We start from the raw sequence: 111,664 nt of genomic DNA on the forward strand, positions 1-111,664 counted from the left end.
CGGTCATCAGGGCGAGCAGTTCGCCCTTGGCGCCGACGTAGCGGTACAGCGCCATGGTGCCGGCGCCCAGCTCCTTGGCCACCCGCCCCATCGAGACCGCTGCCAGGCCGTCCGCCTCGGCCACCGTGATGGCGGCTTGGACGATGCGGTCCAGGCTGAGCGCCGGCCGGGGCCCCTTGGCCGGCCGCTCGCGCCGACCCCAGGCGGCCGCCAGGCTCGCCGGCAGGCCGGTCCCGGTGTCGTCTTCCATCACGTCGCTCCCTCGGGGTTGACGGCCATCCTATTACCGCGTGTATCTTACGCAGAAGAGCGTATGCCATACGCAAAAGGCGACGACGGGGAACGGCGGTGAGCGCGATGAGCGCGGAGAACGGTGCGGGGCACCGGGCGGTGACCAGCGCGGGGCACGGAGCGGTGAGCGGTGCCGAGCGCCGGGCGGGGCGCCGGGAATGGACCGGCTTCGGCGTGCTCATGCTGCCGCTGCTGCTGGTCTCGATGGACGTGTCGGTGCTCTACTTCGCGGTCCCGTTCCTCAGCCGGGAACTGCGGCCCACCGGCACCGAGCAGTTGTGGATCTTCGACATCTACGGGTTCGTGCTGGCCGGTCTCCTGATCACGATGGGCGCGCTGGGCGACCGCATCGGCCGGCGCCGGCTCCTGCTCATCGGCGCCGTGGCGTTCGGCGCCGCATCCCTGCTGGCCGCCTACGCCGGCAGCGCCGAGCTGCTCATCCTGGCCCGGGCGCTGCTCGGGGTGGGTGGCGCCACCCTCATGCCGTCCACGCTGGGCCTGATCCGGGCGATGTTCCGCGACGAGCGGGAACGGGGGAAGGCCATCGCGATCTGGACGGCCGCCATGACCGGCGGCATCGCGATCGGCCCGGTGCTCAGCGGGCTCCTGCTGGAGCACTTCTGGTGGGGCTCGGTCTTCCTGATCAATCTGCCCGCCATGGCCCTGCTGGTCCTGCTCGGGCCGGTCGTGCTGCCCGAACACCGCAGCCCCACGGCCGGCGGGTTCGACGTGCTGAGCTCGGTGCTGTCGCTGGCCACGATCCTGCCGGTGATCTACGGCATCAAGGAGCTGGCCCGCAACGGCCTCGCGGTGGTCCCCGTGCTGGCCATCGTGCTGGGCGTCGGCTTCGGCGCCGCCTTCCTGCGCCGGCAGCGCCGCCGGCCACAACCGATGCTCGACCTGGCGCTGTTCCGCCGCCCGGCGTTCGCCGGCTCGCTGCTGGTCAACGTGCTCGGCATGTTCGCGCTGGTCGGCTTCGCCATCTTCACCACCCAGTACCTGCAGCTGGTGGCCGGGATGAGCCCGTTGCGGGCCGCCCTGTGGAGCGTGCTGCCGACCGTCGTCGTGGGCGGGGTGGCGCCGCTGGCCGCCGCGCTCGCCGCCCGGACCAATCGCGCGTACGTCATGGCCGGCGGCTTCCTCGTCGCGGCGGGCGGGTTCGCCCTGCTGACCCGGGTGCCGGCCGAGGCGGGCCTGTGGGTCCTGCTGACCGGCGCGACCGGCTACGCGGCCGGCGTGGTGGCGGTGCTGTCCCTGGTCACCGACGTCGTGCTGGGTGAGGCCCCGCCCGACCGCGCCGGCACGGTCTCCGGCCTGCTGGAGTCGGCGACCGAGTTCGCCGGCGCCCTCGGGATGGCGCTGCTGGGCAGCGTGGGGACCGCGGTCTACCGGCGGGACATGGGCGGACCGCTGCCCGGGCTGCCGGCCGCGGCGGCGGCTCCGGCCCGCGAGACGCTGGCCGGCGCGTACACGGTGGCCGGCACGCTCCCGGCCGACGCGGCCGCGGCGCTGCTGCGCGCGGCCCGGTCGGCCTTCCTGGCCGGCCTGCACGCGGCGGCCGTGGTGGCCCTGCTGGTGATGCTGCTGGCCGCCGGGCTCTGCCTGTTGCTCCGCCGCGCCCACGCCGCCGGCCGGCCCGGCTCGCCGGCCCCCGCCGACACCCCTGCCGGCCGCGCCGGGTCGGCGGCGCCCGCCGACACCCCTGCCGGCCGCGCCGGGTCGCCGGCCCCCGCCGGCCGCGCCGGGTCGGCGGCGCCCGCCGACACAACCGCCGCGGCGGCTCCCACCGGGGCGGTTGCCGGGGAGGCGCCGGTCGACGCCGTCACCGAGCGGTAGCGCCGCCGAGGGTCCGTGCGGGTGGTGACTGCCTCGGCGAACGACGTACCTCTCGGTCATAGATGTGACCGAGAGGTATGTCGTTCGAGCCGTGTGTCATGGCGGCCGAGGTGTCGCTCCGTGGCAAGCCCTGAGACCCACCGGCCGGGCCGCGGCTGCGGTCGTCGCGGTCAGTCGTTGAGCACGTGCGACAGCTCGTCGCGGAACCGGCGCTCCGACTCGCTGACCGTCTCGCCGCCCAGGCCGAGGAAGCCGCCGCTGGGCGCCGCCGACACGACCTGCTCAGTGATCTTGAGGAGCCAGTCCTTGTACGCCCCGGTGTCGCCCTCGGGCGCCTTGCCCGCCAGCAGCTTCGCGGCCGTTCCGGCGCGGTGCAGCACGTCGGAGATCATCGCCTCCGGATCGCTGGGCTGGATCACCGGCAGTTCCTCACCGGCGTCCGGGTCGCCGGTCCGCTGTACCACCTCGCCGGCCACGGCCGCCACCAGCGGGCTCGCCGACTCGCGGCCGGCACCGATGGCGTCCAGCCCGGCGGCGTTCTCGGCCATGGTACGGCGGGTGCTGTCCGACTCGGCCGCGCTGGCCGCTGTCAACACCGCCTGCGGCAGGTTGACGAGCAGGCTCCACTCGTCGTCGGTGAAACCGAACTCGCTGTGCAACGGCTGATCCGTCACGGCATCGTCCCCCTGAATCTGTCCGACCTCAATCGTGGATGGCGGTCAGCGTAGGTCAACGCCCATCGGCGGTGAGCAGGCCCTGCTCGCTCACGACACGGACCGAGAGCGTCTTGTATCCGACCTCATCGAACAGCACGGTCATCTTGTCGTCCTCGTAATTGAGCACCAGCCCCGCGCCCCACTCGTTGTGCCGCACCTGGCTGTGCACCGGGAACGGCCCGCTGGCCCGGTCGTCCGGCTGGCTCCGGCCGGCGGCGCAGTTGTCGCAGTGCCCGCAGATGTCGGTCATCTGCTCGCCGAAGTACGCCAGCAGGGTCTGCCCGCGGCACCCGTTGGTTTCCGCGTACGCCCGCATCATGTCGGTGCGGGACCGCTGCACGGCCTGCTGCCGCTCCGCCTCCGCCACCGCGGCCCGGGCGGCCTCGGCCGGCTGCGGGGCGTAGCGGGGGCTGCCGATCATGTGGTTGTCGGTCGGCGCGGCCGCGCCCACGTGCTCCAGCAGCGCGAGCATGTTACCCAGCTTGCGCGGGCCGAGCCCGGACCGCTCCCGCAGCGTCACCTTGGTGGCCGGCTCCTTGCGCAGCAGCGCGGCAAGATTGCGCAGCTCCTTCTCGTCGGGCATGCCGCCGGAGAAGAACCGCTGCAACCCGATGTCCTCGGGCTGCCACAGCAGCAGCGCCCGGGCCGGCTCGCCGTCCCGACCGGCGCGGCCGATCTCCTGGAAGTAGCTGTCCGGTGAGTCCGGCAGCGCCATGTGCACCACCCAGGCGATGTTCGGCTTGTCGATGCCCATGCCGAAGGCCGAGGTGGCCACCATGATCGGTACGCGGTCGTCCAGGAACGCCTCGTGCAGCTCGTGCCGGGCGTTCGCGGGCATCCCGCCGTGGTAGAACTCGGCCGGGAAGCCCGCCTTGGTGAGCTTCTCCGCCAGTTCTTCGGCCGCCCGCCGGGTCGGCACGTAGATGATGCCCGGCCGGGTGTCCTCGCGCAGCAGCGCGATCAGCCGGCGCCATCGGTAGGGCTCGGTGGGGCAGAGTGCCGCCTCGACGAAGATGTTCGGCCGATCCAACCCGGACACCACGATGGTCGGGTCCTTGAGCCCGAGCCGCTCGATGATGTCGTCGCGGACCGGCGGCGAGGCCGTGGCCGTCAGCGCCACCACCGCCGGGCGGCCGATGCCGCGGATGAGGTGCCCCAGCGCCAGGTAGTCCGGGCGGAAGTCGTGGCCCCAGGCCGAGATGCAGTGCGCCTCGTCGATCGCCACCAGGGCCGGGCGCAGCGCGCGTACCTCGGCCATCCGGTCCGGGTTGCTCAGCTGCTCCGGCGTGATGAACAGGAACTCGGCGGAGCCGTCCCGGATGGCCTCGAGCGCCGCGGCCTGCTGGCTCGCCGACTCGTGCGAGCTGATCCGGACGGCCCGCAGCTCGGAGCGTTCGCGCTCGTTCAGCGAGGCGATCTGGTCCTGCTGCAACGCGAGCAGCGGGGAGATCACCACCGTGGGACCCGGGATCAGGCTGGCCGGGATCTGGTAGATCGCCGACTTGCCCGCGCCGGTCGGCAGCACGACCAGGGTGTCCCGACGCTTCATCACCGACCGCATGGCGGCGAGTTGGTTGGGGCGCAGTGTGTGCCAGCCGAAGAGGTTCTTGGCGGCGCGCCGCAACCGGCTGGAGTTCAGTGGCAGCTTCATCGAGGGGCTCTGCTACCCCGGGCCGATCACGCCGAAACGGCGCCCAGCCGGAGGTGCCGATCCGGGTCGTCCCGGAACCGCCGCACCAGGTCCGCGTCGGCCATGGTGCAGTGTCAGCCGTCGCCGGTCTTGCCGGCCCTCGGCGCTCGTGCTGTCATCGCGTGATGACCGTCTCCGGAACGCTGAACTCCGCCGGTCCCGACCCGATCGGCTACATGGACGCCGCCGCCCGCACGAGCGTCGGCGCCGACTACAAGCGGCGACTGGTCGAGGCGCTGGCCGTCGAGCCGGGCCACACGGCCCTTGACCTGGGCTGCGGCCCGGGCACCGATCTCGACCGGCTCGCCGACGCGGTCGGGCCGACCGGTCGGGTGCTGGGCGTCGATCCCGATCCGGCGATGCTGGCAGAGGCGCGCCGCCGGCTGACGGCGCGACCGACGGTACGCCTCTGCCACGGCGACGGGCACGCGCTGCCGCTCGCCGACGGCAGCGTCGAACGGGCCAAGGTGGACCGGGTCCTGCAACATCTGGCGGCGCCGGGCCGCGCGGTCGCCGAACTGCGCCGGGTGGTACGGCCGGGCGGGCTGTTCGGGATGGCCGAGCCGGACTGGGACACCCTCGCCGTGTCGCATCCGGACGTCGCCTTCAGCCGGACGTTTGCTCGGTTCGTGGCCGGCCAGGTCCGCAACCCCACGATCGGTCGGCAGCTGGTGCGGCTGGTGGTCGACTGTGGCGCCCGGGTGCGGTCGGTGACGCCGGTGGCCGTGGCGTTCGCCGACTTCGACGAGGGCGACCAGATCCTCGGGCTGCGCCGCAACGTGGCCCGGGCCATCGAGGCGGGTGTGCTGGCCCGGGCCGCCGCCGAACGGTGGCTCGCCGATCTCGCCGCGGGACCGTTCCTGGCCGGCTTCACGTTCTACCTGGTCATCGCCGAGTCCGTCTAGCCGGCGCGGATGGTCGATGCCGGCGCTCGCCGTTGAGCTTTCGGAATTCCGCTGCCCCGTGGGGACGGCGGGTGGGTCAGCGGGTGGCGCGGGCGGGGACGAACGGCTGCTTGAGGTGGGCGGTGGCCAGCAGCGCGTCGTGCCGGCGCGCGTCGGCCAGCAGCGCGCGCCGGGTCCGCCCGGCCACGTCCTGGTCGTCCTCGAACACGTATCCGACGTCCGGGTTCACCAGCTGCACGGCGTGCACCAGCACGTCGCCGGTGACCACCAGCCGGCGACGGCCCCGCTCGACCAGCACGGACTGGTGACCGGGGGTGTGTCCGGGGGTGGGCACGGCGGTGACCGCGCCGCCGGGCCGGTCCGCCAGCCGGGTCCGGCCGTCGACCTCCCAGAGCTGCCCGGTCCGGCGCAGCGGGTCGACCACGTAGGAAAGCATCGTCGTGGCGCCCGCGTTGGTGAGCGCCGCGATCTCGGCGTGCTGGATGGCGTACCGGGCGTTCGGGAAGGTCGGCACGCCGTCCGGCCCGACGGCCCAGCCCACGTGGTCGCTGTGCACATGGGTCAGCACCACCAGGTCCACGTCCCCCGCCGCGATGCCGGCGGCCCGCAGCCGCTCGGGCAGATGCCCGGGCACGGGCGCCCAGCTCGACGCCGGGCTGCCCGCCGGGCCCACGCCGGTGTCGACCAGGATGACCCGCCCGCCCGGCCGGCGGATCGCGTAGCACCGGAAGTCCAGGTTCCAGGCGTCGTTTGGGCCGAACGCCGCCGGGTCGAGCCGGGCCGCCCGCCGCCAGTCCGCGGCGGAGGCCGCCGGAAACGCCTCCTGCCGGCTGGTGAAGAACGGACCGGCCGCGTCGTACAGGGCCATGACCTCGTACGCCCCGACGCGCCGGGTCGCGGTCAGCGTCGCGGCGTGCCCGCCGGCGCCGGCCGGCCCGAGGTCGCCGGCCAGGCCGGCAGCGGGGTCGCCAGCTCGGCCGGCGGCCGGGTCGCGCGCGGGGTCGCCAGCAAGGTCGTCGGTCCGGTCGCCGGCCCTCGCGGCCGGTACGCCGGCCAGCTGTGCGACGCTCAGGCCGAGCGCGGCGGCACCGAGCAGAAGCCGCCGCCGGTCGATGGGATGATGCGTGTGGTCCACGTGAACTCCTTCGTCTCTGCCGGCGCGGCCCCGCCCCGGGCCCCCGCCCCGGGCGCCTCGCGCCGGTCAACCGGTGCCGGGGAGTCGACCAGCCGGCGCCGGCGCCGGACCAGGGATTCGAACGGATTCGAATGTTGAGGTGGGAGCCCTTGATCTCGCTCGCGGTCGACGCCAGCCGGCTCACCCGGTCCCGGTTTGCGCTCTCCCGGCTCGCCGAGCTGGGCAACGGGCTGGAGGTGCTGACCCATCCGGAGCGGGCGCCGTACGCCCACGACTGGGTGGTGGCCACCCGGCCGCGGGCCGCAGCCGCCGACCTGGCGGTGCTGCTCGCGGTGGTCGAGCGGGCGACCTGGTACGTGCCGGACTTCCTGGTTCCGGTGCCGGCCTCGTACGAGCCGACCCTGCGTACCGAACTCGACCAGGTCGCCGGCACCCCGCCCGAGGTGGTCCGGCAGCAGCTGGCCCGGGCGTTCCGGCTCGGACCACCCCCACCGGACCTGCCGCCGCGCCAACCGGCCGCGGCGGCGGATCGGGATGAGCCGGCCGCGTACCGGGCGGATCGGGACCCGTCTGTAGGGCGGCCGGCGGATCGGGACATCCGGCCGCCGCTGCCGGCGGTCGTGGCGGACGTGCTCGCCGCCGGCGAGGGCGCGCTGGCGGCCTGCCTGGCCGAGCAGCTCGAGCGGTGCTGGCGCCGGGCGATGGCGGGGTCGTGGCCCACCCTGCAGCGGATCCTCGACGAGGACGTCCGGCACCATTCGGCGGTGGCCGGCCGGGTCGGCTTCGGTGAGATCATCTCGGGTCTGCATCCCCAGCTGAGCTGGGACGGCAGCCGCGTCACACTGCCGATCCCGCTCACCGCGGAGGTCGACGCGGCGGCCGGGCTGGTGCTGGTCCCGTCGGTGTTCCTGCCCCGGCCGGCGCTCTGGGCGGGCAAGCCCGGTCAGCCCATGGTGGGCTACCCGGCGCGCGGACGGGGTCGGGTGTGGGCGGCCGTGTCGCCGCCCGGCGCCTCCGACGGCACCGACGTGCTCGGGCCGCGCCGGGCCGCGCTGCTCGCCGACCTGGACACCCCGCGATCCACCACCGACCTCGCGGCGCGGCACGGCCTCAGCGCGGCCACCGTCTCGTACCACCTCGGGCGGTTGCGGCGGGCCGGCCTGGTGGCGGGGGAGCAGGTCGGGCACGCGGTGCTCTACCAGCGCACCCCGCGGGCCAGGGCCCTCCTCGGCGCCGTTACGGGCGGCTGACCGCCTTCCTGTTCCTCAGGCGGCGGCCGCGGCGGTGGTTTCGGCGGGTAGGGCGGCGACGGGGACGCCCTGGTCCACGGCCCAGTCCAGCGCCCGCCGGATCTCCTCCACCGGCAGCGGCCGGCGCCGGGTCACCGCCACCACACAGGTGCCGGTCAGCGGCACGAACGGGTAGGTGCTGGCCAGCGCGGCGAGGTCCTTGCCGAGCCGGTACGCCACCTGCAGCGCGTCGTCGACCGGCAGGGCCGGCAGGATCAGCAGGAACTCGTCCTCGGCGAGCCGGGTGACCCGGTCGCTCGGGCGCAGCCCGCCGGTGAGCACCTGGAGCACCGCCTGGAGTTCCCGGGCCGCGCTGCGCCGGCCCAGCCGCTCCGGCGCGTTGGCCGGCTCGGCCACCCGCACCCCGACCAGCGCCACCGGCAGGGTGCCGGACGCCGTGGTGCCGTCCATCCCGGTCCACCGGCGCACCGCCGACTCGTCCGCCAGGCCGGCCAGCCCGGACTCGGCCGCCGGCCGGCGCGCCACGGTGAGCTGCCGGTGCAACTCGTCCTGCCGCTCCAGGCCGGTGGCCAGGCGCCGGACCAGCAGCCGCAGCGCGGCCTCGGCGCGGCTCTCGCCGGGGGTGGCCGGCAGCTCGCGGGCCCGGCTCAGCGTGTCGTCGATGCCGGCCAGCGCCGCCGGCGGCAGCCGGTCGGCGAGCACGTGACGCAGCCGGATCAGCTCGTGCAGCGCCTCGTCCCGGCGGAACCGCCAGCGGCCGTCGAACTGCCGTCCGGCCTCCAGGGTGGCCGAGGCGGGCGACACCTCCTCCAGGTCGCGGGCCGTGAGCACGGCCCCGAACCGCGGGGTGAGGGCCAGGACGGTCCACTCCCGGGCCAGGTCCTCGCCGGGCGACAGGCGTACCCCGTGGACACCGGCCGGCAGCGTGGGCGGCTGGTCGTCCACCAGGCCGACAACCGTGGTGACGGCGCGGCCGGCGATCCGCGCGTACGCGGCGCGTTCCCGCTCGAAGTACGGCATCCGCTGGAACAGCGCCACCACCACCAGCGGCCCGTCCTCGGCCGCGGCAAGCGCGGCCCGCTCGATGGCGTGCGACACCATGACCAGGGTGCGCTTGGCCAGGCGTTCGATCGGGTGTCCGCTGTCGACCACGGGCGGAGCCTACGGCACCGGGAATTCGCCGTCGCCCGGGCCGGTACCGGCGGTTACCATCGCGCGATGCGGGACGCGATCGAGGTACGTGAGCTGGCCGAGTCCGAGTTGGAGCCGGCGTGGCGGCTGGGCCGCCTGGCCTTCGGCGGCCCGCCCGACGCGCCGCCGTCCGCGCTCAAGCCGGCGGCCGGCTTCACCCGGTGGGGCGCCTTCGACGCCGCCGGCACCCTGCTGGGGAAGGCCACCGACCTGCACTACGGGCAGTGGTGGGGCGGCCGGCCGGTGCCGTCGGCCGACATCGGTGGGGTGGCCGTGCTGCCCGAGGCGCGCGGTCGGGGCGTGGCGCGGGCGTTGCTGACCGGCCTGCTGCGCGGCGCGCGCGAGCGGGGAGCGGCGGTGAGCGCGCTCTATCCGACCGTGGTGGCGCCGTACCGGGCCGCCGGGTGGGAGGTCTGCGGGGTGCTGCGGTCGGTCGACCTGGCCACCGCCGCGCTGCCCCGGGAGCGGCCGACCGGCTCGATCACCGTGCGGCCCGGCGCGGCCGGGGACCTGCCGGAGGTGCGACGGCGGTACGACGAGTACGCCCGGCGCCGGTGCGGGCTGCTGACCCGGCGCGGCGGCTGGTACGGCGAGGACTGGACGGCTAACCTGCTCGCCGACGCCGACGGCCTGACCGTGGCGGAGGAGGACGGCCGGCTGGTCGGCTACCTGGTCTGGCAGCGGGGCCGCGGCTACGGCGCCGACTCGGTGCTGACCGTCGAGGACATCGTGGCGGAGACCCCGGCCGCGGCCCGGGCGCTGGTGGGGGTGTTGAGCAGCTGGGTCAGCGTGGCGCCGACGCTGCGGCTGCCGGCGCCGGAGTTCGACGCCGTCACCGCGTGGCTGCCGCTGGCGACGGCCCGGGACCACAGCCGGCAGCCGTGGATGCACCGGCCCGTCGACGTGGTCCGCGCGGTGGCCGAGCGGGGCTGGCCGGCCCACGTGCGCGGCGCCGTCGAGTTCGGGCTGACCGACCCGGTGGCGCCGTGGAACACCGGCGCCTGGCGGCTGGACATCGCCGACGGGCGCGGTTCGCTGACGCCCGCCGGTGACCGCCGCGACCCGGGGCTGGTCCTCACCCCGGCCGGTTTCGGGCTGCTCTACTGCGCGGCGGCCGGGGCGGCGACGCTGCTGGAGGCCGGCCTGTTGCGGGCCTCCGCCGGCGCCGACCCGACCGCGCTGGACCTGTTGGCCTGCGGCCCCCGCGCCCAACTGCTCGACTACTTCTGACGCCGGGCCGATCCGGGGCACGGGTCGGGCCGCGCCGACCACATGCCCCGGATCGACGAGCGCTCAGCGGGTCAGCAGCTCGCGCGCCGCCCGCAGCTTCGACCAGGACTTCGGCTGGGCCGGTGCGGCCAGGGTACGGGCGGCCGCCCCGGTCAGGTCCGGCCGACCCCTGGTGAACAGCCAGGTGGTGAACAGCGCCGTCAGATCCCGCCCGGAGATCCGCTCGGCGAGCGCCTCGAACTGCTCGATGGTGCCGTTGCCGTACTGCCGGCTCGCGGTCCAGCGGCGCAGGATCCGGAAGAAGGCGTCGTCGCCGACGGCGAGCCGGAGCTGGTGCAGCGTCATGGCGCCCCGGTCGTAGACGGCGTCGTCGAACAGGTCGTCGGCGCCCGGGTCACCGGGCAGGACCTGCCAGAACGGGTCGTCGGCCGGGTAGTTCGCGTAGGTGTAGTCGAACACCTGCTGCGCCGTGCCCTCGCCCTGCTCATCCGACCACAGCCACTCGGCATAACTGGCGAAGCCCTCGTTGAGCCAGATGTTGCGCCAGTCGGCCACCGAGACCGAGTCGCCGAACCACTGGTGGGCGTTCTCGTGCGCGATCACGTACGTGTTGGCGCCGCGCCGCCAGAAGCCCGCCCCGTACACCGGCCGGGTCTGCGCCTCGAGCGCGAAGCGCACGCCGTCGGGCGCGCCGGCCACCCCGCCGCGGGCCTCGAACGGGTACGGGCCGAACAGCGTGCTCTCCCAGTCGACGATCTCCGAGGTCCGCTCGACGCTGGCCCGCGCCGCGCCCTCGAGGTCACCGAGCCGGGCGCTGTACGCGTTGATCACCGGCTGGCCGTCCGGGGACGTGTCGGTGACGATGTCGTACTGCCCGATCACCAGGTAGGTGAGGTAGGGGGCCTGCGGCTTGACGCTGCGCCAGCTCCACCGGGTCAGGCCCGCGGGGCCGGCCACCGGCGGCCGGGGCTGCACGCCGTTGCTGATCACCTCGACCCCGTTGGGCACCGCCACCGACACGTCGAAGGTGGCCTTGTCCCGCGGGTGGTCGTTGCTCGGGTACCACCACCAGGCGATCTCCGGCTCGTTCACCGCCTCCGCGCCGTCGGCCGTGCGGGTCCACGCCGTGTAGCCGTGGTATTTCACCGTGGATGGGATCCCGCTGTACGTCACGACCACGGTCATCCGCTGGTCCTTGCCGACCGCCCGCGCCGGCGTGATCACCAGCTCATGGTCGCCGGCCCGGGTGTGCGTGGCGGTCCAGCCGTTCACCCGGACCGAGGACACGTCCAGCAGGAAGTCGAGGTTGAACCGGGACAGGTCCTGAGTGGCCCGGGCCAGGATCGTGGTGGTGCCGCTCAACCGGTCGGTGGCCGGGTCGTAGCTGAGCCGGATGTCGTAGTGCTCGACGTCGTAACCGCTGTTGCCGTAGTCGGGGTAGTAGCTGTCGCCGAGGCCGGGACCGCCGGGCCGCGGCGTCTGGAGCCGGGTCGGGCCGCCGGGCCGGTGGTGCGCGCCGGCCGTCACCCCGCCGCCGGCGCGGTCGGGGGCGGCGGCTCGGTCGGGGGCGCCGGCCTGGGCCGGGGTGCCGGCTCCGGCCAGGGCGGCGGCGGACATGGTCAGGGCCGCGGTGGCGGCCACCAACGCTCGTCGCACGAGAGATCTCCCTCCGTCGGGTACTCGTACGATCGCCAACCTAATCGAAGTTCATGAACGCAGAAAGCGGGTTTGCCCGGCGGGACGGGAGGTCACTTCCGGCCGAACATGGCCCGGATGGCGGCCACCAGGAACAGCGCGCCGGCGATCGCGCCGACGAGCCGTACGCCGGGAATGTCGTACCAACTGGCGTCGGGCGCGGCGAGCGGGCTGGGCTGCATACCCGCACTCTGTCATGCCCGGGCGCGCCCGAGCCAGTGCCGCCGGCGCGGCCCGCCCGGCGCGGCCGGCCCGGCTCAGGCCTTCCGGTCCGGGTCGACCAGCAGCTCCCGGTAGTCGGGGTGGCGGTCGATGTACGCGGAGATGAACGGACACCGGGCCACCACCCGGTCGCCCCGGTTGCGAACCTGGTCGAGGGCCTCCCGGGCGAGCGTGCTGCCCACCCCGTGGCCCTCGTACGCCGGCTCCACCTCGGTGTGGGTGAAGACGACCACCCCGGGCCGCTGTTCGTACGCGGCGAAGCCGGCCAGGCTGTCGTCCACCAGGATCTCGAACTGGTGTGCCGCGGGGTTGTCCTCGACGAGCATGCTCATCGCGCCATTGTGCCCCGGTCCAACTCGTCCAGCAGCCGGTCCACCTCGTCCGCGGTGTTGTAGTGGTAGAGGCTGGCCCGCACCCCGCCGCCGCTGTCCCGCAGCCCGAGGGCGGTGAAGTACTCGTACGCGTAGTAGTCCCCGGCGGAGACGCAGATCCCCCGCCGGCCCAGCTCGGCGGCGGTGTCGGCGGGCGAGCGGCCGGCCACCCGGAAGGACACGGTGGGGCAGCGGTCCGCCGGGGCCGGCAGGACGGTGATCGCCGGCAGCTTGCCGAGCCCGGTCAGCAGCCGGTCCAGCAGCATCTCCTCGTGCCCCTGGGCCGCTGCCAGCCCGGCCCGCAGCCGGGCCCGCCGGTCGCCGCTCGCGGCCGGGTCCAGGCCGGCCAGGTGGTCGACGGCCGCGGTCACCCCGGCCAGCAGCGCGAAGCTCGGCGTCCCGGCCTCGAACCGGTCCGGCACGCCGTCGGGGGAGGGGATCAGCTTCTCCGGCCGCAGCGGCGCCCAGCGGTCCGGTTCGGCCACCACGGCGGCCAGGTGCGGGCCGGCCCACTTGTAGGCGCTCGTGACGTAGAAGTCGGCGCCGAGCGCGGTCACGTCGGTGGGCCCGTGCGGCGCCGCGTGCACCCCGTCCACGTACACCGGCGCCCCGACCGCGTGCGCCGCGGCCGCGATGGCCGGCACGTCGGGCCGGGTGCCCACGGCGTTGCTGGCGGCCGTCACGGCCACCAGCCGGGTGCGCTCGTTGACCAGGTCGGCGTACTGGCCGGCCGGCAGCTCGCCGGTCTCCCGGTCGAACTCGGCCCACCGGACCGTCGCCCCGGCCGCCTCGGCCAGCAGCACCCACGGCCGCACGTTGGCGTCGTGGTCGAGCCGGGAGACCACCACCTCGTCGCCGGGCCGCCAGGCGCCGGCCAGGGCCCGGGCCACCGTCCAGGTCAGGGCCGTGGCGCTGGGCCCGAGCACCACCCCGGCCGGGTCCGCGCCGACCAGGTCGGCCACCGCGGCCCGGGCGCCGGCCACCAGCTCGTACGCCCGGCGGCCGGGCTCGTGCCCGGTGGCGCGGTTGGCCACGGCTGTCCGCATGGCGCCGGCCACCGCGTCCGCCACCGGCCCCGCCACCTGGGTGCCGCCGGCCCCGTCCAGGTGGACGAAGCCCTCGCGCAGCGCGGGGTAGGCGGCCCGTACCCGGTCGATCTCGAAGGTCATCCGGGTACCGTAGCCGGCCGCCGGGCCCGGCGGCCGGTCGCCGCCGCGCGGTCCTGGGCATACCGTCGGCGGGCCTCGTACCCTTGCGCGATGATCCGAGGCAGCGACGGCCCGATGATCCGAGGCGGCAACGGCCCGATGATCCGGGGCGGCAACCCCCCGCTGCCGGGCCGCATCCCCCGGCAACGCCGCGCCGCCGGCGCCCTCGCCGCCGTGACGCTGGGGCTGGCCGGCCTGGCGGGCTGCGGCGCCCAGCACACCGAGCGCGAGTGCGGCCTGGACTACTGCCTCGTCACCTTCGACCGCGGCGTGGACGCCCGGACCAGCGTGCTGGGCGTGGACGCCCGGCTGATCGGCGCCTCCACCGACACGGTGACCGTGCAGCTGGGCGGCGAGCAGCTGGTGCTCTCCACCGAGGAGCAGGCGGCCCGGGTGGGCGGCCTGTACGTCTCGGTGGAGGCGGTCAACGACCAGCAGGCGGTGCTCCGCGTCGGCCGTACCCGCAGCTCCTGACCGCCCCCACCGGCGGCCCGGCGCATCCGGACAGGTTTGAGATCCGGGCCGATCGGTGATTCTGGGGGCCATGTCCGTCACCTCTGGAACCCACGCCACCGCATCTCGGGCGGCGAACAGCAAGCCGTTGGAGATGCTGGCCCGGGTGGGCTTCATCGGGTACGGCATCGTGCACCTGCTCTTCGCCTGGCTGGCCCTGCAGATCGCCTGGGGCGGCACGGGCCAGGAGGGCGACCAGACGGGCGCCATGCAGACGCTCGCGGACAAGCCGCTGGGCAAGACCCTGCTGGTGATCATCGGCATCGGCCTCGCCGCCATGGCGCTCTGGCAGCTGCTCGAAGCGGCCGTGGGACACCAGACCGAGCAGGGCCGGTCCCGGACCATGGAGCGGATCGGCTCGGCCGCCCGGACCGTGCTGTACGGCTGGTTCGCCTGGACCGCCTTCAAGGTGGTGGCCGACGCCCAGCAGTCCAGCGCCGGCAAGCAGCAGGCGCTCAGCGCCCAGCTCATGTCGAACGGCGCCGGCCGGGTGCTGGTCGGGTTGGTCGGTCTCGGGGTGCTCGCGCTGGGAGTTGGCCTGATCGTCTTCGGCTGGAAGAAGAAGTTCCAGGAGAAGCTCAAGACCGGTCAGATGAGCCCGCGCACCCGTAAGCTCGCCCGCCGGCTCGGCATGGCCGGGTACGTCGCCAAGGGCGTGGCCCTGGCGGTCGCCGGGGTGCTGGTCGTCACGGCCGCCGTGCAGTACGAGCCGAAGAAGGCGCGCGGCCTGGACGCCGCGCTGCGGACCCTCGCCGACAAGCCGTACGGGCCGTTCCTGCTCACCCTCGTGGCGCTGGGCATCGCCGCCTTCGCCGGGTACTGCGTGATCCAGGCGCGCTACCGAAAGGTGTGACCTGCGCCCGCGCCGGCGGGGCAGAACTGGACGAGACGGAAGAGGTCGGAGCATCCTTGGGTGCTGCCGACCTTTTCCGCTACCGACGGTAGGAGCAGGAGTTCGTGCAGCCCTATCTCTGGACGCTCGGAGCCGCCCTGGCGGCCGCCGCCCTCGCGCTGCTGACGGTGGAGATCATCCACCGCGTGATCCGCCGGCTCGGCCGGCGCCTTCAGCTGATGGCCGAGCTGGCCGACCACGCCCACCGGCCCTTCCAGGTGGCCGCCACGGTGTTCGCCGTGCAGGTGGCCGTCCGGATCGGCACGGGCCAGTTCGCCATCGGCACCAACTGGCGGCAGACCGTGCTGCACTTCCTCGTGCTGCTGGTCATCGCCACCACCGGCTGGCTGGTGGGCGCGCTGCTGCTGGCCGCCGAGGACACCGCGCTGTCCCGGTTCCGCACCGACGTCTCGGACAACCGGCAGGCCCGGCGGCTGCGTACCCAGGTGAACCTGCTGCGCCGGCTGACCGTGGCGATCATCGTCGTGCTCGCCCTCGGGGTCATGCTGATGACCTTCCCGGCGGTCCGGGCGATCGGCACCAGCGTGCTGGCCTCCGCCGGCGTGATCGGCGCGCTGGCCGCACTCGCCGCGCAGAGCGTGCTGGCCAACGTCTTCGCCGGGCTGCAACTGGCGTTCAGCGACGCCGTCCGGCTCGACGACGTGGTCGTCGTCGAGGGGGAGTGGGGCCGGGTCGAGGAGCTGACCCTCAGCTATGTGGTCGTGCACATCTGGGATGACCGCCGGCTGGTCCTGCCCACGTCGTACTTCACCACCAAGCCGTTCCAGAACTGGACCCGGACCCAGGCGGCCGTGCTCGGCACCGCGGAGTTCGACGTGGACTGGGCCGTGCCGGTGCAGGAGATGCGGGAGGAGTTGCGGCGCCTGGCCGAGGGGACCGACCTGTGGGACGGGCGGGTCTGCGTCCTGCAGGTCACCGACGCGGTGGGCGGCATGGTCCGGGTCCGGGCGTTGATCAGCGCGGCGGACGCCGGCCGGCTGTGGGACCTGCGCTGCCTGGTCCGCGAGCACCTGGTGGCGTGGATCCGGGACCGCCGGCCGGTCGCGCTGCCGCGCACCCGCACCGAGTACGGCGACGCCGGCGGCCACCTGCCGTGGCAGTGGGCGCAGCGCCGGCACCCGGCGGCGGCACGGGCCGACGCCGAGGAGGTGCCGGACGACGCCCGGGTCTTCGGCGGCAGCGACGACGGTGAGGCCCGCAGCAACGTCTTCGTCGGGCCGGAGGAGCCGGTGGACGCCGGAACCCGCCCGTAGGTCGGGCGGGCCCGTCCATTCCCTCCCGTCCGGTGCGGGTTCGCCGGTTCCGGCCCGCCGGAGTAGCCGGCGTGACCAGGATTGATCGGCGCGAACCCGGGGCATACAGCCCGTGGACGTGGAAAGGAGGGCATCATGGCGGAGGTCGTGGAGGGCAGCCGGTCCAGGCCCGGCGGTGAGCAGTCGACCGCGGAACTCGTGCAGCGGGCCACCGAACAGGTGTCGACGCTGATCCGGGACGAGCTGGCGTTGGCTCGCGCCGAGCTGACCGAGAAGGGTAAGCACGCGGGCATCGGCGTGGGGCTGTTCGGCGGGGGCGGGGCGCTGGCCCTGTACGGCCTGGGCGCGCTGGTGGCCGCGGTGATCATGCTGCTGGCGCTGGCCATTCCGGCGTGGTTGTCCGCGCTGATCGTGGCCGTGGTGCTCTTCGCCGTCGCCGGCGTGCTGGCGCTGATCGGACGGAAGCAGGTCCGCCGCGCGGTCCCGCCCGTACCATCGGCCGCAGCCGACAGCCTGCGGGCGGACGTCAACACGGTGAGTGCGGCGGTCAAGGATGGGAGGCGGGCATGACCGTCAACAACGGAAAGCAGGACCCCGAGGCGCTGCGGGCGGAGATCCAGGAGACCCGCGCCGCTCTCGGTGAGACGGTCCAGGCGCTGGCAGCCAAGGCCGACGTCAAGGCCCGGCTCAAGGAGTCGGCCGCGCAGACCAAGGACCGGGTCCGGGACGAGGCGCTGCAGCGGGTCGAGCGGGTGCGCGAGCAGGCCGGCCAGACCGCCGAGGCGGTCCGGCAGGACCCGGTGCCCTGGGCGGCCGTGGTGGGCGGCGTGCTCGTCGCGGTGGCCGTGGTGCTGGTGATTCGAGGGAGGCGTCGGTGAGCAAGGCGATCAACAAGGTTGCCTACAAGCCCGTCGGACTGCTGCTGGGCATGGGCGCCGGCCTGATCGCCGGCGCCGTGTTCAAGCAGGTCTGGAAGATCGCGGCCGGGGACGACGACGCTCCGGACGCCACCGACGAGCACCGCGGCTGGGGCGAGGTGCTGGCCGCCGCGGCCCTGCAGGGCGCGATCTTCGCGGTGGTCCGCGCGGCCGTCGACCGCAGCGGCGCCGTCGGGGTGAAGCGGCTGACCGGCTCCTGGCCCAAGTGAGGCGAACCGCCCGGCAGGCCCGTCCAGCGACGGGTCCGCCGGGCGGATCTGTCCCGTCCCGCGCACCCATCCCGGCGGACCGGCCGTCCTTCAGGTCACATGTCGGAGAATTTCGTCGGGTAGGCTGTGCGAAGTTTTTGCGTACGTGGTTTGCTGATCCACGCCGTTGCGAGATGGCGTGGTTTGAGAGAAGTCTCCTTCCTGGGAGGCCGACTCAAGCGCCGCTGCTCGAAAACGGCCAACCGGCCGCACGGCGTGCTCGGCCGCCAGTTTTAGAAGGAGATACACATGGCGCAGGGAACCGTGAAGTGGTTCAACGCAGACAAGGGCTTCGGCTTCATCACCGTCGACGGCGGGGGTGCTGACGTGTTCGTCCACTTCTCGGCCATCCAGTCCAGCGGCTACCGCACGCTGGAGGAGAACCAGCGGGTGGAGTTCGAGATCGCCCAGGGTCAGAAGGGCCCGCAGGCGGAGCAGGTCCGCCCCATCTGATCCGGGTCCCGGTCGCGGCCGGGCTTGGCACCACGGACCACCGAAAGGCCCCACATCCCTGCAGGATGCGGGGCCTTTTCGCGTCCCCCGACCGTCAGTCGATCATGGAGTTGTGGCGCCGGCGAAGGGCTGTCCATCCCTGCACCACAGGTCCATGGTCGACGGAGGTCACGGCAGGCCGCGGCGGCGCCGGCGCAGGCCGATCGCGATCAGCGCCAGCCCGACCAGGCTCACCACCGGGCCGGCGATCGCCCAGAACCGGTCGCCGGTCATCACGCTGCCGCCCACATAGCCCAGGCCCTGCACCGTCCAGAGCGCGCCGACCACGGTGGCCAGCAGCCCCAGCGCGAACACGAGCCACGCCCTCATCGGATCCCCCGTTCCATCGTCCGTTCCGTCCGCCCGTCCGCCCGTCCGCCCGTCCGGCGCGCCGGACGCGCCGGACGCGCCGGTCGAGCGCGCCGGACCCGCCGGTCGAGCCGCTCGGGCGCGCCGGACGCACCAGGGTCCCGCATCCTCGCGAGTCGGTCGAGTCGCCACCCCGGTTGTGCGGGATGGTCGCCGGTCGTAGTCTAACCAAGACGTACGTACGGTTTGGAGGCCGCCGTGTGGGACCCGAGCACCTATCAGCGCTACGCCGACGAGCGGTCGCGGCCGTTCGTCGACCTCCTCGCCCGGGTGGGCGCCGAGGATCCGCGCGAGGTGGTGGACCTCGGCTGCGGACCGGGCACCCAGACGGCCGCGCTGCCCGGCCGGTGGCCGCGGGCCCGGATCACCGGCCTGGACTCGTCGGCCGAGATGATCGATCGGGCGCGGCGGCTGGAGACACCCGTACGGTTCGAGGTGGCGGACGTCCGGGACTGGCGGCCGGGCCCCCGGACCGACGTGGTGGTGGCCAACGCGCTGCTGCAGTGGGTGCCCGGCCATGACGAGCTGCTCCGGTCCTGGGCGGCGGCGCTGCCGGCGGGCTCCTGGCTCGCCGTCCAGGTGCCCGGAAACTTCACGGCCCCGTCCCATCGCGCCCTGTACGAGGTGGCCGGCCGGCCGCGGTGGCGGGACCGGGTGCTGCCGGCGCTGCGCGTCGATCCGGTCTCCGAGCCCGCCGGCTATGCCGAGCTGCTGCTCGACGCGGGGTGCGACGTGCAGGCATGGGAAACCACGTACCTGCATCTGCTGCCGGCCGCGGGGGATGCGCATCCGGTGCTGTCCTGGATGGAGGGTACGGCGCTGCGGCCCGTCCGGGCGGTGCTCGGGGATGGTCCGGACTGGCTGACTTTCCGGCGGGAGCTGGTCGCGGAACTCGTCCGGGCGTATCCGGTCCGCGCGGGACGGGTGCTGTTCCCGTTCCGCCGGATCTTCTTCGTCGCCCGGCCCGGCGCGGAGGCCGGCTCGTGACCGGACGGTTGGCCACCGCCGCGCCGGCATGATCCACACAGGTCGGTAAGGTGGCTGGCCCGGCGCGGGGTGCTGCGGGCGGCCGCGCCGGGCCAGCGATCCGGGGCCGACAGGCGGCGGTGCGCGCGCGGCGGGACATGGTGTGGGGGACCGGGCCCCGCCGCGCGCACTCTGCTCCACCGCACCGGGGGTGGGACGCACTGGGGGGCGTTTTGGTCCGGTGGAGCGGGTTGGGATCCCCTGTGATGTTGCCAGCCCCGTCCGCGAACCGGTCCGACGTTAACCGAGACCTAAGCCAAACTTGCACCACCGCAGAAGATTGATCACTTAGTCAGCCGGCCCGGCGTCGGCCAGCTCGGCCAGTTGGCGGGCCAGCCGGGCCGCGGCCCGGCGCAGCTCGGGGGGCTCCAGCACCTCCGCCGGAAAGCCCAACCGGGCCACGTGCATGGCCAGCCAGCCCGGGTCGTCCCCGGCCACCACGAGCACGCACCACCCGTCCCGGTCGTCCTCGACCCGCCCGACCTGGGGCGGCACCCGCTCGCGTACCCGGTCGGCCGGCGCGCGCAGCCGGACCCGGGCCAGGTACCGGTACGGCGACTCGGCCACGGACCGCTGTACGTAGGCGACCGGATCGGGGTGCTCGCGGGGCTCGAACCGCCACGTCGTCGCCGCGGCCGCGCGCATCCGGTCCAACCGGAACGTGCGCCAGTCGTCGCGGTCGACGTCCCGGGCCATGAGGTACCAGCGGCGTCCGGTGGTGACCATCCGCACCGGCTCGACCGTGCGATCCGATTCCCCGCCGTCCCGGTCCGGATACCGGAACCGCACCCGCACGGCGTCCCGGCATGCCCGAGCCAGGGTCATGAGCAGCTCCGGGTCGATCTCGACGGCCGGTCCGAGCAGGGTCTCGGTGGCGCCGTGCACCGCCTGCACCGCGGCACGAAGCCGGGCCGGCATCACCTGGTCGAGCTTGGCCAGCGCGCGCAGCGCCGCCTCGCCGGCTCCGGTGACCGTCCCGCCGGCCGCCAGCCGGAGGGACACCGCCGTGGCGATCGCCTCCTCGTCGTCGAGCAGCAGCGGCGGGAGCCGGGCGCCCGCGCCCAGCCGGTAGCCGCCACCGACGCCGGCCGTGGCGGAAACCGGATAGCCGAGCGCGCGCAGCCGCTCCACGTCCCGCCGCACCGAGCGGTCCGTCACGCCGAGCTCGGCCGCGAGCTCGCCGGCGGTCCAGGATCGCCGGCGCTGCAGCAGCATCAGCAGCCGCAGCACCCGGCCGGCGGTCGCCTCCACGGTCACCGGCGAATTCTCTCATCATTCGCGGACCGTTCCTGTCCGCTATCGACGCGAGGATGCTGGACATGATCGTTGAACACCCGAACCGGATCGCCGGCCTCGACACCCGCCGGCGGAATGATCAGCGGATCCGACCGGAGGCGCACTGACATGACCCACGACGTACAGATCACGTTCGACTGCGCCGACCCGGGCCGGTTGGCGGCGTTCTGGGCCGAGGCGCTCGGTTACCGGTTGCAGGACCCGCCCGCGGGCTTCGCCTCGTGGGAGGAGGCCCTGTCCGCGCTCGGCGTGCCGGCCGAGCGGCACAACGACGCCTCGGCGCTGGTCGATCCCGAGGGCGCCCGACCGCGGCTGTTCTTCCAGCGGGTGCCCGAGCCGAAGCGGGCGAAGAACCGCGTGCACCTGGACGTACGCGCCGCCCCCGGGCTCGACGGCGAGGCCCGGATGGCGGCCCTGGAGGCGGCCGCCGCCCGGCTCGTCTCGCACGGCGCCACCCGGCTGCGTCGCCACGAGCCGGCGCCGCCGCTGGAGGCCGGGCACATCGTCCTGGCCGACCCGGAGGGCAACGAGTTCTGCCTCGACTGAGTTCGCTACTCCTGCCGGCCCCGGGGCCGGGGCCAGCGCCGCGTGGCCGAGTCCCGTTCCCGGGCCAGCCGACCGACCAGACCGAACCGGCTCACCTGCTTCGGCGTGGCGTCCGGGTCGGCCAGCAGCATGACCACGCTCGCGCCGCCCAACCGGGCCCGCGCGATGCTGACCGAGCCGTTGGCCTGCCGGGCCACCCGGTGGGCGATGTCCAGTCCCAGCCCCGTCGAGCCCTGATCGCTGGCGCCCCGCCGCAGCGCGCGGTCCGGGTTCGCGATGCCCGGGCCCGCGTCGTCGACCCGGATGGCCACGTATCCGTCCCGCCGGGAGACCGCGACCTCGAACGCGGTGCCCTGCGGCGTGTACCGGAAGACGTTGCCGAGCACGGCGTCCAGCGCCGCCGCGAGTTCGGCCCGGGGCACCGCCACCGGGATCCGCAGCTGCGCGCCGAGGACCTGGTACGTCCGGTTCTGGTCGCTGGCCAGTGCGGCCCAGAACACCATCCGGTCCCGCACCACCTCGCTGGCGTCGCACATGCCCGGCCCGGCCTCCTGGGCGGCCACGCTCTTGCGGGTGGTGTTGATCAGCACGTCGATCTCGCCCTCGAGCGTCACGATGGCCTGGCGGATCCGCCGGATGGTCCGGCGCCGGTCCAGCTCGGCCTCGGTGAAGAAGCCCACGCTGGTGTCGTCCGAGTCGAGGGCGTCGGCGTCCAACCGCAGCACGGTGAGCGGCGTGCGCAGCCGGTGTGACAGGTCGGCCACCAGCTCGCGCTCGTCGGTGCGGGACACGACCAGCCGGTCGGCCATCCGGTTGAACGCCCAGCCCGCCTCGGCCAGTTCGCGCGGCCCGCTGGGCTGGACCCGTACGTCGAGGTCACCGTCGCCGACCGCCACCGCGGCCTGGACGAGTTCCCGGGCCGAGGTGACCGCGCGGGCGGCGATCCGGTCCACCACCACCACGGAGGCCACCACCAGGCCGAGCGCGATGGCGACCAGGGCGAGCCAGCGGCCGCCGCTGCCGCGGTCCAGCTCCGAGTTGGGGACGAACACCTCCACCACGCCGATCTCCGGGCCGAGCGGCACGGGTTCCAGCCGGACCACCCCGTCCGACACCGGTACGACGATCGGCGCCCCCCGCTCCTTGGCCCGCTCCACGTCCTCGTCGCTGGCCCGCACGATGCCCCCGGTGTCCAGCCCGTGCACGACCGGACGCCGGGTCGGATCGTCCCCGATGGTGCCGAGCACCTTCTGCACGACCTTGGGGTCCCGGCTGACCGCCAGGGCGCCCTGCACCGTGGCGCTGCGCTGCGCCGCGTCGGCCAGCACCTCGCCGCGGACGGCGTCCTGCCAGGCCAACCCGAGGGGGATGAGAAACACCAGCGCGATGATCGTCGCCATGCCGGCGCCGAGATAGGCCAGCGCCAGTCTCAGTCCGGTGCCACCAACCGGAACCCGACCCCCCGCACGGTGCGCAGGTAGCGGGGCTTCGCTGCGGACTCGCCCATTTTGCGGCGTAGCCAGTAAAGATGTACGTCGATTGTCTGGTCCTCGCCGACCGATGGCTGCCGCCATACCTCCTCCAAGAGTTCCCGGCGGGAGACTACCCGGCCGGGTCGGGCCGCGAGATAGGCCAGCAGGTCGAACTCCTTCCGCGTCAGCGCCAGCGGCACGCCGTCCAGGGTGGCGCTGCGTTCGCCCACGTCGACCCGGAGCTCGCCCACCTGGTGCACGGCCGGCGTGGCCGCCCTGCTGGCCCGGCCGGCTCGGCGCAGCACGGTGGTGATCCGGGCGTCCAGGTGGGCGCCGGTGAACGGCTTGACCATGTAGTCGTCGGCGCCGGCCCGCAGCAGCCGGACGATCGCCTGCTCGTCGTCGCGGGCCGTGGCGATGATGATGGGGATGTCCGTGATGCCCCGCAGCATGCGCAGGGCGTCCGCGCCGTCCAGATCCGGCAGCCCCAGGTCGAGCACCACGAGATCCGGTGTCTCGGCCGCCACCCGACGCAGCGCGTCGAGCGCGGTGCCGACCGCGTGCACCGCGTGGCCCCGGTCGGCCAGGGAACGCAACATCGCGCCGCGGACGACGTGATCGTCTTCGACCAGAAGTACCGTCGCCACCCCCAGACCGTACTGCCCTTGGCAAGCCGACGGCCGATCCGGTCCGCCGGACACGCGGCCTTGCCCCCGTACGGGTGACCGGTCGATGTCCGTGCGTGCTCGCCGGGCCTCGAATGTGATCCATGTCGCCGTTCGGCGCCGCCCCGCTTTCGGGACCACCCCGGTTGACACTTGACGCTAATGTGTCGGCCACCCAGCGGTGCCGGCTGTGGTCACACGGGGGAGGTGTGGACATGGGCATCCATCGACGGCAGGTGGTGACCGGTGCGCTGCTGGCCGCCGGTGGCGCGGCGGCCGGGGCGGCGCTGGTGGCGCCGCGGTGGCCGTTGGGGCCCGATCGCCTGCCGATCAGCGGCGGGTACGCGCCGGCCGGGGTGGCCCGGGTCTGGTCGGCCCGCGGCGAGGTCCCGGTGGTGTGGCACGTCTCGACCACCGAACCGCTGGTGGCGCTCACCTTCGACGACGGTCCCGGCCCGCGCTGGACGCCGATGGTGCTCGACATCCTGGACCGGGCGGCGGCGCCGGCCACGTTCATGATGGTCGGCGAGCGGCTCACCCGGTACGCCGACCTGCTCCGCGGCCGGCTGGGCCGGCACGAGGTCGGCAACCACACCTGGGCGCACCGGGACCTGGCCGAGCTGGACGAGGCCGGGGTGCGGGACCAGCTGGAGCGCGCCGACGAGGCGATCCGCCGGCTGCTGGGCCGGACCCCGACCCTGATGCGGCCGCCGTGGGGACACCTGGGCGGCAGCACGCTCACCGTGGCGGACGAGTTCGGCTACGACGTGGTGATGTGGTCCCAGCAGATGCGCGAGGAGATGTTCCAGCACGACCCGCCGGCGCAGGTGACCGACATCGTCGACAACGCCCGGCGCGGATCCATCGTGCTGGCCCACGACGTCGGCGCGGACACCCGGCTGGTCGCCCTGCGGCAGCTCGGCGCCATGATCGACGGCCTGCGCGGCCGCGGCTTCCGCCTGGTCACCGTCTCCGAGCTCCTCGCCGCCGCCACCCCACCTTCCACCCCCCGCCTCTGACTCCACCCATCCCGCCCGGGCCTGGCTCCGGTCCCGGTCGCGGTCCCGGTCCCGGTCCCGGTCGCGGTCCCGGTCCCGGTCCCGGTCGCGGTCCCGGTCCCGGCCCCGGTCCCGGCCCCGGCCCCGGCCCCGGCCCCGGCCCTGGCCCCCCGGTCTCGGTCTGCGTTGATCATGGGATCCACGGCGCGGTTCCGCGCGGGGTGCGCAACAAGTCCCATGATCGACGGGCGAGGGTGCGGGCGACGGCGGGTGGAGGGGATGGGTGAGTGGGATGGGCGGAGGGGATGGGCGGGTGGACGGGGGCGGGCGACTAGCATCGCAGTGCGGCCGGGGCACGACCGGGCCGCCTGCGAATCCCGACCGGGTGCCCCGGTCCGGGTCCGTCCGGTCCGTTCCGACAATCGAGGAGCACCCAGTGTCCGCAGCGCAGCTCGCCGCCGCCCCGCCGATGGAGCCCATCGCCGTGCCGGCCGGGACGACGGCCGCCGCGGCCGTGGCCGCCGCGGGCCTGCCCGGCGCCGGACCGCGGGCCATCGTCGTGGTGCGCGAGACGACCGGCCCCGACGCCGGCCGGCTGCGCGACCTGGACTGGACCCCCGAGGCCGACGTCACCGTCGAGCCGGTGCCGCTGGACTCGCCGGACGGGTTGAACGTGCTGCGCCACTCGACGGCGCACGTGCTGGCCCAGGCGGTGCAGGACACCTTCCCGGAGGCCAAGCTCGGCATCGGGCCGCCCATCGAAAACGGCTTCTACTACGACTTCGACGTGCCCAAGCCGTTCCAGCCGGAGGACCTCGCCCGGATCGAGAAGCGGATGCAGGAGATCATCAAGTCGGGGCAGCGGTTCCGCCGGCGGCGGTACGACAGCACCGATCAGGCCCGGGCCGAGCTGGCCGAGGAGCCGTACAAGCTGGAGCTGATCGACGTCAAGGGCGAGGGCCTCGACTCGGCCGAGGTGATGGAGGTCGGTGGGGGCGAGCTCACCGTCTACGACAACCTTGCCGCGAACGAGGACAGGGTCTGCTGGTCGGACCTGTGCCGCGGGCCGCACCTGCCGAACACCCGGCTGATCGGCGCGTTCAAGCTCATGCGCTCGGCCGCCGCGTACTGGCGGGGCAGTGAGCGCAACCCGCAGCTGCAGCGGGTGTACGGCACGGCCTGGCCGACCCGCGACGCGCTGAAGGCGTACCTGAAGCTGTTGGAGGAGGCCGCGCGGCGCGACCACCGCAAGCTCGGCGCGGACCTGGACCTGTTCAGCTTCCCGGACGAGATCGGCTCGGGTCTGCCGGTCTTCCACCCGAAGGGTGGGATCATCCGCCGTGAGTTGGAGAACTACTCGCGGATCAAGCACGAGCAGGCGGGCTACTCGTTCGTCAACACCCCGCACATCACCAAGGAGCAGCTGTTCCTGACCTCGGGTCACCTGCCCTACTACGCGGACACGATGTTCCCGCCGATGCACCTTGAAGGTTCGGACTACTACCTCAAGGCGATGAACTGCCCGATGCACTGCCTGATCTTCCGGGCCCGGGGGCGGTCCTACCGGGAGCTGCCGCTGCGGCTGTTCGAGTTCGGCGCGGTCTACCGGTACGAGAAGTCCGGCGTGGTGCACGGGCTGACCCGGGTGCGCGGGCTCACCATGGACGACTCGCACATCTACTGCACCCGCGAGCAGATGGCCGGCGAGCTGAAGTCGCTGCTGAGCTTCGTGCTCGAGCTGCTCGGCGACTACGGCCTGGAGGACTTCTACCTGGAACTGTCCACCCGGGACGACTCGCCCAAGTTCATCGGCTCGGACGAGGACTGGGACGCGGCCACCGCGGCGCTGCAGGCCGCGGCCGACGAGTCGGGGCTGGAGCTGGTGCCCGACCCGGGCGGCGCGGCGTTCTACGGCCCGAAGATCTCGGTGCAGGCCCGGGACGCCATCGGACGGAGCTGGCAGATGTCGACCATCCAGGTCGACTTCAACTTCCCCAAGCGGTTCGACCTGGAATACCAGGCCGCGGACGGCAGCCGGCAGCGGCCCGTGATGATCCACCGGGCGCTGTTCGGCTCGATCGAGCGGTTCTTCGGGGTGCTCACCGAGCACTACGCGGGGGCGTTCCCGGCCTGGCTGTCGCCGGTGCAGGTGGTGGGCATCCCGATCCGGGACGAGCACGCGGCGCATCTGGACGAGTTCGTCGCCCAGCTGCGCGCCCAGGGGATCCGGGCCGAGGTGGACATGTCGGACGACCGGATGCAGAAGAAGATCCGGACGGCGCAGCAGCAGAAGATCCCGTTCATGGCGATCGCCGGCGACGCCGACGTGGCGGCCGGCGCGGTCTCGTTCCGCTACCGGGACGGCTCGCAGCGCAACGGCGTACCGCTGGACGAGGCCGTGGCGCACGTCGTGGAGATCGTCCGCTCGCGCACCAACGCCGGCCCCTCGGCCGAGGGCGGGGAAGCGTGACCGGGGGCGCGGACCGCGACGCGGACCTGGCCGACGGGCTCGAACGGCTCTGGACGCCGCACCGGATGACGTACATCTCCGGGGCGGACACGCCCGCCGGCGGGTACGAGAAGCCGGCCGGCTGCCCGTTCTGCCAGGCGCCCGGGCTGGGCGGGGACGACAGCCTGGTGGTCCACCGGGGCGAGTCGGTGTTCGCCCTGCTCAACCGGTACCCGTACAACCCGGGACACCTGCTGATCTGCCCGTACCGGCACGTGGCCGACTACACCGAGCTGTCGACGGAGGAGACCGCCGAGCTGGCCGACTTCACCCAGCGGGCCATGCGGCTGATCCGGAAGGTGAGCGGCGCGCACGGCTTCAACATCGGGCTGAACCAGGGCGCGGTGGCCGGGGCCGGGATCGCGGCGCACCTGCACCAGCACGTGGTGCCGCGCTGGGGCGGGGACGCCAACTTCATGCCCGTGATCGGCCGGACGAAGGTCCTGCCGCAGCTGCTCACCGACACCCGGGACCTGCTGGCCGGCGCCTGGTCCGAGGTCTGAGCGGCGTCGGCCGCCGGCGCCGGCTCCGGGCGCGGTCAGCCGGCGGTGAGGGCCGCGACCAGCTCGGGCCAGCTCTCCACCCGGCGCACCGCCGGCAGCTGCCCGGCGTGCGCGGCCACCTCCGGCTCGCGGGGCCGGAACAGGTAGCGGTGCGGCACCGAGGTCAGGTACGACAGCACCTCGAGCTTGTCGTCGACGAAGTGGGTCAGCGCCAGGTCCCGGGCGATCGGCGCCTTCGCCGGGCGGGTGCGGCAGAACCGCAGGTGCTCCGGGCGCAGCCCGGTCCGTCGGAAGGCGTCATGGTGCGAAAGCCACTGCCGGGTGCGCTCCTCGGTGCTCTCGCCGCACTTCGAAACGAGGAAGACGTTGTCCGGATCCGCCGTCCGGATCAGCGCGGCGAGGCCGTCGAGCGCGCCGGGAACGGCCGGGGTGTGCAGGAAGTTCGGGCCGAAGAACGAGGTGTCCTCGTCATCGTCGGACGGCTCGATCAGCACTCCACCCACGTCCACACCGATCCGCAGCACGCCGTCGATCCTAGGCCCACCGCCCGGCCGCCGCGTCCCGCCGCCGCCCGGGCCGGGAGGGTTAGGAAGGGGCCCCTCCTATACAGAAAGCGATAGGAAGGGGCCCTTCCTTCCTCGCTCAGTGGCCGGTGCGGGCGGCGTGTTCCTTGCGGACCTGTTCGGCGAGGTGCTGGGGCATCGGGTCGTGCCGGGCGAAGGTCCGCCGGAACGTGCCGGCGCCCGAGGTCATCGAGCGCAGCTCGACGGCGTACCGCACCAGCTCGGTGGCCGGCACCTCGGCGCGGACCAGGGTCCGCCCCGGGCTGGCCGGATCGGCCTCGGTGCCCAGCACCCGGCCGCGCCGTCCGGACATGTCGCTCATCACCGCGCCCACGAAGTCATCGGGGATCTTGATGGTCACCTCGTCCACCGGTTCGAGGAGGGTGACCTGCCCCTTCTCGGCGGCGTCGCGCAGGGCCAGCGAGCCGGCCGTCTGGAACGCCGCGTCGGACGAGTCGACGCTGTGCGCCTTGCCATCCACCAGCGTGACCCGCAGGTCCACCACCGGGTAGCCGGCCACCAGGCCGCGGTCCAGCTGGGTCCGCACGCCCTTCTCGACCGAGGGGATGTAGTTGTGCGGGACCGCCCCGCCGACCACCCGCTCGGCGAACTCGAAGCCGGAGCCGCGGGGCAGCGGCTCGACCTCGATGTCGCAGACGGCGTACTGGCCGTGCCCGCCGGACTGCTTGACATGCCGCCCGTGCCCCGTGGAGGCGACCGCGAGGGTCTCCCGCAGCGCCACCCGGACCGGCTCGGTGTCCAGGTCCACGCCGCCGCTGCGGAGCCGGTCGAGGACCACGTCGGCGTGCGCCTCGCCCATGCACCACAGCACCAGCTGGTGGGTCTCCGGGTTGCGCTCCAGCCGCAGCGTCGGGTCGCCGGCCACCAGCCGGGCCAGGTTCTTGGCCAGCGCGTCCTCGTCGGCCCGGCTGCGCGGCACGATGGCCACCGGCAGCAGCGGTTCGGGCATCTCCCAGGGCGCCACCAGCAGCGGCGTCTCCTTGGCCGAGATGGTGTCGCCGGTCTCGGCGGTGCCCGACTTGGTGATCGCGCAGATGTCGCCGGCCACGCACTCCGGCACCTCGCGCAGGGCGGCGCCGAGTGGGCTGTACACGTGCCCGATCCGCTCGTCGGCGTCGTGGTCCGGGTGACCGCGGTCGGCCATCCCGTGCCCGGCCACGTGGACGGTCGCGTCCGGTCGCAGCGTCCCGGAGAACACCCGGACCAGCGAGACGCGCCCGACGTGCCGGTCGACGGTGGTCTTGACCACCTCGGCCACCAACGGGCCGTCCGGATCGCAGATCAGCGGCGGTTGGGGGCTGCCGTCCACGCCGGTCACCACCGGCAGGTCGTGCTCCAGCGGCGACGGGAAGGCGGAGGTCAGCACCTCCAGCAGCGCGTCGACGCCGAGGCCGGTCTCGGCGCAGACGGGGACCACCGGGTAGAAATGTCCGCGCGCCACCGCCTTCTCCAGATCGGCGATCAGCACCTCGACCTCGATCTCCTCGCCGCCGAGGTAGCGGTCCATCAGGGTCTCGTCCTCGCTCTCCGCGATGACGCCCTCGATCAGCTCGTTCCGGGCCTCCGCGATGGCCGGCAGGTGCTCCGGGTCGGGCTCGCGGACCGCCGCCGGCAGTCCCTCGGTGTAGTCGAAGACCCGCCGGGTGATCAGCCCGAGCAGGCCGGCCACCGACTCGCCGTCGTCGCCCAGCATCGGCAGGTAGAGCGGCAGCACGTTGTCGCCGAAGACCCGCTGGCACAGCGCCACGGTCTCGTCGAAGTCGGCCCGCTGGTGATCCAGCCGGGTCACGGCCACGGCCCGCGGCATGTCGACGGCCGCGCACTCCTCCCACAGGGCCGCCGTGGCCGCGTCCATGCCGTCGACCGCGGAGACCACGAACAGCGCCGCGTCGGCCGCGCGCAGTCCGGCGCGCAGCTCACCGGTGAAGTCGGCGTACCCGGGGGTGTCCAGCAGGTTGACCTTGACGCCCTCGTGCAGCACCGGCGCGCAGGCCAGCGCGACCGACCGCTGCTGTCGGACGGCGGCCGGGTCGTGATCACAGGTCGTGGTGCCGTCGGTGACGGTGCCGGCACGGGATATCGCACCGGTCGCCGCGAGCAGTGCCTCCACCAGCGTGGTCTTTCCCGCTCCGGAGTGCCCGACCAGCACCACGTTGCGAACCCTGCCGGGGTCGGTCACCACCGGCGCCGCGCCGGTGACCCCCTTCTCCTGATTCTTCTGCGCCATGGGCGCACCTCCCTCGCGTGGGTGGCGACCGCCGCGCTGCGGGAGCGGCCCGGGCGATCCAGGGGCGACATCCTCCCCGGCCCGTTGCGCGCCGTTCACCCGAAGTGTTCTGTGGTGAGGTAGCTCACGTTCCTTATTCCGATCCCACACCTGTAATGAGCCCGACACAACCCTGCGGGCGTAACTGAGCACGACCGGCCATATCCGCCGGCCGGCGCCGACCGTTATCGTGGGACCCGCCATGGCAAAGATCTTCCAAGTGTCCGTACGCGGTGCCCTGACCCGCGTCGTCGAGCCGCTCGCCCGCCGGTTGCTTCGGGCCGGCGTCTCGCCCAACGCGGTGACCGTGACCGGCACCGCCGGCTGCCTGGTCGGAGCGCTGGGCTTCGGCGCCCGGGGCCAGCTGGTGCCGGCCGCCCTGATCGTCACCTTCTTCGCCCTCACCGACCTGCTGGACGGCACGATGGCCCGGCTGCGCGGCCGGTCGAGCCGGTTCGGGGCGTTTCTCGACTCGAGCATGGACCGGGTGGCCGACGGCGCGGTGTTCGGCGCCGTCACCTACCTGCTGGCCACCCGCGGCGATCACGCCGGGGTGGCGGCCGCCCTGCTCAGCCTGGTCCTCGGCCAGCTCGTCTCGTACGTCAAGGCGCGCGCCGAGGGGCTCGGGATGACCTGCAACGTGGGCATCGCCGAGCGCACCGAACGCCTCATCATCGTTGGCGTCGGCGGCCTGTTCACCGGCCTCGGGGTCGGCTGGGCGCTGCCGGCCGCGCTCTGGCTGCTGGCCGCCCTCTCCCTGATCACGGTGGGGCAGCGCATCGCGCACGTGTACCGGCAGGCGCAGCGGTCCGAGCTGGGTGCGGACGCGTGACCCATCGCCCCGGCCGGAAGCCGGGCGACCGGTCCGGGAGGTGGCCCGGCGTGAGCCTGGTGGATCTCGGCTACGCGGCCGGCTGGCGCCTGGTCCGTACGGTGCCCCGCCCGCTGGCCGCCGCCGCGTTCGCCGCGGGCGCCGATCGGATGTACCGGCGCGGCGGCCCCGGCGTGCGCCGGCTGCGTGACAACCTGCGGCGCGTCGTGGGGCCGGATGTCGCGCCGGCCGAGCTGGATGATCTGGTACGGCGGGGGCTGCGGTCGTACGCCCGGTATCTCATGGAGGCGTTCCGGCTGCCGAGGACGGACCGGGCCGGGATCCGGCGCCGGTTCCGGCTGGCCGGCGAGGAGGTGCTCGCCGCGGAGGTGGCCGCCGGCCGCGGCGTCGTGGTGGCGCTGCCGCACGGCGGCAACTGGGACGCGGCCGGCGCCTGGGTGACCGGCATGGGCTGGCCGCTCACCACGGTGGCCGAGCGGCTCAAGCCGGAGAGCGTTTACCGCCGGTTTGTCGAGTTCCGCGAGGGTCTCGGCATGGAGATCATCCCGCTCACCGGGGGCGAGCAGCACCCGCTGGGCATCCTCGCCGACCGGCTGGGTAAGGGGCATGTGGTGCCGCTGCTGGCCGACCGGGACCTCTCCCGCAGCGGCGTGCCGGTGACGTTCTTCGGCCAGGCGACCCGGATGCCGCCCGGTCCGGCGTTGCTCGCCCTGCGCACCGGGGCGCCGCTGTACACGGCGGACATGTGGTTCGAACCGGACGCCGCGTGCGGCCGGTTGGTGGGCCCGATCGAGCTGCCCGCGCCCGAGTCGGGCACCCTGTCCGAGCGGGTCGCCGTGGTGACCCAGCGCATCGCCGACCAGCTCGCCGCCGGCATCGCCCGGCACCCGCAGGACTGGCACATGCTGCAACGCATGTGGCTGGACGAGCCGACCGGGCGGCGCCGCGGGCCGGGCTCGCCGGCCGCGTCCGGGCCGGGTTCGCCGGCCGCGTCCGGGCCGGGTTCGCCGGCCGCGTCCGGGCCGGGTTCGCCGGCCGCGTCCGGGCCGGGTTCGCCGGCCGCGTCCGGGCCGGCCTGAGAGCGCGGGGGAGGGGGAGGGGTGCGGATCGGCATCGTGTGCCCGTACTCGTTCGACATACCCGGCGGCGTGCAGAACCACGTGACGGACCTGGCCGAGGCCCTCATCGGGCTCGGCCACCGGGTGAGCGTGCTGGCTCCGGCCGACGAGGACTCCCCGCTGCCGGAGTACGTGGTCCCGGCCGGCCGCGCCGTGCCGCTGCCGTACAACGGGTCGGTGGCCCGGATCGCGTTCGGGCCGGTCTCCACCGCCCGGGTCCGGCGGTGGCTTGCCCGGGGCGCCTTCGACGTGCTGCACGTGCACGAGCCGTTGACGCTGAGCATCTCGATGCTCGCCGTGCTGTCGGCCCGGGGGCCGGTGGTGGCCACCTTCCACACCGCGATGACCCGGTCCCGCGCGCTGTCCGCGGCGCAGGGGCTCCTGCAACTCGTGCTCGAGAAGATCACCGCGCGCATCGCGGTGAGCGCGCTGGCCCGCCGGGTCCAGGTGGAGCACCTGGACGGCGGTGCGGTGGAGATTCCCAACGGGGTGGCCGTGGCGAAGTTCGCCGGGGCCGAGCCGCTGCCCGGGTGGCCGGGACCGACCGGCGCCGGCAGCGGGGGCGCGCTGGGCTTCCTCGGCCGGTTCACCGAGCCCCGCAAGGGCTTTCCGGTGCTGCGCGACGCGTTCGTCCCGCTCGCCCGAAACCGGCCCGGGCTGCGCCTGCTGGTGGCCGGTCCGGGGGACCCGGACGAGCTGTTCGCCGGCGTGCCGGCCGAGCTGCACGGCCGGATCACCCACCTGGGCCTGGTCAGCGAGGCGGACAAGGCGCGGATGCTGCGCAGCGTCGACCTGTACGTGGCCCCGAACACCGGCGGCGAGTCCTTCGGCATGATCCTCACCGAGGCGATGGCGGCCGGAACCCCGGTGGTGGCCAGCGACCTGGACGCGTTTCGCCGGGTCCTCGACGGCGGCCGGGCCGGGCGGCTCTTCCCGACCGGGGACGCCGCCGGGCTGCGGGCAGCCCTGGCCGGGCTGCTCGACGACCCCGCCGAACGGGACCGGCTGGCCGGCTGCGCCACCGAGGTGGTGTCCCGGTACGACTGGCCGGTGGTGGCCCGCCGGGTGCTGGAGGTGTACGAGACGGCCATCGAGGCCACCGACGGCCGGGTGGTGGACGCGGGGTGGACCGCCTCGCGCTGACCGGCGTCGCAGCCTGCTGACCTGCGTCGCCGCGCGGCGGGCCGGTCGGCCGCTATCGTGACGGCGAGCAGCCGTGCCGGGTACGCGCGGTGGCGCCGGGTCGGTGCCGGGGGGAGGCCGCACTACGATGCCGGGAATGTGGTGGGTGCTGGGGACGGTCGTGCTGGTGGCGTTCGGCGCGGCGTACCTCGGATGGACCTCGGCCCGGGTGGACCGGCTGCATCACCGGGCGGCCGCGGCGGGCCGGGCCCTGGACGCCCACCTGCTGCGCCGGGCGGCGGCCGCGGCGGTGCTGGCCGAGGAGCGGGGGTACGCGACGGAGCTGTACGCGGCGGCGCGGCTGGCGCTGGACGCCGAGCCGAGTGAGCGGGAGGCCGCGGAGAACGACCTCACCCGGCAGCTGCGGCGCACCGCGCTCCGGCTGGACGATCCGCCGGCCGCGGCCGTGGTGGCGGCCAGCCGGCGGCTGGCGCTGGCCCGGCAGGTGCATACCGACCTGGTGCGCGATGCGCTTTTTGCCCGTAACAGGCGGATTGTGAGGTTGTTCCGGATGTCCCGCCGGCACGACCGGCCGGGCTACTTCGACATCGATGATCCGACCCTTGCCGTCCAGCCGGACGTCCCGGTGCGCTGACCCTCGGGGTAATCCGCGCCACAGGGCAGGCCACCGGGGTCTCGATTGGCCGTCGGACGGTGTTCGGACGGAACGTAAAATCGTTCCTGCCAGCACATCGCTCCCAGCAGCGCAGTCATGCCCCCGGACAGAGTGAGGACACCGTGTCGGAGACCAACGCCCAGCCCGCCGCAAGCCCCGTCGTCGGCACCGCCCGCGTCAAGCGCGGGATGGCCGAGATGCTCAAGGGCGGCGTGATCATGGATGTGGTCACCCCGGAGCAGGCGAAGATCGCCGAGGACGCCGGCGCCGTCGCGGTGATGGCGCTCGAGCGGGTCCCGGCGGACATCCGGGCGCAGGGCGGCGTGTCCCGGATGAGCGACCCGGACATGATCGACGGCATCATCAACGCCGTCTCGATCCCGGTGATGGCCAAGGCCCGGATCGGCCACTTCATGGAGGCGCGGATCCTCCAGGCCCTCGGCGTGGACTACGTCGACGAGTCCGAGGTGCTCACCCCGGCCGACTACGCCAACCACATCGACAAGTGGGCGTTCACCGTGCCGTTCGTGTGCGGCGCCACCAACCTGGGCGAGGCGCTGCGCCGGATCACCGAGGGCGCCGCCATGATCCGGTCCAAGGGTGAGGCCGGCACCGGGGACGTCTCCAACGCCACCACGCACATGCGGAAGATCCGCCAGGAGATCCGCCGGCTGCAGTCGCTGCCCGAGGATGAGCTGTTCGTCGCGGCCAAGGAGTTGCAGGCGCCGTACGAGCTGGTCAAGGAGGTGGCCGCGGCCGGCAAGCTGCCGGTGGTGCTGTTCACCGCGGGCGGCATCGCCACCCCGGCCGACGCGGCCATGATGATGCAGCTCGGCGCCGAGGGCGTCTTCGTCGGCTCCGGCATCTTCAAGTCCGGCAACCCCGCGCAGCGGGCCGCCGCGATCGTCAAGGCCACCACCTTCCACGACGACCCCGACATGCTCGCCAAGGTCTCCCGGGGCCTGGGCGAGGCGATGGTCGGGATCAACGTCGAGGACGTCCCCCAGCCCCACCGCCTCGCCGAACGCGGCTGGTGAGCTGGAAGGAAGGGCCCCTTCTTATCGCTTCTGGTATAGGAAGGGCCCCCTGTTAACGCCTCCGGAGGGGGACCGTTGCAAAACCGTGAGCCGGTGATCGGGGTGCTGGCGCTGCAGGGCGACGTCCGCGAGCATCTGCGGGCGCTCGCCGAGGCCGGCGCCCAGGCCGTACCGGTGCGCCGGCCGGCCGAGCTGGACGAGATCGACGCGCTGGTGATCCCCGGCGGGGAGTCGACCACCATCAGCAAGCTGGCCGAGACGTTCGAGCTGCTCGACCCGATCCGCAAGCGACTCGCCGACGGCATGCCGGCGTACGGCTCCTGCGCCGGCATGATCATGCTGGCCGACCGGGTCCTGGACGGCCGGCCGGATCAGCAGAGCTTCGCCGGCATCGACATGACGGTCCGGCGCAACGCCTTCGGCCGCCAGGTGGACTCCTTCGAGGTGCCGGTGCTGATCGACGGGATGCCCGGCCCGGAGTTCGCCGCGGTCTTCATCCGGGCGCCCTGGGTGGAGGACCTGGCCGAGGGCGTCCAGGTGCTCGGCCGGGTGACCGAGGGGCCGGCGGCCGGGCGGGTCGTGGCGGTCCGCCAGGGCAACCTGATGGCCACCTCATTCCACCCGGAACTGACCGGCGACCACCGGGTGCACGCGTACTTCGTGGAGCTGGTCCGGAAGGCGCTGGTGGAGTCGGCGGACCGCCCCTGACGCCCGACGGGCCGACCTCGGTAGGATTGATGGGTTCGGCAGGGCCTTCTGCCCGCCACGGCTGTCCACCCCGCACCGACGGGGATCTCCGCGTGGAGTCGGCGGGTCGTGCGGTGCGGCCGAGGCAGACGGCGGGAAGCGACGGAGGTAGCAGATGTCCGGCCACTCCAAGTGGGCGACGACCAAGCACAAGAAGGCGGTCATCGACGCCAAGCGCGGCAAGATGTTCGCCAAGCTGATCAAGAACGTCGAGGTGGCGGCCCGGACCGGCGGCGGCGACCCGGCCGGCAACCCGACGCTCTATGACGCCATCCAGAAGGCCAAGAAGAGCTCGGTCCCGAACGACAACATCGACCGCGCGGTCAAGCGCGGCTCCGGCCTGGAGGCCGGCGGCGCCGACTGGCAGACCGTGATGTACGAGGGGTACGGCCCGAACGGCGTCGCGCTGCTGATCGAGTGCCTCACCGACAACCGCAACCGGGCCGCCACCGAGGTGCGCACCGCGCTGACCCGCAACGGCGGTTCGCTGGCCGACGCCGGCTCGGTGTCGTACATGTTCACCCGCAAGGGCGTGGTGATCGTCCCCAAGGGGGAGCTGTCCGAGGACGACGTGCTGATGGCCGTCCTGGACGCGGGCGCCGAGGAGGTCAACGACCTGGACGAGGCGTACGAGGTGGTGAGCGAGCCGGGCGATCTGCTGGCCGTGCGGTCGGCGCTGCAGGACGCGGGCATCGAGTACGAGTCGGCCGAGTCGTCGCTCATCCCCAGCGTCAACGTTCCGCTGGACGAGGACGGCGCGCGCAAGATCTTCAAGCTGATCGACGTGCTCGAGGACTGCGACGACGTGCAGAACGTCTACGCCAACTTCGACGTCTCGGATGAGGTCATGGAGGCCGTCGGCTAGTCACACGAGATATACGCACCTCCCGGATATATCCTTGTCCGGGAGGTGTTTCATGGCCAAGACCCTGCTGGACCTCGATGAAGACCTGTTGGCGGAAGCGACCGCCGCGCTCGGCACCGGGACCAAGAAGGAAACCGTGACCGAGGCCCTGCGGCAGGCGGTGGAGACCAGTCGCGAGCGACGTCAGCGAGCGCTTGCCGATCTCCAGGAGGTCGCCGATGAGGGTGGCTTTCACTTCGACCGGCTGGACGAGATCGACCAGTGAAGTACCTGATCGACACCAGCGCCCTGGTCCGGATGGTCCGCCGCCAGGTGGGCAACGAGTGGTTCGATCTGGCTTCTCGTGGACTGATTGCGATCTGTGACCCGGTGCTGGTGGAGACACTCACTATTGCGGATGCGAAGGCGTACGAGCGGGTCGAGCGGGACCTGCGGGACATCTATCCATGGGTTCCGGTGCCGGAGGATGCCTGGCAGCTCGTGCGGGTGGTGCGGCAGGAACTTGCCGGTCAGAGCGCACACCAGGGACTGTCCGTGGCGGATCACCTGTTGATCGCCACCGCGATCCGCCTGAAGCTGGTGGTGCTGCACCAGGACGCTGACTTTGAAACAGTGGCCCGGCTGGTGCCGCAACTGAAGCAGGAGCGGATCACCTAGCGGGTTTCTCGCGGGTCGAGTTGTCCAGGTGTCTCCTCAGACGTCTCCGACGAGGTCATGGAGGCCGTCGGCTGACCCGCCGCCACACCGGATCCACATAGACGGATCTCGGGCCGTGACGACGTACCGCCGACGGTTCGATATCGGCACGACGGACGTCGGGCCGTCGGCGTAGCCTGCCCGGGTGCTGACCCCCGACTACCCGATCCGGACCGCGCGGCTGGACCTGCGTCCCTTCGAGCCCACCGACCTGGCCGCGCTGCACGCCTACCGGTCCCGGCCGGACGTGGTGCGCTACCTCTACGAGGAGCCCGACGACGAGGCGGCCACCCGGGCCTCCCTGGAGCGCCGGCTGCGCCGCACCGCGCTGCGGACCGGTGGCGACGCGCTGAACCTGGCCGTGGTGGTCCGGGAGACCGGCCGGCTGGTCGGGGACGTCATGCTGGCGTGGACCAGCGCGGAACACCGGCAGGGCGAGATCGGGTACGTCTTCCACCCGGCCGCGGCCGGGCGCGGGTACGCCACCGAGGCGGCCGCCGAGATGCTGCGACTCGGCTTCGAGTGGCTGGGCCTGCATCGCGTCGTCGGCCGGCTGGATGCCCGGAACACCGCGTCGGCGCGAGTGCTGGAGCGGCTGGGGATGCGACGCGAGGCGCACCTGGTGCAGAACGAGTTCGTCAAGGGCGAATGGACCGACGAGGCGATCTACGCGCTGCTCGCGGCCGAGTGGCGGGCGGCGGACGGCGCCGCCGACGTGGCATCGGCGCCGGACCACGCGATCGAGGCGGCGCTGGCGGCGGACCGCGGGGTCGACGTGGCGCCGGCGGCGGACCACGGGGACGGTCTGGCGCTTGCGGCGGACCACGGGGACGATGTGGCGCCGGCAACAGTTCGGCCAGGTATATAAGCTGCTTCTATAAGTCGCTGATATAAAGGCCGGGTGACGACATCCCCGGCCGACCGCGCGGGCGAGCGGCCGGCGGCCGACGCCGAGCTCGACCAGCTGGCCAGCGACTTCGAGCGATTGATGCGGCTGCTCCGCCGGGCCACCGCTCCGGACGGGCTGAGCCTCACCGCGGCGTCGGTGCTGTCCCGGCTGGACGACCTCGGCCCGCACCGCCTCTCCGACCTCGCGGTCGCCGAGGGGGTGACCCAACCGGCCATGACCCAGCTGGTCTCGCGGCTGGAACGCTGCGGGTTCGCCGAGCGGGCCGGTGACCCGGCCGACGGACGGGTGGTGCTGGTACGCGCCACGGCCGCCGGGCGGGACCGGATCCGGGAGCGCCGCCGGGCGCGCGCGGCGAAGCTGCGGGAGCTGCTGGCCGGGCTGCCGGACGAGGACCGCGCGGCGCTCGAACGGTCGCTGCGCACGGTCGACCGGCTGGCCGGGCCGGCGAATGATCGACCGGCCGGCCGGGTCGGCGAACACGAGGGGGGAACGACGACATGAGCGAGCGCAGCGAGCTCATCAACGGGCGCAGTGCGGTGGAGTCTCATGGCGGCTCCGAGCGAAGCGAGGAGCCGACATGAGCACGAGCTTCGACGTGTCGGGCTCGCCCGGGCGCGGCGGCGCCCGGGGCGCGCTCGCGGGCGGCGCCGAGCATCCGCACTACAAGTGGGTGGCGCTGTCCAACACCACCCTCGGCACCCTGCTGGCCACCATCAACTCGTCGATCGTGCTGATCTCGCTGCCGGCCATCTTCAACGGCGTACACCTGGATCCGCTCGAGCCCGGAAACGTCAGCTACCTGCTCTGGATGCTGATGGGCTACATGCTGGTCACCGCCGTGCTGGTGGTCACGCTCGGCCGGCTCGGTGACATGTACGGCCGGGTACGGATCTACAACGCCGGGTTCGCGCTGTTCACCATCACCTCCATCCTGCTCTCCGTCGACCCGCTCGACGGCGGTGGCGGCGCGCTCTGGCTGATCGGCTGGCGGGTGCTCCAGGCGGTCGGCGGCTCGATGCTGATGGCCAACTCGGCCGCCATCATCACCGACGTGTTCCCGGCTCGGCAGCGGGGCACCGCGCTGGGCATCAACATCGTGGCCGGCATCGCCGGCTCGTTCATCGGACTGGTCCTCGGCGGCGTGCTGGCCGAGTGGAACTGGCGCTCGGTGTTCTGGGTCAACGTGCCGATCGGGATCGTGGGCACCATCTGGGCGTACCGGTCGCTGCACGACACGGGGTTGCGCCGGCCGGCCCGGATCGACTGGTGGGGCAACCTCACCTTCGCGGTGGGCCTGACCGCGCTGCTCGCCGGCATCACCTACGGCATCCAGCCGTACGGGGGACACACCATGGGTTGGACGAGCCCGTGGGTGCTCGCCGGCCTGATCGGCGGGGTGGCCATGCTGGTGGCGTTCGGTCTGATCGAGGCTCGGGTGGCCGAGCCGATGTTCCCGCTCAGCCTGTTCCGCATCGCCGCCTTCAGCAGCGGCAACGCGGCCGGTCTGCTCGCCTCGGTGGCCCGCGGCGGGCTCCAGTTCATGCTGATCATCTGGCTGCAGGGCATCTGGCTGCCGCTGCACGGATACAACTACGAGCAGACCCCGTTGTGGGCCGGCATCTACCTGCTGCCCTTGACGGTCGGTTTCCTGGTTGCCGGGCCGCTGGCCGGCGCGCTGTCCGACCGGTTCGGCGCGCGGTTGTTCGCGGCCGGCGGCCTGGTGGTGATGGCCGGGTCGTTCGCGGGGCTGCTGCTGATCCCCAGCGACTTCAGCTATCCGGTCTTCGCGATCCTGGTGTTCCTCAACGGCCTGGGCGGTGGGCTGTTCTCCGCCCCCAACACCTCACTGGTGATGTCCAGCGTCCCGGCCCGGCTGCGCGGCGCGGCCTCCGGGATGCGCGCGACGTTCCAGAACGCCGGCATGGTGCTGTCGATCGGGGTGTTCTTCTCGCTCATGGTGGCCGGACTCGCCTCGTCGCTGCCGGGCACCCTCGACTCCGGACTGACCGCCCAGGGCGTACCGGCGTCGGCGGCGCACACGATCGCCCAGCTGCCGCCGGTGGGCACGCTGTTCGCCGCGTTCCTCGGTTACAACCCGATGGCCGCGCTGCTCGGCCCCGCGCTGCTCGGCGCGCTGCCGGCGGCGAACGCGCACACGCTCACCGGGCGGCAGTTCTTCCCGCACCTCATCTCCGGCCCGTTCCACGACGGACTGGTGATCGTGTTCTGGCTGGCCATCGTCATGGCCCTGATCGGCGCGGTGGCCTCGCTGCTCACGCCGCGCGGCCGTCCCACCGACGAACCGGACCTGATCAGCCGGGAGGCCGAGCTGGCCGACGAGGTGGCGGCCGTACCGCTGTCGCCGGCGTCCCGGTCCGCCGGTCCGCTCGCCGGCGAGGCCGGCTGAGCCGTCGCCCAAGATGGACGGCGAGGATGCCCCGCAGCCCGCGCGGGGCGGACACCGGATCGCCGCCGCCGGCCGGGCGGTCTCAGGCCGGCCTCCGGGCCCGGAACGCGAGCATGGTGGGCACGGGTGACCCGCCCTCGGCGAACCGGTCGAGGGTCAGCCCGGCGGCCAGGACGCCGTGCAGCAGCTCCGGCAGCGGCCAGTGGCTGGCGCCGACCTTGTCCCGCAGCCCCTGCGAACTCCACGACTCCATCGTCCAGTGACCGTCCAGATAGCCCGGCCGGATGACCACGGCCGCCGGGTCGGTCCGGTCGGCGAACCCGCCGCAGAAGCACGGATGCACGCCCACGTGCACGAACACGCCGCCCGGCGCCAGCACCCGGGCCACCTCGCGGAGCACGTCCGGGTACCGGGGCATGTCGGTGTGCGCCATCACGGCGGTCACGGCCGGCAGCGAGCCGTCCCGGAACGGCAGCCGCGCCGCGTCGGCGCGGACGGCGGGCAGCCGGTCCCGGGCGTGCTGGAGCATGCCGGCCGACAGATCCGCGCCGACCGGCGTCCAACCGAGCCCGCGCAGCTGCGCCGCGTACTCTCCGGTGCCGCAGCCCACCTCCAGGCAGGGGCCGCGGCCCGGGCCCAGCAGCCCGGCCAGCGCCGTCCGGATCCCCAGCGGGTCCCCGGCGGCCCGCTGTGCGGTCAGGAACTCATGCTCGTACCAGTCCGCGATGCCGTCGTACGCCGCCCGCCCCGCCGCGGCCCCGGCTCGTGTCTGCTCCATCACCCCATTCGACCGGTACGCCGGCCGGGCCGCGACCCGGAACCGGCCGCGTTCGCCGCGGGCTGAAGACCAGCCACACCTCGCCCGAAAGTCGGGGTACACCGGCCAACCAGGCAGAATAGCAGCGTTGAGTGCTGACTGGTGAGTAAGTCCACAATCAGTGGGCGGCGGCGAGAAACGCCGCCTAACGTCGCTGAGGTCCGCAATCGCGGGCACCGAGGTCGGTAACGCCTAATCCATGCCGCCGGCCGTCGGGACCCAGTCAAGGGGCATGGAGCGGGGGACCCAACGTTCCTCGGTGCACGTCACCTCGGGGTGAAGCCGCCAACGGCGGCCGGGCAACTCGGCCCGAACCCGACAGCTCACCTCGTCGGCGTGGAGGGCAACCACATGGCAACGCAGTACACCGCCCGGCACCGCCGGGTCACCGCCCGTCGGGTCGCCGTCGGCACGCTGGCCGTCGGCGCCGTCACCGGCGTCGCGGCGCTGTTCGGCCCGGCCGCTCCGGCGAGCGCCAGCGTCAACTGGGACGCCATCGCACAGTGCGAGTCCGGTGGCAACTGGCACATCAACACCGGCAACGGCTTCTACGGCGGCCTGCAGTTCACCAAGGGCACCTGGGCCGGTTACGGCGGGACCAAGTACGCCTCGCGCGCCGACCTGGCCTCCCGCGGCGAGCAGATCGCGGTGGCCGAGAAGGTGCTTCGCGGCCAGGGCATCGGCGCCTGGCCGGTGTGTGGCAAGAAGGGCGGCTCGACCAAGCACTACAGCTCGAAGTCGTCGAGCTCCGGCTCCTCGTCGGACCACCGGTCGGAGCGGGCAGCCTCGCGCGGCACCGTGCGGCACGCGCCGAAGAGCACCGTGCGGCACGCGCCGAAGAGCACCACCCGGCACAGCGCCCCGGCCGGGACCACCGCGCGCCGGGCCGCGGCCACCGGTGCGTACGTCGTCAAGCCGGGCGACACGCTGTCCACCATCGCCGAGGTGCAGCGCGTCTCCGGTGGCTGGCACGCGCTGTACGAGGAGAACAAGCGGACGGTCGGTGGCAACCCCAACCTGATCTTCCCGGGTCAGCGGCTCAGCCTCTGATCGACAGCTCCACGGCACCACGCGGACGCCCGGCCGGTTCGGCCGGGCGTCCGGCATGTCCGGGCCAAATCGGCGCGGTCCGGCCGGCCTGCGGGCCGGGGCCGCAGGGACCCGGGTCCCGGCCGGCATAGGGTGGCCGGCATGGATCTGGCCGAGGCGCAGCGGCTCTGGGAGCCGGAACCGGGCTGGCTCAACACGGCGAGCTACGGCCTGCCGCCCCGACCGGCCTGGGACGCGCTGCAGGCGGCCCTGGCCGACTGGCGGGTCGGCCGTACCTCCTGGGAGGGCTGGGGGGCGGCGAGCGAACGGTCCCGGGCCATCTTCGCCGAGCTGATCGGGGTGTCCGCGGCCGACGTCACCCTCAACGCGACCGTGTCCGCGTTGCTCGCGCCGGTCGCGTCGGCGCTCCCGTCCGGCGCCGTGGTCCTGGCGCCGGAGATCGAGTTCACGTCGAACCTCTTTCCCTGGCTGGCCCAGGCGGATCGCGGGGTGCGGGTGCGGACCGTCCCGGCGCCACGGCTCGCCGACGCGATCGACGCCGGGACGCACCTGGTGGCGTTCAGCCTGGTGCAATCCGCGGACGGGTCGGTGGCGCCGTACGACGAGATCGTGGCGGCCGCCCGACGGCACGGCGCCCTGGTGGTGGTCGATGCCAGCCAGGCCTGCGGCTGGCTGCCGTTCGACGCGCTGGCGGCGGACGCGGTGGTGGTCGCGGCATACAAGTGGTTGATGGCCCCGCGCGGCGCCGCCTTCGGCTATCTCGCGCCCGCGCTGCGCGAGCGGCTGATCCCCTCGGCCGCCGGCTGGTCCGCCGGCCGGGAGGTGTCCGAGTCGTACTACGGGCCGCCGCTGCGGCTGGCCGACGACGCCCGGCGGTTCGACACCTCGCCCGCCTGGTTCAGCTGGGTGGGCGCGGCCCCGGCGCTCGACATCCTGCGCCGGGTGGGCGTGGCGGCGGTGCAGCGGTACGACGTGGGGTTGGCCAACCGGTTCCTGGCCGGCCTCGGCCGCCCGCCCGGAAACAGCGCCATCGTCAGCGTGGACCTGCCGGACGCGGCGGACCGGCTGGCCGCGGCGAACATCCGGGCCGCCGTGCGGGCCGGGCGCCTCCGGGCGTCGTTCCACCTCTACACGACCGTCGACGACGTGGATCGGGCGGTGGCCGCGCTGACCCGCTGAGCCGGTCCCGGTCGCCGCCCGGCTACCCCGGCCGTCGCCCCGGCTGGCCCGGCCGTCGCCCCGGCTACCCCGCCGCCTCGGCGGACCGGCGCGCCGGTCCGCGGGCGCCCCCGGCCCGCCCGGCGCCTCGGCCCGTCCGGCGCGGCCGGTCCGCCGCCCCGGGCCACCCCGGCCGCCGGCGCGGCCCGTCCGGCGCGCCGGTCCGCCGCCCCGGGCCACCCCGGCTGCCGGCGCGGCCGGTCCGGCCGGCGGCAACGCTCCCGTGGTGGCGGCCGGCCACATGCCGTCGGCCCGACCGGGGCGGCGCCCACATGCGGCGCGCCGAACCGGCTGGGGACCGAGCATCATCGATGGCTGGGCGGGCCGGCCAGCGGCCGGAGCATATCGACCCGGCACGAGAAGAGCGGCCCGAATGTGTGGCGCGGCCCCATGGCCCGGCCCGCCGGACTGCCCGTACCTTTCCCCAGACACGAGGCCGGTTGTGACCGCGGTCACCGCGGCGCTGGCCGTGCGGGCGGCGGAGGAGGGGAGGGGCGATGACCGATCAGGCGGCGCTGTCCGTACGCGGGCTCACCCGGGACTTCCGCGGCTTCCGGGCCGTGGACGGGGTGGACCTGTCGGTGGCGCCGGGCACCGTCCACGCGCTCGTGGGTCCGAACGGCGCCGGCAAGACCACGCTGTTCAACCTGCTCACCGGCTTTCTGCGGCCGACCGGGGGCCGGATCGAGCTGGGCGGGCGGGACGTCACCGGGCTGCCGCCGGAGCGGATCGCCCGGCTGGGCGTGGCCAGGTCGTTCCAGATCACCAGCCTCTTCCCGCAGCTGTCCGGACGCGAGCACGTGGAGCTGGCGTTGGCCAGCGGCAGCGGGCTCGGCTGGCGGTTCTGGCGCTCGGCCCGGCTGATGCGCCGGTACACCCCCCGGGCCGCCGAGCTGCTCGATCTGGTGGGCCTGGCCGAGGTGGCCGACGTGCCGGCCGAGGCGCTGGCCTACGGCCGCAAGCGGGCGCTGGAGCTGGCCATCGCGCTGGCCCTCGAACCGACGGTGCTGCTGCTGGACGAGCCGACCGCCGGGATGGGGCTGGAGGACGTGGACCGGACGGTCGACCTCATCCAGCGGGTCCGCGAGGGCCGCACGGTGGTCATGGTCGAGCACAACATGAGCGTGGTCGGCCGGCTCGCCGACACGGTGACCGTGCTGCAGGCCGGCAAGGTGCTGGTCGAGGGGCCGTACGAGCAGGTCCGGGCGGACCAGCGAGTGATCAGCGCCTACCTGGGCGAGCCTCAGCGCGCCGGGGGAGAGGCGTTAACAGGGGGCCCTTCCTCTACAAAAAGCGATAACAAGGGGCCCTTCCTTGCACCGGAGGAGGCGGCGGATGCTGCGGATCGATGACCTGTGGGCCTGGTACGGGGAGGCGCAGGTGCTGCGCGGGGTCGGGCTGCGCGTCGACGCCGGCGAGGTGGTGACGCTGGTGGGCCGCAACGGCGCCGGCAAGTCCACCCTGCTGCGCTGTGTGATGGGTCTGCACCCGGGGCAGCGCGGCACGGTGGAGCTCGAGGGCCGGGACCTGGGGCGGCTGCCGGCGCACCGCCGGGCCCGGCTGGGCCTCGGCTGGGTGCCGGACGACCGGGGCAGCTACGCCAGCCTGTCGGTGGCCGAACAGCTCACCCTGCCGCCCGCGGTCGGGCCGCAGCCGTGGCCGCTGGAGCGGGTGTACGACGCCTTCCCGATCCTGTACGAGCGGCGCGCCGCCCCGGCCACCACGCTCTCCGGCGGCGAGCAGCAGATGCTGGCGCTGGCCCGGGTGCTCCGGATGGGCGCCCGGCTGCTGCTCTGCGACGAACCCACCGAGGGGCTGTCCCCGCTGCTGGTGCAGCGGGTCGGCGAGATCCTCGGCGAGGCCAAGCGGCACGGGGTGACCGTGCTGCTGGTCGAGCAGAACCTGCACTTCGCCACGAGCGTCGCCGACCGGCACTACCTGCTGGCGCAGGGCAGCGTCGTCGAGTCGATGGACAACTCCGAGGTCCGCTCGCGGGAGGGCGAGCTGCTGTCGTACCTCGGAATTTGAACGATCCGATCGCAACCGCGAGCCGCGCGCCGAGCGCGGACCTGGAGGGATGACAGATGCGCGCAACCGCAACGCTTGCGGTGGTGTCCGCCACGGCACTGCTGGTCGCCGGCTGTGGCGGCGGCGGGCCGAAGGGCTCGGGGGACAGCAAGCTGACCGACGACAAGATCGTGCTCGGCGTGCTGAACGACCAGTCCGGCGCGTACGCCGAGCTGTCGGGGAAGAACTCGGTGAAGGCCGTGGAGATGGCCATCGCCGACTTCAAGGCCAAGTACGGCGACAAGGCCATCACCAAGAACATCACGGTGGAGAGCGCGGACCACCAGAACAAGCCGGACGTGGCCAACAGCAAGGCCGCGGAGATGTACGACCGCAAGGGCGTGGACGCGATCCTCGACGTGCCCACCTCGTCGGCCGCGCTCAAGGTGGCCGACGTGGCCAAGCAGAAGAAGAAGCTGTATTTCAACATCTCCGGCGCCACCACCGACCTGACCGGCAAGGCGTGCAACAAATACACGTTCCACTACGCGTACGACACGTACATGCTGGCCAACGGCACCGGCCGGACCACCACCGAGCAGGGCGGCAAGAGCTGGTACCTGCTCTACCCGAACTACGCCTTCGGGCAGGACATGGCCAAGAGCTTCACCGCGGCCATCAAGCAGGCCGGCGGCACGGTGGTGGGCCAGGACGGCGCGCCGTTCCCGAACGAGTCCGGCGACTACTCGACGTACCTGCTCAAGGCCCCGACCATCAAGCCGAAGCCGACCGTGCTGGGCACCATGCAGGCCGGCGCCGAGCTGGTCAACGTGGTCAAGCAGTACAACGAGTTCAAGCTGCGGGAGAAGGGGATCGGGCTGGCGGTCGGGCTGATGTTCCTCACCGACATCCACTCGCTCACCCCGGCCGCCCTGGAGGGCACGACCTACACCGACGCCTGGTACTGGAACTTCGACGCGCAGAACCGGGCCTGGGCCGACAAGTTCCAGCAGCAGACCGGGACCCGGCCGACGTTCGCGCACGCGGCCAACTACTCGGCCGCCATGCAGTACCTGGAGGCGGTGCAAGCGGCCGGCACCGACGACGCGGACGCGGTGGTCAAGCAGCTGGAGGGCAAGTCCATCGAGGACGTCTTCCTGCGGCACGGCAAGATCCGCGCCGAGGACCACCGGGTGATCCACGACGCGTACCTGGCCCAGGTCAAGCCGGCCGCCGAGGTCAAGGAGCCGTGGGACTACGTGAAGATCCTCAAGACCATCCCGGCCGACCAGGCGTTCCGGGCGCCGAGCAGTGAGTGCACGATGTCATGACCGGGTTCCTGCAGAACACGTTCAACGGGTTGGTGAGCGGGGCGTTCTACGCCCTGCTCGCCCTCGGGCTGGCGGTCATCTTCGGGATGCTGCGGGTGGTCAACTTCGCGCACGGCGCGTTCTACATGCTCGGCGCGTTCGGCGCGTACGTGCTGCTGACCGAGGCGGGCGTGCCGTTCTGGTGGGCGCTGGTCATCGTGCCGGTTGTGCTGGGCGTGCTCGGGATGGCGCTGGAGCGGGCGTTCATCCACCGGCTCACCCGGCTGGACCCGCTCTACAACTTCCTGCTGACCTTCGGCCTCACGCTCATCCTGCAGGACGCGGTGAAGTCGCGGTACGGAGTGCAGTCCAGCCCGTACCCGATGCCGCGCGAGCTGGCCGGGTCGGTCGACCTGGGGCTGTTCGACTTCCCGGCGTACCGGGTCTTCATCCTGGCCTTCGCGGTCGTGGCCTGCGTGGCCGTGTGGTGGCTGCTCGGGCACACCCGGGTCGGCATGGTGATCCGGGCCGCCACCGAGCGGCCCGAGCTGACCCGGGCGTTCGGGATCAACGTCGGTCGTTGGGTGACGCCGGTGTTCGGGGTGGGCATCGCGCTGGCCGGCCTGGCCGGCGTGCTGGCCGCGCCGATGCGCGCGGTCAACCCGTTGATGGGCGCCGACCTGATCATCGTGGTCTTCGCGGTCGTGGTGATCGGCGGGCTGGGCTCGATCTTCGGCTCGGTGGCGGTGGGCTTCGCCATCGGCCTGGTGCAGTCCTGGACCCTGGTCTACCTGTCCGACTATCCGGTGATCGGGCAGACCGTGGTCTTCCTGGTGATGGCCGCCGTGCTGCTGTGGCGGCCGGCCGGCCTGTTCGGCCGCGAGGAGGCGCCGGCATGACGCAGGCATCCACCGCATCATCGTTCCCGACCGACCCGACCGACCCGACCGACCCGACCGGCCCGGCCGCCGGGTCCGCCGGCGGCTCCGGCCCGGCCGCGCCGATCCCCGGCTCCGCGCCGGCCGGTTCCGTCCCGGCCGCCGGCTCCGCGTCAGCCGCCGGATCCGCGTCGGCCGCCGGGTCCGTGTCGGCCGCCGGGTCCGCTGCCGGTTCCGGCCCGGGCGGTGGTACGGGCCGGCCGTCGTCGGCCCTGATCGCCGCCGCGGCCGCGCCGCCCTGGCTCCGGTACGTGCTGCTGGCGGTCGGCCTGGTGGTGCTGCTGTGGCTGCCGAACGGGCTCTATCCGGCGGTGGCCGTGGACATCCTCTGCTGGGGGCTGTTCGCGGTGGCCGTCGATTTGCTGCTCGGCTTCACCGGGTTGATGTCGTTCGGCCACGCCGCCTTCTGGGGCGGCTCGGCGTACGTCACCGGGCTGGTGGCCGTACACCTCGGGTTGCCCTTCCCGGCGGCGGTGCTGGCCGGCGCCCTGGCCGCGGCGCTGCTGGCGGTGCCGATCGGCTATCTCGCGGTCAAGCGGACCGGCATCTACTTCGCGATGGTGACGCTGGCCTTCGCCCAGATGGTGTACGCGATCGCCAACGTCTGGCGCGGGGTGACCGGCGGCGAGAACGGGCTGCAGAGCATCCCGCGCGAGCTGGGCGGGCTGGACCTGTCGGACGAATACTACTTCTACTACGCGGCGCTGCCGATCGTGCTCATCGGGCTGTTCCTGGCCTGGCGGGTGGTGCATTCGCCGTTCGGTCGGGTGCTGGTGGGGATCCGGGACAACCCCGCCCGGGCCCGCGCGCTCGGCTACCCGGTGCACCGCTACAAGCTCATCGCGTTCGTGCTGTCGGCGTTCCTGGCCGGGCTGGGCGGGGGCCTGTTCGCGGTCGGGCACCAGTTCGTCTCGCTGGACGTGCTGCACTGGACCACCTCAGGCCAGGCCGTGATCATGGTGGTGCTCGGCGGCATCGGCACGCTCTGGGGCGGCGTGCTCGGCGCGGCCATCCTGGTCCGGTTGTCGGACTGGCTGTCGTTCTCCGGCTTCGAGGAGATCGGGCTGGTCACCGGCGGCATCTTCGTGCTGGTGGTGCTGCTGTTCCGGCGCGGCCTCTGGGGCACCGTGGCCCTGCTCGCCCGCCGCTGGCTGTCCCGCCGCGCCGGCTGATCCTGCTGGCCGCAGATCTTGGAATTTTGGTGCCCTGGAGGGGGCACCAAAATTCCAAGATCTCCCCCGTGCGTGCCCGTCAGGAGATGCGGCGGCGGACGCGGTGGACGGCGTACCACAGGAGCAGGGCGGCGAGCGCCACGTAGATCCCCGTCTCGATCCACTGGAACGTCCAGAACCGCCCGACGGGCTGCACCAGCCACTGGTTGTACGCGCCCGCACCGAACTCGCGCAGGCACCGTCCCTCGCCCGGCGGGCAGCCGACCTGCCCGTCGCCCACCAGCAGGGTGCCGTCGGCCCGGTGCACGCCCATGCTGACGATCCAGTCGCCGTGCAGCCGGTTGAGTTCCCGGGGCTCGGTGATCAGCTCGGTGATCCGTCGCGCCGGTAGGAACCGCGGCCGGGCCAGCGCGGCGATCCCGACCCGGACCACGAGGAACGTCACCAGGGTGGCGGCCATGGCCGGCAGCCCCTTGCGCCAGAGCGCGCCGGCGGCCGTGCCGAGGGCCACCGCGAACAGCGTGTAGGCCGCCGGCACGATGCCGCGCTGGTCGAAGAAGAGGTAGTTGAAGCCCCGTCCGGTCGCCCGGGCCAGCGGGTCGATCCACCAGGTGGAGAGCGCGGCGAACGCGCCGGCGAGGGCCAGCGTGACCGCTCCGACCAGGCCGAACTTCACCAGCGCCCACCGCCGCCGGGTGATCCCCTGGGTCCAGACCAGCCGGTGGGTGCCCTGCTCCACCTCCCGGGCCACCAGGGGCGCCCCGAAGAACAGTCCAACGAACAGCGGCAGCATCGTGAACAGGATCGCCAGCACGCCGGTGACGGTCTCGTACCGGTCGGAGAGCTGGCGCGCGAGCCCGACGCAGTTCGCCACCGTGTAGTCGCCCTGCGTGCCCGGCGGCGGAGCGGTGACGCCGATCTCGGCGCCGGTGACCTTCGGCAGGCAGCTCGGCAGGCCGGCGTCGGCGAAGGCGTGCCGCATGCGCAGCCCGGTCACCACCATGACGGCCGCCACGGCCGCGAAGCAGAGCAGGGCGACCAGGAACTGGACCCGGTGCTGCCGCCAGGCCAGCCAGATCATCGGGCCACCTCCAGCCCGTTGCGGCCCGGACCGGGCAGGGCGCCCACGGACGGATCGGCCAGGTAGGCGAGCACGAGATCCTCCAGCGTGACGTCGCTGACCGTCCACGCCGGATCGGCGACCGGCCGGTCGGTGCGGACCAGCAGCGTGGTCTGCCGGTCGGTGTGGCTCTCCCGGACCACCGTGCCCACGTCGAGGCCGGCGAGGTCGGCGCGGCGCGGCCCGACCAGCAGGCGGTGCTCGGCCAGCAGCGCGTCCACGTCGCCGAGCACCTGCACCCGCGCGGCCTGCAGCACGATCAGGTAGTCGCAGACCCGTTCCAGGTCGCCCAGCAGGTGCGAGGAGAGCAGTACGGTGCTGCCGTGCTCGGCCACCGCGCCCATCAGCGCCTGCATGAACTCGCGCCGGGCCAGCGGGTCGAGGCTGGCCACCGGCTCGTCCAGCAGCAGCAGCTCGGGCCGCTTGGCCAGGGCGAGGGCCAGCGCCACCTGGGCCCGCTGGCCGCCGGACAGCTTGCCGACGCGGCGGTCGAGCGGGATCCGGAGCTGCCCGAGCCGCTCCCGCGCCAGCTCGGCGTCCCAGCTCCGGTTGAGCCTGCCGCCCATCGTGATCAGGTCCGTGGCCGTGAAGTCGCGGTACAACGGGGTGTCCTGGGCCACGAACCCGACCCGGGACAGCAGGTCCGGGTCGTCGCCGGGGGAGCGGCCGAGCACCCGTACCGTCCCCGCGTCCGGCCGGAGCAGCCCCACCGCGAGGTGCAACAGGGTGGTCTTGCCGGCGCCGTTCGGCCCCACCAGCGCGGCCACCCGGCCGGCCGGCACGGTGAGCGAGCAGTCCCGCAGCGCCCAGTCCCGGCCGTACCGCTTGCCCAGGCCGGTTGTTTCGAGTGCGGTGGTCACGCTATTCCCTCCTGAAATCGACCGCCGTGGAACGTCGTACGCAGCGTGGTCTCGACCAGCGCGACCACGTCCTCCTCGCTGAGTCCGGCAGTGTGCGCGCGGCGCAGCCACGCCTCCAGGTCGCGGCGCAGGTGCTTCTGCGCCGCGAGCGAGGGGCCGGCCAGCGAGCGCCGGACGAAGGTGCCGACCCCGGGTCGGCCTTCGACCAGACCCTCGATCTCCAGCTGCCGGTACGCCTTGAGCACCGTGTTCGGGTTGATGGCCAGCGACTCGGCGACGTCCCGCACCTTGGGCAGCTGGTCGCCGGACTCGGCGAGCCCGGTGCGCAGCGCCTGCTTGACCTGCTGCACGAGCTGCAGGTAGGTGGCCGCCTTGGAGTGCCCGTCCAGATGGAATTCGATCAAGGATCGAGCTCCCGTCCTGTCGTCTTTAACTACGGTAGTAAGACAATAGCTTTATGGGGCTGGGTGGTCAATCCGCCCGGGCCGCATCCGGGCCGGGTCCGCCGGACGAATCCTCTGCGACACCGACCGTCCGACGGCGGGAGAGCGGAGAGTGCGGACCGAGTGGCCGGCGATGGTCGGCGACGAGCCGGACCGGGAGCGGCTGTGGGCCGCGGCCGAGGATCTGGACAGCTACCGGGTGGCCGAGCTGATCGGCGCGGCCGTGGCCCGGTGGGGCGCGCCGGCGGTCTGGGAGCGGCTCTGCCGGCCGCTGCTGACCGGCGTCCCGGACGGCGGCGCCGAGTCGGTCGCCGTGGAACACGCCCTCTCCGAGGGGGTGCGGGCCGGCTTCGACCGGGTGGCCCGGGGGGATCCGGACCGCGGCGCCGGCGGCCTGCCGTCGCAGGGGATCCTGCTGACCGCCGCCGAGCACGAGGGGCACACCCTGGCCCTGCACGCGCTGGCGGCCGCGCTGCGCGAGCGCGGCCACGGCAACCTCTTGCTGGGCGCGCAGCTGCCGTGGACGGCGCTCGCCGACGCCGTCCGGCGGGTCCGGCCGCACACCGTGGTCGTCTGGTCGCACGGCCGCCACGCCGGCGCCACCCGCCAGCTCGGGAGCCTGGCCGGAGCGTACCGGTGGGCGCGGGTGTTCGGCGCGGGCCCGGGGTGGCCGACGAGCGTCCCCGCCCCCGCGGGCCGGCTCCGGTCGCTGGCCGCCGCCCTCGCGGCGTGCCGGCCGCCGGGGGCGGAGGCCGGGTCCGGTGGCGGATCATGCGACGAGGATCACATTCGATACGAGACGGTTCCGTATCGCCAAGCGGAACCGTAGGCTCCCTCACGTTACGAGTCACAGCCGTATCGAATCTACGGCTATTTTGGGGGGAGCGGTCATGGCGCCGCACGAGAACACCGGCCATCCCCGGCGCTGGGCGATCCTGGGGGTCCTGGTCGTCAGCCTGCTGGTGGTGGTCCTCGACAACACCATCCTGAACGTCGCTCTCCGCACGCTCGCTGACCCGATCCACGGGCTCGGCGCCACGCAGGGCGAGCTGGAATGGTCGATCAACTCCTACACCCTGGTCTTCGCCGGGCTGCTGTTCACCTTTGGCGTGCTCGGCGACCGGTACGGGCGCAAGCGCTACCTGCTGGTCGGGCTGGCCCTCTTCGGGCTCGCCTCGCTGCTGTCGGCGTACGCGCAGAATCCCGGCCAGCTGGTCGCGGCGCGGGCGCTGATGGGCGTCGGCGGCGCGGCCATCATGCCGGTCACCCTGTCGATCATCTCGAACGTCTTCGACCCCCGGGAGCGGGCGCGGGCCATCGGGATCTGGTCCGGCGCGGTCGGGCTGGCCGTGGCCATCGGGCCGATCCTCGGCGGCGCGTTGCTCGAGCGCTACTGGTGGGGCTCGGTCTTCCTGATCAACGTGCCGGTCGTGCTGGCCGGGCTGATCGCGGTGGCCGCGCTGGTGCCGGAGTCCCGCGATCCGCGCCCCGGTGGCGTGGACGTGATCGGTGTCGGGTTGTCGGTCATCGGCCTGGTCGGCCTCTCCTACGGCATCATCGACGGTGGCGAGCACGGCTTCGACCGGGCCCTGGTCTGGGCGGCCATCCTCGGCGGCCTCGCGGTGCTGGTCGGGTTCGTGGCGTACGAGCGGCGGATCGCGCACCCGTCGCTGGACGTCCGGCTGTTCCGGGTGCCCCGGTTCGCCGCGCCGGTGGCCGTGGTGGGGCTGGTCTTCTTCGCCGCGATGGGCGTGCTCTTCTTCACTTCGTTCTACCTGCAACTGGTGCGCGGCTACACGCCGCTGCAGACCGGCCTGCTGTTCCTGCCGTTCGCGGGCGCCCAACTGATCTTCGCGCCGCAGAGCGCCACCATGGTGCGCCGGTACGGCGCCCGGGCGGTGTCGGCGGTGGGGCTCGCCCTGGTCGCCGTGGCCGTCGGGGCGTTCGCCCTGATCGGCGCCGACACGCCGATCTGGCTGGTCGGCGCCACGTTCTTCGTCCAGGGCATCGGGATGGCCAACATCATGCCGCCGGCCATGGAGTCGATCATGTCGGCGCTGCCCCGGGAGCGGGCCGGCGTGGGCTCGGCGGTCAGCAACACCGTCCGGCAGGTGGCCGGCGCGCTCGGAATCGCGGTCCTCGGGTCGGTGCTCGCGGCCGCCTACCGGGACCGGATCGCCCCGGCCACCGGCGGTCTCCCGGGGCCGGCGCGGGCCGTGGCCAACGAGTCCATCTCCGGCGCGTACGGCGTGGCCGAGCGGCTGGGCCCGGCCGGTCAGCCGCTGATCGGCGCCGCGAACGGCGCGTTCGTCTCGGCCATGCACTGGGCGGCGCTGCTGTCCGCGGTCTTCGCGGCCGTCGGGATCGTGGTGGTGCTGCGCTGGATGCCCGGTCGCACGGCCACCCCGCAGGTCGCGCCCGAGCCGGCCGGGGAGCCGGAGTTGGCTTCCGCGTGACGAGTCGGAAACAATGGTGGGCATGACCTCCACCGCCGCGGACGCTCCGCGGTCGCCCGGGCGACCGCGGAGCGTCCGTGCCGACGAGGCGATCATCGACGCGGTCCTGGACCTGTTGGCCGACGGCCAGACCATGGAGGCGCTGTCCATCGAGGCCATCGCCGCCCGGGCCGGGGTGGGCAAGGCCACCATCTATCGCCGCTGGCCGGGCAAGGACGCGCTGCTCCGGGACGCGCTGCGGACGCTCAAGGGCGCCCCGCCGGTGCCGGCCGGGCACAGCGTCCGGGAGGACCTCATCACGCTGCTCAGCTCGGTCGGCAGCGGCAACCGGGACGCCCGGGCCATGAAGATCATGCCCTGCCTGGTCCCCGAAGTGCACCGCAGCCCGGAGCAGCACCGCCTCTACGAGGAGATGATCGAACCGCGCCGGCAGGTCATGCGGGAGGTGCTGCGCCGCGGCATCGACGCCGGCGAGCTGCGGGCGGACCTGGACGTCGACGTCTGCATGATGATGACCGGGCCCATGCTGATGCAGAAGCTGCTCCGCTGGCGCCCGGACATCGACGAGCGCGAGCTGGCCGAGCGCGTGGTGACGGCCGTCTGGGGCGGGATGGCGACCGGGCCGGCGCGGCCGTGACCCGGGCCGAGCTGCTGGCCTACTGCCTGGCCAAGCCGGGCGCCTGGGAGGACATGCCCTGGGAGGGCGACGTCGTGGTCAAGGTGGGTCCGAAGATCTTCGCCTTTCTCGGCAGCGGTTCCGGCGGCACGGTCGGGGTGAAGTGCGGGCCCAACCGGGACGTGGCCGACGAGTGGCTGCACCGCTACCCGGGAGACGCCGGCGTCCTGCCCTACCTGGGGCGGTCCGGCTGGAACAGCCTCCGACTGGGCGGCGGGATTCCGGACGACGAACTCCGCGAGGCGGTGGACGCCTCGTACGACGCCGTGGTGGCCAAGCTGCCCAAGCGGGACCGACCCGCCGGCTGAAGCGACCGACCGCGTCCCACGGCTCCGCGCGCCGGCCCGGCTCCGCGTGCCGGCCCGGCTCCGCGTGCCTGCGCGGCTCGGCGCGCCGGCGCGGGCCCGGCTCAGGACGGGGCGCGCAGGCGGTGCAGCCGCAGCGCGAGCTGCACCTCGAGGGCCCGGTCCGGGCGCTGCCAGTCGGCGCCGAGCAGCTGGCCCACCCGGTCCAACCGCTGGGTCACCGTGTTGACGTGCACGTGCAGCAGCTCCGCGGCCCGGGCCAGGCTGCCGCCCACCCCGAAGTACGCCTCCAGCGTCCAGACCAGCGCCGTACCCCGCCGGGCGTCGTAGTCGAGGACCGGGCCCACCGTGTCGGTGAGGAACCGGATCACGTCCGTGTCGCCGCCGTCGTCCACCGCCCCCAGCAGCAGGCCCACGAAGCCGAGCTCGGCGGCGCTCGCGCCCTCCCCGGTGCGGCCCAGCGTGGACAGCGCGGTGAGGCACCGGCCGGCCTTGCGGAACGCGTCGACCAGCGACGCCGGCCCCTCCGAGGGCCCGGCCGCGCCCGCGGTGACCGGCCGGCCGGTCACCCGGGACAGGTCCCGGGCCACCGCGCGGGCCGTGCCGCCCGCGTCGGCGCCGGGCAGCATCAGCGCCACCCGACCGTCCCGGGCCGCGGCCAGGCCGCCGCGGGTCGAGGCGTACGTGGTGGCCCAGGACAGCACCCGCTGCCGGGCCGAGCCGGTGGCCGCGATGGCGTCGTCGCCGATCGCCACCAGCACGTACGGCGCGTCCAGGTCCACGCCCAGCCGGCGGGCCCGGCCGCGCAGCCCGTCCGGGTCCCGGAGCGGCCCGGCCAGCAGGTCGTCCAGCAGCTCGCCGCGGACCCGCCCCTCCGCCTCGGCCACCGTGCGCCGGAACAGCAGCAGCAGCGCGGTCACTAGCGCGGCCCGTTCCAGGATCTGCTGGTCGGCGTCGACCAGCTCGCCGTCCGGGCGCAGCACCAGCGCGCCCAGGTTCTCGGTGCCGGCCACCACGGCCGCGAACCAGTGCCGGCCCCGCCGTACGCTGCGCCCCTCGGTGCGGGATGCGGCGACCGCCTCGCCCAGCTCAGCCCGGTCCGGCTCGGCGATGTCGCCGACCCGGGCCAGCGGCCGGCCCTCGAGGTCCAACGCCAGCACGGCCCCGCCCAGCACGTCGGTCACCGCGGCGGCCACGTCCTCCACCCCGCCGCCGCGCAGCATCAGCGCGGTCATCCGGTCGTGCGCCGCGGCGGCCCGCTCCACCGAGGCGCTGTGCGCCTGGATGGTGGCGTTCGCGCTGGACAGCTCGGCCAGCGCCGCCCGCGTCTCGGCCAGCAGCCGGGCGGTGTCGATGGCCACTGCCGCATGCGCGCCCAGGGACACCAGCAGCGACACCTCCTCGCGGGCGAACGGCCGGGCCGACCGGTTGGCCGCGTAGAGCACGCCGATCACGCTCGACCCGAGCCGCAGCGGCACGCCGAGGATGGCGACCAGGCCCTCCTCGCCGACCCCGGTGTCGATCTCCCCGGTGTGCCGGAACCGGTCGTCTTGCGGATAGTTGGCCGTCACGTACGGGGTGCCGGTCTGCGCCACCAGCCCGCCCAGGCCGTCGCCCATCTCCAGCCGCAGGCCCTGGAACTTCGCCGAGATCGACCCGTCGGTGACCCGCATGTAGGTGTCGCCGCGCTCGGGGTCGTTGAGCGTCATGTAGGCCACGTCGGCCCCGAGCAGGGTGCGGGCCCGGTGCACGATGGCCCGCAGCACGGCGTCCAGATCCCGTAGCCCGGCCAGGTCGCTCGCGGTGTCGTACAGGCCGGACAGCTCCACCTCGCGCTGCCGGCGCCGCTCCAGCAGCGCGCGGACCCGCAGCGCCAGCAGCTTGACCCGTTCCAGCTCGGCCAGGTGCTCCGGGGGCGCCCCCGCGGCCCGCGCGGCCACCAGCGGGCCCTCGAATTCCACGGCCGCTGCCTCCCGAGCCAGCAGCTCGAGGAAGTCGACGGCGATGGACATGCTGCCCATTGTGCTGGAGACGATCACCTAGCTGGCCGTCCAGCCCCCATCGAGGGGCAGCGACGCGCCCGTGATGAAGCCCGCCACCGGCGAGCACAGGTACGCCACGAGCTCGGCCACCTCCTCCGGCTCGACGAGTCGCTTGATCGCCGCGCGGGCCAGCATGATCTTCTCGATCACCTCGCTCTCCGGGATGCCGTGGCTGGCCGCCTGGTCGGCGATCTGGTCCTCCACCAGCGGGGTGCGCACGTACGCCGGGTTGACGCAGTTGGCGGTCACGCCGTGCTCCGCGCCCTCCAGCGCGATCACCTTGGAGAGCCCCTCGACGGCGTGCTTGGCCGACACGTACGCGGCCTTGTACGGCGAGGCGCGCAGCCCGTGCACCGAGGAGATGTTGATGATGCGGCCCCAGCCGCGCTCGTACATGTGCGGCAGCGCCCGGCGGACGATCCGGAACGGGGCGTCCACCATCACCCGGTGCAGGTAGTCGAAGCGGTCCGGTGGGAAGTCCGGCACCGGCGCCACGTGCTGCAGGCCGGCGTTGTTGACCACCACGTCCAGGTCGGCGTCGATCCGGTCCACCGCGTCCGGGTCGGCCAGGTCGAGGCCCTCGGCCCGGCCGCCGGTCTCCGCGGCCACCGCCTTGGCCGCCTCGACGTTGCGGTCCACCACCAGCACCGTGGCGCCCGCGCTGGCCAGCCGGACCGCGCAGGCCCGGCCGATGCCGCTGCCGCCGCCGGTCACCAGGGCGGTGCGGCCCGTCAGGTCGAGGCGGACCACGTGGGATCCCGCCACATCGGCCCGGGGCTGGAGTCCCGCACCGGGGTCCCGGAGAGGTTCTGCCGTCATGGCGCATGAAGTTACGAGCCGTACGCGCGGCAGCACATGGGTGCCGGACACATATCCCGACATGGGTCTGTGTGGCGGCCGCCGGCGAGCAGTTCCGGCCGATATCCCATGATCACGGGGGAGTGGGCGTGTCAGCGCGGGACACGCCGGCGGCCTCGGTAGGGTGTCGAACATCCGTACGTGTGGTGGCGGCTGGGGGAGGGGACCGAGTGCGCGTGCTGGGCGTCGACCCGGGACTGACCCGGTGCGGGGTCGGCGTGGTCGAGGGCGTGCCCGGCCGGCCGTGCGCGCTGGTGGCCTACTACGTCGTCTACACCGATCCGGCCGACGACCTCGCGGTCCGGCTGCTGCACCTGGACCGCTCGCTGGCCGACCTGGTGGCCGAGCACCGGCCGGCCAGCGTGGCGGTCGAGCGGGTCTTCAGCCAGCACAACGTGCGGACCGTGATGGGCACCGCCCAGGCCAGCGCCGTGGCCGTGCTGGCCGGGGCCCGGGCCGGGCTGCCGGTGACGACGTACACCCCGAGCGAGGTGAAGGCCGCCATCACCGGGTCCGGCCAGGCGGACAAGGCGCAGATGACCAGCATGGTGACCCGGCTGCTGCGGCTCGACGCGCCGCCCCGGCCGGCCGACGCGGCGGACGCGCTTGCGCTGGCCATCTGCCACATCTGGCGCGGCGGCACCCGGTCCCGGCTGGCCGCGGCCGCCGACCGGGTCCGCCGCGACCCCGCCGCCGGCGGGCGGGTGTCGGGCCGAGGTCCGGCCGCCGGGGGTGGCCGGCGGGCCGCGGTCGACGGTCCGGTGGCCGGGGGTGGCCGGCGGGCCCCGGCCGGCGGTCCGGCCGCCGGGGCCGGCGAGCGAGGAGGAGAGCGATGATCGCCAGTGTGCGCGGCACGGTGGCCGCGGTGTCGCCGGACGGCGCGGTGATCGAGGTGGGCGGCGTGGGCCTGACGGTGCACTGCGCGCCGGGCACCCTGGCCAACCTGCGGGTCGGCACGCCGGCCCGGCTGGCCACCAGCCTGGTGGTCCGGGAGGACTCGCTCACCCTGTACGGCTTCGCCGACGACGACGAGCGGGCGCTGTTCGAGCTGCTGCAGACGGCCAGCGGGGTCGGGCCCCGGCTGGCCCAGGCCGTGCTGGCCGTGCACCCCCCGGACGTGGTGCGCAAGGCCGTCGCCAACGGCGACACGGCCACCCTGACCCGGGTGCCGGGGATCGGCAAGAAGGGCGCCGAGCGGCTGGTGCTGGAGCTGCGCGACCGGATCGGTCCGGTCCCCGTCGGTCCGGACGGCGCGGCCGGGGTGACCACCGGGGGCTGGGCCGAGCAGGTCCGGCAGGGCCTGATCGGGCTGGGCTGGACGGCCGCCCAGGCCGACCAGGCGGTGGCCGCGGTGGCCGAGGGGGTGGACGGGGCCGTGCCGCCGGTGCCCGTGCTGCTCAAGCAGGCGATCCGGCTGCTCGGCCGGACCCGGTGACGCGTTCCGGTGACGCGGCGGGCAGGCATCCGGTGACGGTGACGTGGGACCCGAGGACGAGGAGCGCGGAGCGGTGAGCGAGGCCGAGGGCCTGGTGTCGGCGTACGCCAGCGAGGCGGAGCGGGACGCGGAGGCGAGCGTCCGGCCGAGGCGACTGGCCGAGTTCATCGCCCAGGATCGGGTGCGAGACCAGCTGGACCTGCTGCTGCGTGGCGCCATGGGCCGGGGCAGCACCCCGGACCACATCCTGCTGTCCGGTCCGCCCGGCCTGGGCAAGACCAGCCTGGCCAACATCGTGGCCGCCGAACTGGGCGCCGGGATCCGGGTGACCAGCGGCCCGGCCATCGAGCGCTCCGGTGACCTCGCGGCCATCCTGACCAGCCTGGCCGAGGGCGACGTGCTGTTCATCGACGAGATCCACCGGATCGCCAAGCCGGCCGAGGAGCTGCTCTACAGCGCCATGGAGGACTTCCGGGTCGACGTGGTGGTCGGCAAGGGCCCGGGCGCCACCGCCATCCCGCTGGATCTCGAACCGTTCACCCTGGTCGGCGCCACCACCCGGTCCGGCCTGCTGACCGGGCCCATGCGGGACCGGTTCGGCTTCGTGGCGCATCTGGACTTCTACGCGCCGGCCGATCTCGAGACGCTGCTGCACCGGTCGGCGCGGATCCTCGGCGTGCCCATCACCGACGACGGCGCCGTGGAGATCGCCGGCCGGTCCCGGGGCACCCCCCGGATCGCCAACCGGCTGCTGCGGCGGGTCCGAGACTTCGCCGAGGTCCGGGCCGACGGGGTGGTCACCCTGGAGATCGCCCGAGCGGCCCTGGCCGTGTACGACGTGGACGCGCTGGGCCTGGACCGGCTGGACCGGGCGGTGCTCACCGCGCTGGTGGGCTCGTTCCGCGGCGGGCCGGTGGGGCTGTCCACCCTCGCGGTGGCGGTGGGGGAGCAGCCGGACACGGTGGAGGAGGTCTGCGAGCCGTTCCTGGTCCGGGCCGGGCTGCTGGCGCGCACCCCGCGCGGCCGGGTGGCCACCGAGGCGGCCTGGCATCATCTGGGTCGTACGCCCCCGAATGGTACATTTGGCGGCGGTAGCGCCTCGGCGCCCGACCTGTTCAGCAGTGGCGCCTGACGCCCGTGATGCGTTCGTGATCTGCACCGCATTCGGCGTTCCCAGCGACACCGACTAGACTCGCCGCGGTCTGTACAGGACGTGAGATCCTGCCTCCGCTGCGGTGCCATACCGGGGTCGGAGGCCAATGGGAAGGTCATTATCGTGCTTCTAGCAGCACAGGGCGGCGGAGGAATCGGCGGTTTCACGCCGCTCCTCATGATCGCACTGCTCTTCGGCGTCATGTATTTCATGATGATCCGGCCCCAGCAGAAGCGGCGCCGCGATGCCGAGCAGATGCAGAAGGAGATCGGTCCGGGCGACCAGGTGGTGACGATCGGCGGCCTCTACGGCACCGTCACCGCGGTGGACGACGAGACCGTGATGCTGGAGGTCGCGCCAGGCGTGCAGACCCGTTACGCCCGTCCGGCGATCGCCCGGGTCATCCCGCCGGCGACCGCCGAGGACGCGCCCGCCGCCGAGTCGGTCGAGCCGGCCGAGCCGGTGTCGCCGGTCGTGAACGAGGCGCGCGTCAAGGAGTGACCTCGCCGGCACGGTGAGGCAGGCACAGCTTTGCATTCCGCCCCGTACCGGTTCTTCAGGTGCGGGGCACTACCGGGCGGGCGCCCCTGGTGCCCGCGGAACCAGACGGGCGCACCGGGTGCCCGGACCGCCGCCGGACCCGCCGGCCGCACGCGCAGGGAGACACGACAGCCGTGGCACCACCTCGTCAGGGACAGATGCGTCCGGGGCGGCAGCTCGCCGTGCTGGGGCTCCTCTTCGTGGTCCTTTATCTTCTGGTGTTCTTCGCCTACGGGGCGAAGGGCGACTTCCGGGACCGGCTGCATCCCAAGCTCGGTCTGGACCTGGTGGGTGGCACCCGGGTCACGCTGGAGGCCACCCAGGCGGGCGGCCGGCCGCCCACGGCCCAGCAGATGGAGCAGGCCCGCCAGATCATCGAGCAGCGGGTCAACGCCAAGGGCGTGGCCGAGGCCGAGGTGGTGACCGAGGGCAACCGCAACATCGTCATCTCGCTGCCCGGCTCGAACCCCAACCTCAACGACATCGGCAACGCCGCCGAGCTGCGGTTCCGCAAGGTGCTCAAGGCGGCCGACGGCAGCGGCGCGGCCCCGGCCCCGGCGCCGAGCGCCAACCCGTCGGGCAGCGCGGCGCCGTCCGGCAGCGCGGCCCCGAAGCCGTCGTCGTCGGCGGCCGTCAAGCCGGCCCCGAGCGGCAGCGCCAAGCCGGCGGCCGCGGCGAGCCCGAGCAGCGGTGGCCAGGGCGGTGGCGCGCTGGCGCCCACGCCCACCCCGTCGGCGTCCGCGTCGGCCAGCCCCAGCCCGTCCGGCTCGGCCGCGGCGCCGGCGCCGAACACAGCGGCCGTGCAGGCCAAGGTCGGCGCGGCGGCCTGGCAGGCGGCCTCCGCCCTGCAGGCGCCGGCCAACGTGAGCCAGGACCCGACGCTGGCCGCCAAGCTCAAGCCGTTCGGCACGCTGACCGGGGCCGAGGTGGCCGCGCTGCCGCCGGCCATGCAGTTCAACGTACCGACGATCACCTGTGACCAGCTGGACCACCGGCCGCCGGCCTCGATCAGCGGGCCGGACCAGCAGGTGGTGGCCTGTGAGGGCGGCACCCAGAAGGAGCTGCTGGACAAGGCCAAGGTGCTGGGCACCGACGTGAGCGGCGCCTCGCCCCAGCTCGACCAGCAGAGCCGCTGGGTGGTCAGCCTCAAGTTCAAGAGCGACGGCCAGCCCAAGTGGACCAACCTGACCCGGGAAGCGTTCAACAACGAGGGCCAGGGCTGCGACGCCTCGGCGCTGGGTCAGGACCAGCACTGCCGGGTGGCCGTGGTGCTCGACAACGTCGTGATCTCCTCGCCGGAGATCCAGGGCGTGCTCAGCGGCGACTCGCAGATTTCCGGCAGCTTCACCAGCGCCAGCGCCACCGAGCTGGCCAACCAGTTGAAGTTCGGCGCGCTGCCGGTGACGTTCACGCCGCAGGAGGCGCAGAGCATTACCGCCACGCTCGGCGCGGCGTACCTGCGGGCCGGTCTGCTGGCCGCCGGCATCGGCATGCTGCTGGTGGCGATCTACGCGTTCTTCTACTACCGGCTGCTCGGCACGGTGATCTTCCTGAGCCTGATCCTCTCCGGGCTGCTGGTCTTCGGCGCGCTGGTGGTGCTGGGCCGCAGCATCGGGTTCACCCTCACCCTCGCCGGCATTGCCGGCTTCATCGTCTCGCTGGGCGTGGCCGCCGACTCGTTCGTGATCTACTTCGAACGACTCAAGGACGAGATCCGCGAGGGCCGCAGCCCGCGCAGCGCGGTGCCGCGGGCCTGGGCCCGGGCCCGCCGGACGATCATCTCGGCGAACGCCATCACGCTGATGGCGGCCGTCGTGCTCTACCTCGTCTCGGTCGGCACGGTGAAGGGCTTCGCCTTCGCGCTCGGCCTGGCCACCCTGCTCGACCTGGTGGTCGTGTTCCTCTTCCGGCACCCGATCATGACCATGTTCGCCCGGACCCGGGCGTTCCTGTCGCCGCGGGTGAGCGGCCTCGGCCGGGTCCTGCACCAGGACGAGTCCGAGCCCACCCCCCGCAACCCGCGCGTGAAGGAGGCCTGAGATGGCCCGCAGCGGTCTGGCAACCCGCCTCTACCGGGGCGAGGCTGGCCTCAACATCGTCGGCCGGCGCAAGCTGTGGTTCGGCATCGTCGGCGCCGTGCTGCTGGTGGCGGTGCTCAGCATGGCCTTCCTCCGGTTCAGCCTGGGGATCGAGTTCTCCGGCGGAAACTCGTTCCAGATCCCGGCCTCGGTCGGCACGCTCCAGCAGGCCGAGGGCGCGGTCCGTGACTCGCTCACCGGCGACGAGAAGGTCGTCTCCAGCCAGCGGATCGGCGGGACCGGCGGGAAGTCCACGTACGAGGTGCGCACCTCCGAGTTGAGCCCCGAGCAGGCCACCGGGGTGCAGAACGACCTGTCCCAGCGGTTCAACGTCCCGGCCGAGCAGATCAGCGCCAACCGGGTGAGCGCCGCCTGGGGCGGCCAGGTCACCCAGCGGGCCCTGCTGGGCCTGCTGATCTTCCTGGCCGTGGTGACCGGCTATCTCATCCTGCGGTTCGAGTGGCGGATGGCGGTGGCCGCGGTCTCCTCGCTGCTGTTCAACCTGATCGCCACGGCCGGCATCTACTCGCTGACCCGGTTCGAGGTCACCCCCTCGACCATCATCGGCTTCCTCACCATCCTGGGCTTCGCGCTGTACGACGTGGTCGTGGTGTTCGACAAGATCCAGGAGAACACCCGCGGCATCACCGCCAGCAACACCCAGACGTACGGCGAGGCCGCCAACCTGGCGGTCAACCAGACGCTGATGCGGTCGATCAACACCGGCCTGGTGGCCCTGCTGCCGGTCGGCGGCCTGCTGTTCATCGGCGCCTTCCTGCTCGGCGCCGGCACGCTGAAGGACCTCGGCCTGGTGCTCTTCGTCGGCCAGGGGATCGCGGTCTGCTCGTCGATCTTCTTCGCCACCCCGGTGCTGGTCACGCTCAAGAACCTCGAGCCGCGGATCCAGGCGCACACCAAGCGCGTGCTGGCCCGCCGGGCCAGCGGCGAGCCGGTGCGCGGCGGCCGCCGACCCGCCAAGGTGGCCGCGGCCGGCGCCCCGGCCGCGGCGCCGGCGGACGCCGACGTGGAGACCGGGACCGACCGCACGGCCATGGCGGGCGCCACCCCCAAGGTGGGCGTCCGGCCCACCGGCGGAAAGCGCCCGTCCGGGTCGCGCAACCGCCCCGGCGGCGGCAACCGGCCCAGCGGATCCAAGCGCCGCTGACCGCGGCTGAGAGGACCATCGTGAGCCAGGCCGAGGCCGAGGTACGCGGGGACAGCGGCGTCGAGACCGCCCGGCTGGTGGCCAGCCGGGTGCTGGACGTGCCGGACTTCCCCCAGCCGGGCGTCGTGTTCAAGGACCTGATGCCGCTGTTCGCCGACGGGGACGCGTTCCGCGAGGTGATCGACGGCATCGTGGCCCACCACGGGCGGGAGTCCTTCGACGTCGTGGTCGGCATCGAGGCCCGCGGCTTCGTGGTGGCCGCCGCCATCGCGTACGCGACCGGGGTGGGGGTGGTGCCGGTGCGCAAGGCCGGCAAGCTGCCCCGCCCGGCGTACGCCGCCTCGTACGCGCTGGAGTACGGCGAGGCGACGCTGGAGGTCCACCAGGACGCCTTCACGGCCGGCCACCGGGTGCTGGTGGTCGACGACGTGCTGGCCACCGGCGGCACCGCGGCGGCCACGCTGGACCTGGTGGAACGGGCCGGCGGGACGGTGGCCGGGTTCAGCGTGCTGGTCGAGCTGTCCTTCCTCGGCGGCCGGCAGAGGCTTGCGCCGCGCCCGGTTCACGCCCTGTTGACCGTTTAGTTGACGTCGGCCGGTCGGCCGTTCCCGGGGGCCGGCAAGGGTACCTTCGGGGGAGGAGCGGACCACGCCGTACGCGGGTAGCATTGCGGTTTTCCGGGCGGTGACGCGCCAACCACGGGTCGCCACCGGACGACGGCGCCGGAGAGCGGTCGGGTCTGACAGCGGTCGGGTCTGACCGGTCCATCTGCGAGGTGTGAGGAGGCCGGTGTCCCACGATGTCGCCCCTGGAACGGAGGGCACGGTGCAGCCGACGGGTGACGCTGAGGGCACGACGCGGATGAGTTCGACGGCGGGCGCCGCCACGGCCAGCCGCGACGGCGAGGCGGGGCACGTCGGCGAACCCGACCGGAACGGCGAGCCCGAGCGCAACGGCCGCGCCGACGGGGCCGCCGCGATGGTCGGACCGGATCCCACCACCGGCACGGACGGCGAGGTCGGCGGCGTGCCCACCAGCCCCGTCCCGGACGGCGAAGAGGTCGGCACCGGATCGGGCGGCTTCGCCCTGGCCGGCGCGCCGACCGGCCGGCGGGTTCGGGCCCGGCTGGCCCGGTTCAACGCGCCCTGGCAGAGCTCCCAGGTGAGTGAGGTGCTGGAGCCGCTGATCGCCACGCACCGGGCGAGCCACCCCAAGGCCGACGCCCGGCTGCTGCAGCGCGCCTTCGACATGGCCGCCCGCTGGCACTCCGGGCAGTACCGCAAGTCGGGCGACCCGTACATCACCCACCCGCTGGCCGTGGCCACCATCCTGGCCAACCTCGGGATGGACACCACCACGTTGGTCGCGGCGCTGCTGCACGACACGATCGAGGACACCGACTACACCCTCGAGGAGATGCGCACGGACTTCGGTCCGGAGGTGGCGCTGCTGGTCGACGGCGTGACCAAGCTCGACAAGGTGAAGCTGGGCGACGCGGCCAAGGCCGAGACCATCCGCAAGATGGTGGTGGCCATGGCCAAGGACCCGCGGGTGCTGGTGATCAAGCTGGCGGACCGGCTGCACAACATGCGGACGCTCTCCTTCCTGCCGGCGCCCAAGCGGGAGCAGAAGGCCAAGGAGACGCTGGAGATCCTCGCCCCGCTGGCCCACCGGCTGGGCATGAACACCATCAAGTGGGAGCTGGAGGACCTCGCCTTCGGCACGCTGTTCCCGAAGCGGTTCGAGGAGATCAACCGGCTGATCGGGGAGCACCAGCCGCAGCGCGAGGCGCTGCTGCGGCAGGTGACGCAGAAGGTGCAGACCGACCTGCGCTCCGCAAAGATCAAGGCGGAGACCACCGGACGCCCGAAGCACCTCTACTCGATCTACCAGAAGATGATCGTCCGGGGTCGCGACTTCAACGACATCTACGACCTGATCGGCGTACGGATCCTGGTGGAGACGGTCCGGGACTGCTACGCGGCGCTTGGGGTGATCCACGCGAACTGGCAGCCCGTGCCGGGCCGGTTCAAGGACTACATCGCGATGCCGAAGTTCAACATGTACCAGTCGTTGCACACGACGGTCATCGGGCCCAGCGGCAAGCCGGTGGAGATGCAGATCCGGACGTATGCCATGCACCGCACGGCCGAGTTCGGCATCGCGGCGCACTGGAAGTACAAGGAGCAGAAGGGCGCCACCGTCGTCGGCCCGCCGGCGCACATCGACGAGATGACCTGGCTGCGCCAGCTGCTGGACTGGCAGCGCGAGGCGAGCGACCCGAGCGAGTTCCTCGACGCGCTGCGGTTCGACCTGTCCAGCCAGGAGGTGTACGTCTTCACCCCCAAGGGCGACGTCATCCCGCTGCCGACCGGCTCGACCCCGGTGGACTTCGCGTACGCCGTGCACACCGAGGTGGGGCACAAGTGCATCGGCGCCCGGGTGAACGGCAAGCTGGTGCCGCTGGAGTCGACGCTGTCCAACGGCGACGTCATCGAGATCTTCACCTCGAAGTCCGACACTGCCGGCCCGACGCAGGACTGGCTGGGCTTCGTGAAGAGCCCGCGGGCCCGCACCAAGATCCGGCAGTACTTCAACAAGGAGCGGCGCGAGGAGGCGATCGAGGCCGGCAAGGACGCGATCGTCAAGGCCATGCGCAAGCAGGGCATGCCGCTGCAGCGGATGTTGTCCAGCGACAACCTGCTCACCATCGCCCGCGACCTGCACCTGGCCGACGTGGCCTCGCTGTACGCGGCCGTCGGCGACAACCAGGTCTCCGCCCAGTCCGTCGTGCAGAAGCTGATGGCCAGCTACGGCGGCGAAGAGGGCGCGGTCGAGGACATCGCCGAGACCGCCTCGGCCACCCGCCCGCCCCGGGCCCGCGCCAACAGCCACGACCCGGGCGTGGTGGTACGCGGCGTCAGCGACGTGTGGATCAAGCTGGCCCGCTGCTGCACGCCGGTGCCGCCGGACGCGGTCTTCGGCTTCGTCACCCGGTCGGGCGGGGTGAGCGTGCACCGCGACGACTGTGCCAACGCCGAGGACCTCAAGGTGCAGTCCGAGCGGATCGTCGAGGTCAACTGGAAGCTCACGGCGGCCTCGACGTTCCTGGTGGCCATCCAGGTCGAGGCGCTGGACCGGCACAAGCTGCTCACCGACGTCACCCGGGTGCTCTCCGACGAGCGGGTCAACATCCTCTCGGCCACGGTCACCACCACCCGGGACCGGGTGGCGGTGAGCCGGTTCAGCTTCGAGATGGCCGACCCCAAGCACCTGGGGCACCTGCTGGCCGCCGTGCGCAAGGTCGACGGCGTGTTCGACGCCTACCGGGTGACCTCGGGCGCCTGACCGGCCTGCCCGGTGCGCTCAGCGCTGGAGGGCGCGGGCGATGACCGTGAGATCGTCGTCGCCCATGCCCTGGCCGACGGCCCGCTCCCACTCGGCCGCGATGCCGCCGGCCGGGGCGAACCGGTCCACGTCGACGGTCTCCAGCGCCAGCCGTACGTCCTTGAGCGCGAGCGCCAGCGGGTACTCCGGGGAGTAGTCGCCGGCCCCGATCCGGCGCAGCTTCCCGGCCGCCCAGGTCGGCACCAGCGGGCTGCCGTCCATGGCGCTGAGCATCGTGTCGAGCTCCAGCCCGAGCGCCCGGCCCACGCCCAGCGACTCGGCGATGCCCTCGGCGAGGAACGCCAAATACAGGTTGTTCATCAGCTTCACCCGGCTGCCGGCGCCCACCGGACCCAACCAGAGGGTGCGGTGCCCCAGGGCGTCGAACACCGGCCGGACCCGGTCCGCCGCGTCGTCCAGACCGGAGGCGAAGATGGTCAGCTGGCCCTGCTCGGCCGGGCCCCGGCTGCCGGCGACCGGCGCGTCCACCAGGAGCACATCCGGCCGCTCCCGGGCCACCAGCTCGGCCACCCGCTCGGTGCCGGTGACGCCGATCGTGCTCATCTGGGCCCAGAGGGCGTCCGGCGGCAGGGCGGCCAGCATGCCGCCGTCGGTGGCGATCGACAGCACGGCGTCGGCGTCCGTCACCATGGTGATCACGACCTCGGCGTCCCGTACCGCGTCGGCGGGGTCGCCGGCCACCCGGGCGCCGCGCTCCCGCAGCGGGTCGGCCACGGCAGCGCGACGGTTCCACACGGTGGTCTGGTGGCCGGCCTCGATGAGCCGGCCCGCCATCGGCCGCCCCATCCCACCCAGCCCGAGAAACGCCACCCGCCGCTGATCAATAGTCATACCCGAGCCGTTCCCCACCCGGCCCGGGCAAAACCGTCCGAGCCGACGTCAGGACTGAGCCATCGTGATGCTCTTGATCAGCACTTCCTTCTTGGGGTGGCCGCCGCCCGCCTGGGCCGCGAACGCGCCGTCGTCACCGGCCTTGGCCACCTGCTGCACCAGGTCCATGCCCTGGGTGATGGTGCCCAGCACGGTGTAGCTCGGGTCGAGCTGCGAGTCGCCGTACACGATGAAGAACTGGCTTCCGGTGCTGTTCGGCGCCTGGGTCTTCGCCATGGCGATGACCCCGGCCGGGTACGCCGGCCGCTTGTCGGTCGGCAGGTTCTCCTCGGCGTACTGGTAGCCCGGGCCGCCCTGCCCGTCGGTCTGCCGGTAGCCCTTGCCGGTGGCGCTCGGGTCACCGCACTGGAGCACCTGGATCCCCTGGGTGACCAGGCGGTGGCACTTGGTGTTGTTCCAGAAGTTCTTGCTGGCCAGGTATTCGAAGCTGGCCGCGGTGCACGGCGTGGCGGCCCGGTCGACCTTGGCCTTGATCGGCCCGAGGCCGGTGTCGATGGTCATGACGTCGGTGCCGGTCTTCGGCACCGAGGTGGGCGGCACGCCCACGTCCTTGATCTGCGGCGTCTTCGCCTGCGCGGGCAGCGGCGTCCAGGTGCACTGCGCCGTCCCGGCGTTGGCCGCCGTGTTCTTCTTGCCCGAATCGTCGTTCAACGCGACGATCGCCCAGACCCCGCCGGCCACGACGAGGAGCAGCACGGCGCCGCCCGCCACGAGGTTGCGGGTCCGCCGGCGCCGGCGCGCCTGCTCGGCGCGCTCGCGCATCTCCTTCTCCAGCCGCGCCTTGGCGGCGGCGCGCTGCCGCTCTCTGGTGGACGTCACGTGGCTCCTCCTGGACGGTTCCGGTAGTGCTGTGGGGTACGTGGCCCAGCGGTCAGGACCGGGTGCTGGCGCTCGCCGCGGGGCTGCCCGACGGTACGCCGGTCGGGGTGCCCGGGGCCGGTGCGGTGGGCTGGTCGGAGGCCGACGCGGCCGTCTCCGGCGGGCCCACCGTGAGGCTCTGGACCACCACGTCGTTCTTGGGCTTGACCTTGGCTCCCGACCCATTGTCCACGGTCGGCAGGGCGCCGATCTTCTGCACCACGTCCAGGCCGGCTGTGACCTTCCCGACCACGGAGTAGGCGGGCGATGACGGGCTGAAGTCCTTGAAGAAGATCAGGAACTGGCTGCCGTTGGTCCCGGGCGGCGTGCCGGTCAGGGCCACCGTGCCCGCCGGGTACGCCGGGGGCTGCTTGGCCGCCGGGCTGGCCGACGGGCTCGCGGCCGGCGCCTGGGGCACGTTCTCGTTGTAGAACGAGTACGTCGGGCCGCCCTGCCCGGTGCCGCTCGGGTCGCCGCACCGGACCGCGCCCTCGGCGGTGATCTCGTGGCACTTCGTATTGTCGAAGAACTTCTTGCCGGCCAGGTGGTCGAAGCTGGCGCCCGCGCACGGCGCGGCGGCGAGGTCGAGCTGGACGGTGATCGGGCCACCCTGGTTGGTGGTGATCGTCATCGGCCGGGTGCCGCTGGTCGGCAGGCCGGTCGTCGGCGGCTGGCCGACGTCCTTGGCGTTGGGGTTGGTGCCCGTGTCGACCGGCGTCCAGGTGCAGACGTCCTCGGCGGTCGCCTTCGGCTTGTGGTCGAAGGCGCCCAGCGCCCAGGCCGTCCCGGCCCCGACCAGCAACAACGCCACAACCACGCCGATGCCGGCCTGGAGCCGCCGCCGCTGGCGCAGCGTCGCGGCCCGGCGGGCCATCTGCCGGTCGAGCTTGGCCCGCGCGAGTCTGCGCTGCCGGTCCCTGCTGGAAGGCACCCGGGATCCCCTCTCCCTACCTGGTCATCACCGGCGCGGCGGTGGGGGCCGCCCGGTGTCGAGTGCGCCACGCCACACGCCCGCCAGAGTGTACGGGTTATCGCTGGGAAAATGGTGTACGAGGTGCGCCGTGCGGTATCGCATGATGTCAGGTGGTACGCCGCCGGCGGGACCGGGTCCCGGCGGCGGCTAGGCTCGGACGGAACACCCAGCCGCTACGAGGGGATTCGGACGTGTTCGTCGCCGGCTTTCCCGCCGACGCCTTCGGCACCAACTGCTACGTGGTTGCCGCGGCGCCCGGCGAGCAGTGCGTGGTGGTCGATCCGGGCATCGGCGTCCTCGACCGCCTCGACGACCTGCTCGCCGAGCACCGGCTGCATCCGGCCGCCGTCCTGCTGACCCACGGGCATCTCGACCACACCTTCTCGGTGGCGCCGGTCTGCGGCGCCCGGGGGATCACCGCGTACGTCCATCCGGACGACCGGGAGATGCTGGCCGATCCGGCCAAGGGGCTCTCGGCGGATCTCACCCAGCTGTTCGGCGGGCGCCTGTCGTACACCGAGCCGGAGGACGTGGCCGAGCTGACCGACGGGGCGACGCTGGCGCTTGCCGGCCTGGAGTTCACCGTCGACCATGCCCCCGGCCATACCGGCGGGTCGGTGCTGTTCCGGACGCCGGGCGCCGGCTCGCGCTGGGAGGCCGACCAGCTCTGCCTCTCCGGTGACGTGCTGTTCGCCGGCTCCATCGGCCGCACCGACCTGCCCGGCGGCAGCCTGCCGGCCATGTTGACCAGCCTGCGGGACAAGGTCCTTCCGCTCGCCGACGACACGGTGGTGCTGCCCGGGCACGGGCCGGAGACGACCATCGGCCGGGAGCGCGCGACCAACCCGTACCTGCGCCAGGTGGCCGGGGCGGACGGCGCGCGACCGAGCGCCGCGCGCGGTCTCTGACCATCCGGCGGCGGCCCGCCGACCCCGGTCCGCCGTCCCGAACCGACCCCGGCCCGCGGCCTCCGGCGCGCGCCGGACACGCGTACCTCCGGCAGATCGCCCAGACCAGCCAGCGCGGCTCGCCGCGCGACCATCAGCCCGCGCGGACCTCGCGCGATGACCCGCCCGCGCGGACGCCGCGCGGATCCGAACGGAGAACGATGAGCAAGCCGACGCCGATCTCGGGCTTTCCCGAGTGGCTGCCGCCGCAACGCATGATCGAGCAGTACGTCGTCGGGCGCATCCGCGACACCTTCGAGGTCTACGGCTTCGCGCCGGTCGAGACCCGCTCGGTGGAGCCGCTCGACCAGCTGCTGCGCAAGGGCGAGACCTCCAAGGAGGTGTACGTGCTGCGCCGGCTGCAGGCCGAGGAGGCCGACGCCGGTGACGACGCGCTGGGCCTGCACTTCGACCTGACCGTGCCGTTCGCCCGGTACGTGCTGGAGAACGCCGGCAAGCTGCAGTTCCCGTTCCGGCGCTACCAGATCCAGAAGGTGTGGCGCGGCGAGCGGCCGCAGGAGGGCCGGTACCGCGAGTTCCTCCAGGCCGACATCGACATCGTGGACCGGGACACCCTGCCCAACCACTACGAGGCGGAGCTGCCGCTGGTGGTCGGGGACGCGCTCGGCGGCCTGCCGATCCCGCCGGTGCGGATCCGGGTCAACAACCGCAAGGTGTGCGAGGGCTACTACCGGGGCATCGGTCTGGAAGACCCGGCCGCCGCGCTGCGCGCCGTGGACAAGCTCGACAAGATCGGTCCGGCCCGGGTCGCGGACCTGCTGGGCGAGACCGCGGGTGCCAGCCCGGCGCAGGCCAAGGCGTGCCTGTCGCTCGCCGAGATCTGCACGCCCGACGCCTCGTTCGTCGATGCCGTGCGGGCCCTCGGCGTCCGGCACGAGTTGCTGGACGAAGGGCTGGCCGAGCTGGCGGCGGTGGTGGAGACGGCCGCGGCGCACCGGCCGGGGCTCTGCGTGGCGGACCTGAGCATCGCCCGGGGGCTGGACTACTACACCGGCACCGTCTACGAGGCCCAGTTGCAGGGCTTCGAGCGCTTCGGCTCGGTCTGTGCCGGCGGCCGGTACGACAGCCTGGCTACCGCCGGCAACGTCAGCTACCCGGGGGTTGGCTTCTCGATCGGGGTGACCCGGATTCTGGGACTGCTGTTCGGCGCCGGTCAGCTGAGCGCGTCCCGGTCGGTGCCCACCTGCGTGCTGGTGGCCGTGGCCGACGAGGAGCGGCGGGAGGCGAGCGACCGGGTGGCGGCCGTGCTGCGCCGCCGCGGAATCCCCACCGAGGTCTCCCCGACGGCCGCGAAGTTCGGCAAGCAGATCCGGTACGCCGAGCGGCGCGGCATCCCGTACGTCTGGTTCCCGGGTCTGGACGGCGCTGCCGACGAGGTCAAGGACATCCGCTCGGGGAAGCAGGCGGAGGCCACCCCGGACGGCTGGACCCCGCCCCCCACCGACCTGCGCCCCACCATCGGCTGAGCGGAAAGGAAGGGCCCCCTGTTATCGCTTTTTGTATAGCAGGGGGCCCTTGTTAACACCGTCGGGCCACGAAGACGAGTTCCCGGCCGGGTCGATCCGGCGCCTCGCGTACGCCGTCGATCAGGTAGCCGGCGGCGGTCAGCGACGCGGTGACCTCGTCCCGGGTCCGGAACCGCAGGGTGGAGTCCGAGGTGAGCCGCGCGCCGTCCGAGGCGAAGACGAAGGTGTGGCGGAACGACACCAGGCGGTCGTCGACGTCGGTCACCTCGACCCACGTCTCCACCTCGCCGATCCCATGGACGACCGTCCGGTGGTACGACCGCTCGCGGGTCCATTCCCGCCATCCCCGGGCCGCGGGGTTCCTGGTCTCGAAGACCAGCCGCCCGGCGGGACGCAGCGCCGCGCGCGCGGCCCGCAGCGTGGTCGACCATTCCTTGTCGGTCAGGAAGACCTGGGCGACGTTCGCGGTCATGGTCGCGAGGTCGACCCGCAGCGGCGGCAGGTCCGTGGCACGGCCGAGCAGCCATCGCACCCGTTCGGCGCCGGGCTTGGTCCGGGCCACGTCGAGCGACGCGGCCGCCGGATCCAGCGCGGTCACCGCGATCCCGCGACGGGCGAGCCGGCAGGCGAAGGTTCCGGTCCCGCAGCCGATATCGAGCACGCTTCGCGCGCCGAACTCGCCCACCATCGCCGCGTACGCGTCCAGGTCGCGACGATCCGGGTCGAGCGGGTCATAGAGCTGCGCGAGACGGCGCTCGGCGAAGATCGGGTCCACCACGCGGTGAGCGTATTGGCATCGAGCGGGCTCAGCGCGCTCGGCGGCGCCCGGCCGCCGGCGTTCGGCGGTCCGGCGGCTGAGCGACGGCCGCGTAGGCGGCCGCCGCGGGTTGGGATTGTTGCGGAGAGGCGGGTGTCGTCGGCGATTACGAAGGGGTCACGGGCGGCGCTGGGACATTGACCGGCACGATGCGCCAGCCAGGTCGGGCCGTCGCTCGAAACGCGCTCCGGCCTGGGCTTCAGGCCAGTCTGGGAGCGCAATCTGGCTCATGCTAACGGCGCTTCACGGGGGGTGGCAAGTATGACAGCGGAAGCCATCGCGGAAATAATTTCGTAACGACAACGTATTGAACATGATCTCAAACCTGTGAATACTTCCTGTCACTCGGGAGGTACCCCCACAGCCCTGCCGAGTGGGACGTGTCCACCCCCGGCACGTCCGTCCATCCCTCAACGGGAGGCCCTGCATGGGACCTATGAGGTCTACGCTCCGCCGTCTCGCCATCACCGCGGCGGCCGGCTCGCTCGTCGCCGGCGCGCTCGCCGGAGCGCCCGCCAACGCCTCGCCCACCGCGTCCCCCGACGCGGCCGCGGCGCTGGCCCAGAAGCTCGGTGACCGGGCCGCCGGCAGCTATGCCGACGCGTCCGGCAAGATGGTCGTCGCCGTGACGGACTCGGCCGCGGCCAGCCAGGTCCGCGCCGCCGGCGCGGTCGCCAAGATCGTCTCGCACAGCGCTTCCGAGCTGAAGGCCGCCACCGGCAAGCTGGCCGCCACCGCCAAGGTGCCCGGCACCGCGTGGTGGATAGACCCGGCCAGCAACCAGGTCGTGGTTTCGTACGACAGCACGGTGACCGGCGCCAAGCTGGCCACGGTGCGCAACGCCGTGGGCAAGCTCGGCGGCACGGCCCGACTGGTGTCCGAGCCGGGCGTGCTGAGCAAGCGCCTCTCCGGCGGGCAGGCGATCTACGTCAGTTCGTACCGCTGCTCGCTCGGCTTCAACGTGCGCAGCGGCAGCACGTACTACTTCCTCACGGCCGGGCACTGCACCAACCTGGGGTCGACCTGGTACTCGAACTCCAGCCACACCACGGTGCTGGGCACCACGGCCGGCAGCAGCTTCCCGGGCAACGACTTCGGCATCGTCCGGTACACCAACGGGTCCACCCCGCCCGGCAACGTGTACCTGTACAACGGCAGCTACCAGGACATCACCACGGCCGGCAACGCGTACGTCGGCGAGTCCGTCCAGCGCAGCGGCAGCACCACCGGCGTGCACGGCGGCACGGTCAGCGCCACCAACGCCACGGTGAACTACGCCGAGGGCAGCGTCTCCGGCCTGATCCGCACCAACGTCTGCGCCGAGGGCGGCGACAGCGGCGGCTCGCTCTTCGCCGGCAGCACGGCCCTGGGCCTCACCTCCGGCGGCAGCGGCAACTGCTCCTCCGGCGGGACGACCTACTTCCAGCCGGTCACCGAGCCGCTCAGCGTCTACGGCGTGAGCGTCTACTGACCCACCCCCGGGATCGGACCCGACCCCCAGGTCCGATCCGTACCGCAAGGTCGAGCCGCCGGGCCCCCGCCCGGCGGCTCGACCGCGTGAAAGGAAGGGCTCCTTCCTATCGCTTTTTGTATAGGAAGGGGCCCTTCCTAACACCCCGGGGCGGGCGGCGGGGACCTCCTGACAGAATGCGGGGGCAGACCGTTCCACGATGAGGAGACGCTTCCCGTGATCCGTACCCACAACGCCGGAAGCCTGCGCGCGACGGACGCCGGCGCCACGGTGACGCTCGCCGGGTGGGTGGCCCGCCGGCGCGACCACGGCGGGGTGATCTTCGTCGACCTGCGGGACGCCTCCGGCGTCGCGCAGGTGGTGTTCCGCGAGGAGGACGCGCACGCGCTCCGGAACGAGTTCTGCGTCCGGGTCACCGGCGAGGTGACCCGGCGGCCGGCCGGCAACGAGAACCCGGAGCTGCCGACCGGCGAGGTCGAGGTGACCGCCGCCGAGCTGGAGGTGCTCTCCGAGGCCGCGCCGCTGCCGCTGCCGGTGGACGACCAGATCGAGGCCGGCGACGACCTGCGGCTGAAATACCGCTACCTCGACCTGCGGCGCGCCGGACCGGCGCGGGCGCTGCGGCTGCGCTCCCGGGCCAACCAGCTGGCCCGCACCGTGCTGCACGGACACGACTTCCTGGAGATCGAGACGCCGACGCTCACCCGGTCCACCCCGGAGGGCGCCCGCGACTTCCTGGTGCCGGTGCGGCTGCAGCCCGGCACCTGGTACGCGCTGCCGCAGTCGCCGCAGCTGTTCAAGCAGCTGCTGATGGTCGGCGGCATGGAGCGGTACTACCAGATCGCCCGCTGCTACCGCGACGAGGACTTCCGCGCCGACCGGCAGCCGGAGTTCACCCAGCTGGACATCGAGATGTCGTTCGTCACCGAGGACGACGTGATCGCCCTCGGCGAGGAGATCGTCGCGGCGCTCTGGTCCGACCTGGCCGGCCACGAGATCTCCCGACCCATCCCGCGGATCACCTGGCACGACGCCCTGGCCCGGTACGGCTCGGACAAGCCAGACCTGCGGTACGGCGTCGAGCTGACCGAGCTGACCGACTACCTGCGCGGCACGCAGTTCCGGGTGTTCGCCGGGGCCATCGACGCCGGTGGGTACGTCGGCGCGGTGGTGATGCCGGGCGGCGCCGGGCAGAGCCGCAAGGAGCTGGACGGCTGGCAGGACTGGGCGAAGGCGCGCGGCGCGCGGGGCCTCGCGTACGTGGTGCTGGATGCCGAGACCGGCGAGCCGCGCGGCCCGGTGGCCAAGAACCTCTCGCCCGAGCACCTCGGCGGGCTGGCCGACGCGGTCGGCGCCAAGCCGGGTGACGCGATCTTCTTCGCGGCGGCCGCGCACCCCCGGGAGGCGCAGGAGCTGCTGGGCGCGGCCCGGATCGAGATCGCCCGGCGGGCCAACCTGATCGACGAGAGCGCCTGGGCGTTCTGCTGGGTGGTCGACGCGCCCATGTTCGAGCGCACCGACGAAGGTGGCTGGACCGCCGTGCACCACCCGTTCACCTCGCCGAACGCCGACTGGGTGGACCGGTTCGAGGAGGCGCCGGACCGGGCGCTGGCGTACGCGTACGACATTGTCTGCAACGGCAACGAGATCGGCGGCGGCTCGATCCGTATCCACCGCGGCGACGTGCAGCGACGGGTCTTCGACCTGCTCGGCATCACCCCCGAGGAGGCGCGGGACAAATTCGGCTTCCTGCTGGACGCCTTCAAGTACGGCCCGCCGCCGCACGGCGGCATCGCGTTCGGCTGGGACCGGGTCTGCATGCTGCTGGCCGGCGCCGACTCGATCCGCGAGGTCATCGCCTTCCCGAAGACCCGTGGCGGGTTCGACCCGCTGACCGGCGCGCCGACCCCGATCACCGCGCAGCAGCGCGCCGAGGCGGGCATCGACGCCAAGCCGAAACCGCAGGTGGCGCAGCACGCCGGCACGGCTGGCCCGGCCGCCCCCGTCGCCGACCCCACCTGACCGGCGGACGCCGGTGAGGGTGCTGGTGGTGGGGGCCAGTGGGCTGCTGGGCGGGGAGGTGTGCCGGCAGGCGGTCGCCGCGGGGGACCGGGTGGTCGGGACGTACCGGTCCAACCCGGTCGAGCTGGCCGGCGTCGAGCCCCGCCGGATCGAGGTCCGGGACCGGTCCGCCGTGTGCGCGCTGCTGTCCGAGGTACGCCCCGACGCGGTGCTGAGCACCGCGTACGACAACACGGACTGGGCCACCACGGCGGACGGGGCGGCGCACGTGGCGCTGGCCGCGGTCGGGGCCGGCGCCCGGCTCGTGCACCTCTCGTCGGACGCGCTGCACGCCGGCCGACCCGAGCCGTACGGGGACGACGTGCCGCCCTCGCCGGTGCACATGTACGGCGCCGCGAAGGCCGCGGCCGAGACGGCGGTACGCGCCATCGATCCGGGCGCGGCGCTGGTGCGTACCTCGCTGATCCTGGGGGAGGGGAGCAAGCAGCTCCAGCTCTGCCGGGACGCGCTGGCCGGCCGGGCCACCCTGTTCGCCGACCAGATCCGCTGCCCGGTCGACGTCGGCGACCTCGCCGCCGCGGTCCGCGAGCTGGCGGCCACCGACCACGCCGGGACGATCAACGTGGCGGGCGCCGACGCGGTGAACCGGGTCGAGCTGGGCCTGCTAGTGGCCCGGCGGGACGGGCTGGATCCGGTGGGCCTGCGCAGCGGCACGATGGCGGCGGCCGGCGTCCGCCAGCCCGCCGACGTACGGCTCGACTCGACCCGCGCGGCCGCCCTCCTGCGCACCCGGCTACGCGGCGTGACCGAGTTTCTCGCGGCCTAGAAGCGCCGCGCAGATTCTCGGGGGCCGGGTGGCCGGGTGATCAGCGGCGCGGGCGCAGGCGGCCGCTGACCCGGCGGATAGCCCGGTCGGGGGCCGTCAGCGGCGGATCCGGCGGACGACCCGGCCGGCGAGCCGCTTGGCCCGCCCCAGCGGCGCCCGGACCACCCGGCGAAGCTGCGCCGGGCCGGACGACTCGGCCGGCCGATAGCCCTGCCGGCGGGCCCGGTCCAGCTCCTTCCACGCCGCGGCCAGCTGCTTCTCCGCGGTCTTGAGCCGGGTCTCGAACCACCGAGCCCGGGAGGCGTTGGACTCCTCGAACCGCTCGGCCTGGGCCACCACCGCGACCGGAACGCCGGCGGCGCCCGCGAGATCCGCGGCGCCGGACCGGGTGGTCCCGGCCGGCGCGCCGGCGAGCGGCCGGCCCAGCCCGGCCTCGGCGGCGATCCGGGCGACCAGCTCCGCGGGCAGCGGCTCGCCCCGCATCGCGGCCACCCAGCCCACGGCTTCGACCTGGGTGAGATGCGAGGGCCAGGTGCGGCGCCAGCCGTGCCGCTCGGCCCGGCCTACCAGGTCGACCATCGCGACCAGCAGCTGCTCGTCCGCGGTCTTGGCCGCCGGTCCGGCCGCCGGGCCGCCGAGGGCCAGCGGCCGGTGTTCGCCGTCGCCGCCCACCACCACCCGGTCGGCCCCGGCCGGGGCCACCTCGGTCAGCGTGCCGAGCCAACCGGCGTACCCCCGGACGGCCGACCGCAGGGCGCCCTGGTCCGGGGCCACCACGGCCTGGCGAAGCACCTCGGACAGCAACCGGCCGGCCGGCACGGCCGAGCCGTCCGGCAGGACCGGGCGGCCCCCGGCGAGTCGGACCACGACGGGCTCGTCCCGGTCGCCGGCCAGCCACGCCACGACATCGTCCGGCGCCGATCCGGCTCCGGCCACCACCAGCCAGCCGGCGGCGAACTCGGCCTGCCACCCGGCCCGCCAGACCCGGCGCATCAGCGAGGCCACCGGGGCGGACGGGCGCTCGGCCTCAAGCGACCGCGCGGCCGGATCGGACAGGGCCGCCAGCAACCCGGCGTGTTCGGTCCGGTCCACCGAGCCGGCCGCCGGTCCCCAGGCCAGCACGGGCGCCGACGGCAGTGGGTAGACCGGCCAGACCGCGGCCCCGGCCCCGAACCGCTCGGCCAGTTCGGCCGGTCCCCGCGGCCGGGTGTCGTCCGCGGTGGCCGGCTCGGTCCAGGCCGGCTCGGACTGGTCGGCCTCCGGCTGGACGTCGGCGGTGAGCCAGTGCAGGCCCAGCTCGTTGTCCACCATCATGATCAGTACGCCGTCCGCCGCCAGCAGCCGGCGCAGATCCGCGCACGCGGTGTCGAAGATCGGCTCGGGGCCCTCCGTCGAGTACAGCCGGCCGACGTCGTCGAGCGCCACCACCGCGTCGAACCCGCGCTCGTCGTACCGTTCGAGGCTGCCGCAGACGACCCGCACCCGGTCGCCGGCGGCGGCCGCGTCGAAGGCCTCGGCGACCAGCCGGGCATCCGGGATCGAGCGGACCAGGCAGGTGAGCTCGCCGTCGGTGCTCTCGGCGAGCGCCGAGAGCAGGTCCGGATCGTGCGGACCGGCCACCAGCACCCGGGACCGGCCGGTCAGGGCCGCGCGCACGATCGGCAGCTGCGCGCCGCGCCGGGCGGGCCCGCGTGCCGAGGTGAGGTCGGACCAGGTGGGCAGCTCGCCGCCGAACAGCCGCACCCGGCCGGGCAGTTGGTCGTCGCTCATGGTGTTGCAGTGCTCCATCCCAGTTCGTAGCTCAGCTCGGCCGGGCTCAGCAGCTGGTCGAGGCCGAGCTCGGAGCGCGTCACCTCGGCCAGCAGGTCCGGCTCGATCGACTCGGCGTGCAGCCCGGGGTGCAGCCGCTGGATGAAGTGCTTGGCGTCGAACCCGCCGCGGTCCTCGAGGAAGTCCATCTGCGGCCCGTACACCCCGGCCTCGCAGCCGACCGACGCCCCGTAGAAGATCGCCGTGGTGAGCCGGTTGGACGCCACCCGCCGGTGCCGGCGCAGCTCGGCGAGCTGCTTGTACAGGAAGCGCGGGTCGGTGCCCTTCCAGAAGGTGCCGCGCTGGCCGTGGCAGATCACCCGGAAGCCGGCGTCCTCGTAGGCGCCGCGCACCTCGGGCATGTCGTACTCGATCCAGTACAGGCAGACCGTGACCGGGCCCGGCTCGGTGGCCTTGATCCGGGCGATCAGGTCGGCGTGGTCGCCCTCGATGCTGCCCTGCTCCCAGGTGTGGAACGGGTAGAAGATCGTGCCGGACCGCTCGTCCGGCCGCTCGCCGGGCTGCTCCGGCTGCTGCGCCAGCAGGTACGCCCACGGCGATCCGATCACCGCGTAGTCCCGCCACCCGATCAGCTGGCCGCGCCGGCGCGAGGTGTCGGACCAGACGTACTTGACGAACCCGACGGGCGGCTCGTGGCCCGGGCCGAACCCGTGCAGGACATTCCAGCCGTGCTGCACGATTCCGGCGATCCGGGGCGGCTTGACCGCGTCCCGCCCGCAATAGGCCGCCAGGATGTGCGCATGCCCGTACCAGTGATTGCTGGAGTCCATGAAGCTCGCATTCTCTGGTCGGCCCGCGACGTCGCGGCGGATTCTACGGGAACCGCCCGCACCCACCGGGCCGGGTCCGGCACGGAACGGACCGGGTAGCCTGTTGGCGTCCGTCGCCGGATCGCCGGCCGCCGCCGCTACTGGAGATCGAGTAGGACAGCGAGGTACCCCATGACCGGACGCGAGTCCATCAAGTGCGGGCCGCACAGCGTGGGCCCCGAGCACCGGCCGTTCGTCATCGCCGAGGTCTCCGGAAACCACAACGGGGAACTGGGCCGTGCGTTGGAGATCGTCGACGCGGTGGCCGCCAGCGGGGCCCAGGCGCTGAAGCTGCAGACGTACCGCGCCGACACCATGACCATCGACGTGGACGCGCCGCGGTTCCGGATCTCCGACGGGCACGACCTGTGGGGCGGCCGCAACCTCTACCAGCTCTACGAGCAGGCGCACACGCCGTGGGAGTGGCACCGGCCGATCTTCGAGCGGGCCCGGGAGCACGGCCTGACCGTCTTCTCCTCGCCGTTCGACCGGACCGCCATCGACCTGCTCGAGGACCTCGGCGCGCCGATCTACAAGATCGCCTCCTCGGAGATCGTCGACCTGCCGCTGATCCGGCTCGCCGCCAGCACCGGCAAGCCGATGATCATTTCGACCGGGATGGCCACGGTCGGTGAGATCGCCGCGGCCGTCGACGCGGCCCGCGGCGCCGGCTGCCAGGACCTGATCCTGCTCGCCTGCACCGTTTCCTACCCGGCCCCGCCCGAGCACAGCAACCTGCGGCGGATCCCGATCCTGGCGGAGGCGTTCGACGCCGTGGTCGGCCTCTCCGACCACACGATGGGCATCGGCGTACCGCTCGCGGCCGTGGCGCTCGGGGCGCGGGTGATCGAGAAGCACGTGACGCTTTCCCGCGGCGACGGCGGGGTGGACTCGGCGTTCTCCCTCGAACCGGCCGAACTGGCCGCGCTGGTCGTGGAGAGCGAGCGGGCCTGGCAGGCGCTGGGCACCACCCGGATCGGCCCCACCGAGGCCGAGCGGGAGGGGCTGCGCTTCCGCCGCTCGCTCTACGTCACCGCGGACGTCCGGGCCGGCGAGCAGGTCACCGCGGCCAACGTCCGGTCCATCCGTCCCGCGGGCGGGCTGGCGCCGGACGAGATCGGCCGGGTGCTGGGCCGGACGTTCCGGCAGGACGTCGGCCGCGGCACCCCGCTCAGCTGGGATCTCATTTGACCCTGGCCACCCTCCACCCGTCCCGCCCCTCGTCGAAATTCGGTGCTGTGCACACTCCCGTCCCGCTCGGCACGTCCGGACCGGTCGTCGCGTTCCCCTCGTCGCCGGCCGCGTCGGCCCGGCGGCTCGCATCCCTGAGGAGCAGGCGTGGCACCGCGGCTTAGCGTCGTCGTTCCGTTCTACAACGTCGAGGACTACATCGGGGACTGCCTCGACTCCCTCGCCCGGCAGACCTTTGGCGACTTCGAGGTGATCCTGGTCGACGACGGGTCGCGCGACGGCAGCGCGCGGATCGCCGAGTCCTGGTGCGAGCGGGACGGCCGGTTCCGCGTCGTCCGGCAGGAGAACCAGGGCCTCGGTCCGGCCCGCAACACCGGGGCCCGGCACGCCCAGGGCGAGTACCTCACGTTCGTCGACAGCGACGACCTGGTGACCCGGCACGCGTACGAGACGATGGTGCGGACCCTGGACGAGACCGGGTCGTCGTTCGCGGCCGGCGACGCCCGCCGGTTCAACAACACCGCCGGGGTACGCGAGTCCTGGGTGCACCGGATCCCGTTCGCCGAGGACCGGTTGGCCACCCACGTGTTCGAGTACCATCCGCTCGCGCTGGACCGGATGGTGTGGAACAAGGTCTACCGGCGGTCGTTCTGGGACGAGTTCGGCTACCGCTTCCCGGCGATCCGGTACGAGGACTACCCGGTCACCCTCCGGGCGCACGTCGAGGCGGTCACCGTCGACGTTCTCTCGGCGCCCGTCTACTACTGGCGGGAACGCGAGTCGGGCGAGTCGATCACCCAGCTGAAGTTCGAGTACGCGAACCTCTACGACCGGGTCGTCTCGGCCGAGATGGTGCTGGACCTGCTCGACGAGAAGGCGCCGGAACTGCGCGGCGTGGTGCACCGGCACTTCGCCCAGATCGACCTCGCGGCCCTGGTCCAGGCGTTCTCCTCGGTCCCCGAGCACGAGCAGGACAAGCTGCTGCAGCTCGGGCACCGGCTGTCCGAGCGGCTCGACCGGGAGGCGTTGGCGTACTCGTCCCCGTACGAGCGGCTGCAGTATTTCGCGCTGCAGGCCGGCGATGCCAACCTGCTGCACCGGCTGGCGCAGTTCCAGCTCGACGGTGGTCTGCGCGGCGGGGCGCGGGCCCGGCGGAATCCCGCCGTGCCATGGCGGTTCGAGAACCAGTATCCGGGCCTCGACGACCATCCCCCGGCGGCGCCCCGCCGGCTCTACCGGTTGCCGCTGCGCGCGATGAGCCTGCACAGCAGGGTGACCGGGATCGACTGGGACGACGAGGGGCTGATCGTCCGCGGCACCGCCGAGATCCGCCACCTGGTCAGCGACGACAGCTCGGCGCTGCGGATCTGGCTGGTCCGCGACGGCCGGAAGACCCCCCTTCCGGTACGGCGCTTCGAGGCGCTGGACTCGCACGGCGATCCGGCGCCGGTGGGCTTCGAGGCGCGGGTGTCCCGCGGCCTCCTGGCCGCCTTCCCGCGGGACGAGGAGCCGGCCCACTTCCTCGTCGAGCTGCGCCGCGGCGCGCTGTACCGGCGGGGCGAGCTGGGCAACCCGCAGCCCGGCGGCGCGCAGCTCCCGGCCGGCGACTGGGTGGCGGACGACGTCTGGATCCAGCCGACCCGGGTCAGCGCCGGGCGGCTGGCCCTGGTGCAGTTCCACCGGCCGTTCGCGCTCACCTCGGCCCGGGTGGCCGACGACGCGTTCGTCCTCGCCGGCCGGCTGCCCGGCCCGGCCGCCGGCGCGCCCACCGGCCCGGTCGCCGGCGCGCCCGCCGACCCGGCCGCCGGTCCTCGGCTGCAGCTGAGCCGGACGTCGGGCGCGGAGCTCCTGCCGCTGCGGACCTGGCCGGACGGCTCGGGCACCGCCTTCGAGGTGCGGTTGCCGCTCGGCACCCTGGTCGACGCGGCCAACCCCGACGATCCGTTCACCCAGCAGACGGTCCGGGTGCCCAGCCTGGCCGCCGGTGAGGAGTCGCCGCAGTTGCTGGCGGCCGGCCTCACCCGGTCCCTGGCGGCGGTGCACGACGGCCGGTTGCTGGTGCTGACCCGATCGACGGGCAACTACGTGAGCCTGCACGAGGGTCCGGTCCGGCTCACCGCGGACGCACTCGACCTGGAGTCCGGCGAGGGCGGTCACCGGCTCACGGTGTCCGGGACCAGGTGGGAGACCGTCGGGTCCGGCGAGTTCGTCTGGCGGCGCTTCTTCGACAACTCGAACGACTACGTGGACGTCGCCTGCAAGCTCGCCGGCGACGATCGGCGCTGGTCGGCCGGGGTCGAGCTGGCCGATCTGCTGCCGCCGCCCGAGGCGTCCCGGCCGACGTCGGCCGACCCGCTGGCCAGCCTCGCCGACTGGACCCTGTTCGCGGTGCCCGTCGGCGCCGAGTCGGCGTACGCCGTGCAGACCGACGTCTTCCTGCTGCGCCGGCTGCCGCTCGAGCTGTCGGTCTCCGACCGGCGGATCCGGCTGCAGCCGCGGGTCGGCACCCTGCACCTCGAGGTGCGGTGACGATGCGAGGAACTGCCCGTGCTCGTGGATTGGAAAAGGTGTGACTGACAACGGGACCGACCCGCACAACCCGCCGGCCGAGGTCGACGCGGCCCGGCCCGGGGTCGACGAGCTCACCGCCCGGGTCGCGGAGCTGGAGCTCGCGGTCCGGCACCGCGATCAGCAGCTGCGGATGCGGGACGAGCGGATCCGCGCGCTGCGCGACGAGATCCGCTACATCAAGGGCTCGAAGTCGGCGAAGCTGGCCGGCGCCATCCAGCAGGCGGCGAAGATCCGGCGCCCGCGGGAGTTCGCCGGCGCCATGAAGCAGCAGGTGCGCCGGGTGTTCGTGAAGGAGCGGCTGCGCCGGGCGCTCAAGCAGTAGCGCCGCCCGGGCCGCCCCGGGCGGCCCCGGGTGCTCAGCCGGCCGGGCGGCCCCGGGTGCTCACTCGGCCGGGCGGCCCCGGGTGCGCCGGACCTTGCTGCTCAGCTCGTTGAGGTCGTACCGCGCCCGGCGGTAAGCAATCTTGATGAACTGCACCAGCCGGGCCGTCTTGGTGCCGCGGTAGAGCTGCATCTCCTGGTCGAGCAGACTCAGCGCCCGATCGCGGCCGCGGATGGTCTGCTCGGTCCACTCCATCAGCTCGCGCAGGTGGGTGACGTCGTACTCCTCCCGCCAGCGGGCGTCCGCGAGCTCCCGGTAGCCCCGCAGGTCGACGCCCGCCGTCTCGGTCCGCACCTCGGCCAGCGCGGCCCGCCGCTCGGCCGCCTCGCCGGGCGTCAGGTCCTCCTCGGCGGCCCGCACGGCCGCCTCCAGGTCCAGCGCCGCGTCGAGGTCGCCGTCACGGAGCGTCCGGCCGGCGGTGGCGGCTAGCCCGACCGTGAGTTCCGCGGCGCTGGCGGTCAGGTCCCACGGGTGCGGCCGGTTCATCGTGATGAGCCGGGCGGCGAAGCCCCACAGCGCCCGGGCGACGACCACGTCGACGGGCACGGCGTCGATCGGCTCCCATCGGGCCGGCATCGGCCAGAAACCGGCGTCGGTGGCCACCAGGTCGTACGTGCCGGCCAGGGCCACCGGCCCGGAAACCCGGCCGTCGACCGCGTGGTCCTGCACCCAGGACACGTACCCGGCCAGGGCGGCGCGCAGGCCGACCAGGTCGTGTCGGGCGCACAGCCCCAGCAGTTGCTCCTCGAACACCCGGCCCGGCGCCAGGTCCGCCACCGGGCCCGGGTCGGCGACGCCGCGCAGGGCGCCCCGCTGCCGCCCGGCGGTGGCCGGCGCCAGCACGGACAGCCGCAGCCGGCGGTCGGTGGCGGCGATCTCGTAGACGTACCCATCCTCGTGGCCCACGACCAGGTCGTGCCGCGGCACCGCCACGCCCTCGGCGTCGGCGGGGTGTGCCAGGACCAGCCACCGCGGGGCGAGGGTCGCCACGGCGCCGACCCGCAGCGCGCGTTCCAGCAGCGGCCGCGGATCCTGCAGCACCGCCGTCCCGGCGTACGCGTCGGTCAGCGCCGCGAACAGCGCGGCGGCCAGCGGGGCGCGCAGCGGCGAGCCGGTGTCGCCGGTGACCCGGTCGGCGACGAGGACGTCCGGTCGGTGCGCGGCGGGGAACGCCCCGTACCCCCAGGCCGGCTCGAGGCCGTGGGCGCGCATCCGGGCGCGCAGCTCGGCCAGCGACGCCGGGCGCAGGTCGTCGTGCTCGGAGACCGGATACCAGGCCGTGTCGGAGCGGTATTGGCGGCCGGGCTCGAGCTCAACCAGGTGCTGCAGGCCGAGCAGGTTGGGGTGGGTCAGCGCGAGGACGCCGCGCGGGGCCAGCAGCCCGGCCAGCCCGTGCAGCAGGTCGTCCGGGCTCTGCTGGTCGCCCTCGGTCGAGGCGAGCCGATCCAGCCCGTCGGCCGCGATGATCAGGTCGAACGGGCCGCCGTGGTCGACCTTGCTGACGACGCCGCACCAGACCGTCACGTCGGGGAACTCGGCGGCGATCCGCTCGGCGTCCGGCACGGCCCGGACCAGGCAGGACACCGCCGCCCCGGTCCGGATCAACGCGCGCAGCAGCGCCGGGTCGTGCGGGCCGGCGACGAGCACCGCCGAGCGGCCCGTCGCGAGCTCGGACATCAGGCGCAGCAGGGCGGTTCCGCCGGGGATCCGCGGCCCGCGCTCCGGGTCCCAGTCGGTCCACGAGTACATCTCGCCGCCCACCTGCCGTACCCTGCCGGGCTCAGCCATGCTCACCGTCCTGCACATCGGTCCAGCCCAGGTGATAACGCAGCTCCGCCGGGGACGCGAGCAGGTCGGCGCCGAGTTCGGCGCGGGCCATCGCGTACGCCACGGCGTGGTCGGTCCGGTGGGCGTACATGTCCGCCCACTGGCGCTGGATCCGCGGCTCGCCGCCGAACCGCAGGTCCGCCTTGCCGATCAGCATCGGGTCGCCGTACACGGCGGCCTCGCAGCCGGCCAGCAGGCCGTACCAGACGGCGCTGGACAGCCGGTTGGACACCACCCGCCGGTGCCGGCGCAGCTCGGCCAGCTGCCCGGACAGGAAGTCGCGGTTGTGGTCACGCCAGCCGTGGCCGCGGAAGCCGTGGCAGATCACCCGGGCGCCGGCCCGCTCGTACACCCGGCGGATCCGCGGGGTGCGGAACTCGTTCCAGTAGAGGCAGGCGGTGATCGGGCCGGACTCGACCGATCGCACCTCGGCGATCAGCCGGGCGTGGTCGCCGGTGATGCGCTGCCCCTCCCAGCCGTGGAACGGGTAGAAGATGGTGCCCTCGCGCCGCTGGGCGGGCGGTTCCGGCTCCATGGCCACCAGGTAGGCGAAGGGGGCGCCGGTCACCACCGCGTTCCGGTGGCCCTGCGACCAGGCGCGCCGGCGGGTCTGCTCGGACCACACGAACACCCGGCTGCCGTGCACGACCCGCAGGTCCGCCGCCTGGCTGTCGCCGATGTTCCAGCCGTGCTGGAGGTAGCCCCGCATCTTCGGCGGGTGCAGCGGCTCGGGCAGCGCGCAGTACCGGGCGAGCACGTGGGCGTGCCCGTAGTAGTAGTTGGCCTGGTGCATGCTCAGCCGCCACCCTCGCCGGCCGCGCCGGTTGGCACGCAGGCCACCGAGACGGTCAGGTCGCCGAGCGTCAGGGTGCGCCACAGCCCCGGCAGCCGGTCGGGGACGTCCAGGCCGTACCGGCGCAGCCACACCGCGATGGGCAGGTCGTACGCCTTGCACAGGCTCTCGGCCCGGGTCCACCGGGCCCAGAAGTCGGCGGTCCCGAACCGGCGTCCCAGCGCGGGCGGCACCGCGCCGTCGGCCACCTCGGCGTCGATGGCCAGCCGGTGGCCCGGCGGCGGCGGGCCGTACCAGCCGACCGTGCGCGCGTCCGCGGTGTGCGCCCGGGTCAGCGCCGGGCCGGCGGCGCCGGCTCGCGCGCCCGCGCCAGCCACCCGCAGGTACGTCTCGGCCCGGTCGAGGTGCTCCCGCGCGGCCCGGTCAGATCGAGGCGCCACCGTCGACCTCGATCACCTGGCCGTTGATGTTGGTCTGGTCGCACAGCAGCATCCGGATCACCGGAACGACCTCGTCCGGCTCGGTCAGGTGGCCGGTCGGCGTCCGCCGGGTGATCTGGTCCAGTTGGGTCTGGCCCAGCACGGCGGACATCTCCGAGGCGAAGAAGCCCGGCGCCACCGAGTTGGCCAGGACCCGTCCGTTGAGCTCGCGCGCGATGGTGCGGGTGGCGGAGTCCATCCCGCCCTTGGTGGCCGAGTAGGCGACCAGACCGGCGTAACCGCGCTGGGCGCAGATCGAGGTGATGTTGACCACCCGGCCGCGCAGCCCCTTGCCCAGCATCCGCCGCAACACGAGTCGGGTGAGCACCAGGGGAGCGGTGAGGTTGGTGTGCACGATCTTCTCGATCTGCTCCACCGAGGTGTGCACGTGCAGCGAGTCCTGCCCGATGGCCGCGTTGTTGACCAGCCCGTCGATCGGGCCGAGCCGGTCCTCGGCGGCCCGCACGAACCGGGTGCACGCGGCCGTGTCGGTGATGTCGACCGAGTCGACGTGCAGCCGGCCCTCGTACTTCTCGGCCAGCTCGCGCAGCTTCGGGGTGATCGTGCGAGCGAAGGCCGCGACCTTCAGCCCCTGCGCGAGCAGGTCGGTGACCACGGCCAGCCCCAGGCCGCGCGACCCGCCGGAGACGAGCACGACGGTCGAGGGCGGGATGACGGACGTGCCGCCGGCGGTGTCAGACATCGCTTTTCAGGGTCTCCTTGACCGGGATCTCGTCCAGGAAGCGGATGCGGCGCGGGACGCCATAGTCGGGCAACCGCTCGCGGCACCACTGTACGAGAGCGGCCTCGTCCGGCGGCGCGTGGTCGGCCGCCGGCGCCGGCACGACCTCGGCCACCACCATCCGGCCCACGATCGGGGCCCGGCGGGAGGTCACCCGGGCCCAGGCCACCCCGGGATGCGCGGTGAGCACGTGCCGGACGAGCCCGGCCGACACCTTCGAACCGCCGACGTTGATCTCGTCCGAGTTGAGCCGGCCCACGATGTGCACCCGGCCGTCGACGATCTCGACGCGGTCGCCCGTGCGGACCGGCCCGGAGAGGCCGGCGCCGTGGTACGGGGAGCGGATGATCAGCTCGTCGCCCTCCACCGAGATGGTGGGCCGGTCCGGAGCCGCCCGGTCGAGCCAGGCGGCGGGGAAGCCGGCCCGGCCGTCGTGCACCACGATCGACGCGCCGACCTCGGACGACGCGTAGATCCACGAGATCCGGGCGGCCGGAAAGAGCTGCCGGAGCTGGTCGAGAATGGCCTGGTCGACGGGCTCGCCGCCGAGGGTGAGCTGCCGCAGCGGCACCCGGGCCAGGGCCTGGCCGTCGCGGTGGATGGCCTGCCGCCAGAACGTCGGGGTGCCGGACGCGGCCGTCACGCCGTGCTCGCCGGCGATCCGCGGCCAGTCGTCGAGGTCGCCCGGCTCGACCACCACGAGGTCCTGCCCGGGCTGGGTCAGCGACAGGGTCACCACCTGCCACCAGGCGTACGTGCCCGGCGCGTACGGGCACAGCCAGGTGCGCGGCTCCTGGACGGTGCGGACCGTGGTGAGCGAGTCGAGGGTGTGCCCGACCCGCTTGGGCCGGCCGGTGGAGCCGGAGGTGAGCAGCCACAGCCGGTCGGGTTCGGGCGCCCGCTGCCGACCCTTGTCGAGCACGGTCACCTCGCCCCGGTCGAGGGCGACCACCGTGAATCCGGCGTCGGTGAGGTCGTCCCGCAGCCCCGGATCGACCCGCGAGGCGGTGCTGAGCACCAGCTCGACGCCCCGGGTGGCGTGCTGCCGGGCGGCGGTCAGGGCGTCGACGGCCGACGCCGCGAGCACGGCGGCCGGCGAGGGCAGCTCGACGGCGGGCAGGTCACGCCAGGTCAGCCGCCGGCCGTTCGCGACGATCCGGTTGCCGTCGCCGGCCAGGCCGGTCGGCCGGCTGCCGGCTGCGGCCGAGCCGGCCGGGTCGGGGGCCGCGCTCACTCGGACTGCAGCTGCACGATGAAGTCGAGCACGTCACCGACCGTGGCGATCTGCCGCAGGCCGGGGGCGTCGAAGTTGAGCTCGTCGCCGATCTCGTCCTCGACCCGCAGCGCCAGCTCGGAGAAGTCGAGCGAACGGAAGCCGATCTCGCGAAGGTCGGCGGCGTCGTCGTCGGGCAGCGTTTTGCCCTGGTTTTTCATGACCTGAGCCATGAGGTCGCGGACCTGGGACCGACCGAGCGAGTTCATGGGGCCGGAGCATACCGGGCGCTGGTTAACGGCTCGGTCGCCTGTAGCGTGCGTGGCGTTCGGGCAGCTTGAGCACGTCACGGGAGGGTGAGCGGACGCATGTTGCGACCGGCGACGGACGATGACCTCGACGCGATGCGGCAGTGGCGGAACCAGCCGCCCAACCGTGAGGTCAGCATCACCAGCCACGAGATCACCCCAGCCGAGCACGCGGCCTGGTGGTCGCGGACCCGCACGGACCCCACCCGGCGGGTCTTGATCTACGAGCGGGACGGGGTGCCCGCCGGGGTGGTCAACTTCTTCGACCTGGCGCTGGACGGCCCGGCCCCGGTGGGTTCGTGGGGCTTCTTCCTCGACGCCGCCGGCCTGGACGAGCGCCGGGAGACCCTGCCGGCCTGGCTCGAGGTTATGCGCGAGGCGGTTGACCACGCCTTCGACGAGCTACGGCTCGCTGAGCTGCGTGGCGAGGTGCTGGCGGGCAACGAGGTGGTCCGGCAGATGAACCGCCGGTTCCGGTTCGCGGAGGGCCAACCGGAGGTACGCGAGGTCGACGGCCGCTCGATCACGGTGATCCCTATCTCGTTGGCCCGCGCCAACCGCCGCCGCCGGTAGCCCGCGCCGTCCCAGCGGCCACCGCTGCACAGAATCTATGCACAACTCTTGTGCATAGATTCTGTGCATAGTTATTGTGCATCCATGACCCGAGACGGGACCGAACAACGACGACGGGTGCGGCTCGACCACCGGCAGGTCCGGGTGTTGGCCCATCCGCTCCGGATGCGCCTGCTCGGCGCGCTCCGGGTGCGGGGGCCGGCCACCGCCACCGCCCTGGCCGAGCGGCTGGCCACCAACACCGGCGCCACCAGCTATCACCTGCGGCAACTGGCCGAGGTCGGGCTGGTGGCCGAGGCGCCGGAGCTGGGCAGCGGCCGGCAGCGCTGGTGGCGCGCCGCGCACGAGATCACCAGTTGGGATCCCAGCGACTTCGACGACGACCCGGACGCGCGGGCCGCGATCGAGTGGATCCAGGGCGACCAGGTGCGGATCCTGCTCGACCAGGCCGAGCGGTGGTTCGCGGCGCAGCACGACCAGCCCTCGGCCTGGCGGGACGCGGCCGGCATGGGCGACATGTTGCTGACCCTCACCCCCGACCGGCTCGAGGCGCTAAAGGCGGAGGTCTTCGCCATCCTCACCCGCTACCACGAGGCGCCGCCGGCCGACGGGTCGGACGCCCGGCCGGTGCAGGTCTTCCTGGCCGGCTATCCGATGCTGGACGAGGGTTCGGCATGACCGCGCTGACCGGCCGGCAGGCGCACCGGCGTTACCTGATCCTCTACGGCCTGCGCTGGCTGCCCGCCGGCCTGCTCATCCCGGTGCTCGTCCTGTTGATGCAGGAGCGCGGCCTGACCCTGCCCCAGATCGGCGTCGTGACGGCGGCGCAGGGTCTGCTCGTACTCGCGCTGGAGCTGCCGACCGGCGGCCTGGCGGACGCCTTCGGTCGCAAGCCGGTGTTGGTGGCGGCCGCGGTGCTGAACGTGGCCTCGCTGGCGCTGTTCGCGGTGGCCTCCTCGTTCGCGCTCTTCGTGCTGGTCTTTCTGTTGCAGGGCGCGTACCGGGCGCTGGACAGCGGGCCGCTGGACTCCTGGTATGTCGACGCCGCGCTGGCGGACGACCCCGGGGCCGACCTCGAACGCGGACTCGGCGGCGCCGGCACAGTTTCCGGGCTGGCCATCGGGGTCGGCGCCCTGGCCAGCGGCGGCCTGATCGCGCTGGGCCCGCTCGGACCGGTCAGCGCGCTCACCGTGCCGGTGCTGGTGGCCGTGGTCGCCCAGTTGGTCGCGCTCGGCGCGCTGCTGGCGCTGCTCGTGGAGGTGCGACCGGCCGGCGGGGTGGCGGCGTTGCGCGCTTCGGTCCGCGGCGTGCCCGGCGCGGTGGGTGGGGCGTTCGGGCTGCTCCGCCGCTCCCGGGTGCTCCTCGCGCTGGTGCTGGTGGAGGTGTTCTGGGGGTTCGGCATGGTCACCTTCGAGACGCTGCTGCCGGTCCGGCTCGCCGACGTGGTTGGCGGCGCGGACCGGGCGGCCGGGCTGCTGGGCCCGGCCGGCTCGGCCGCCTGGTTGGCCTCGGCCGCCGGCGCCGCGCTGGCCGCCCCGGTCGCCCGCCGGCTGGGCCCGGCCCCGACGGCGGCCCTGCTCCGGGTGATTCAGGGCGGCACGGTGGTGGGAATGGGTCTGCTGGCCGGCCCGGTCGGGGTGCTGGCCGCCTACCTGGGCTGCTATGTGGTGCACGGCGCGAGCAACCCGCTGCACCAGGGCCTGTTGCACCGCCAGGTGGACGGCCCGTACCGGACCAGCGTGCTGTCGCTCAACTCGATGATGGCCCAGCCGGCCGGGGCGCTGGGGGGCGTCGTGCTCACGGCGCTGGCCGGCGCCACCAGCGTCAGCGTGGCCATGCTGGCCGGGGCCGTGGTGCTGGCCGTCGCGGCCCCGCTCTACCTGCCGGCCTGGCGCGCCGCCCGGGCCTCCGCCCACCCGGCCGCCGGTCGGGCCCCGCTGCCCGCCCGGCCGCCGACCCGGCAGCCGCCGCCGGCGCGGGCGCGGGCGCGTTAACAGGGGACCCTTCCTATACCGAAAGCGATAACAAGGGGCCCTTCCTTCCCTCCTCAGGCGAGCCGGACCGAGGTGCGGGGGAGCGCGGCGGTGAAACCGAGCCGCCGGTAGAGCCGGGTGGCGCCGGTGTTGTGGGTGTAGACGCCCAGCGCCACCGTGTCGAACCGGTCGAACAGCGACCGGGCCATGCCCACGGTGAGCGCGGCGCCGAGACCCCGGCCGCGGGCGGCGGTGGCCACGGTGAGCCCGGCCAGGAAGCCGATGTCGCCCCGGCTGCGGTCGGCCCCGCACGCCACCAGCCGGGCGCCGTCGCGGATGCCGTACCAGGCGACGATCCGGGGGTCGTCCGGGCGGGCCGTGCTGGTCGGGAACGACCCGTCGATCAGCGCGGTGAGCGCCGGGGTGTCCGCCGCGGTCAGCCGGACCACCCGCTCGGCGCCCGGCACCGGCGCCGGGGCCGCGGTCAGCCAGCGGAAGTCCCAGTCGTCCCGCGCGTCGACCGCGAGCCGGCCGGCCAGGTCGGCCGGGCCGACGCGGGGCAGGTGCAGCAGGCTGCCCGGCGCCGGCGGGCGCTCGGCGAGCAGCCCGGCCAGCAGGTCGACCGCGGGCCCGGTCGGCCCGTACGCGCCGCCCGCCGGCCCGCCGGTCGTGGGCAGCAGCCACGCCGTGGCGCCGGCGGCGGTGCGCCCGAGCGGCTCGCAGTCGCGGACCAGCGCGTGCCGGGGGTAGGGGTGCTGCCCGGTGGCCGCCAGGATGGCGGCCCGCCCGGTCAGCGTGGTGGCGCCGTTGATCACCAACCCAGGTTAGGCCGCCGGCGCCCGCGGGACGGCGGCCGGGCCCGGTCGTCACGCTCCGCAGTCCAAGCTGGAGATTGGCGGAACGACCGGTTGGGTACATCCCGCGCCGACTCACTGGGATCCCCCACCGGAGGACTGAGATGCTCGCCATCGCCGCGGCAATCGTTTTCGGCTTCGCCCTGCTGCTGGATCTGTTCAACACGGATCTCGGCGCGCACGACCTGTTCAACTGGAACACCCTGGTGCTGATCGGGCTGCTGCTGCTCTCCCTGTACCTGGCCGGCGTCGGTCGGGGCCCGGCCGGCAGCGGTGGCGGCGGCGGTGGCCGTTGGTACCGGGGTCGCCGCCCGGGTCGCGGCTGACCGGGCGTTCGGCTGTGACCGGCTCGGCCGTCGGCGTGTTTCCGGGGCCGCCGTCCGGGCCGGTACTGTCGTGTTGATGCAACCGGACGGTCTCTTCCCGCTCACCGAGCCCGGCGGCGTGCGCACCGCGCCCGCCGGCGGGCTCGGCGCGTACCCCGAGGCGCAGGGCGGGGGCGGCCTGTCCCGGCCCGCGCCCGACTCGCCCCTGGCCGTCCGGATGCGTCCGGTGACCCTGGACGAGCTGGTCGGCCAGGAGCACCTGCTGGCGCCGGGCGCCCCGTTGCGGCAGTTGGTGGCCGGCTCGAGCCCGATGTCGGTCATCCTCTGGGGCCCGCCGGGCAGCGGCAAGACCACCATCGCGCACCTGGTGGCCGGCGCGACCGACCGGGAGTTCGTCGCCATGTCGGCGTTGTCCGCCGGGGTCAAGGACGTGCGCGCGGTGATCGACGCGGCCCGCCGCCGGCGCCGGGCCGGCGGCTCGCCGACCGTGCTGTTCATCGACGAGGTGCACCGGTTCAGCAAGACGCAGCAGGATTCGCTGCTGGCGGCGGTCGAGGACCGCACGGTCACGCTGCTGGCCGCCACCACCGAAAACCCCTACTTCTCGGTCATCTCGCCGCTGCTGTCCCGGTGCGTGCTGCTCACCCTGCAGCCGCTCGGCGAGGACGCCGTCCGCGGGCTGCTACGCCGCGCGGTCGCCGACGGGCGCGGCCTCGCCGGGGCGGTCGAGCTCTCCGCCGAGGCCGAGGACCATCTGGTACGCCTGGCCGGCGGCGACGTCCGCAAGGCGCTGACCGCCCTCGAGGCCGCCGCGGCCGCGGCCACCGCCGGCGCGCAGCCGGAGCCGGGGTTTGGCGGAGGTGAGCACCGGCCGGTCGGCCCCGCCGGCGCGCAGCCGGAGCCGGGGCTCGACCAGCCGGCCCGGGTCGTGATCGACCTCGCCGTGGCGGAGCGGGCCGTGGACGTGGCGGCCGTCCGTTACGACCGCGACGGCGACGCGCACTACGACGTCACCAGCGCGTTCATCAAGAGCATGCGCGGTTCCGACGTCGACGCGGCGTTGCACTGGCTGGCCCGGATGCTGGTGGCCGGCGAGGACGCGCGCTTCATCGCCCGACGCATCGTGATCTTCGCGAGCGAGGACGTCGGCATGGCCGACCCCGCCGCGCTCACCGTGGCCACCGCCGCGGCCCACGCCGTGGAGTACGTGGGTCTGCCCGAGGCTCAGCTCAACCTGGCGCAGGCGGTGATACACATGGCCACCGCCCCCAAGTCGAACTCGGCGACCGCGGCCCTCGGGGCGGCGATGGCCGACGTGCGGGCCGGCCGCGGCGGCGCGGTGCCGGCCGCGTTGCGCGACGGGCACTATCCCGGATCCCGGGGGCTCGGCCACGGCCGGGGCTACCGCTATCCGCATGACGACCAGCGCGGAGTGCTCACCCAGCAGTACGTTCCGGACGATCTGGTGGGGGTGGACTACTACCGGCCGACCGGGCACGGCGCCGAGCGGGCCGTGGCCGGCCGGCTGCCCGCGCTGCGCGGCATCGTCCGCGGCCTGCCCGCGCGCGGAGCGTCCGACCGGCACCCGCCGGCGGCGCCGGACCGGGACACGTCGGCGGCTCCGGACCGGCACGCGCCGGCGGCTCCGGACCGAGACACGTCGGCGGCTGGGGATCGGGACACGTCGGCGGTTGCGGATGGGGACACGTCGGCGGTTGCGGATGGGGACGCGTCGGCGTCCCGGGGCCGGGACGCGGCGGCCGGTGGGGACCGGCCCGGGAACGGCGGCGGAGGCCGGGGGGCCGGTGCGCCCACGGGCGTACGCGCCGCGGAGGGGGAACTGCAGTGACACGGCGCGGCCCGGAGCAGCCGGGCGACGAACCCGGCGAGCGGCGGCAGTCGGCCGGCGGGCGTCGCTGGGGACGCTCCCGCTTCGAGCAGGAACCGGAGGCGTTCGAGGAGGACGCCGGGCGGCCCGGGGATCCCCGGCCGGAGCGGCGCCCGGCGCCGCCCCCGCCGCCCGCGGACCCCGGCCCGTCCGCCGACCAGAGCGGCGCCTTCCGGTCGGGGCGACACGGCGCGGACGGCTGGGCCGAGGACACCGGCGCGGTCCGGCGTGCCCGGCACGGCGCGGCGGGCGAGGCCGAGGACAGCGGCGCCTTCCGGCGGGCACGGCACGCCGGCCAGGATCAGCCCGACACCGGTGCCATCGGCCCAGCGGGCCGGCCGGCTCGCCCTGCCGACTGGATCCGTCGCGGCCGGGGCGGCCGAGCCAACCCGGTCAGCGGCGGCGGCGCCGGCCCGGCATCCGGCCCGCCGGCGCCCGACCGGCCGGTGGGGTCGCCGCCGGGCGCCGGCGCTGCTCGCCCGGGACGGCCGCCGGTGCCACCGGGCATGCCGGCCCGACCGGTCAGCGGACCGTCCGGTCCGGCCGGTGCTCCCGGGGGGGACCCCGGCGCGCCGCCGTGGACCGGTCCCGGCGTACCCGGACCATCCGGCGCGGCGTCCGGACCCGCCGGCGCCGCGCCCGCGCGCCCCGGCGGCGCTTCACCGGCGCGCCCCGGTCGCGGCCTGCCCACCGGTCCGGGACCGGGCGGTGGCCCGGGCGGCCGGAACGTTCCGGCGGGTCGTGGCGGGCCGGGCGCTTCCGGCGGTCCCGGACCGGCCGGCGGCCCCGGTGTCGCGGCCGGCCCGAACGTTCCGGCGGGTCGTGGCCGGCCGGGTGCTCCCGGCGGTCCGGGCTCGGCCGGCGGGCCCGGCGGGCCCGGTGGTCCGAACGTCCCGGCGGGTCGGGGCCGGTCCGGTGCTCCGGGTGGTCCCGGGGCGGCCGGTGGCCCCGGCGGTCCGAACGTTCCGGGCGGTGCCGGCCGGGCAGGTGCTCCCGGCGGTCCGGGTCCGCTCGGCGGGCCCGGTGGCCCACCCACTCCGGCGGGTCGTGACCGGCTCGGCGCCGGCGGTCCGGGAGCGGCCGGTGTCCCTGGCGGCCCGAACGATCCGACCGGTCGCGGCATGGCTCCGCCGGGCCGGGGCGGCCCACCGGCACGGCCGGAGCCAGCCCGCGGGGCGGCCCGGCCCGCCGCGCCCGGTGCTCCATCCGGGGCGGCCCGGCCGGGTGGTGCTCCGGCTGGCGCGACCCGGCGAGGCGCGTCCGGCGCCCCGGCCGGGTCGGCCGCCGTGCCTGGCGCGCCGGCCCGGCCCGGCGGACCCGGCCCGGGGTCCGGTCCGCCGGCGGGCGGACCGGGTGGCGGTCCGCCCGCGGCGAGTGGCCGGAGTGTGGCCGCGGCCGCGCCCGTGCCGCCCCGACCGGGTGGCCCAGGCGCGAGCGGCCCATTGCCGCGGCCCGGCTCGGCCGGTCCGGGGGCGAGCGGCCCGCTGCCGCGGGCGGGTGAGGTCAGTGGCCCGCCGCCGCGGCCCGGCTCGGCCGGTCCGGGGGCCAGCGGCCCGCTGCCGCGGTCGAGTGAGGTCAGTGGCGCGCTGCCGCGGCAGGCCAGCGGGCCGGCGCCGCGGTCGGCCGAGATCAGCGGCCCCTTGCCGCGGTCCGCACCGCCCGGCCCGGGTACGAGCGGCCCGCTGCCGCGGTCGGCGGAGGTCAGCGGCCCGCTGCCGCGATCGGCGGAGGTCAGCGGCCCGTTGCCGCGGCAGGTCAGCGGCCCGTTGCCGCGCCCCGGCGAGGTCAGTGGCGCGTTGCCGCGACCGGGCAGCGGCCCGCCGTCGCGGCCCGGTGGAGCGTCCGACGCCGGTGGCGGCGTCGGCGATCCGGCCTCGACGAGCGGGCGCAACCGCGCCCTGTCCGCCGGGGTGGACGCCGTTCGTGGCGCCCCGTCCGAGCTTCGCCGGCAGATGCGCCAGCAGCGCCGGCTCCGGCTGGCCGCCCTCGGCGTCGCCTGCCTGGTGCTGCTCGCCGCGCTGCCGTTGTTCTTCGTCTTGCGGGCGTCCGACCAGGACCCGGTCTTCGCCTCGCTCGACGATCTCGGGCTGCCCGGCTGGGCGGCGACCGGCACGGTCGACGACGTCAGCGGCAACCGCTGGTGCCTGATCGACTGCCGGCTGCGCGAACGCATCACCCGGTCCGGGAAGGAGCCGGACGAGACCAACCGGGTGTACGTGGCCGCGTTGACGGCCGCCGGTTGGCGCGCGTGGCAGCCGCCGCTGTGTCCCGAGCAAAAGGTCGAGGGCCACTACAGCTGCTGGCGTCGGGACGAGTTGACCCTCGACCTGTGGGTGCGCAAGCCCACCTGCGGGGTGCCGGCCCCGTCGAGCGTGCCGCAGGACGGCCGCACCCAGCCCCCGCCGGGCCAGCGGAAGGACGAGGCGGACTGCGCCGGTTCGCAGGTCTCGCTGAAGGTGCGGGACGCGGTCGACGACGACCGGACCCGCCCCCGGCCGGACCTGAGCCCGTCGTTCGGCGATGTCGGCGCCGTGCCCGGTCCTTCCTGACGATCCACTCCGGGACCGCCACGCCGCCCGCAGTGCGGCCGGTGTTCGTCACGAACTGTAAGGTCTGCACGTTGGCGGATGCAGACGCGTGGAATCGCCGGCCGGATTCCGATAGGCCGGCCGGCCCCCGGGGTACGAGGGGCGCCGACACATTCGCGTTGTTGGGTGGAGGAGGACACGGGTGAGTGGTGGAGAGATCGCTGCGCTCGTCGCGGCCGGAGCGTTCCTGATGCTGGTGCTGGTGCTGGCGGTGCCGATCCTGCGGCTGCGGCACACGGTCGACGCCGCGACCCGGGCGATCAACGACATGAACGAGCGGACGGGCCCGTTGCTGGGCGACGTGACCGCGACGGTCGGCAACGTCAACACCGCCCTGACGCAGGTGCACACCTCGCTCGACGGCGTCAACCTTCAGCTCGCGAAGGTCGACACCATGACCACGCACATCCAGAACGTCACGGCCAACGTGGCGAACCTCGCCACGGTGGTCTCCGCGGCCGCGGCGAACCCGCTGGTCAAGGTCGCCTCCTTCGGGTACGGCGTCCGCCGCGCCGCCGCGGCGCGGCGCAACGCGGAGACCGAGAAGGAGGTCCGGACGGCGATCAAGCAGCGCCGCCGGGCCGGCCGCTGAATCCGGTGCCGGGGCGGAACGCCGGAAGGGAAGGATGAGGTCATGAGAAGGTTGCTGTGGCTGGGCGTCGGGCTCGCCGTGGGCGCGCTGGTGGTTCGCAAGGCCACCCGGGCGGCGCAGGCGTACACCCCGGCCGGGATGGCGACCTCCGTCACGCAATCCGTTGGCGGGCTGGTGGAGTCGTTGCGTAGCTTCGTCGAGGACGTCCGGGACGGGATGGCCGAGCGCGAGCAGGAGATCCAGCGGGCGTTCGCCGAGGGCGTGCTGTACGAGGATCGGTTCGCCGAGGTGCGCGAGGCGCCCGAATTCGGCGCGGACCAGCGGTTGCGGGAGGAAGGCACCCGATGAGAACGGCGGAGATCAAGCGACGGTTCCTGGCGCACTTCGAGGCCAACGGCCATGCCGTGGTGCCGTCGGCTCCGCTGCCCGCCATCAGCGACCCGAACCTGCTGTTCATCAATGCCGGCATGGTGCAGTTCGTGCCGTACTTCCTGGGCCAGCAGACCCCGCCCTACCGGCGGGCCGCCAGCGTGCAGAAGTGCATCCGCACCCCGGACATCGACGAGGTCGGCAAGACCAGCCGGCACGGCACGTTCTTCCAGATGAACGGCAACTTCTCGTTCGGCGACTACTTCAAGGCCGAGGCGATCCCCCTGGCCTGGGACCTGAGCACCAAGCCGGTGGAGCAGGGCGGCTTCGGCCTGGACCCGGAGCGGGTCTGGCCGACCGTCTACCTGGACGACGACGAGGCGTACGAGATCTGGCGCGGCGTGGGCGTGCCCGCGGACCGGATCGTCCGCCGGGGCAAGGCCGACAACTTCTGGTCGATGGGCATCCCCGGGCCGTGCGGCCCGTGTTCGGAGCTGTTCTACGACCGCGGGCCGTCGTACGGCCGCGAGGGTGGTCCGGAGGTCGACGAGGACCGCTACCTGGAGTTCTGGAACCTCGTCTTCATGCAGTTCGAGCGGGGACCGGGCGCCGGCAAGGAGGACTGGCCGATCCTCGGTGACCTGCCGGCCAAGAACATCGACACCGGCATGGGCCTCGAGCGGATGGCGTCGATCCTGCAGGGTGTCGACAACCTGTACGAGATCGACGAGGTCCGGCCCATCCTGGACCGCGCGGCCGCGCTCACCGGCAAGCGGTACGGCGCCAACTCGTCGCACGTGGCCAGCGAGTCGCACCCGGACGACGTGCGGCTGCGGGTGGTGGCCGACCACGTCCGGACCGCGCTCATGCTGATCGGCGACGGCGTCACCCCGAGCAACGAGGGCCGCGGCTACGTGCTGCGCCGGATCATGCGCCGGGCGATCCGCGCCATGCGGCTGATGGGCTACCAGGACCGCGCGCTGCCGGAGCTGCTGCCGGTGGCCCGGGACTGCATGTCGCCGTCGTACCCGGAGCTGGCGACGGACTTCGACCGGATCTCCCAGTACGCGTACGCGGAGGAGGACGCCTTCCTGTCCACCCTGCGGGCCGGCACCACGATCCTGGACACGGCGATCGCCGAGACCAAGGCGGCCGGCGGGGCGAACCTGTCCGGGGCCAAGGCGTTCCAGCTGCACGACACGTACGGCTTCCCGATCGACCTGACCCTGGAGATCGCGGCCGAGCAGGGGCTCAAGGTCGACGACGAGGGCTTCCGCCGGTTGATGGCCGACCAGCGGTCGCGGGCCAAGGCCGACGCCCAGGCCCGCAAGACCGGTCACGTGGACACCTCGGTCTACCGTTCCGCGCTGGACGCCGGCGGACCGGTGCTGTTCAGCGGCTACACCGAGACCGAGCGTGAGTCCACGGTCCGGACCCTGCTCTCCGGCGGCGGCGCGGTGTCGGCGGCCGCCGAGGGCGACCTGGTGGAGCTGGTGCTGGACGCCACCCCGTTCTATGCCGAGGGCGGCGGCCAGCAGCCGGACCAGGGCCTGATCACGGTCGGCGGCGGCCAGCTCGAGGTGCTGGACGTGCAGCAGCCCATCCCCGGACTGACCGTGCACAAGGCCCGGGTGGTCCGCGGCGAGGTGCGCAGCGGCGAGACCGCGTACGCCGAGATCGACGTGAGCCGGCGGCGGGCCATCTCCCGCGCGCACACCGCCACCCACCTGGTGCACCAGACGATGCGGAACTTCCTCGGCGAGTCGGCCACCCAGGCCGGTTCGCTGAACGCGCCGGGCCGGCTGCGGTTCGACTTCAACACCCCGACCGGGGTGGCCCCGAGCGTGCTGGCCGACGTCGAGCAGCAGATCAACGAGGTGCTGCTCAACGACCTGGAGGTGCACGCGTTCATCACCAGCCAGGAGGAGGCGCGCCGGCTGGGCGCCATGGCGCTGTTCGGCGAGAAGTACGGCGAGAAGGTCCGGGTCGTCGAGGTGGGTGACTACGCCCGGGAGCTGTGCGGCGGCACCCACGTGTCCCGTTCCGGGCAGCTCGGCCTCGTCAAGATCCTCTCCGAGGCGTCGATCGGCTCCGGGGTACGCCGGGTCGAGGCGCTGGTGGGCATCGACGCGTTCGGCTTCCTGGCCCGGGAGCACCTGCTGGTGTCCCGGCTGGCCGAGCTCTACCGGGTGCCCGCCGACCAGGTGGCGGACCGGGTCGAGCAGACCGTCACCCAGCTGCGGGACGCCGAGAAGGAGCTGGAGAAGCTGCGCGCCCAGCTGGTGCTGGGCGGGGCCGGCGCGCTGGCCGCGCAGGCCCGGGACCTCGGCGGGACCGCGTACGTCGGCACGGAGGCGCCCGAGGGCGCGGCCGGCAACGACGTGCGGACGCTGGCCCAGGAGATCCGGGGCCGGATCGATCCGGCCCGGCCCGCGGTGGTGGCCGTGGTGGCCCGGGCCGGCGGCAAGGCGTCCATGGTGGTTGCCGTGAACGCGGCGGCCAAGGGGCGTGGGCTGTCCGCGGCCGACCTGGTGAAGGGCGCGTTCTCGGGCCGCGGGGGCGGCAACGCCGACCTGGCCCAGGGCGGCGGCCTGCCGGCCGCCGAGGCCCCCCGGTTGCTCGAATCGGTGGAACGGGCCGTCGCCGCCGTCTGACATCGCCCCCGCCTCCGGGGGTGGGCTGCGGAGCGTGAGGTGGCCGGTGGCCTGGGCGGACCCACGGTCCGCCGGTCTGCACGCGGAGTGACCCGGTCGTCGCGATCGGCACGGGTTGACCGTTCCGGTTGCTGCGGGGCGGGTTGCTGTGGTTGTCTCGGCCACGGCGACCCGCCCCTGACCTGCCTGCGGAGGAAACGAACCACGATGAACGGCTTTCCGCGCGGCGTACGGTTGGGCGTGGACGTCGGGCAGGTGCGGGTCGGCGTGGCCCGGTCGGACCCGGATGGGGTGCTGGCCACCCCGCTGGTGACCCTGGCGCGGGACCTGCGCGCCGCCGAGCCCGACCTTCCCGCGGACATCGCCGAGCTGCGCCGGCTGGTGGGCGAGCACGAGGCGGTCGAGGTGGTGGTGGGGCTGCCGGTCACCCTGGCGGGCCGGCACGGCCCGGCGGCCGAGATCGCCTCCGGCTACGCCCGGCGGTTGGCGGCCGTGGTGGACCCGGTGCCGGTGCGGCTCAGTGACGAGAGGATGTCGACTGTCGTCGCGTCTCGTAGGCTGTCCGAGCGGGGCGTTAAGGGACGGCGTCAGCGGGCGGTGGTCGACCAGGCGGCCGCGGTGGAGATCCTGCAGAGCTGGCTGGACGCACAGCGGAGGCGGACAACATGATCGACGAGCTGGATCTCGGGTTCGAGGAGCAGCGGACCGAGAAGGGCCGACATCGCCGGGGCTACGTGCTTCGGCGCAAGAGTGGCAAGGGCGGCAAGGGCGGTGGCCGGGGAAAGACCGCGGTGGCGCTGCTGATGACGCTGGTCCTGCTGGGCGGTCTGGTCGGCGGTGTCTGGTACGGCTTCGGCCGGATCCAGGGCCTCTTCGGCACCCCCGACTACTCCGGCCCGGGCAGCGGCGAGGCCATCGTCCAGGTCAAGGACGGCGACACGATCACCGACGTGGGCAACTCGCTGTACGAGGCGGGCGTGATCAAGAGCGCGAAGGCGTACGTCAAGGCCGCCGACGCCAACTCGCTGGCCAAGAACGTCGGCGAGGGGACGTACCGGCTGCGCAAGCAGATGAGGGCGGCCGACGCGCTCACCCTGCTGCTCGACCCGAAGAGCCGGGTCGTCAACGGGGTGACCATCCCGGAGGGCTCGATCTCGCTGGCCATCTACGATCAGCTGGCCAAGGCCACGAAGATCCCGGTGGACGACTTCAAGAAGGCGGCGCGGGATCCGGTCGCGCTCGGGGTGCCGGACTGGTGGTTCAAGCGCACCGACAAGAAGAAGTCGACGAAAAGCATCGAGGGCTTCCTCTATCCGGCGACGTACGAGATCCCGAAGAACGCCACGGCCGAGCAGATCCTCCGGATGATGGTCGCGCAGTTCATGAAGGTCACCCAGGACCTCAAGTTCGTCGACACCGTGCAGCAGTCGCGCGGCGGGATCAGCCCCTACGAGGCTTTGATCACCGCGTCCATCGCCCAGGCCGAGGCGGTCGACCCCAAGGACATGGGCCCGGTCTCCCGGGTGATCTACAACCGGGTCTACGCCGGGAAGTATTCGGTGTGCCACTGCCTCAAGATCGACAGCGCTCTGAACTACTGGCTTCGTCTGCAGGGCAAGGACCCGAAGGACTCGAACGACCTGAAGCTCAGTGAGATCAACGACCTGAAGAACCCGTACAACACGCACAACGTGGACGGCCTGCCAATCACCCCGATCAGCAACCCGGGTGAGGCGGCGCTCAAGGGCGCCATGGACCCCCCGGAGAGCAACAACATCTTCTTCGCGACCACCGACAACAAGGGCACCATGGAATACGCCGCCGACGACGCCGGGTTCCGGAAGATCCAGGACAAGATGTGTCGCAACGGCGTGCTGAGCGGCGAGAACTGCAAGTGAGGGCTGCCGTCCTCGGCAAGCCGATCGGCCACTCGCTCTCCCCGGTGATCCACAACGCCGGCTACGCGGCTGCCGGGCTGCCGGGCTGGTCGTACACGGCCATCGAGTGCGCCGAGGCGGAGCTGCCCGGCCTGGTGGCCGGGCTCGGCCCGGAGTGGGCCGGCCTGTCCCTCACCATGCCGCTGAAGGAGGCGGCGCTCGCGGTGGCCGGCGAGGTCTCGCCGGTGGCGGCCGCGATCGGGGCCGCCAACACGCTGGTACGCCGTCCCCCTCCCGCCTCAGCCGCTTCGTCGGCGCCCGGTGCCTGGTACGCCGAGAACACCGACGTGGCCGGCATGGTGGAGGTGCTGACCGCCGCGGGCGTACCGGCCGGGGCCGACGTGACGGTGCTCGGCGCCGGCGGCACGGCCCGGGCGGCGCTGGCGGCGGCGGCCCGGCTGGCCGCGGCCGGGGTGACCGTGCTGGCCCGCCGGCCGGCGGCCATCAACGAGCTGCGGCCGGTGGCCGACGCCCTCGGGGTGGCGCTGACCGGCGCCGACTGGACCGACGCGGTCCGGCTGGACGCCGACGTGGTGATCGCGTGCGTGCCCAAGGGGGTGGCCGACCCGCTGGCCGGCGCGGTGCGCTGGCGGCCCGGCTGCGTCTTCTTCGACGCCCTGTACGACCCGTGGCCCACCCCGCTCGCGGTGGCCGCCGAGGCGGCCGGCTGCCCGGTGCTCTCCGGGTTGGACCTGTTGCTGGCCCAGGCGGCGGGCCAGTTCGAGCTGTTCACCCGGCGCACCGCCCCGCGCACCGCGATGGCCGCAGCCCTGGTGGCGGCCCGGCGGGCCTGACCCGCTGCCGATTTGTAGGCGTGCTGGACCGGCGCGGCCGCCGGCGCCAGCGCCGGTCGCGCTGTGCCGGACGGTGCGGCCGCTGGCGCCGGTCGCGCCGGCCTGGCGGAGCGCGAGGCCGGGTATCGCGGGTGCCGTCCCACTAGGTGGTCGGCGCTCCCGGCGGATCCCGCCCCCGCGACCGTCGCCCCGATCCCGCTGCCATCCGCTGCGGGCGCGTCCGACGGCGGCGACAACGGGGTTGACCTCGGCCGGTGCGGCCGAACGTCGATCGTCGAGGTGGACTCGCCGGTGCCCGCTCGCCATCATCGGCGTGGTTATCCGGCGGCTCGGACCGGTCCCGCGGAGACTTTGCTCTGCTGCCTCCCACGCCCCACCTTGTGTCCGATAATCGGACGGATGGTGGGGCGCCGGGGGCAGCAGAGCAAAGGCGCCGTGGCGGGTGCCCGCGGAGCGTCGGGAGTGCCCGCCGGATCGCCCGCCCCCGCAAAGTTTGCGCTGCTCGGGACGCTGCAATGGTCGCTCCTGGGCGCGCGGCGTGGGCGGTCCGCTCGGGCGTCGTGCCGCCCGCATAGCGGGAAGGGGTGGGCCGGCTGGTTGCGGCCGTGGTTCTGCGAAGCCGGGCGGGCCGGCGGGCGGCGGCCGTGGTTGGGCGGAGCCGGGCGGGCCGGCGGGCTGCGGGACGGCCCCGAGCGGCTCCCCGGTCACAGCATCAACGGATGGCCAAGCGCGCGGACCGGACCGCCAAGACCCGCACCGTGGACGCTAGGCCCGCGCCCACCGCTGGTTGGCGCCGCCGGTGCAGGTCCAGATGTCGACGAGGCTGCCGTTGGCCGTGCCGCCGTCCTTGACGTCGAGGCAGAGTCCCGAGCCCACGCCGGTGATCGTGCCGTCGCCGTTCAGCGTCCACTGCTGGTTCGTGCCGCCGTTGCAGTCCCAGATCTCCACCTTGGTGCCGGGGGTGGTGGCCGCGCCCGCCACGTCCAGGCACTTGTTGCCGTAGACCCGCAGTTCCCGGGCGGCCGTGAGGGTCCAGGACTGGTTGCCGCCGCCGTTGCAGTCCCAGATGTGCAGCTGCACGCCGTTGGTCGTCGACCAGCCGGGCACGTCGAGGCACCGATTCGAGCCGGCGCCCCGCAGGATCGATGTGCCGCCGTCGGTGGGGCCGCCGCCGGTGCTCACCGCACCGGTCGCGGCGTCGACGGTCCAGTTCGACGGGCACGCCATCGACACCGTGGTACCGCTGACCGTGAGCGGCTCCCACACGTACCGGGAATCGGTGAGGTTGCCGGAGTTCCAGCGGTCGCCGAGGAAGAGATGGCTCGTCGTGCTGCTGCCGGACACCGGCAGGATGGTGGTGGTCTGCGAGTTGCAGGTGTTGGTCCCGCCGGGCGCGAAGCTGCGCCAGCCGCTCCACGTGCCGGTGATGGAGCTGGCCGTCGTGTACTGGTTGTCGTTCGTGGACCAGCCGGTCAGGTGTGAGCCGAAGAGGTAGTAGGTCCCGCCGATCTTGACCATGGCCGGCGACTCGTACTGGTCGAGCGTCTTCACCAGGGCCGTGACGCTGAGGAAGTCCGGCGACAGCTGGTAGATCTGGAGCTTCCGGTTCGTCCGGTCCTCGCTCAGGAAGTAACCGGTGCCGCCGTCGAGGAACAGGTTGTCGTCCAGGCTGTCGTGGCCCAGTGGCTTGAAGCCACCGCGGTAGGTGTAGTTGCCGCAGACGCTGCCGCTGGTGGCCACGCCGGCCCGCCGGTCGGTGTAGCTGGAGTTGTCGATGTGCATGTACATCACGTACGTGCCGGTGGCGCTGTTGTGGATGACGTGCGGCCGCTCGACGATCCGGTTGGGTCCGAGGTCCCCGCTGCCCTGCCGGGTCAGCACGTTCGCCACGAACGTCCAGGTCTTCAGGTCGGTGGAGGAGTAGCACGTGACGTTCTGGAAGGCCGACCCGTTGGTCTTGTCCTCACCCAGCCAGTAGTACGTGTCGCCGACCTTCGTGATGCCGCCGCCATGCGCCTGGATGGGCCGGCCGGAGGTGTCGGTCCAGACGGCGCCCGGGGTGATGGTGACCGGCATGGCCCAGGCCGGCCCCGGGGACACGCACACTAGCGCGACGACCAGCGTCGCGAGCAGGGTTGCCACTCTTCTCCACATGGTGCGGCTCCCGGTCTCCGTCACACTTCGACATACATCAATGTTAACGTAATCACTGAGGTGTTCCCGCGTCAACGCGGCAGGTGAATATCAGGGCTCGTTCGGCTCGGCAGGGGTTGATCGACGGCGCGCGGGGGTATCGCTCAGCGGGACGGCAGGGATCTGTTGGGAACCGTGGAGCGGGGGCGCGGAAAGTGGATCTCGGCTCTCCTGGCGATGCCGATCGGGCAGCGGCCGGCCGCTACTCGTCGGCCGGTTCGATGGCGCTGACGGTGGCCGCGCTGGCGGTCGCGGCGGCCGGAGCGGTCGTGCTGCGCCGGGCCGAGGGCATCGGCCGGTACGGCGGGTCGCTGCTCTACCTCCTCGGCCAGGTTGGCCTGGTGGCCGCCATGGCCCGGGCCATCGCGACCCGAGCCAGCCACTTCGCCGCGCTGGGCGTGCCGACCGGGTGGACCCGGCTCGAGCTGCGCGGCCTGCGGGATCCCGACCTGCGCCGGTGAGACAACGCGATCCGCGAGCTGCGCGAACCCTGGCAGGCGGAGCGTGATCAGGTGCTCGCTGCCGCTCGGGCCCGGGCCAGCGGACGCCTGGCCATCGTGCTGCCCGGCCTGCTGGCCGTGCTGGCCTCCGTGGTGCGGATCGTGCTGGTGGCCCAGGTGCCCGACACCCCACTGTCGTTCCGAATGGGGCTGAACGGCATCGTGGGGCTGGTGGCCGGCTGGATCGCCGTCCGGTACGACCTGGACGGCCACCGCGCCCGCAGCTACCTCCGCCGGTTCGCCGATCCGGCCGCGGCAAACCGGTCCGGAGGCGGCGACGCGTAGCGACCCGCCCCTGGGAATGGGAGGATGTTCGTGCAGGTCGAGCTGATCGGGGTGCCGTTCGACGGCATGGGCCGCGCGGGCGGCCAGGCTAACGCGCCCGCGGCGCTACGCGCGGCCGGCCTGGTCGACGCCGTCGGCTCTCGCCTCGGCGGGCTTGTCGAGGTCGACGTTCCGGAGCCCAGCCCCAGGCGGTTGGGCGGCGAGGGTCTGCTCAACGAGGACGCGCTCATCGCCACGGTCGCCGGGATCAACCGGGAGGTCGCCGCGGCACTGGTCGATGGCACCTTTCCGCTCGTCTACGGCGGGGACTGCTCGGCGTTGCTGGGCGTCGTGCCCGCCCTGCTGACCGTTGCCGGAGCCGCCGGTCTGCTGTTCCTGGACGGGCATGAGGACGCCACTGCGCTGGAGCTGTCGACCAGCGGCGAGGCCGCCAACATGGAGATCGCGATCCTGCTGGGGTTGACCGGGCCGGAATCGCTGCCGCCGCCGCTTCGATCCGCCTGCGGGATCCTGCCGGCGGCGCGGCTGGCGGTGCTCGGCCCGCGCGACGCCGCCTATCGAGACCCCATCGGAGTGCCGAGCATCCGCGACCGGGTCTGGTTCAGCCCGGTCGACGAGGTCGCCGCGGACGCGGCCGGTCGAGTGGCACTGGCGGTGGACCATCTGTCGGCCACGACGCCGGCCTGGTGGCTGCACGTGGACCTCGACGTGTTGTCGAGGGCGGCGTTCCGGTCCTGCGGCGCACCGGGTGAGCCCGCCCTGCCGGGCGGGCTCAACTGGCCCCAACTGACGGAGGCCGTCACGGCGGCCGCGCGGCACCCGGGGTGCCGCGGCTGGAGCCTCGGCGTGTACAACCCCGACCTGGACCGTGCCGCCATCGATGCGCGGGCGATCGTCGACCTGGTCGCCGAAGTCGTCGACGCCGTGCCGGGATAGCGCCGGCCGGCGCGGACGCGGCCACGCCGCTGCCGCTGCCCGGCGACCTGGCCGGCGGCGGCACCATCGACCTGTCCCGGATCCGGTTCGCCGACCCGGGGGCGTTCGGTCATCGACACGGTCGCGTTCCTCCGGCGCTCTCCGCAAAGATCGACCAGGGGCTTCGCCGGCTTCTCGGGCTGTAGGGCTTCCCCGTTCACCACCGGGTCGTCGACCCGGCAGTAGCCGCGCCGCTTCCGGACGCCCCGGGCCCGGAAGCGGCGTGACCAGCGGACTCAGGCCGCGGCTGTCCGCGTACCGGATCGGGCCAGGGTGAGGACGGCGGCCAGGGACAGGACCGCGGCGCCGACCACGACGAGCGCCATCGGTACGGCGCTGCCGGCGCCGCCGAGCCCGACCAGCGGGGCGGCCAGCGCGCCCACCACCGACTGCACCGCGCCCATCAGCGCGGCGGCGGTGCCGGCGGCCTCCGGGTGCCGGTCCAGGGCCAGCGCCGTGCTGTTCGGCATCACCATGCCGAGCGAGCCGACGAAGACGAACAGCGCCACGGCCACCGGCACGACCGCGCCGGCGGCGGCGCCGGCCAGCAGCCCGGCCCCGGCCGCCACGCCGACGATCAGGGTGGTGACCAGCAGCGGGCGCGGCCCGGTGCGGTCCAGCAGCCGGGCGTTGAGCTGGCCGGTGGCCACCAGGGCCAGCGCGTTGGCCCCGAAGATCAGGCTGAACACGCCACTGGGCAGCCCGAACACGTCCTGGAAGACGAACGACGAGCCGGAGATGTACGCGAACAGGCCGGCGAAGGCCAGCCCCTGGGTCAGCGCGTATCCCAGGTAGATCCGGTCGGCGGACAGCCGGCGCATGGCGCGGGCCGTGGCGCCCAGGCCGCCGGTGGTGCGGCGCTGCACGGGCAGCGTCTCCGGCAGCCGCCAGGCCACCGCGGCGGCCAGCAGCAGCCCGATCGCGCCGAGGGTGAGGAACACCCAGCGCCACGAGCCGAAGCCACCCAGCACCAGGCTGCCCAGGCTGGGCGCGGCCACCGGCGCCACCCCGAAGACCAGGGTGAGCCGGGAGAAGTACTTGGCCGCCGCGCGGCCGGAGTAGAGGTCCCGGACGATGGCCCGGGCCACCACCACGCCGGTGCCGCCGGCGAAGCCCTGCACGAACCGGGTCGCGGCCAGCACCCCGGCGCTCGGCGCCGCCGCGCAGGCCAGCGCCAGCAGCGCGTACGCGGTGACGCCGATCAGGACCGGCAGCCGGCGCCCGAAGCGGTCGCTCAGCGGCCCGGTGACCAGCTGCCCGAGGGCCAGCCCGATCAGGCAGGTGGTCAGGGACAGCTGGATCTGCGCGGGCGTGGCGTGCAGGTCGGCGGTCATGGCCGGGAACGCCGGCAGGTACATGTCCAGCGAGAGCGGACCGATCGCGGTCAGCGTGCCGAGCAGGACCAGCAGCGCGCCGCCGCCGTGCGTCGCCGGCCGGGCCGGCGGGGCGTGGCCGGCGGCCGCCTCCGCGGAGGCGCCGTCGGAGGTGGCGCTGCCGCTGCCGGCGGTGGCGCTGCCGCTACCGGCGGTGGCGCTGCCGGCGGTGGTCGGGTCGGGGCGCGCGGACAGGCTGCTCGCTTCCGGCAAGGTAGGAACTCCCCACGATCGGTGTGTGCACCGGAAGATAACCCCGATTCGCGAGCGGCATTCCGCGACGTGATCCGCGAGACAGCGCCGGCCCGTCAACAGGGGGCCCTTCCTATACCGAAAGCGATAAGAGGGGGCCCTTCCTTTCCAACAGGCGGACCGGGGGGCGGGACGGGGGGTGGGGGGTGGCAGACTGGGCGCCGTGTTGCGCTGGTTGACCGCAGGGGAGTCGCACGGGCCGGCCCTGGTCGCCCTGCTGGAGGGCGTGCCCGCCGGCATCGAGGTGACCGGCGAGGACCTCGGGCGGGAGCTGGCCCGCCGCCGCCTCGGCTATGGCCGGGGCGCCCGGATGTCGTTCGAGCGGGACGAGATAGAGGTGGTCGGCGGCCTCCGCCACGGCGTCACGCTCGGCAGCCCGGTGGCCGTCCGGGTGGGCAACTCGGAGTGGCCGAAGTGGCGCACCGTGATGGCGGCCGACCCGGTCGATCCGGACGAGCTGGCCGGGCAGGCCCGCAACGCAGCCCTGACCCGCCCGCGGCCCGGGCACGCCGACCTGGCCGGGATGCAGAAGTACGGCCACACCGACGCCCGGCCGATCCTCGAGCGGGCGAGCGCGCGGGAGACGGCGGCCCGGGTGGCCGTGGGGGCGGTGGCCAAGGCGCTGCTGCGCCAGGCGCTCGGCGTCGAGATCGTGTCGCACGTCGTCGAGCTGGGCTCGGTGGCCGCCAAGCCGGGCCTGCAGCCCCGGCCCGAGGACGCCGAGCGGGTCGACGCCGACCCGCTGCGCTGCCTCGATCCGGAGGCCAGCGCGCGGATGGTGGCCGAGGTGGACGCCGCGCGCAAGGACGCGGACACGCTCGGCGGGATCGTCGAGGTGCTCGCGTACGGCGTGCCGCCGGGGCTGGGCAGCCACGTGCAGTGGGACCGCAAGCTGGACGCCCGGCTGGCCACCGCGCTCATGTCCATCCAGGCCATCAAGGGGGTGGAGATCGGCGACGCGTTCACCCAGGCCCGCTCCCGGGGCTCGGTGGCGCACGACGAGATCGTGCCGACCGCCACCGGCGTACGGCGGGTCACCGACCGGGCCGGCGGGTTGGAGGGCGGCATCAGCACCGGCGAGCCGCTGCGGGTACGGGCGGCCATGAAGCCCATCTCGTCACTCAACCGGGCGCTGGCCACGGTCGACGTGAGCACCGGCGAGCCGGCCACCGCGATCAACCAACGGTCGGACGTCTGCGCCGTGCCGGCCGCCGCCGTGGTGGCCGAGGCCATGGTGGCGCTCGTGCTGGCCGAGGCCGCCGTGGAGAAGTTCGGCGGCGACTCGGTCGCCGAGATGCGCCGCAACCTG

103 protein-coding genes, 4 pseudogenes and 1 riboswitch (2 of these 108 only partly in view) are annotated in these 111,664 nt (G+C 73.7%); of the genes and pseudogenes, 71 read left to right on the forward strand and 36 right to left on the reverse strand.

Annotated elements, in window-relative coordinates; translation table 11 throughout:
• A protein-coding gene (locus ACFFHU_RS21385; protein ID WP_377341559.1) for a TetR/AcrR family transcriptional regulator crosses the window boundary here: on the reverse strand, positions 1 to 250 show its 5' portion. It extends 515 nt beyond the left edge of the window; the window shows 250 of its 765 coding nt (coding positions 1-250); its start codon is at positions 248 to 250; its stop codon lies off the left edge, out of view.
• Between the two features lie 221 nt (positions 251 to 471).
• On the opposite strand from ACFFHU_RS21385, the gene ACFFHU_RS21390 reads away from it, so the two are divergent.
• On the forward strand, positions 472 to 2,127 hold the full coding sequence (locus ACFFHU_RS21390) for an MFS transporter (protein ID WP_377341858.1): 1,656 nt from the start codon (positions 472 to 474) through the stop codon (positions 2,125 to 2,127).
• A 170-nt stretch (positions 2,128 to 2,297) separates the two neighbouring features.
• Here ACFFHU_RS21390 and ACFFHU_RS21395 read toward each other — a convergent pair whose 3' ends face one another.
• Both ACFFHU_RS21395 and ACFFHU_RS21400 read right to left on the reverse strand, forming a co-directional pair.
• Complete coding sequence (locus tag ACFFHU_RS21395) at positions 2,298 to 2,801, reverse strand: hypothetical protein (RefSeq protein WP_377341561.1); 504 nt, start codon at positions 2,799 to 2,801, stop codon at positions 2,298 to 2,300.
• A gap of 55 nt (positions 2,802 to 2,856) precedes the next feature.
• The gene (locus tag ACFFHU_RS21400; RefSeq protein WP_377341563.1) at positions 2,857 to 4,494 is read right to left on the reverse strand and encodes a RecQ family ATP-dependent DNA helicase; all 1,638 of its coding nucleotides are present in this window, start codon (positions 4,492 to 4,494) and stop codon (positions 2,857 to 2,859) included.
• Between the two features lie 164 nt (positions 4,495 to 4,658).
• Between ACFFHU_RS21400 and ACFFHU_RS21405 the strand changes: the two genes are divergently transcribed.
• A complete protein-coding gene (locus ACFFHU_RS21405; protein WP_377341565.1) occupies positions 4,659 to 5,438 on the forward strand; it encodes a methyltransferase domain-containing protein in 780 nt (259 codons plus the stop codon).
• 76 nt (positions 5,439 to 5,514) lie between these two features.
• Here the strand turns inward: ACFFHU_RS21405 and ACFFHU_RS21410 are convergent, their stop codons facing one another.
• Positions 5,515 to 6,573 (reverse strand): MBL fold metallo-hydrolase, encoded by a 1,059-nt coding sequence (locus ACFFHU_RS21410; protein WP_377341567.1) that lies wholly within the window; start codon positions 6,571 to 6,573, stop codon positions 5,515 to 5,517.
• A gap of 149 nt (positions 6,574 to 6,722) precedes the next feature.
• On the opposite strand from ACFFHU_RS21410, the gene ACFFHU_RS21415 reads away from it, so the two are divergent.
• Complete coding sequence (locus ACFFHU_RS21415) at positions 6,723 to 7,823, forward strand: DUF5937 family protein (protein ID WP_377341569.1); 1,101 nt, start codon at positions 6,723 to 6,725, stop codon at positions 7,821 to 7,823.
• Positions 7,824 to 7,838: 15 nt separating this feature from the next.
• On the opposite strand, the gene ACFFHU_RS21420 is transcribed toward ACFFHU_RS21415, so the two are convergent.
• The gene (locus tag ACFFHU_RS21420) at positions 7,839 to 8,975 is read right to left on the reverse strand and encodes a DICT sensory domain-containing protein (RefSeq protein WP_377341570.1); all 1,137 of its coding nucleotides are present in this window, start codon (positions 8,973 to 8,975) and stop codon (positions 7,839 to 7,841) included.
• Between the two features lie 66 nt (positions 8,976 to 9,041).
• Here ACFFHU_RS21420 and ACFFHU_RS21425 point away from each other — a divergent pair, with 66 nt between their 5' ends.
• The gene (locus tag ACFFHU_RS21425; RefSeq protein WP_377341572.1) at positions 9,042 to 10,244 is read left to right on the forward strand and encodes a GNAT family N-acetyltransferase; all 1,203 of its coding nucleotides are present in this window, start codon (positions 9,042 to 9,044) and stop codon (positions 10,242 to 10,244) included.
• A 63-nt stretch (positions 10,245 to 10,307) separates the two neighbouring features.
• Here the strand turns inward: ACFFHU_RS21425 and ACFFHU_RS21430 are convergent, their stop codons facing one another.
• The 4 genes from ACFFHU_RS21430 to ACFFHU_RS21445 form a co-directional block, all read right to left on the reverse strand.
• Positions 10,308 to 11,861 (reverse strand): M1 family metallopeptidase, encoded by a 1,554-nt coding sequence (locus ACFFHU_RS21430; RefSeq protein ID WP_377341860.1) that lies wholly within the window; start codon positions 11,859 to 11,861, stop codon positions 10,308 to 10,310.
• 131 nt (positions 11,862 to 11,992) lie between these two features.
• On the reverse strand, positions 11,993 to 12,121 hold the full coding sequence (locus ACFFHU_RS21435) for a hypothetical protein (RefSeq protein ID WP_377341574.1): 129 nt from the start codon (positions 12,119 to 12,121) through the stop codon (positions 11,993 to 11,995).
• A 75-nt stretch (positions 12,122 to 12,196) separates the two neighbouring features.
• On the reverse strand, positions 12,197 to 12,493 hold the full coding sequence (locus tag ACFFHU_RS21440) for a GNAT family N-acetyltransferase (RefSeq protein WP_377341576.1): 297 nt from the start codon (positions 12,491 to 12,493) through the stop codon (positions 12,197 to 12,199).
• Positions 12,490 to 13,701 carry a cysteine desulfurase-like protein gene (locus ACFFHU_RS21445; RefSeq protein ID WP_377341578.1) on the reverse strand — a complete coding sequence of 404 codons (1,212 nt, stop codon included), beginning with the start codon at positions 13,699 to 13,701 and terminating at the stop codon, positions 12,490 to 12,492. The genes ACFFHU_RS21440 and ACFFHU_RS21445 overlap by 4 nt, the downstream gene beginning before the upstream one ends.
• Before the next feature lie 138 nt (positions 13,702 to 13,839).
• Here ACFFHU_RS21445 and ACFFHU_RS21450 point away from each other — a divergent pair, with 138 nt between their 5' ends.
• From ACFFHU_RS21450 to ACFFHU_RS21480, 7 genes are all read left to right on the forward strand, one after another.
• Positions 13,840 to 14,214, forward strand: a complete 375-nt coding sequence (locus ACFFHU_RS21450) for a hypothetical protein (protein WP_377341862.1) — start codon at positions 13,840 to 13,842, stop codon at positions 14,212 to 14,214.
• 70 nt (positions 14,215 to 14,284) lie between these two features.
• On the forward strand, positions 14,285 to 15,106 hold the full coding sequence (locus tag ACFFHU_RS21455) for a DUF1206 domain-containing protein (protein ID WP_377341580.1): 822 nt from the start codon (positions 14,285 to 14,287) through the stop codon (positions 15,104 to 15,106).
• 104 nt (positions 15,107 to 15,210) lie between these two features.
• Positions 15,211 to 16,419 carry a mechanosensitive ion channel family protein gene (locus tag ACFFHU_RS21460; RefSeq protein ID WP_377341582.1) on the forward strand — a complete coding sequence of 403 codons (1,209 nt, stop codon included), beginning with the start codon at positions 15,211 to 15,213 and terminating at the stop codon, positions 16,417 to 16,419.
• A gap of 135 nt (positions 16,420 to 16,554) precedes the next feature.
• Positions 16,555 to 16,989: a phage holin family protein gene (locus ACFFHU_RS21465; protein ID WP_377341584.1), complete on the forward strand. Its 435-nt coding sequence runs from the start codon at positions 16,555 to 16,557 to the stop codon at positions 16,987 to 16,989.
• Entirely contained in the window at positions 16,986 to 17,297 is a 312-nt protein-coding gene (locus ACFFHU_RS21470; RefSeq protein ID WP_377341586.1) for a DUF3618 domain-containing protein, read from the forward strand. The genes ACFFHU_RS21465 and ACFFHU_RS21470 overlap by 4 nt, the downstream gene beginning before the upstream one ends.
• Positions 17,294 to 17,566 (forward strand): DUF4235 domain-containing protein, encoded by a 273-nt coding sequence (locus ACFFHU_RS21475; protein ID WP_377341588.1) that lies wholly within the window; start codon positions 17,294 to 17,296, stop codon positions 17,564 to 17,566. The genes ACFFHU_RS21470 and ACFFHU_RS21475 overlap by 4 nt, the downstream gene beginning before the upstream one ends.
• 288 nt (positions 17,567 to 17,854) lie before the next feature.
• Positions 17,855 to 18,058 (forward strand): cold-shock protein, encoded by a 204-nt coding sequence (locus ACFFHU_RS21480; protein WP_091424054.1) that lies wholly within the window; start codon positions 17,855 to 17,857, stop codon positions 18,056 to 18,058.
• Between the two features lie 168 nt (positions 18,059 to 18,226).
• Here the strand turns inward: ACFFHU_RS21480 and ACFFHU_RS21485 are convergent, their stop codons facing one another.
• On the reverse strand, positions 18,227 to 18,427 hold the full coding sequence (locus ACFFHU_RS21485; RefSeq protein ID WP_377341590.1) for a hypothetical protein: 201 nt from the start codon (positions 18,425 to 18,427) through the stop codon (positions 18,227 to 18,229).
• Between the two features lie 237 nt (positions 18,428 to 18,664).
• Here ACFFHU_RS21485 and ACFFHU_RS21490 point away from each other — a divergent pair, with 237 nt between their 5' ends.
• Positions 18,665 to 19,453: a trans-aconitate 2-methyltransferase gene (locus ACFFHU_RS21490; RefSeq protein WP_377341591.1), complete on the forward strand. Its 789-nt coding sequence runs from the start codon at positions 18,665 to 18,667 to the stop codon at positions 19,451 to 19,453.
• Between the two features lie 327 nt (positions 19,454 to 19,780).
• Here ACFFHU_RS21490 and ACFFHU_RS21495 read toward each other — a convergent pair whose 3' ends face one another.
• A complete protein-coding gene (locus ACFFHU_RS21495; protein WP_377341593.1) occupies positions 19,781 to 20,749 on the reverse strand; it encodes a helix-turn-helix transcriptional regulator in 969 nt (322 codons plus the stop codon).
• 147 nt (positions 20,750 to 20,896) lie between these two features.
• Here ACFFHU_RS21495 and ACFFHU_RS21500 point away from each other — a divergent pair, with 147 nt between their 5' ends.
• A complete protein-coding gene (locus ACFFHU_RS21500; protein WP_377341595.1) occupies positions 20,897 to 21,334 on the forward strand; it encodes a VOC family protein in 438 nt (145 codons plus the stop codon).
• 5 nt (positions 21,335 to 21,339) lie between these two features.
• On the opposite strand, the gene ACFFHU_RS21505 is transcribed toward ACFFHU_RS21500, so the two are convergent.
• Both ACFFHU_RS21505 and ACFFHU_RS21510 read right to left on the reverse strand, forming a co-directional pair.
• Positions 21,340 to 22,734 carry a HAMP domain-containing sensor histidine kinase gene (locus tag ACFFHU_RS21505; protein ID WP_377341596.1) on the reverse strand — a complete coding sequence of 465 codons (1,395 nt, stop codon included), beginning with the start codon at positions 22,732 to 22,734 and terminating at the stop codon, positions 21,340 to 21,342.
• Between the two features lie 29 nt (positions 22,735 to 22,763).
• Complete coding sequence (locus ACFFHU_RS21510) at positions 22,764 to 23,453, reverse strand: response regulator transcription factor (RefSeq protein WP_377341598.1); 690 nt, start codon at positions 23,451 to 23,453, stop codon at positions 22,764 to 22,766.
• Between the two features lie 233 nt (positions 23,454 to 23,686).
• Here ACFFHU_RS21510 and ACFFHU_RS21515 point away from each other — a divergent pair, with 233 nt between their 5' ends.
• From ACFFHU_RS21515 to ACFFHU_RS21525, 3 genes are all read left to right on the forward strand, one after another.
• Entirely contained in the window at positions 23,687 to 24,490 is an 804-nt protein-coding gene (locus ACFFHU_RS21515; protein WP_377341600.1) for a polysaccharide deacetylase family protein, read from the forward strand.
• 448 nt (positions 24,491 to 24,938) lie between these two features.
• Positions 24,939 to 26,939, forward strand: coding sequence for a threonine--tRNA ligase (gene thrS, locus ACFFHU_RS21520; RefSeq protein WP_377341864.1), 2,001 nt, complete (start codon positions 24,939 to 24,941; stop codon positions 26,937 to 26,939).
• Between the two features lie 26 nt (positions 26,940 to 26,965).
• On the forward strand, positions 26,966 to 27,481 hold the full coding sequence (locus tag ACFFHU_RS21525) for an HIT family protein (protein WP_377341865.1): 516 nt from the start codon (positions 26,966 to 26,968) through the stop codon (positions 27,479 to 27,481).
• 35 nt (positions 27,482 to 27,516) lie between these two features.
• On the opposite strand, the gene ACFFHU_RS21530 is transcribed toward ACFFHU_RS21525, so the two are convergent.
• The gene (locus ACFFHU_RS21530) at positions 27,517 to 28,005 is read right to left on the reverse strand and encodes a hypothetical protein (RefSeq protein ID WP_377341602.1); all 489 of its coding nucleotides are present in this window, start codon (positions 28,003 to 28,005) and stop codon (positions 27,517 to 27,519) included.
• A gap of 118 nt (positions 28,006 to 28,123) precedes the next feature.
• On the reverse strand, positions 28,124 to 30,292 hold the full coding sequence (locus ACFFHU_RS21535) for an elongation factor G-like protein EF-G2 (RefSeq protein WP_377341604.1): 2,169 nt from the start codon (positions 30,290 to 30,292) through the stop codon (positions 28,124 to 28,126).
• A 241-nt stretch (positions 30,293 to 30,533) separates the two neighbouring features.
• Between ACFFHU_RS21535 and pgsA the strand changes: the two genes are divergently transcribed.
• The 12 genes and pseudogenes from pgsA (at position 30,534) to ACFFHU_RS21595 (ending at position 40,741) form a co-directional block, all read left to right on the forward strand.
• Positions 30,534 to 31,163 carry a phosphatidylinositol phosphate synthase gene (gene pgsA / locus ACFFHU_RS21540; RefSeq protein WP_377341606.1) on the forward strand — a complete coding sequence of 210 codons (630 nt, stop codon included), beginning with the start codon at positions 30,534 to 30,536 and terminating at the stop codon, positions 31,161 to 31,163.
• Between the two features lie 50 nt (positions 31,164 to 31,213).
• Positions 31,214 to 32,110: pseudogene (locus tag ACFFHU_RS21545) on the forward strand (phosphatidylinositol mannoside acyltransferase); the annotation flags it as partial.
• Positions 32,111 to 32,263: 153 nt separating this feature from the next.
• Positions 32,264 to 33,424, forward strand: coding sequence for a glycosyltransferase family 4 protein (locus ACFFHU_RS21550; protein WP_377341608.1), 1,161 nt, complete (start codon positions 32,264 to 32,266; stop codon positions 33,422 to 33,424).
• Between the two features lie 127 nt (positions 33,425 to 33,551).
• Positions 33,552 to 34,058: a hypothetical protein gene (locus ACFFHU_RS21555; RefSeq protein WP_377341610.1), complete on the forward strand. Its 507-nt coding sequence runs from the start codon at positions 33,552 to 33,554 to the stop codon at positions 34,056 to 34,058.
• Positions 34,059 to 34,201: 143 nt separating this feature from the next.
• Positions 34,202 to 35,116, forward strand: a complete 915-nt coding sequence (pdxS, locus tag ACFFHU_RS21560; protein ID WP_377341612.1) for a pyridoxal 5'-phosphate synthase lyase subunit PdxS — start codon at positions 34,202 to 34,204, stop codon at positions 35,114 to 35,116.
• A gap of 75 nt (positions 35,117 to 35,191) precedes the next feature.
• A complete protein-coding gene (gene pdxT / locus ACFFHU_RS21565) occupies positions 35,192 to 35,824 on the forward strand; it encodes a pyridoxal 5'-phosphate synthase glutaminase subunit PdxT (RefSeq protein WP_377341614.1) in 633 nt (210 codons plus the stop codon).
• 154 nt (positions 35,825 to 35,978) lie between these two features.
• A complete protein-coding gene (locus tag ACFFHU_RS21570; RefSeq protein WP_377341616.1) occupies positions 35,979 to 36,728 on the forward strand; it encodes a YebC/PmpR family DNA-binding transcriptional regulator in 750 nt (249 codons plus the stop codon).
• 52 nt (positions 36,729 to 36,780) lie between these two features.
• Positions 36,781 to 36,993 (forward strand): type II toxin-antitoxin system VapB family antitoxin, encoded by a 213-nt coding sequence (locus ACFFHU_RS21575; protein ID WP_377341618.1) that lies wholly within the window; start codon positions 36,781 to 36,783, stop codon positions 36,991 to 36,993.
• Positions 36,990 to 37,385 (forward strand): PIN domain-containing protein, encoded by a 396-nt coding sequence (locus tag ACFFHU_RS21580; RefSeq protein WP_377341620.1) that lies wholly within the window; start codon positions 36,990 to 36,992, stop codon positions 37,383 to 37,385. The genes ACFFHU_RS21575 and ACFFHU_RS21580 overlap by 4 nt, the downstream gene beginning before the upstream one ends.
• Before the next feature lie 184 nt (positions 37,386 to 37,569).
• Complete coding sequence (locus ACFFHU_RS21585) at positions 37,570 to 38,292, forward strand: GNAT family N-acetyltransferase (RefSeq protein WP_377341622.1); 723 nt, start codon at positions 37,570 to 37,572, stop codon at positions 38,290 to 38,292.
• A gap of 33 nt (positions 38,293 to 38,325) precedes the next feature.
• The gene (locus ACFFHU_RS21590) at positions 38,326 to 38,835 is read left to right on the forward strand and encodes a MarR family winged helix-turn-helix transcriptional regulator (protein ID WP_377341624.1); all 510 of its coding nucleotides are present in this window, start codon (positions 38,326 to 38,328) and stop codon (positions 38,833 to 38,835) included.
• 76 nt (positions 38,836 to 38,911) lie between these two features.
• Complete coding sequence (locus tag ACFFHU_RS21595) at positions 38,912 to 40,741, forward strand: MFS transporter (protein WP_377341625.1); 1,830 nt, start codon at positions 38,912 to 38,914, stop codon at positions 40,739 to 40,741.
• Between the two features lie 82 nt (positions 40,742 to 40,823).
• Here ACFFHU_RS21595 and ACFFHU_RS21600 read toward each other — a convergent pair whose 3' ends face one another.
• The gene (locus tag ACFFHU_RS21600; protein ID WP_377341627.1) at positions 40,824 to 41,519 is read right to left on the reverse strand and encodes a class I SAM-dependent methyltransferase; all 696 of its coding nucleotides are present in this window, start codon (positions 41,517 to 41,519) and stop codon (positions 40,824 to 40,826) included.
• A 218-nt stretch (positions 41,520 to 41,737) separates the two neighbouring features.
• A riboswitch (cyclic di-AMP (ydaO/yuaA leader) is annotated at positions 41,738 to 41,909 on the forward strand.
• On the opposite strand from ACFFHU_RS21600, the gene ACFFHU_RS21605 reads away from it, so the two are divergent.
• The 7 genes and pseudogenes from ACFFHU_RS21605 to ACFFHU_RS21635 all read left to right on the forward strand — a co-directional run bounded on the left by ACFFHU_RS21605 (position 41,910) and on the right by ACFFHU_RS21635 (position 49,253).
• On the forward strand, positions 41,910 to 42,608 hold the full coding sequence (locus ACFFHU_RS21605) for a transglycosylase family protein (RefSeq protein WP_377341629.1): 699 nt from the start codon (positions 41,910 to 41,912) through the stop codon (positions 42,606 to 42,608). It begins immediately after the preceding riboswitch.
• A gap of 141 nt (positions 42,609 to 42,749) precedes the next feature.
• Positions 42,750 to 43,787: an aminotransferase class V-fold PLP-dependent enzyme gene (locus tag ACFFHU_RS21610; protein WP_377341631.1), complete on the forward strand. Its 1,038-nt coding sequence runs from the start codon at positions 42,750 to 42,752 to the stop codon at positions 43,785 to 43,787.
• 536 nt (positions 43,788 to 44,323) lie between these two features.
• Positions 44,324 to 45,079: pseudogene (locus tag ACFFHU_RS21615) on the forward strand (ABC transporter ATP-binding protein); the annotation flags it as partial.
• Positions 45,080 to 45,161: 82 nt separating this feature from the next.
• Positions 45,162 to 45,854 (forward strand): ABC transporter ATP-binding protein, encoded by a 693-nt coding sequence (locus ACFFHU_RS21620; protein ID WP_377341633.1) that lies wholly within the window; start codon positions 45,162 to 45,164, stop codon positions 45,852 to 45,854.
• A gap of 56 nt (positions 45,855 to 45,910) precedes the next feature.
• The gene (locus tag ACFFHU_RS21625) at positions 45,911 to 47,164 is read left to right on the forward strand and encodes an ABC transporter substrate-binding protein (protein WP_377341634.1); all 1,254 of its coding nucleotides are present in this window, start codon (positions 45,911 to 45,913) and stop codon (positions 47,162 to 47,164) included.
• On the forward strand, positions 47,161 to 48,042 hold the full coding sequence (locus ACFFHU_RS21630) for a branched-chain amino acid ABC transporter permease (RefSeq protein ID WP_377341636.1): 882 nt from the start codon (positions 47,161 to 47,163) through the stop codon (positions 48,040 to 48,042). Before ACFFHU_RS21625 ends, ACFFHU_RS21630 begins: the two co-directional genes overlap by 4 nt.
• On the forward strand, positions 48,039 to 49,253 hold the full coding sequence (locus ACFFHU_RS21635) for a branched-chain amino acid ABC transporter permease (RefSeq protein ID WP_377341638.1): 1,215 nt from the start codon (positions 48,039 to 48,041) through the stop codon (positions 49,251 to 49,253). The genes ACFFHU_RS21630 and ACFFHU_RS21635 overlap by 4 nt, the downstream gene beginning before the upstream one ends.
• A 79-nt stretch (positions 49,254 to 49,332) precedes the next feature.
• On the opposite strand, the gene ACFFHU_RS21640 is transcribed toward ACFFHU_RS21635, so the two are convergent.
• The 3 genes from ACFFHU_RS21640 to ACFFHU_RS21650 are packed head-to-tail and all read right to left on the reverse strand — an operon-like array spanning position 49,333 to position 51,637.
• Positions 49,333 to 50,334 (reverse strand): ABC-2 membrane transporter-related protein, encoded by a 1,002-nt coding sequence (locus ACFFHU_RS21640; RefSeq protein WP_377341640.1) that lies wholly within the window; start codon positions 50,332 to 50,334, stop codon positions 49,333 to 49,335.
• Positions 50,331 to 51,233 (reverse strand): ABC transporter ATP-binding protein, encoded by a 903-nt coding sequence (locus tag ACFFHU_RS21645; RefSeq protein WP_377341641.1) that lies wholly within the window; start codon positions 51,231 to 51,233, stop codon positions 50,331 to 50,333. The genes ACFFHU_RS21640 and ACFFHU_RS21645 overlap by 4 nt, the downstream gene beginning before the upstream one ends.
• Entirely contained in the window at positions 51,230 to 51,637 is a 408-nt protein-coding gene (locus ACFFHU_RS21650) for a GntR family transcriptional regulator (protein WP_377341643.1), read from the reverse strand. The genes ACFFHU_RS21645 and ACFFHU_RS21650 overlap by 4 nt, the downstream gene beginning before the upstream one ends.
• A 151-nt stretch (positions 51,638 to 51,788) precedes the next feature.
• On the opposite strand from ACFFHU_RS21650, the gene ACFFHU_RS21655 reads away from it, so the two are divergent.
• The 4 genes from ACFFHU_RS21655 (at position 51,789) to ACFFHU_RS21670 (ending at position 55,116) form a co-directional block, all read left to right on the forward strand.
• A complete protein-coding gene (locus tag ACFFHU_RS21655; protein WP_377341645.1) occupies positions 51,789 to 52,505 on the forward strand; it encodes a transcriptional regulator in 717 nt (238 codons plus the stop codon).
• Between the two features lie 61 nt (positions 52,506 to 52,566).
• Complete coding sequence (locus tag ACFFHU_RS21660) at positions 52,567 to 54,132, forward strand: MFS transporter (protein WP_377341647.1); 1,566 nt, start codon at positions 52,567 to 52,569, stop codon at positions 54,130 to 54,132.
• Positions 54,133 to 54,145: 13 nt separating this feature from the next.
• Positions 54,146 to 54,769: a TetR/AcrR family transcriptional regulator gene (locus ACFFHU_RS21665; protein WP_377341649.1), complete on the forward strand. Its 624-nt coding sequence runs from the start codon at positions 54,146 to 54,148 to the stop codon at positions 54,767 to 54,769.
• Positions 54,766 to 55,116 carry an MmcQ/YjbR family DNA-binding protein gene (locus ACFFHU_RS21670; protein ID WP_377341651.1) on the forward strand — a complete coding sequence of 117 codons (351 nt, stop codon included), beginning with the start codon at positions 54,766 to 54,768 and terminating at the stop codon, positions 55,114 to 55,116. The genes ACFFHU_RS21665 and ACFFHU_RS21670 overlap by 4 nt, the downstream gene beginning before the upstream one ends.
• A 101-nt stretch (positions 55,117 to 55,217) precedes the next feature.
• On the opposite strand, the gene ACFFHU_RS21675 is transcribed toward ACFFHU_RS21670, so the two are convergent.
• Both ACFFHU_RS21675 and ACFFHU_RS21680 read right to left on the reverse strand, forming a co-directional pair.
• Positions 55,218 to 57,134 carry a helix-turn-helix domain-containing protein gene (locus tag ACFFHU_RS21675; RefSeq protein ID WP_377341867.1) on the reverse strand — a complete coding sequence of 639 codons (1,917 nt, stop codon included), beginning with the start codon at positions 57,132 to 57,134 and terminating at the stop codon, positions 55,218 to 55,220.
• Positions 57,135 to 57,152: 18 nt separating this feature from the next.
• The gene (locus ACFFHU_RS21680) at positions 57,153 to 57,974 is read right to left on the reverse strand and encodes a 3-hydroxybutyrate dehydrogenase (RefSeq protein ID WP_377341652.1); all 822 of its coding nucleotides are present in this window, start codon (positions 57,972 to 57,974) and stop codon (positions 57,153 to 57,155) included.
• A gap of 209 nt (positions 57,975 to 58,183) precedes the next feature.
• Between ACFFHU_RS21680 and ruvC the strand changes: the two are divergent.
• The 8 genes and pseudogenes from ruvC to ACFFHU_RS21720 all read left to right on the forward strand — a co-directional run.
• Positions 58,184 to 58,717, forward strand: a pseudogene (gene ruvC, locus ACFFHU_RS21685) (crossover junction endodeoxyribonuclease RuvC); the annotation flags it as partial.
• 128 nt (positions 58,718 to 58,845) lie between these two features.
• Positions 58,846 to 59,448, forward strand: coding sequence for a Holliday junction branch migration protein RuvA (gene ruvA, locus ACFFHU_RS21690; RefSeq protein ID WP_377341653.1), 603 nt, complete (start codon positions 58,846 to 58,848; stop codon positions 59,446 to 59,448).
• Positions 59,449 to 59,521: 73 nt separating this feature from the next.
• Positions 59,522 to 60,580, forward strand: coding sequence for a Holliday junction branch migration DNA helicase RuvB (gene ruvB, locus ACFFHU_RS21695; protein ID WP_377341655.1), 1,059 nt, complete (start codon positions 59,522 to 59,524; stop codon positions 60,578 to 60,580).
• A gap of 144 nt (positions 60,581 to 60,724) precedes the next feature.
• Positions 60,725 to 61,102 (forward strand): preprotein translocase subunit YajC, encoded by a 378-nt coding sequence (gene yajC, locus ACFFHU_RS21700; protein WP_377341869.1) that lies wholly within the window; start codon positions 60,725 to 60,727, stop codon positions 61,100 to 61,102.
• Between the two features lie 173 nt (positions 61,103 to 61,275).
• Positions 61,276 to 63,180: a protein translocase subunit SecD gene (secD, locus tag ACFFHU_RS21705; protein WP_377341657.1), complete on the forward strand. Its 1,905-nt coding sequence runs from the start codon at positions 61,276 to 61,278 to the stop codon at positions 63,178 to 63,180.
• 1 nt (position 63,181) lies between these two features.
• Positions 63,182 to 64,384, forward strand: coding sequence for a protein translocase subunit SecF (gene secF / locus ACFFHU_RS21710; protein WP_377341659.1), 1,203 nt, complete (start codon positions 63,182 to 63,184; stop codon positions 64,382 to 64,384).
• Positions 64,385 to 64,404: 20 nt separating this feature from the next.
• Complete coding sequence (locus ACFFHU_RS21715; protein WP_377341661.1) at positions 64,405 to 64,968, forward strand: adenine phosphoribosyltransferase; 564 nt, start codon at positions 64,405 to 64,407, stop codon at positions 64,966 to 64,968.
• 277 nt (positions 64,969 to 65,245) lie between these two features.
• Complete coding sequence (locus tag ACFFHU_RS21720) at positions 65,246 to 67,732, forward strand: RelA/SpoT family protein (RefSeq protein ID WP_377341663.1); 2,487 nt, start codon at positions 65,246 to 65,248, stop codon at positions 67,730 to 67,732.
• Positions 67,733 to 67,750: 18 nt separating this feature from the next.
• On the opposite strand, the gene ACFFHU_RS21725 is transcribed toward ACFFHU_RS21720, so the two are convergent.
• Genes ACFFHU_RS21725 through ACFFHU_RS21735 form a run of 3 tightly spaced genes read right to left on the reverse strand, consistent with a single transcriptional unit; the run spans position 67,751 to position 70,472 of the window.
• Positions 67,751 to 68,623 (reverse strand): NAD(P)-dependent oxidoreductase, encoded by an 873-nt coding sequence (locus ACFFHU_RS21725; protein WP_377341665.1) that lies wholly within the window; start codon positions 68,621 to 68,623, stop codon positions 67,751 to 67,753.
• A 48-nt stretch (positions 68,624 to 68,671) separates the two neighbouring features.
• On the reverse strand, positions 68,672 to 69,502 hold the full coding sequence (locus tag ACFFHU_RS21730; protein ID WP_377341667.1) for a peptidylprolyl isomerase: 831 nt from the start codon (positions 69,500 to 69,502) through the stop codon (positions 68,672 to 68,674).
• A gap of 52 nt (positions 69,503 to 69,554) precedes the next feature.
• Positions 69,555 to 70,472, reverse strand: a complete 918-nt coding sequence (locus ACFFHU_RS21735) for a peptidylprolyl isomerase (protein WP_377341669.1) — start codon at positions 70,470 to 70,472, stop codon at positions 69,555 to 69,557.
• Positions 70,473 to 70,705: 233 nt separating this feature from the next.
• On the opposite strand from ACFFHU_RS21735, the gene ACFFHU_RS21740 reads away from it, so the two are divergent.
• Positions 70,706 to 71,422 (forward strand): MBL fold metallo-hydrolase, encoded by a 717-nt coding sequence (locus ACFFHU_RS21740; protein ID WP_377341671.1) that lies wholly within the window; start codon positions 70,706 to 70,708, stop codon positions 71,420 to 71,422.
• A 200-nt stretch (positions 71,423 to 71,622) separates the two neighbouring features.
• Positions 71,623 to 72,948 carry a histidine--tRNA ligase gene (gene hisS / locus ACFFHU_RS21745; RefSeq protein ID WP_377341673.1) on the forward strand — a complete coding sequence of 442 codons (1,326 nt, stop codon included), beginning with the start codon at positions 71,623 to 71,625 and terminating at the stop codon, positions 72,946 to 72,948.
• 52 nt (positions 72,949 to 73,000) lie between these two features.
• On the opposite strand, the gene ACFFHU_RS21750 is transcribed toward hisS, so the two are convergent.
• Positions 73,001 to 73,726, reverse strand: coding sequence for a class I SAM-dependent methyltransferase (locus tag ACFFHU_RS21750; protein ID WP_377341675.1), 726 nt, complete (start codon positions 73,724 to 73,726; stop codon positions 73,001 to 73,003).
• A gap of 466 nt (positions 73,727 to 74,192) precedes the next feature.
• On the opposite strand from ACFFHU_RS21750, the gene ACFFHU_RS21755 reads away from it, so the two are divergent.
• The 3 genes from ACFFHU_RS21755 to ACFFHU_RS21765 all read left to right on the forward strand — a co-directional run bounded on the left by ACFFHU_RS21755 (position 74,193) and on the right by ACFFHU_RS21765 (position 78,084).
• Positions 74,193 to 75,236 (forward strand): S1 family peptidase, encoded by a 1,044-nt coding sequence (locus ACFFHU_RS21755; RefSeq protein WP_377341677.1) that lies wholly within the window; start codon positions 74,193 to 74,195, stop codon positions 75,234 to 75,236.
• Between the two features lie 216 nt (positions 75,237 to 75,452).
• Positions 75,453 to 77,258, forward strand: coding sequence for an aspartate--tRNA ligase (gene aspS, locus ACFFHU_RS21760; RefSeq protein WP_377341679.1), 1,806 nt, complete (start codon positions 75,453 to 75,455; stop codon positions 77,256 to 77,258).
• 13 nt (positions 77,259 to 77,271) lie between these two features.
• Positions 77,272 to 78,084: an SDR family oxidoreductase gene (locus ACFFHU_RS21765; protein ID WP_377341681.1), complete on the forward strand. Its 813-nt coding sequence runs from the start codon at positions 77,272 to 77,274 to the stop codon at positions 78,082 to 78,084.
• A gap of 96 nt (positions 78,085 to 78,180) precedes the next feature.
• On the opposite strand, the gene ACFFHU_RS21770 is transcribed toward ACFFHU_RS21765, so the two are convergent.
• A complete protein-coding gene (locus ACFFHU_RS21770) occupies positions 78,181 to 79,854 on the reverse strand; it encodes a serine/threonine-protein kinase (protein ID WP_377341682.1) in 1,674 nt (557 codons plus the stop codon).
• Positions 79,851 to 80,684: a hypothetical protein gene (locus tag ACFFHU_RS21775; protein WP_377341684.1), complete on the reverse strand. Its 834-nt coding sequence runs from the start codon at positions 80,682 to 80,684 to the stop codon at positions 79,851 to 79,853. The genes ACFFHU_RS21770 and ACFFHU_RS21775 overlap by 4 nt, the downstream gene beginning before the upstream one ends.
• Positions 80,685 to 80,855: 171 nt before the next feature.
• Between ACFFHU_RS21775 and pseI the strand changes: the two genes are divergently transcribed.
• From pseI to ACFFHU_RS21790, 3 genes are all read left to right on the forward strand, one after another.
• On the forward strand, positions 80,856 to 81,914 hold the full coding sequence (gene pseI, locus ACFFHU_RS21780) for a pseudaminic acid synthase (protein ID WP_377341686.1): 1,059 nt from the start codon (positions 80,856 to 80,858) through the stop codon (positions 81,912 to 81,914).
• A 147-nt stretch (positions 81,915 to 82,061) separates the two neighbouring features.
• Entirely contained in the window at positions 82,062 to 84,443 is a 2,382-nt protein-coding gene (locus tag ACFFHU_RS21785; RefSeq protein WP_377341688.1) for a glycosyltransferase, read from the forward strand.
• Positions 84,444 to 84,483: 40 nt separating this feature from the next.
• Positions 84,484 to 84,807, forward strand: a complete 324-nt coding sequence (locus tag ACFFHU_RS21790) for a hypothetical protein (RefSeq protein WP_377341690.1) — start codon at positions 84,484 to 84,486, stop codon at positions 84,805 to 84,807.
• 60 nt (positions 84,808 to 84,867) lie between these two features.
• Here the strand turns inward: ACFFHU_RS21790 and ACFFHU_RS21795 are convergent, their stop codons facing one another.
• The 6 genes from ACFFHU_RS21795 to ACFFHU_RS21820 are packed head-to-tail and all read right to left on the reverse strand — an operon-like array spanning position 84,868 to position 90,190.
• On the reverse strand, positions 84,868 to 86,655 hold the full coding sequence (locus ACFFHU_RS21795) for a hypothetical protein (protein ID WP_377341692.1): 1,788 nt from the start codon (positions 86,653 to 86,655) through the stop codon (positions 84,868 to 84,870).
• Complete coding sequence (locus ACFFHU_RS21800) at positions 86,648 to 87,487, reverse strand: hypothetical protein (RefSeq protein ID WP_377341693.1); 840 nt, start codon at positions 87,485 to 87,487, stop codon at positions 86,648 to 86,650. The genes ACFFHU_RS21795 and ACFFHU_RS21800 overlap by 8 nt, the downstream gene beginning before the upstream one ends.
• Before the next feature lie 2 nt (positions 87,488 to 87,489).
• Positions 87,490 to 87,927 (reverse strand): hypothetical protein, encoded by a 438-nt coding sequence (locus ACFFHU_RS21805; protein ID WP_377341695.1) that lies wholly within the window; start codon positions 87,925 to 87,927, stop codon positions 87,490 to 87,492.
• A complete protein-coding gene (locus ACFFHU_RS21810) occupies positions 87,911 to 88,669 on the reverse strand; it encodes an SDR family NAD(P)-dependent oxidoreductase (RefSeq protein ID WP_377341697.1) in 759 nt (252 codons plus the stop codon). The genes ACFFHU_RS21805 and ACFFHU_RS21810 overlap by 17 nt, the downstream gene beginning before the upstream one ends.
• Positions 88,662 to 89,942, reverse strand: a complete 1,281-nt coding sequence (locus ACFFHU_RS21815; RefSeq protein ID WP_377341699.1) for an AMP-binding protein — start codon at positions 89,940 to 89,942, stop codon at positions 88,662 to 88,664. The genes ACFFHU_RS21810 and ACFFHU_RS21815 overlap by 8 nt, the downstream gene beginning before the upstream one ends.
• A complete protein-coding gene (locus ACFFHU_RS21820) occupies positions 89,939 to 90,190 on the reverse strand; it encodes an acyl carrier protein (RefSeq protein ID WP_377341701.1) in 252 nt (83 codons plus the stop codon). The genes ACFFHU_RS21815 and ACFFHU_RS21820 overlap by 4 nt, the downstream gene beginning before the upstream one ends.
• A 99-nt stretch (positions 90,191 to 90,289) precedes the next feature.
• On the opposite strand from ACFFHU_RS21820, the gene ACFFHU_RS21825 reads away from it, so the two are divergent.
• The 3 genes from ACFFHU_RS21825 to ACFFHU_RS21835 all read left to right on the forward strand — a co-directional run bounded on the left by ACFFHU_RS21825 (position 90,290) and on the right by ACFFHU_RS21835 (position 92,796).
• Positions 90,290 to 90,802: a GNAT family N-acetyltransferase gene (locus ACFFHU_RS21825; protein ID WP_377341703.1), complete on the forward strand. Its 513-nt coding sequence runs from the start codon at positions 90,290 to 90,292 to the stop codon at positions 90,800 to 90,802.
• 84 nt (positions 90,803 to 90,886) lie between these two features.
• Entirely contained in the window at positions 90,887 to 91,480 is a 594-nt protein-coding gene (locus ACFFHU_RS21830) for a helix-turn-helix domain-containing protein (protein ID WP_377341706.1), read from the forward strand.
• On the forward strand, positions 91,477 to 92,796 hold the full coding sequence (locus ACFFHU_RS21835) for an MFS transporter (RefSeq protein ID WP_377341708.1): 1,320 nt from the start codon (positions 91,477 to 91,479) through the stop codon (positions 92,794 to 92,796). Before ACFFHU_RS21830 ends, ACFFHU_RS21835 begins: the two co-directional genes overlap by 4 nt.
• A 53-nt stretch (positions 92,797 to 92,849) precedes the next feature.
• Here ACFFHU_RS21835 and ACFFHU_RS21840 read toward each other — a convergent pair whose 3' ends face one another.
• On the reverse strand, positions 92,850 to 93,590 hold the full coding sequence (locus tag ACFFHU_RS21840) for a GNAT family N-acetyltransferase (RefSeq protein WP_377341710.1): 741 nt from the start codon (positions 93,588 to 93,590) through the stop codon (positions 92,850 to 92,852).
• Between the two features lie 143 nt (positions 93,591 to 93,733).
• On the opposite strand from ACFFHU_RS21840, the gene ACFFHU_RS21845 reads away from it, so the two are divergent.
• The 9 genes and pseudogenes from ACFFHU_RS21845 to ACFFHU_RS21885 all read left to right on the forward strand — a co-directional run bounded on the left by ACFFHU_RS21845 (position 93,734) and on the right by ACFFHU_RS21885 (position 104,777).
• Positions 93,734 to 93,955: a hypothetical protein gene (locus tag ACFFHU_RS21845; protein ID WP_377341712.1), complete on the forward strand. Its 222-nt coding sequence runs from the start codon at positions 93,734 to 93,736 to the stop codon at positions 93,953 to 93,955.
• Positions 93,956 to 94,172: 217 nt separating this feature from the next.
• Positions 94,173 to 95,804, forward strand: a complete 1,632-nt coding sequence (locus ACFFHU_RS21850) for a replication-associated recombination protein A (protein WP_377341871.1) — start codon at positions 94,173 to 94,175, stop codon at positions 95,802 to 95,804.
• A 1,991-nt stretch (positions 95,805 to 97,795) separates the two neighbouring features.
• A pseudogene (locus ACFFHU_RS21855) lies at positions 97,796 to 98,453 on the forward strand (hypothetical protein).
• A gap of 120 nt (positions 98,454 to 98,573) precedes the next feature.
• Positions 98,574 to 99,023: a DUF948 domain-containing protein gene (locus tag ACFFHU_RS21860; RefSeq protein ID WP_377341714.1), complete on the forward strand. Its 450-nt coding sequence runs from the start codon at positions 98,574 to 98,576 to the stop codon at positions 99,021 to 99,023.
• Between the two features lie 42 nt (positions 99,024 to 99,065).
• Positions 99,066 to 99,371, forward strand: coding sequence for a hypothetical protein (locus tag ACFFHU_RS21865; protein WP_377341716.1), 306 nt, complete (start codon positions 99,066 to 99,068; stop codon positions 99,369 to 99,371).
• Positions 99,368 to 102,046 carry an alanine--tRNA ligase gene (gene alaS / locus ACFFHU_RS21870; protein WP_377341718.1) on the forward strand — a complete coding sequence of 893 codons (2,679 nt, stop codon included), beginning with the start codon at positions 99,368 to 99,370 and terminating at the stop codon, positions 102,044 to 102,046. Before ACFFHU_RS21865 ends, alaS begins: the two co-directional genes overlap by 4 nt.
• A gap of 207 nt (positions 102,047 to 102,253) precedes the next feature.
• Positions 102,254 to 102,715: a Holliday junction resolvase RuvX gene (gene ruvX / locus ACFFHU_RS21875; protein WP_377341720.1), complete on the forward strand. Its 462-nt coding sequence runs from the start codon at positions 102,254 to 102,256 to the stop codon at positions 102,713 to 102,715.
• On the forward strand, positions 102,712 to 103,944 hold the full coding sequence (gene mltG / locus ACFFHU_RS21880) for an endolytic transglycosylase MltG (protein WP_377341722.1): 1,233 nt from the start codon (positions 102,712 to 102,714) through the stop codon (positions 103,942 to 103,944). Before ruvX ends, mltG begins: the two co-directional genes overlap by 4 nt.
• On the forward strand, positions 103,941 to 104,777 hold the full coding sequence (locus tag ACFFHU_RS21885) for a shikimate dehydrogenase (protein WP_377341724.1): 837 nt from the start codon (positions 103,941 to 103,943) through the stop codon (positions 104,775 to 104,777). The genes mltG and ACFFHU_RS21885 overlap by 4 nt, the downstream gene beginning before the upstream one ends.
• A gap of 765 nt (positions 104,778 to 105,542) precedes the next feature.
• Here the strand turns inward: ACFFHU_RS21885 and ACFFHU_RS21890 are convergent.
• Positions 105,543 to 106,919: an RICIN domain-containing protein gene (locus ACFFHU_RS21890; protein WP_377341726.1), complete on the reverse strand. Its 1,377-nt coding sequence runs from the start codon at positions 106,917 to 106,919 to the stop codon at positions 105,543 to 105,545.
• Between the two features lie 272 nt (positions 106,920 to 107,191).
• On the opposite strand from ACFFHU_RS21890, the gene ACFFHU_RS21895 reads away from it, so the two are divergent.
• From ACFFHU_RS21895 to ACFFHU_RS21905, 3 genes are read left to right on the forward strand one after another with little or no spacing between them, the layout of a single operon-like run.
• Positions 107,192 to 107,431, forward strand: a complete 240-nt coding sequence (locus ACFFHU_RS21895; RefSeq protein ID WP_377341728.1) for a hypothetical protein — start codon at positions 107,192 to 107,194, stop codon at positions 107,429 to 107,431.
• A 51-nt stretch (positions 107,432 to 107,482) separates the two neighbouring features.
• Positions 107,483 to 107,755, forward strand: coding sequence for a hypothetical protein (locus ACFFHU_RS21900; protein WP_377341730.1), 273 nt, complete (start codon positions 107,483 to 107,485; stop codon positions 107,753 to 107,755).
• 24 nt (positions 107,756 to 107,779) lie between these two features.
• Positions 107,780 to 108,691, forward strand: a complete 912-nt coding sequence (locus ACFFHU_RS21905; RefSeq protein WP_377341732.1) for an arginase family protein — start codon at positions 107,780 to 107,782, stop codon at positions 108,689 to 108,691.
• Positions 108,692 to 108,966: 275 nt separating this feature from the next.
• On the opposite strand, the gene ACFFHU_RS21910 is transcribed toward ACFFHU_RS21905, so the two are convergent.
• Positions 108,967 to 110,316, reverse strand: coding sequence for a multidrug effflux MFS transporter (locus ACFFHU_RS21910; protein WP_377341734.1), 1,350 nt, complete (start codon positions 110,314 to 110,316; stop codon positions 108,967 to 108,969).
• A 202-nt stretch (positions 110,317 to 110,518) separates the two neighbouring features.
• Here ACFFHU_RS21910 and aroC point away from each other — a divergent pair, with 202 nt between their 5' ends.
• Positions 110,519 to 111,664 carry the 5' portion of a chorismate synthase gene (gene aroC / locus ACFFHU_RS21915; protein WP_377341735.1) on the forward strand. 33 nt of this gene lie beyond the right edge of the window, so 1,146 of the gene's 1,179 nt are visible here — the first part of the coding sequence; the start codon lies at positions 110,519 to 110,521; its stop codon lies beyond the right edge, outside the window.

Source organism: Plantactinospora siamensis, from assembly GCF_042434095.1.
Lineage (GTDB): Bacteria > Actinomycetota > Actinomycetes > Mycobacteriales > Micromonosporaceae > KBS50.

Bases quoted from the DNA above. Each gene is read 5' to 3' on its own strand.
- ACFFHU_RS21680 (WP_377341652.1), bottom strand. From the start codon at position 57,974: ATGACGGCAGAACCTCTCCGGGACCCCGGTGCGGGACTCCAGCCCCGG.
- ACFFHU_RS21555 (WP_377341610.1), top strand. From the start codon at position 33,552: ATGCCGGGAATGTGGTGGGTGCTGGGGACGGTCGTGCTGGTGGCGTTC.
- ACFFHU_RS21435 (WP_377341574.1), bottom strand. From the start codon at position 12,121: ATGCAGCCCAGCCCGCTCGCCGCGCCCGACGCCAGTTGGTACGACATT.
- ACFFHU_RS21820 (WP_377341701.1), bottom strand. From the start codon at position 90,190: ATGAACTCGCTCGGTCGGTCCCAGGTCCGCGACCTCATGGCTCAGGTC.
- ACFFHU_RS21445 (WP_377341578.1), bottom strand. From the start codon at position 13,701: ATGACCTTCGAGATCGACCGGGTACGGGCCGCCTACCCCGCGCTGCGC.
- thrS (WP_377341864.1), top strand. From the start codon at position 24,939: ATGGAGCCCATCGCCGTGCCGGCCGGGACGACGGCCGCCGCGGCCGTG.
- ACFFHU_RS21665 (WP_377341649.1), top strand. From the start codon at position 54,146: ATGGTGGGCATGACCTCCACCGCCGCGGACGCTCCGCGGTCGCCCGGG.
- ACFFHU_RS21810 (WP_377341697.1), bottom strand. From the start codon at position 88,669: ATGTCTGACACCGCCGGCGGCACGTCCGTCATCCCGCCCTCGACCGTC.
- ACFFHU_RS21905 (WP_377341732.1), top strand. From the start codon at position 107,780: ATGTTCGTGCAGGTCGAGCTGATCGGGGTGCCGTTCGACGGCATGGGC.
- ACFFHU_RS21800 (WP_377341693.1), bottom strand. From the start codon at position 87,487: ATGCACCAGGCCAACTACTACTACGGGCACGCCCACGTGCTCGCCCGG.
- ruvX (WP_377341720.1), top strand. From the start codon at position 102,254: ATGAACGGCTTTCCGCGCGGCGTACGGTTGGGCGTGGACGTCGGGCAG.
- ACFFHU_RS21835 (WP_377341708.1), top strand. From the start codon at position 91,477: ATGACCGCGCTGACCGGCCGGCAGGCGCACCGGCGTTACCTGATCCTC.
- ACFFHU_RS21485 (WP_377341590.1), bottom strand. From the start codon at position 18,427: ATGAGGGCGTGGCTCGTGTTCGCGCTGGGGCTGCTGGCCACCGTGGTC.
- pseI (WP_377341686.1), top strand. From the start codon at position 80,856: ATGACCGGACGCGAGTCCATCAAGTGCGGGCCGCACAGCGTGGGCCCC.
- ACFFHU_RS21640 (WP_377341640.1), bottom strand. From the start codon at position 50,334: ATGATCTGGCTGGCCTGGCGGCAGCACCGGGTCCAGTTCCTGGTCGCC.
- pgsA (WP_377341606.1), top strand. From the start codon at position 30,534: ATGGCAAAGATCTTCCAAGTGTCCGTACGCGGTGCCCTGACCCGCGTC.
- ACFFHU_RS21535 (WP_377341604.1), bottom strand. From the start codon at position 30,292: ATGGCGCAGAAGAATCAGGAGAAGGGGGTCACCGGCGCGGCGCCGGTG.
- ACFFHU_RS21660 (WP_377341647.1), top strand. From the start codon at position 52,567: ATGGCGCCGCACGAGAACACCGGCCATCCCCGGCGCTGGGCGATCCTG.
- ACFFHU_RS21470 (WP_377341586.1), top strand. From the start codon at position 16,986: ATGACCGTCAACAACGGAAAGCAGGACCCCGAGGCGCTGCGGGCGGAG.
- ACFFHU_RS21430 (WP_377341860.1), bottom strand. From the start codon at position 11,861: ATGTCCGCCGCCGCCCTGGCCGGAGCCGGCACCCCGGCCCAGGCCGGC.
- ACFFHU_RS21825 (WP_377341703.1), top strand. From the start codon at position 90,290: ATGTTGCGACCGGCGACGGACGATGACCTCGACGCGATGCGGCAGTGG.
- ruvA (WP_377341653.1), top strand. From the start codon at position 58,846: ATGATCGCCAGTGTGCGCGGCACGGTGGCCGCGGTGTCGCCGGACGGC.
- ACFFHU_RS21755 (WP_377341677.1), top strand. From the start codon at position 74,193: ATGGGACCTATGAGGTCTACGCTCCGCCGTCTCGCCATCACCGCGGCG.
- ACFFHU_RS21500 (WP_377341595.1), top strand. From the start codon at position 20,897: ATGACCCACGACGTACAGATCACGTTCGACTGCGCCGACCCGGGCCGG.
- ACFFHU_RS21600 (WP_377341627.1), bottom strand. From the start codon at position 41,519: ATGGAGCAGACACGAGCCGGGGCCGCGGCGGGGCGGGCGGCGTACGAC.
- ACFFHU_RS21570 (WP_377341616.1), top strand. From the start codon at position 35,979: ATGTCCGGCCACTCCAAGTGGGCGACGACCAAGCACAAGAAGGCGGTC.
- ACFFHU_RS21595 (WP_377341625.1), top strand. From the start codon at position 38,912: ATGAGCACGAGCTTCGACGTGTCGGGCTCGCCCGGGCGCGGCGGCGCC.
- ACFFHU_RS21450 (WP_377341862.1), top strand. From the start codon at position 13,840: ATGATCCGGGGCGGCAACCCCCCGCTGCCGGGCCGCATCCCCCGGCAA.
- ACFFHU_RS21405 (WP_377341565.1), top strand. From the start codon at position 4,659: ATGACCGTCTCCGGAACGCTGAACTCCGCCGGTCCCGACCCGATCGGC.
- ACFFHU_RS21795 (WP_377341692.1), bottom strand. From the start codon at position 86,655: ATGGCTGAGCCCGGCAGGGTACGGCAGGTGGGCGGCGAGATGTACTCG.
- ACFFHU_RS21625 (WP_377341634.1), top strand. From the start codon at position 45,911: ATGCGCGCAACCGCAACGCTTGCGGTGGTGTCCGCCACGGCACTGCTG.
- ACFFHU_RS21620 (WP_377341633.1), top strand. From the start codon at position 45,162: ATGCTGCGGATCGATGACCTGTGGGCCTGGTACGGGGAGGCGCAGGTG.
- hisS (WP_377341673.1), top strand. From the start codon at position 71,623: ATGAGCAAGCCGACGCCGATCTCGGGCTTTCCCGAGTGGCTGCCGCCG.
- ACFFHU_RS21455 (WP_377341580.1), top strand. From the start codon at position 14,285: ATGTCCGTCACCTCTGGAACCCACGCCACCGCATCTCGGGCGGCGAAC.
- ACFFHU_RS21725 (WP_377341665.1), bottom strand. From the start codon at position 68,623: ATGACTATTGATCAGCGGCGGGTGGCGTTTCTCGGGCTGGGTGGGATG.
- ACFFHU_RS21425 (WP_377341572.1), top strand. From the start codon at position 9,042: ATGCGGGACGCGATCGAGGTACGTGAGCTGGCCGAGTCCGAGTTGGAG.
- ACFFHU_RS21575 (WP_377341618.1), top strand. From the start codon at position 36,781: ATGGCCAAGACCCTGCTGGACCTCGATGAAGACCTGTTGGCGGAAGCG.
- ACFFHU_RS21775 (WP_377341684.1), bottom strand. From the start codon at position 80,684: ATGGACTCCAGCAATCACTGGTACGGGCATGCGCACATCCTGGCGGCC.
- ACFFHU_RS21630 (WP_377341636.1), top strand. From the start codon at position 47,161: ATGACCGGGTTCCTGCAGAACACGTTCAACGGGTTGGTGAGCGGGGCG.
- ACFFHU_RS21895 (WP_377341728.1), top strand. From the start codon at position 107,192: ATGGCGCTGACGGTGGCCGCGCTGGCGGTCGCGGCGGCCGGAGCGGTC.
- ACFFHU_RS21610 (WP_377341631.1), top strand. From the start codon at position 42,750: ATGGATCTGGCCGAGGCGCAGCGGCTCTGGGAGCCGGAACCGGGCTGG.
- ACFFHU_RS21505 (WP_377341596.1), bottom strand. From the start codon at position 22,734: ATGGCGACGATCATCGCGCTGGTGTTTCTCATCCCCCTCGGGTTGGCC.
- ACFFHU_RS21465 (WP_377341584.1), top strand. From the start codon at position 16,555: ATGGCGGAGGTCGTGGAGGGCAGCCGGTCCAGGCCCGGCGGTGAGCAG.
- ACFFHU_RS21675 (WP_377341867.1), bottom strand. From the start codon at position 57,134: ATGGGCAGCATGTCCATCGCCGTCGACTTCCTCGAGCTGCTGGCTCGG.
- ACFFHU_RS21720 (WP_377341663.1), top strand. From the start codon at position 65,246: ATGAGTTCGACGGCGGGCGCCGCCACGGCCAGCCGCGACGGCGAGGCG.
- alaS (WP_377341718.1), top strand. From the start codon at position 99,368: ATGAGAACGGCGGAGATCAAGCGACGGTTCCTGGCGCACTTCGAGGCC.
- ACFFHU_RS21390 (WP_377341858.1), top strand. From the start codon at position 472: ATGCTGCCGCTGCTGCTGGTCTCGATGGACGTGTCGGTGCTCTACTTC.
- ACFFHU_RS21480 (WP_091424054.1), top strand. From the start codon at position 17,855: ATGGCGCAGGGAACCGTGAAGTGGTTCAACGCAGACAAGGGCTTCGGC.
- ACFFHU_RS21635 (WP_377341638.1), top strand. From the start codon at position 48,039: ATGACGCAGGCATCCACCGCATCATCGTTCCCGACCGACCCGACCGAC.
- ACFFHU_RS21770 (WP_377341682.1), bottom strand. From the start codon at position 79,854: ATGAGCGACGACCAACTGCCCGGCCGGGTGCGGCTGTTCGGCGGCGAG.
- ACFFHU_RS21440 (WP_377341576.1), bottom strand. From the start codon at position 12,493: ATGAGCATGCTCGTCGAGGACAACCCCGCGGCACACCAGTTCGAGATC.
- ACFFHU_RS21845 (WP_377341712.1), top strand. From the start codon at position 93,734: ATGCTCGCCATCGCCGCGGCAATCGTTTTCGGCTTCGCCCTGCTGCTG.
- ACFFHU_RS21400 (WP_377341563.1), bottom strand. From the start codon at position 4,494: ATGAAGCTGCCACTGAACTCCAGCCGGTTGCGGCGCGCCGCCAAGAAC.
- ACFFHU_RS21850 (WP_377341871.1), top strand. From the start codon at position 94,173: ATGCGTCCGGTGACCCTGGACGAGCTGGTCGGCCAGGAGCACCTGCTG.
- ACFFHU_RS21830 (WP_377341706.1), top strand. From the start codon at position 90,887: ATGACCCGAGACGGGACCGAACAACGACGACGGGTGCGGCTCGACCAC.
- ACFFHU_RS21865 (WP_377341716.1), top strand. From the start codon at position 99,066: ATGAGAAGGTTGCTGTGGCTGGGCGTCGGGCTCGCCGTGGGCGCGCTG.
- mltG (WP_377341722.1), top strand. From the start codon at position 102,712: ATGATCGACGAGCTGGATCTCGGGTTCGAGGAGCAGCGGACCGAGAAG.
- secF (WP_377341659.1), top strand. From the start codon at position 63,182: ATGGCCCGCAGCGGTCTGGCAACCCGCCTCTACCGGGGCGAGGCTGGC.
- ACFFHU_RS21515 (WP_377341600.1), top strand. From the start codon at position 23,687: ATGGGCATCCATCGACGGCAGGTGGTGACCGGTGCGCTGCTGGCCGCC.
- ACFFHU_RS21605 (WP_377341629.1), top strand. From the start codon at position 41,910: ATGGCAACGCAGTACACCGCCCGGCACCGCCGGGTCACCGCCCGTCGG.